The following is a 115343-nucleotide window of genomic DNA, read 5'->3' on the forward strand; positions in this document are numbered from 1 at the left end:
GGAGTCCGGCCCTGGACCGGCTGATCGCCCGCGCAACGCTGGTGGAACGGGTGGTCGGCGAAGATTTTCAGCGCACGCTGCCGCACGAGCGCTGGGTGGCGCGCCAGTTCGGTGCACTGCCCAATGTTCCGAACGGCGCGGCCGCATCCGACGAAGCGCCGCTGGCCCCGTACATGCTGCGCGCCGACGGCGGCGACCCCGGCAACGCCACGTGGGCCTGCGTGCAACCGGTACATGTGCGCATCGCGCACGACCATCTGGTGCTGATCGATCCGGCCTCGCTCGATCTCTCCGACGACGAAGCCAGCGTGCTGCTGGCAGTCGCCCGGCCGTTGATCGAGGAACTCGGCGTGCGTATCGAAGCGCCGAAACCCACGCGCTGGTACTTGTCGGGCGACGGCTTCGGCACGCTGGCAGGCGCGTCGCCATTGCGCGCGAGTGGCCGCAACATCGAAATCTGGCTGCCGCACGAAGCGCATTCCGGCGACCGTTCGCGCGCCTGGATGAAGCTGCAGAACGAAGTGCAGATGGCCTGGTTCGAACATCCGGTCAATGAAGCACGCGAGATGCGCGGCCTGCCCGCCGTCAACTCGATCTGGTTTCACGCACAGGGCGCAGCGCAGCCGGTGACGAGCCCGTTCGCGCGAGTCTTCTCCGACGCAGCGGCGACGCGCGGCCTCGCCATGAGCGCGGGCGTCGAAGTAGGCGTGCCGCCGGCGTCCTTCGCGGCGCTGACGGCCGCTCGCGCTGCGGGCGGTGTTTCAGGCAATGCTTCGGGTCACTTGCCTGGCGGCGCATCTGCAAACGTCAGCGCCAATGCCAACGCCAACGGCGCGACACTGGTCGAACTCGATCCCTTTTCCGCGCCCTACATCGAGCAGGACTGGGCGCGCTGGAACGACGCCTTCGCCGCATTGCAGACCGACTGGTTCGAGCCTGCGCTACAGGCGCTGCAATCCGGCCAGTTGAACGAACTCGCCCTGACGCTGTGCGGCGACACCGGCTCGGTGACGCTCACGGTCACGCGCGGCGATCTGCGCAAATTCTGGCGGCGGCGCGTGCTCGCCTCGCTCTTCATCGAATGATTTATCGAACGATCCACGGCCTTTCCGAATGACTCGAATCGTTACGCGCGCCGCTTCACCTGTCGACGCCGAAATCCTCACCCGCCACGGCCTGCATCCGGTGCTCGCGCGCCTGTACGCTGCGCGCGGCGTGTGCATGCCCGATGAAATCGAAACCGGTCTTGCGCGCCTCGTGCCGCCTGTCGCGCTCAAGGGTTGCGAAGACGCCGCCGTGCTGCTCGCCAATGCGATCCAGAACAAGCGCCGCATGCTGGTGGTCGCCGACTACGACTGCGACGGCGCCACCGCCTGCGCGGTCGCGGTGCGCGGCCTGCGCATGTTCGGCGGCCAGATCGAGTATCTGGTGCCGAACCGCTTCGAGTACGGCTATGGCCTGACACCGGAGATCGTCGCGCTGGCCGCCCGCAGTGCGTCGGGCAAGCCGGAACTGCTGATTACGGTCGACAACGGCATCGCCAGCGTCGATGGCGTGGAAGCAGCCAATGCACTCGGCATCGACGTGCTGGTCACGGATCACCACCTCCCCGGCGACGAACTGCCGGCGGCGCGCGCCATCGTCAATCCGAACCAGCCGGGCTGCACGTTCCCGAGCAAGTGCATCGCGGGTGTCGGCGTGATGTTTTATGTGCTGCTGGCGTTGCGCGCGGAATTGCGCCGCCGCGGCGCCTTCAACGACGATGTCCCCGAACCGCGTCTGGACGGCCTGCTCGATCTGGTCGCGCTCGGCACCGTCGCCGACGTGGTCAAGCTCGACGGCAATAACCGCGTGCTGGTCGCGCAAGGTCTGCAGCGGATCCGCAAAGGCAAGATGCAGCCGGGCATTGCCGCCCTCTTTCGCGCCGCCGCGCGCGACGCCCGCAGCGCGTCGGGCTTCGACCTCGGTTTCGCGCTCGGGCCGCGTCTGAACGCGGCCGGCCGCCTGTCGGACATGTCGCTCGGCATCGAATGCCTGACCACCGACGACATCGGCCGCGCATGGGATCTCGCGCAGCAACTCGACACCATGAATCGCGAGCGTCGCGAAATCGAAGCCGGCATGCAGCAGCAGGCGCTCGAAGACCTCTCGGCGATCGATCCTGAGGGCGCGACCACCATCACGCTGTTCAATCCGGGCTGGCACCAGGGCGTGATCGGCATCGTCGCCGGACGGTTGAAGGAGAAATTCCACCGGCCGTCGTTCACGTTCGCGCTCGCCGACGACAGCGGGCAGCTCGTCAAAGGCTCGGGCCGCTCGATCTCGGGCTTCCATCTGCGCGACGCACTCGATCTGATCTCGAAGCGCGAGCCGGGCCTGATCGTCAAATTCGGCGGCCACGCAATGGCCGCGGGCCTGACGATGGCTGCAGCCGACGTGCCGCGCTTTACCGCCGCATTCGAGGCCGTGGGCCGCGAATGGCTCTCCGAAGAGGCGCTGTCGCGCACGGTCGAAACCGACGGCGAACTCGAAGACGCCTACTTCACGCCGCAATTCGTCGAAATGCTCGACGCCGCCGTATGGGGCCAGGGCTTCCCGGCGCCGGTGTTTTCCGGCGAATTCGACATTGCGTCGCAGGCGCTGGTGAAGGACAAGCATCTGAAACTGCAGCTGGTGCGCGGCCGCCAGCGTTTCAACGCGATCTGGTTCAATCACACGGACACGTTGCCCGCGCGCACCACCGTTGCCTACCGCCTCGCCAGCGACACGTGGAATGGCGTGTCGCGCGTGCAACTGATCGTCGAGCACGCGGCGAGCTGAAGCGCGCCCGGGCCATCGCCTTGCGTACGCGCCGTCACCTGTACCGCAGCTTGCCCGGCATTGCTCGAAAGCGTCGAAAAACACCGCAAAATCAACCCCAAACCCGCGCCGGATCGCTCAAGAGCCTCCGGCGCGGGGCGCCGATCGGCTATAATTTCTCCTTTTTACGAAGCTATAAAAGATCGACATGGAAGCGGAACGTCTCAACGCGATCGAAGCCTCACTGGCGGACCTGCGCACGCGCGCGGACTCGCTACGGGGGTATCTTTGACTACGACGACAAGGCATTACGTCTGATCGAAGTCAACCGGGAACTCGAAGACCCGGACGTCTGGAACGACTCGAAGCACGCCCAGGCCCTCGGCCGGGAAAAGAAACTGCTCGACGATACCGTCGGCAAACTCACGTCGCTCGATAACGACCTGCGCGATGCGCAGGACCTGTTCGACATGGCCCGCGAAGAAGACGACGAGGAAACCCTCCTCGCCTGCGAATCCGACGCACAAGGCATCGAACAGCGCGTCGCCGACATGGAATTCCGCCGGATGTTCGCGAATCCGGCCGACCCGAACAACGCCTTCCTCGACATTCAAGCCGGCGCCGGCGGCACCGAAGCGTGCGACTGGGCGTCCATGCTGCTGCGCCAGTATCTGCGCTACTGCGAGCGCAAGGGCTTCAAGACCGAAGTGCTGGAACAGACCGACGGCGACGTCGCGGGCATCAAGAACGCCACGATCAAGATCGAAGGCGAATACGCGTACGGCTTTTTGCGCACCGAAACCGGCGTGCACCGCCTCGTGCGCAAGTCGCCGTTCGATTCGTCGGGCGGCCGCCATACGTCGTTCTCGTCGGTGTTCGTGTATCCGGAAATCGACGACTCGATCGAAGTCGACATCAACCCGGCCGATCTGCGCATCGACACGTACCGCGCGTCCGGCGCGGGCGGTCAGCACATCAACAAGACCGATTCGGCCGTGCGGATTACGCACATGCCGTCGGGCATCGTCGTGCAGTGCCAGAACGACCGTTCACAGCACCGCAACCGCGCCGAAGCCATGGCCATGCTGAAATCGCGCCTGTACGAAGCGGAAATCCGCAAGCGTCAGGAAGAGCAGGACAAGCTCGAAGCCGGCAAGACCGATGTGGGCTGGGGTCATCAGATCCGCTCGTACGTGCTGGACAACAGCCGTATCAAGGATCTGCGCACCAACGTCGAAATCAGCAATACGAAGAGCGTGCTCGACGGCGACCTCGATCCGTTCATCAGCGCCAGCCTGAAACAGGGCGTCTAGGCGCAACCGGCGCGGCATGCCTGACTTCGCCGCGCCGACTCCTGTCGTATCTCGCCGTATCTTTGCATCTTTGTGCATCTTTGTTATAGCGCCTGAGGTTTTTACTGACTGGCCACCCGCATGCGGACCATTCCGATGCGGGCCACCGAATACCAAACCATCATGACCGAACCGACCCAGCCTAATGCCGCGCCCGAGGGTGACGACAACAAGATCATGGCCGAACGCCGTGAAAAGCTGCGCGAACTGCGTGAGCAAGGCGTCGCCTATCCGAACGATTTCCGCCCCACGCATCACGCCGAAGATCTGCAATCGCAGTACGCCGAAACCGACAAGGAAGCGCTCGAAGCCAAGCCGCTCGAAGTCGCGATTGCCGGCCGCATGATGCTCAAGCGCGTAATGGGCAAGGCGAGCTTTGCGACCGTGCGCGACGGTTCGGGTCAGATCCAGTTCTTCATCACGCCCGCCGACGTCGGTCAGGAAACGTACGACGCCTTCAAGAAGTGGGACATGGGCGATATCGTCGCGGCGCGCGGCGTGCTGTTCCGCACCAACAAGGGCGAACTCTCGGTGCGTTGTACCGAACTACGTCTGCTGTCGAAGTCGCTGCGTCCGCTGCCGGACAAGTTCCATGGTCTCGCCGACCAGGAAATGAAGTACCGCCAGCGCTATGTCGACCTGATCGTCACGCCGGAAACGCGCAAGACGTTCGTCGCGCGCACCAAGGCGATGTCGTCGATCCGCAAGTTCATGGCGGATGCCGACTTCATGGAAGTCGAAACGCCGATGCTGCACCCGATTCCGGGCGGCGCGGCGGCCAAGCCGTTCACCACGCACCACAACGCGCTCGACATGCAAATGTTCCTGCGCATCGCGCCGGAGCTGTATCTGAAGCGCCTCGTGGTCGGCGGCTTCGAGCGTGTGTTCGAGATCAACCGTAACTTCCGCAATGAGGGCGTGTCGGTGCGCCACAATCCGGAATTCACGATGATCGAGTTCTACGCGGCGTACACCGATTACAAGTGGATCATGGACTTCACCGAGCAGTTGATCCGCCAGGCGGCGGTCGACGCGCTCGGCAGCGCGACGATCAGCTACCAGGGCCGTGAACTGGACCTGGCCAAGCCGTTCCATCGTCTGACGATCAGCCAGGCAATCCAGAAGTACGCGCCCCAATACACGGACGCACAACTCGGCGACGACGCCTTCCTGCGCACCGAACTGAAGAAGTTCGGCGTGGACGCCTCGCAGCCGCAGTTCCTGAACGCGGGCGTCGGCGCCTTGCAACTGGCGCTGTTCGAAGAGACCGCCGAATCGCAATTGTGGGAGCCGACTTTCATCATCGACTACCCGATCGAAGTGTCGCCGTTGGCGCGCGCGTCGGACAAGTTCGACGGCATCACCGAGCGTTTCGAACTGTTCATCACGGGCCGTGAAATCGCCAACGGTTTCTCGGAGCTGAACGATCCGGAAGACCAGGCTGCCCGCTTCAAGAAGCAGGTCGACCAGAAAGACGCCGGCGACGAAGAAGCCATGTTCTACGACGCCGACTACATCCGCGCGCTGGAGTACGGCATGCCGCCGGCCGGCGGTTGCGGCATCGGCATCGACCGTCTGGTGATGATGTTGACCGACAGCCCGAGCATCCGCGACGTGATTCTGTTCCCGCATCTGCGTCGCGAAGACTGATCGCCGCGTCGCTCGCGTCAGCGGCTTGCAAAAGAAAAACGCCCGGCTCGATGCCGGGCGTTTTTTCTGCGGCGCGTGAAAAGCGCCTCCCGGCCGCAACCTGACGGTTTGTAACTATCGGTAAAAGGTGCGCGTCGCCGGCCGGACCGCTGTTTTCTTAACCCGCTGTGGAGCCGCAAGAAATCAGGCACCCCGCCGCACTTCGCGCGCTTTGACGCGAAAGCGTCGCGATGATTGCCCGGGAATGGTTACAAATTGAAACGCTCCCGGGATCGAATTGCACGACACTCAGTCTCAATAACAGTCGACTCTGCTCCAGACGGAGGCCAATATGGACAATCCAGATACCAAACCCACGCAACAACGTCGTCTTCATCCGCTCGTCGCTACCGCGGCGGGCGCAGTGATCATCGCCAGCCTGGCCGCAACGGCGGCCATCACGGGCCTGTTCCCGAAGGCCTCGAGCAGCGGCGCGCAAACCGATCAGACCCAGGCCGCGCAAGTGACCACGCAACCGGCTGTGGTCGATTCGGCGGCACCTGCCAATCCGGCCGCCCAGCAGGCAGCCGAGCAGGCCGCGGCACAACAGGCCGCCCAACAGGCAGCGCAGCAGCAGCCGCCTCAACGCGTCCCGACGCCGGCGCAGCAGCAACAGTACGCCCAGCAGCAACAGGCCCAGCCGGCGCCGCAGTACGCTCAGCAACAGCCGTCGCAACCGGCCTACTGCTCGAGCTGCGGCACGGTGGCCGCGATCTCGGCAGTACGCCAGGAAGGCCATGGCACCGGGATCGGCGCGGTCGGCGGCGCAGTGGCCGGCGGCCTGGTCGGTAATCAGTTCGGCGCCGGCGGCGGACGCACCGCGATGACCGTCCTCGGCGCGCTCGGCGGCGGCTTCGCCGGTAACTCGGTTGAAAAGCACATCCGCAGCACGACGTCGTATTCGGTGCGGGTGCAGATGGAAAACGGCAAGACGCGCTACTTTACCTATCACGATGCGCCGCCGTTCCAGCAAGGTCAGCGCGTGCGGGTTGAAAATGGCACGCTTGTAGCAACCTGACCGCTGGTTGCCTGAAGATTCTCCAGGCGTTAAAAAAGGCGATTCCAATGGAATCGCCTTTTTCTTTGCCGCAGCCGGAGCGGCATCAATCGCGCCCCGCCGCCGGTGGAAAAACCGGCAAGGCGCTCAGTAATCCGCGTCTTCGATCCATGCAGCCTGAATCGCTTCAAGGATCTTTTCATTCGACCGGTTAGGGTCGTCGTCGAAACCTTCCAGCTCGGTGACCCAGCGGTGCAAATCAGTGAAGCGCACCTGTTGCGGATCGATGTCCTGGTGCTTGTCAGTCAGGGCCATCGCGATGTCTTGCGTATCGGTCCACTTCATGGCTGCATCCTCCAGTTAGTGATTTTCCTTCGCGTGATTGATCGAGTAGCGCGGGATCTCGACGACCAGATCCTGCTCGGCCGGCACCATCGCCTGGCACGACAGACGCGAGGCCGGCTCGAGCCCCCACGCCTTGTCCAGCAGATCGTCCTCGTCTTCCTCGGACGGCGTCAAGGCGGCGAAACCCTCACGCACGATCACGTGGCAAGTCGTGCACGCGCAGGATTTCTCGCACGCGTGCTCGATTTCGATGCCGTGTTCGAGCAGATTGTCGCAAATGCTCTTGCCGGGCACGGCGTCGATCACCGCGCCTTCCGGGCACAGTTCGACGTGAGGCAGCACAACGATTTGAGGCATACATTTTCCGTTTGGGTCTGCGGCACGGCGGCCGCAAACAGGCTCCGTACCATTTTACTGGCGCTGCACGGACTTTTTAAGTCCGCACGGCGCGATTCAATGCCGGCACGCGCGTACAGCGCGGCCACACCACAAGGCTCAGATCTCGTCGAGCTTGCGGCCGGCCAGCGCGCGGCGAATGCCCTTGTTCATGCGGCGGGCGGCGAATTCGTCGGTGCCTTCGGCGAGCGTTTTGGTCGCGGCTTCGATCGCGTCGGCGTCGTCGCTTTCGGCAATGTTGCGCAATGCCGTGAGCAGCGTGTCGAGTTCGGCGCGTTCGCTGTCGTCGAGCAATTCGGCGTCGGCGGCGAGCGCGGCGTCGGTGGCTTCCACCAGACGGCGCGCTTCCACTTGCGCTTCGCGCAGCGCGCGCGCGCGCATGTCGACTTCGGCGGTCGAGAAGCTGTCTTCGAGCATTCTGGCGATGTCGTCGTCGGCGAGACCGTAGGACGGCTTCACCACCACCGACGCTTCCACGCCCGAGCCCTGTTCGCGCGCGAACACAGACAGCAGGCCGTCCGCGTCGACCTGATACGTCACGCGAATCCGCGCCGCACCGGCGGCCATCGGCGGAATGCCGCGCAGCTCGAAACGCGCGAGCGAACGGCAATCGCTGACGAGCTCGCGCTCGCCTTGCACGACGTGGATCGCCATGGCCGTCTGGCCGTCCTTGAAGGTCGTGAAATCCTGCGCGCGCGCGACCGGAATCGTCGAATTGCGCGGGATGATCTTCTCGGTCAAACCGCCCATGGTTTCGACCCCGAGCGACAGCGGAATCACGTCGAGCAACAACCAGTCGTCGCCATCGGCGCCGCGATTGCCCGCGAGCAGATCGGCCTGGATCGCCGCGCCGAGCGCGACGACCTGATCCGGGTCGAGGTTGATCAAAGGCGGCTGGCCGAAGAACGATTCGACCGCGCGGCGGATCACCGGCATGCGCGTCGCGCCGCCGACCAGCACGACGCCCTTGATGTCTTTGGTGGCGACCTTGGCGTCGCGCAGCGCTTTCTTCGTGGGTCCGAGCGTGCGTTGAACCAGCGCCTGAGTGATGGCCTCGAAAATAGCCTCGTCGACCGTCAGATCGATCTGGGTGCCGTTCGAAAGCTTGGCGTGTACCTTTGCATTCGACGCGTCAGTCAAAGCCTCCTTGGTCGCGCGTACGCTGTCGAGCAGCAGGCGAACGTCTTCCGGTGCGAGCGTTTGCGGCGCGATGCCCGCCTGCTCCAGCACGTGGCGATACAGGGCATGGTCGAAATCGTCGCCGCCGAGCGCGGAATCACCGCCGGCCGCGAGCACTTCGAAGACACCCTTGGTGAGCTTCAGGATCGACAGGTCGAAGGTGCCGCCGCCGAGGTCATAGACCGCGTAGAGGCCTTCGGAACCGTTATCGAGGCCGTAGGCGATCGCCGCCGCGGTCGGCTCGTTCAGCAGACGCAGCACGTTCAGGCCGGCCAGACGCGCGGCGTCTTTGGTCGCCTGGCGCTGCGCTTCGTCGAAATAGGCGGGCACGGTAATGACCGCACCGACCAGTTCGTCGCCGAGCGTGTCTTCGGCGCGCTGGCGCAGCGTCGCGAGAATTTCCGCCGACACTTCGACCGGGCTCTTCACGCCGTCGACGGTACGGATCTGCACCATGCCGGGCGCGTCGACGAAATCGTAGGGTGCGTTTTCGGCGCCTTCCACTTCCGCCTTGCCGCGGCCCATGAAGCGCTTGACCGACACGATCGTGTTGCGCGGATCGGTTGCCGCTTCAGCCTTGGCCGTGCGGCCGATCCGGCGGCCGCCCTTTTCCAGGTAACGCACCACCGAAGGCAGCAGCGCATGACCCTCTTCGTCGGGCAGCACGTCGGGTACGCCGCTGCGCACGGCGGCGACGAGGGAATTGGTGGTGCCGAGATCGATACCGACCGCGAGGCGCCGCTGATGGGGCGCCGGCGCCATGCCGGGTTCGGAGATTTGCAGTAAGGCCATCTGGATCTTCTCGGAGCCGCTGGGCCCCGTCCTGAATTTTCGCGTTGCTGGATGCGTTGCTGGATCTATCGCTACGGCTGCTATCGCTGCCTCTTCATACACGGCGTCAGCGCTCGCTGGACGCCGGGACCGCTAGTTTTCGAGCCGCTCGATCTGCGTGCCGATTTCCGACGCCACCCGCTCGATGAACATCAACTGCCGCACCGCCTCGCCCGCCGCCTGATTCGCGCCGCTGTCGAGCAGCGCACCGAGCTTGTCGAAACGCACGCGCTCTTCGTCGCGCAGTTCGGTCAACAAGGCGTCGAGCGCGTCGACGTTTCTCGCCGCGGCCGCATCTTCGATATTTTCGCGCCACTCCATCTGCTGCATCAGGAACGCCGGCTCCATCGCCGTGTTGTTCTCCGAGCCGACGTCGATGTCGCGCAGATGCAGCAGGTACGTCGCGCGCTTCAACGGATCGCGCAGCGTCTGATACGCCTCGTTGGTGCGCGTCGCCCATTGCATCGCGATACGCTTTTGCGCGTCGCCGGCCGCCGCGAAGCGGTCCGGATGCACTTGCGCCTGCACCGTGCGATAAGCGTGATCGAGCGTCGCTGCGTCGAGCGCGAATTGTGCCGGTAGATCGAACAGGTCGAAGTGGCTGTCGTTCAGCGAGGCCATCGGATAGAAAGAGTCCGTTCAGGAAAGCGCACCGGAGTGCAGGCTAAAAACGCGGATCGAAAGCGCCGCCGGGATTGAGCGGCGAAGGTCTGCCGCAAGACACCAAGGCGAATGCGCGGATGAAACTAAAAAGGCGGCCCGCGCCGCCTTTGATCCGCTGTACGCGGAACGAGCCGATTTACACGCGGAACGATTCGCCGCAACCACACTCGTCCTTCACGTTCGGGTTGTTGAACTTGAAGCCTTCGTTCAACCCTTCGCGCGCGAAGTCGAGTTCGGTGCCGTCGATATAGGCGAGGCTCTTCGGGTCGACAATGATCTTCACGCCGTTGCAGTCGAACACTTCGTCTTCAGGCGCGAGTTCGTCCACGTACTCGAGCTTGTAAGCCAAACCCGAGCAACCCGTGGTGCGCACGCCTACGCGCAGCCCGACGCCCTTGCCGCGGCGAGTCAGATACTTCTGGACGTGCTGTGCTGCCTTTTCGGTCAACGTAATTGCCATAGCGTTTCTCATTGCGCCGCGCGGGTTCGGCATTCGTATGCCTACTGACACGCCGCTACCCTGCCTGCCTCAAATATCGCTCATGCCGGACGGTGTTTGTTGCTCGCACCGCCCGCTTCGACTCACCCAAATGAGCACTCAAACGAGCACCCAACCGCGCGCTCGACCGCACGCTTACGCGTGTTGCTTGTCGCCTTCGACGACCGCTTCACCGTGACGCTGCTTGTAATCGGCGACCGCTGCCTTGATCGCGTCTTCCGCGAGGATCGAGCAGTGGATCTTCACCGGCGGCAGCGCCAGTTCTTCGGCGATCTGCGTGTTCTTGATCGACATGGCCTGATCGAGCGTCTTGCCCTTCACCCATTCGGTGACGAGCGAGCTCGACGCAATCGCCGAACCGCAGCCATACGTCTTGAACTTCGCGTCTTCGATGATGCCGTCCGCGCCCACGCGGATCTGCAGCTTCATCACGTCGCCGCATGCCGGCGCGCCGACCATGCCGGTGCCGACCGCATCGTCGTCCTTCGCGAAGGAACCGACGTTGCGCGGGTTTTCGTAGTGGTCCAGAACCTTGTCGCTATAAGCCATGATGACACTCCTTAATTCGTTTCAACCTGCAATTCGATGAACTCGGCGCTGCCTGACTAACGCGCTGGCGCGTCAGTGCGCTGCCCACTGGATGGTCGAAATATCGATCCCGTCCTTGTGCATTTCCCACAGCGGCGACAAGTCGCGCAACTTCGAAATCTTGGTCTTCAGCAGGTTGATCACGTAGTCGACATCCTGCTCGGTCGTGAAGCGGCCCACCGTGAAGCGGATCGAGCTGTGCGCCAGTTCGTCGTTACGACCCAGTGCGCGCAGCACGTACGACGGTTCCAGCGAGGCCGACGTGCACGCCGAACCCGACGACACCGCCACATCTTTCACCGCCATGATCAGCGATTCGCCTTCGACGAAGTTAAAGCTGATGTTCAGGTTGTGCGGCACACGCTTTTCCATGTCGCCGTTCACATACGTTTCTTCCATTTCCGACAGGCCGCGCAACAGACGGTCGCGCAGCATGCGGATGCGTTCGTTTTCCGTCGCCATTTCTTCACGCGCGATACGGAACGCTTCGCCCATGCCGACGATCTGGTGCGTAGCCAGCGTGCCCGAACGCATGCCGCGCTCGTGACCGCCGCCGTGCATCTGCGCTTCGATACGGATACGCGGCTTGCGACGCACGTACAACGCGCCGATGCCCTTCGGACCATACGTCTTGTGGGCCGAGAATGACATCAGGTCGACCTTCAGCTTTTGCAGATCGATCGCGATCTTGCCGGTGGCTTGCGCCGCGTCGACGTGGAAAATGATGCCCTTTTCACGGGTGATCTCGCCGATCGCCTCGATGTCCTGGATCACGCCGATTTCGTTGTTCACCGACATCACCGAGACCAGAATCGTATCAGGGCGCAGCGCGGCCTTGAACTTCTCGAGGTCGATCAGACCGTCGTCCTTCACATCCAGATACGTGACTTCGAAGCCTTCGCGCTCGAGCTCGCGGCAGGTGTCGAGCACGGCCTTGTGCTCGGTCTTCACCGTGATGATGTGCTTGCCCTTGCTCTTGTAGAAGTGCGCGGCACCCTTGATCGCGAGGTTGTCCGACTCCGTGGCTCCCGAGGTCCAGATGATTTCGCGCGGATCCGCATTCACCAGCGCGGCGACGTTCTCGCGCGCTTCTTCGACCGCACGTTCCGCGTCCCAGCCATACGAGTGGCTGCGCGATGCGGGGTTGCCGAACTGCTCGCGCAGATACGGAATCATCTTGTCCACCACGCGCGGATCGACCGGCGTCGTCGCGCTGTAGTCCATGTAAATGGGCAGGTGGAGAGTGTCGTTATTCATCAATTGCTCCGGGGACGTCATTGCTCTGGCTTCTGGGTTCTTTATCGGGCTGCGGTGTATTCAGATTGCCGCGCCTAGGAACCGGCCATGTTGAAAACAGAATTAGGCCCTTTCGGCACGACGCGGGCGGGTTCGACCGCCGGCGCTTCATTGCGCCGGTCGCGCAACACCGCCGGCGCGCCTTCGCGCGAACGCTGCTGATCGACCAGGTCTTTCAGGGAGACCGAATCCAGGTACTCGACCATTTTCTGGTTCAGCGTGGACCACAATTCGTGCGTCATGCAGTGGCCGTCGTGCTGTTTGGTGCCTTCGCACGAGCCCTTGCCGCCGCATTGAGTGGCGTCGAGCGGCTCGTCGACAGCGATGATGATGTCGGCGACGGTCACGTCTTCAGCGCGGCGAGCCAGATTGTAGCCGCCGCCCGGTCCGCGCACGGACTCGACGATTTCGTGACGGCGCAGCTTGCCAAACAGCTGCTCGAGATAGGACAGGGAGATATGCTGGCGCTGGCTGATACCTGCAAGCGTCACCGGGCCCTGCTCCTGGCGCAGTGCCAGGTCAATCATCGCCGTGACGGCGAAACGGCCTTTCGTGGTGAGTCTCATATGGTGTGGGAACCGTAATTCTCGACAAGTTTGGTCAAGTATAAATACATGACTGAATTAGTCAAGTATCCCTACCGTAATTTGGGTCATTTGCTTAATTGCAAGATAAGGCGGCCGAGGTTCGCCAATGATCCACTGGGCTTACGTAACCAATTGGGGGCGCAACGCTGCGATCAGCCCGCGACAAGCCGCTTCGCACTGATCCAGCACCTGCTCGAAACCTTCGGCACCGCCGAAATAGGGATCGACAACTTCGCGGGCGCCGCCCCAGCGACCGTCCGTTTCAGGCACAAACTCCATCAGCAGGCGAATTTTGTCGCGCTGCTCCGCCGGACAAACCTGGCGAAGCGCGGCGACGTTTTTGTCGTCCATCGCGATCAGCAGATCGAAACGCTCGAAGTCCGCCGATGCGATCTGACGTCCGCGCAAGGCGGCCAGCTCATAACCCCGCCGGCCGGCCGCATGTTGCGCGCGGTCGTCAGGCGGCTCGCCGATATGCCAGTCACCCGTACCGGCGGAATCGACCAGAATGTGCTCCGTGAGCTTCGCCTCCTTAACCAGATGACGCATCACGCCTTCCGCGGTCGGTGAACGGCAGATGTTCCCCAGACAGACAAAGCAGATGGACACGGTTTTCATCGGAGGCTTTCGGGCGTCAAGCGCGCGTGGATCGGCAGTTAGGAAAAGCTGCCGCGATTATACAAAGCTGAACCAAATCTCGCCCGAGGCCGAACACCTCGCTCGGCGACCGGATTCGGCTGCGGAAACTGCGCCGGCAACGCCAGCAAGCGGCACGTTGGCCGCGGACACTGCCGCAGCGCCAAACCGCGCCGGAATGATGGAATTGCCGGAATCACGGCGCACGATCTGGCCTCCCGTGTTCAGGACGCTTCGGCCAGCGGCATCGCCGTCACAGCTCGCATGGGCTTGGCCGGCAACGTCGCCGCGCTGTCGACCATGCCGTACGAGACGGCGCGCGCCAGTTCCGCGGTCAGTTGATCGGCAGCGAGCGGGGCTTGCGAGGAACGCGAAGCGGCGCCGCCGCAAATGTGCAGGTAGCCTGCCACAGCAAGTGGCAGAACGATGGCAAGGGGCCAGTACACCGATATTATCTTTTTCATGATGTCGTTTCTTCCGATTAGGGGCTCGCGAGCTCGTGACTCACTATGCCCAGTCGAAATCCTATAGGAATTTGCAATCGGGAAAAACCCACTGATACGAGATACAGCGTTGCGCTGGATGGAACAGTCCATTGACTGCCTTGCGGCACCCGCCGTCGACATGCGGCCTGGCATGAAAGAGAAATCCTTACAAAGTCATACAAAGCTGGCGCGACGGTTAGCGATAATAGATGTCTTACAGACATGAAATATTCGCCCTGGTCCTCCAAATGAAACGTATTGCTCCACTTGTCAGCCTCACGGTCGCTGCTGCCTTGCTAGGCGGCTGCGCAGTTTATCCGGACGGCACGCCGATGGTCGGCAACGGCTATGACGGCGGCTACAGCGGCTACGACGGCTATGCCACCGGCGTGCCGGTGGTGCCACAAACCAGCGTGTACATGGGTTACGGCAATTATTCTGGCCCCGGTTACTACGACGGCCCCGGCCGCTATTACGGGCCAGGCCCGGGTTATCGGGGCTACCCGGGTTATCCGGATCGGGGACGGTCGAACAACGGCAACGATGGAAACAACGGTAACCGCGGAGATAACGGGGGCTGGCATGGTCAGCCGAACGGCGGCGGCCAGCATAGCGGACCGCCACCTCAAGGCGCGGTTGGCGGGCCGAGAGGACCGAGCGGATCCAATGCGCCACGGCCGGGCGCAGGCAGCCCGCCTCCGCCACAGCAAGCCGGTAACAACGGCGGGCGCGGCAACGGTGGGAATGCGCAGGCCAGAGGCAATTACAGCCGTCATTCAGAAGGCATGACGGACCACTGAGCCGATAGAGAACGTAAGCGCCGTCTTACGGCTCGTCAGGGTTGCAAACTACAACCGCTGTACCGCTCACTCAGCCAATATGGCTGCGCTGCGCGGCGTACAACTCCCTGAACGTGCGGCCGACCGGAGCCGGCAGGTCGCGCGTGTTGGTCCAGCCCGCGCCGCCCAACGGCAACCTCGCAATCGAGCGATTTCGCCCGCCCATCCGTTCCAGCACGCGCACCGCAAGCTTGGTGAAGAGCGCATAAGCATCCGGGTGCAGCGTGAGAAATCCCCACACCGCGAGCCCTGCCCGCTCACGCCACGGCCGCAGGCGCCGTTCGACCTGCTTCTCGCGCAGCTTGCGCAGCAGATCCGACAACGGAATCCCCACCGGACACACGCTGTTGCACTCGCCGCACAGCGTTGCCGCCTGAGGCAGATCCAACGCTTTGTCGATTCCGACGTAGCTCGGCGTCAGCACCGCGCCCATCGGCCCCGGATAAACCCAGCCGTAGGCATGGCCGCCCACCTTCTGATACACCGGGCAGTGGTTCATGCAGGCGCCGCAACGGATACAACGCAGCATCTCCTGGAAGTCGCCGCCGATCAGCCCCGTGCGCCCTCCGTCGACCAGCACCACATACATGTGCTCGGGACCGTCCTGATCGCCCGCCCCGCGCGGCCCGGTCAATACGGAAAAATAGTTCGACGTCGCCTGTCCGGTTGCCGAGCGCGGCAAAAGACGCATCGCGGTAGCGAGATCTTCCAGCGTGGGCAACACTTTCTCAATGCCGGTCACCGCCACGTGCACGCGCGGCATCACGGTGCACATGCCCTCGTTGCCTTCGTTCGTGATCAATGCAACCGAACCCGTCTCCGCCACCACGAAGTTGCCGCCGGTCACACCCATGTCCGCGGTCATGAAATGCGGCCGTAGCATTTCGCGCGCTTCGCGGGTCATGTCCGGAATCTCGGTCAGACGCGGCCGGTCATGCGTTTTCGCGAAAAGGTCGGCGATCTCGTCCTTATCTTTATGGACGACCGGCGCGATGATGTGGCTGGGCGGTTCGTTGCCATTGATCTGCAGAATGTATTCGCCCAGATCGGTTTCGATCGATTGCACGCCCATCTGCCCGAGTACTTCGTTCAGGCGCATTTCCTCGGTGACCATCGACTTGGTCTTGATCACCTTCTTCACCTCATGCCGGCGCGCAATATCGCCGACGAGGCGCGCGGCCTCCTGCGTGGTCTCGGCGAACAGCACTGTCACGCCGCGCCGGGTCGCTTCGCGTTCGAACGTCTCGAGCCAGACATCGAGATTTTCCAGCGCGCGATTGCGGCGCTCCTTCAGCGCGGCGCGGGTGGCGGGAAAATCGATCGCGGTCACGGCCTCGGCGCGGGCCGACACGAACTTGGTCGACAGCTTGGTGAGGTTCTGCTGCAGACGCTGGTCGGCGAGCTTCTGGCCCGCGCGGGCCTTGAAATGCATCGATTGGACTTGCATGGCGGCCTTGAGCGTATTCAGGTGAAGTGCGCGGGTGAAATGCGCAGTTGAAATGCACGAGTAAAACACACGGAATGGAATGCACCGAATCAGGTGCGCTGAATTGAGCGCCGCAACGATTTTTAAGCGTCGCCGGCCAGCACCTGAGCGATGTGCAACACGCGCGTGGTGGTGTCACCCGTGCGCCGCAAGCGGCCTTCGATATTGAGCATGCAGCCGAGGTCGCCTAGCACCACCGTGCCAGCGCCGCTCGCGCCAATATTCGCGCATTTCTCGTCGACGATCGCCGTCGAGATATCGCCATACTTGACCGCGAAGGTGCCCCCAAAGCCGCAGCAGTGCTCGCAATCCTTCATTTCGGTCACCGCCACGCCCACTTGCGTCAGCAGCGCACGGGGCTGCGCCTTGATGCCGAGTTCGCGTAGCCCCGAACAGGAATCGTGGTAAGTCACCTGACCCGCGAACTCGCCCGGCTGCAATTGCACCTTGGCCACATTGACGAGGAAATCGGTCAACTCGAACACTTTGGCCCGCAACCGGCCAAAGCGGTTCATCAGCTCCGGATCGTCCGCAAACAGGTCGCCATAATGCGCGCGGATCATGCCGCCGCACGAACCGGACGGCACCACGACATAATCGAACTGCTCGAACTCGCGCAAGGTTTTCTCGGCCAGGTCACGCGCGATGCGCCGCTCGCCCGAGTTGTACGCAGGCTGCCCGCAACAGGTTTGCGCGGGTGGCACCATCACCTCGAAGCCGGCGCCTTCGATCAGCTTGATGACCGAAAAACCGATCTCCGGACGCATCAGGTCGATCAGGCAGGTGACGAACAATCCGACTCGCATGAGCCCTCCTTCGGGAAAACGTCCCTGATTATCCGCTGTTTGCCGCACAATACCAACGGCCGGAAGGCATAGGACGAATGCCACGTTAAATTGGAATAGCCCTTCCAACCGCGTTCGCTTTTTTCACGATACGAGATACAATCAGTTTCCACTGTTTGACGTGTCAACCGATTCCTCCTATGAGCGATACGACCCCGGATCCCAAAACTTCGATCCAGGTGATCGAACGCATGATGCGCCTGCTCGATGCACTCGCTGCGCATAGCGACCCGGTCAGCCTGAAAGAACTCGCCATCCGCACGGAGCTGCACCCGTCCACCGCGCACCGCATCCTGAACGACATGGTGATGTGCCGGCTGGTCGACCGGTCGGATCCGGGCACTTACCGCCTCGGTATGCGCCTGCTCGAACTCGGCAATCTGGTGAAGGCGCGGCTGTCGGTACGCGACGCGGCGCTCACGCCGATGCGCGAACTGCACCGTCAAACCGGGCAGACCGTGAACCTCTCGGTGCGTCAGGGCGACGAGATCGTCTATATAGAACGCGCCTACTCCGAGCGCTCCGGCATGCAGGTGGTGCGAGCGATTGGCGGGCGCGCGCCGCTGCATCTGACCTCGGTGGGCAAGCTCTTCCTCGCCGCGGACGAATCGACCCGCGTGCGGGCTTACGCCACGCGCACCGGCCTCTCCGGTCACACACAGAACAGCATCACCGACCTGACCAAGCTCGAACGCGAGCTGTCGCACGTGCGTCAGCAGGCTTGCGCACGCGATAACGAAGAACTGGAACTGGGCGTGCGCTGCATCGCAGCCGGGATTTACGACGACACCGGCAAACTGGTTGCGGGCCTGTCGCTGTCCGCCCCGGCGGATCGCTTGCAGGACTCGTGGCTGGGACAGGTCAGCCAGACCGCATTACTGATTTCCGAGTCGCTCGGTTATCGCCCGCAGAAACCGCAGGACCATACGCACCACCAGCACGCATAGTCTGGCAGGGCCTTCTTCTTTCGGCTCAATAAAAAAAGCCTCGCATCTGCGAGGCTTTTTTCTGGCCGGTCCGAAAACCGACCACCAGAGCACACCAGCTCACATCAGGTACCCGCACCGCCGGCATCCGCGCTGGTGATGCGCGGCTGATCGCCGCCGTTGTCGAGCCACGTGCGCAGACGCGTCGCATCTGCAAAGCGCGAGTACTTACCCGACGAATCGAGCAGCACCATGATCATCGGACGGCCGTGAATGGTCGCCTGCATCACGAGGCACTCACCTGCTTCGTTGATGAAACCGGTCTTTTGCAGACCGATGTCCCACGTCGGGTTACGCACCAAGGCATTCGTGCTGTTGTAAGCCAGCGAACGCTTGCCGGTGTACACCTCGTAGCTGTGATCGGTCGAGAACTTGCGGATCACCGGGTATTGATACGCCGCGTTGACCATCTTCACGAGGTCACGCGCGCTCGACACGTTCTGGCTCGTCAAACCCGTAGGGTTTTCAAAGTGCGTGTCGGTCATGCCGAGTTGCTTGGCCTTTGCGTTCATGGCTGCGAGGAACGCCGGACGGCCGCCCGGGAAATAACGCGACAGCGCTGCGGCCGCACGGTTTTCCGAGGCCATCAGCGCGATGTGCAGCATGTCTTCACGCGAAAGCACCGAGCCCACCGACAAACGCGAGCCCGTGTTCTTCTCGTAATCGCGGTCTTCGTCGGTGACTTCGATCTGGTCGGTCATCGGCTCTTTCGAATCGAGCACGACCATTGCGGTCATCAGCTTGGTGATCGACGCAATCGGCACCACGGCGCGCGAATTCTTGTCGAACAGCGATTCGCCGGAGTTCTGATCGATCACGTAGGCCACGCTCGAGCGCAGCATCAGCGCATCCGGCGTTTCGTGCAGACCGAAAGCCTGGCCGACGGTAGGCGGACGCGGTTCATACGCAATGCGACGCACCACGGAGTGGTGGCGACCGTTCGACGTATACGTTACGCGCTTGCGCTTGACACTCGCGCGCGGCGCGTCGTCACCGGCGGCGGCAACGGTCTTCGCAGCGGCGCCTTTGGCGGCCTTCTTGCCCGACACTTTGTCGGCAGTGGCTGCGGCGGGCTTTTTGGCTGCTTTCGCGTGTTTGGAGGTTTTTGCGGTTGTAGCGGGCGTGGCGGCAAAAGTGCTGACAGGCGCGGCGAACGCCGCTGCGATGACCATGGAGGCGGCCACCGACAGAGCGGTGCTGCGGGCCGCGCCGTGGATCACTTTTAGCGACGAAAACATGTCGGTTTTCATGGGTGTTCGGTAGGGAGCGGCTAGAGGTTTCCGCAAGTGTAGTAAAACAATGAAAAATTAGCAATTTGAAGCACTTATACGCGCTCCTTAAACCGGCTTGTAAGCTCCGATCGCAAAAACACGAATAAGTGCCATCTTTCGATCGAAAAAAACGATCGGCAACGCGTTTCGCCTCGCCTTTGCCACCCCATGCCGGAATCGAGACGATTCTTTCAGCATAACGGCAATTTCGAGACAATCTTGATCAGGGGAAATACGGTCTGAGCGCAAGCGTCTAAAGCCTTGCCAGCGCACTGAAACGTCGCAGGGATCTCGCTGCAGCCTGTTAAACATCTGCTGGAGACCGCCAACGCGCATTCGACCGGCATAGAACATTAACGTTCCGTGACACTTTCTGGTTTACATCGGAATAGCCAATCGATGGTTTTTTTGTCAACCGCCGATACGACTTTTGCGCTGGCACCGCTCCCAGTCAAGCGGTCAAAATCCCTCCTGAAATCGGTAACAAATACAGGTTTTTTCCTGCACCAGTCCAGTGCGGCGGACAAATTAACCTGCATCATCTGAATGGCATACCTACTGCATAAGACATTGTTTTATCAGCAATTTCTTAACATTGTGCGACGCACAAAAAACGCTTGACATTCGTTGCAGCCATCCTAAAATGGGAACCATTGCTGCGACGCACCATACATCGCAGTCCGGGGAAACGATCTGAGAGCGTGTCCCCACCAACCCAAAGCGGTCCGCACAGACAGACCGCGATCCAGGAGCGTAAACCATGACTCTGCTGACCCCTGAGCAATTCGCCGCAGCCCAGAAAGCCAACTTTGAAACGTTGTTCGGCCTGACGACCAAAGCATTTGAAGGCGTCGAAAAGCTGGTTGAACTGAACCTGCAAGTCGTTAAGTCGACGCTCGCGGAAAGCCAGGAAAATGCCCAGCGCGCGCTGTCGGTGAAGGACGCGCAGGAACTGCTGGCACTGCAAGCAAGCCTTGCACAGCCGGTGGCTGAAAAGGCGCTGTCGTACGGCCGTCACGTGTATGAGATCGTTTCGGCAACGCAGGGTGAATTCACTCGCGTCGCAGAAGCTCAATTCGAAGAGCAAAACCGCAAGGTCCAGGCGCTCGTCGAAAACGTTGCAAAGAATGCGCCGGCCGGTTCGGAAACCGCTGTCGCCGTGATGAAGTCGGCTATCACCGCCGCCAACACCACGTACGAAACGGTCCACAAGGCAACCAAGCAAGCTGTCGAAATCGCCGAAAGCAACTTCAATGCAGCCGCAACGGCCGCATCGAAGGCAGCATCGCAAGCCGCTGCACAAGCATCGCGCTCGGCAAAGAAGGCCGTCTAAGTTTCAAGCCGCCGAAGTTTCAATCTGCACGCCGGCCCCGCCTCATTGGCTGGACCGGCGTTATCGCAAGCAACAGCGTCGTGCCGTGCCGCTCACACGGTTTTACTGGCCGAACGCTCCGATACGTTGAATGACGTATCGTTTGCCCGGCGAAAGGCCGGGATTTTTTTCCCCTCGCCTGAGATGCGCCGCACATGTTTCATGCGGTGCTTCACGACAAACGCTCTACGCTGCTTGCTGCAAATAGAAAACGGCGCGCCCTTTGCGGGGCGCGCCGTTTTTTTTGCCTCGCTTGCTTCGAGCCCACCTGCATGCAGATGGGCCCAGCAGCATTACTTCTTTTTCTGCGGCGGCAAGTCGGTGCAGACGCCTTCGTACAATTCGGCGGCCATACCGATCGATTCGCCGAGCGTCGGATGCGGGTGGATCGTCTTACCGATATCCGTTGCATCCGCACCCATTTCGACCGCGAGACAGACTTCGCTGATCAGATCGCCCGCGTTCAGACCGACGATCCCGCCGCCGATCACGCGATGCGTTTCTTCGTCGAACAGCAGCTTGGTGAAGCCTTCGTCACGACCGTTGGCAATCGCGCGACCCGAGGCTGCCCACGGGAACACCGCTTTGCCGTACTTGATGCCTGCGGCCTTCAGCTGGTCTTCCGTCTTGCCGGCCCACGCCACTTCCGGATCGGTGTAGGCCACCGACGGAATCTGCAGCGCATCGAAGTACGCCTTCTCGCCATGCGCCACTTCAGCGGCGACGTGGCCTTCGTGCACGGCTTTGTGCGCGAGCATCGGCTGGCCGACGATATCGCCGATCGCGAAGATGTGCGGCACGTTGGTACGCATCTGCTTGTCGACGTCGATGAAGCCGCGATCCGTTACGGCCACGCCGGCCTTATCCGCGCCGATCTTCTTGCCATTCGGCGTACGGCCGACGGCGACCAGCACGAGGTCATAGCGTTGCGCTTCGGCCGGGGCCTTTTCGCCTTCGAACGACACGTAGATGCCGTCGTCTTTCGCTTCCGCCGCGGTGGTTTTGGTCTTCAGCATGACGTTGGCAAAACGCTTGCTGTTGTACTTCTCCCAGACCTTGACCAGATCGCGATCCGCGCCGGCCATCAGACCGTCGAGCATTTCCACCACGTCGATCTGCGCACCGAGCGTCGCGTAGACCGTCGCCATTTCGAGGCCGATGATGCCGCCGCCGATCACCAGCATGCGCTGCGGAATCTGACGCAGTTCGAGCGCGCCGGTCGAATCGACCACGCGCGGGTCTTCCGGAATGAACGGCAGCTTCACCGCTTCCGAGCCTGCGGCGATGATCGCCTGCTTGAACCTGACGACCTTCTTGCCGCTTTCGGTCTGCACTTCCATGTGATGCGGATCGACGAACGAGCCGTTACCCGTCACGACTTCGACCTTGCGCATCTTGGCCATGCCGGCGAGACCGCCGGTGAGCTTCTTGACGACGCCCGACTTGAAGTCGCGCAGCTTGTCGAGATCGATTTGCGGCTTGCCGAACGTGATGCCATGCGCGCCGAGCGCTTCCGCTTCGTCGATGACGAGAGCCGTGTGCAACAAAGCCTTCGACGGAATACAACCGACGTTCAGACAGACACCACCGAGCGTTGCATAGCGTTCGACGAGCACCGTCTTCATGCCGAGATCGGCCGAGCGGAATGCAGCCGAGTATCCACCGGGACCCGAACCGAGCACGAGCATGTCGCACTCGATATCCGCGTTGCCGGAGAAGCTGCCGGCTTGCGGCGCGGGCGCTGCCGCTTTGGACGCAGGCGCAGGCGCCGGTGCAGGCGCCGCCGCCGGAGCGGGCGCCTTCTCTGGCGCCTTGGCCGGCGCCGCATCTGCCGACGTTTCGACTAGCGCGATGACCGTACCTTGCGAGACTTTGTCGCCGGCCTTCACGCGTACTTCCTTGACGGTGCCGGCGGCATCGCTCGGCACTTCGATGGAGGCCTTATCGGACTCGAGCGTCATCAGCGCCTGTTCGTTCTCGATGACATCGCCCGGTTTGATATTGACTTCGATGACATCGACGTCCTTGAAGTCACCGATATCCGGCACTTTTACTTCGACGAGACTCATAGTGTCCCCTTCTCTTATTGATCGGTTGTGAGGCACGCGCAAACACGCTTAACTACAGCCTAAAAACCGGCGACGCCCTGGACAGAATCAGCCTTTGCTGTCCGCCCAAGGACGCGCCTTTCTTTTGCCTACTTTTCTTTGGAAGACGACCCGAAGGTAGTCCCTGTGGGACAAAGAAAAGTAGGTGCCGCCCCGCACAGGGGCAACGCTAATAGACCGATAAGAAAGCAAGTTCAGCGAGAAACGCGGATAACTGATAAACACAGCGCTCCGCGCAACATCCGATCAAAGAATCACACGCCGAAAATCGGCAAGAATCGCACCCAGATACGCATTGAACCGCGCCGCCGCAGCACCGTCGATCACGCGATGGTCATACGACAACGACAGCGGCAGAATCAGACGCGGCACAAACTGCTTGCCATCCCAAACCGGCTTCATCGCACCACGCGACAGCCCGAGAATGGCGACTTCCGGCGCATTGATAATCGGCGTGAAGTGAGTCCCGCCAATCCCACCCAGCGAAGAAATCGAGAAGCAACCACCTTGCATCTGATCCGGCTTCAGCTTGCCGTCACGCGCGAGCTTCGAAAGCTCGGTCATTTCCTTCGCGATATCGATCAAACCCTTCTTGTCCGCATCGCGAATCACCGGAACGACCAGGCCGTTCGGCGTATCGGCAGCAAACCCGATATGGAAGTACTGCTTGAACACCAGGTTGTCGCCGTCGAGGCTCGCATTGAACGTCGGGAACTGCTTCAAGGCAGCAACCACCGCCTTGATCACGAACGCCAGCATCGTGACCTTCACGCCGGCTTTTTCGTTTTCCTTGTTCAACTGCACGCGCAGCGCTTCGAGATCGGTGATGTCCGCTTCGTCGTTGTTCGTGACGTGCGGAATCATGACCCAGTTGCGATGCAGATTCGCGCCCGAGATTTTCTTGATGCGCGACAACGGCTTCGGATCGACCGGGCCAAACTTGGTGAAGTCGACCTTCGGCCACGGCAACAGATTCAACTCGCCGCCACCCGCGGCAGCCGGTGCGGCAGCGCCTGCCGGTGCAGCGCGCTGGCCGGTCATCACACCCTTGATGAAGCCGGTCACGTCCGCTTGCGTAATACGGCCCTTCGGCCCCGTACCCTGCACTTGCGTCACGTCGACACCGAGTTCGCGCGCAAACTTGCGCACGGACGGCGACGCGTGGCTCGCATGACGGGCACCACCCTCGCCAGCCGGAATCGACGGCGCTTGTGCAAGTGCGGACGGCGAAGCCGGCGCGGGCGAAGGAACAGCCGGCGCGTCCGACGGCTTTTCGACCGCGGCCTGCTTCGCCGCAGGTGCGGCAGCCGGCGCAGCAGCGCCATCCGCTTCCAGCACGACGATGACCGAGCCTTCCGACACGTTATCGCCGACCTTGACCTTCACTTCCTTGACGACGCCGGCGGCCGAGCTCGGCACGTCCATGGTCGCCTTGTCGGATTCGAGCGTCACCAGCGACTGCTCTTTCTCGACGCGATCGCCGACCTTCACCGAGACTTCGATCACGGGAATGTCTTTGTAGTCGCCGATATCCGGCACTTTGACTTCTTGCAGACCACCACCCGCGGCAGCGGGTGCCGGGGCAGGCGCAGCAGCCGGGGCCGCTGCGGCAGCAGGCGCCGGAGCCGGCGCAGCAGCAGCCGCACCCGCAGCTTCCAGCACGACGATCAGCGCGCCTTCCGACACGTTGTCGCCCACCTTGACCTTCACTTCCTTGACGACGCCGGCGGCCGAGCTCGGCACGTCCATGGTCGCCTTGTCGGATTCCAGCGTAACGAGCGACTGCTCTTTCTCGACGGTATCACCCGCCTTCACCAGCACCTCGATCACAGGAATGTCCTTGTAATCGCCGATGTCCGGCACCTTGACTTCGATCGCTTGACTCATTGTTAGTGTCTCCTGGGCCGCGCACGCCACCCGCTCCTGTCGATCAGGAGCAGGCGCGCACGCCGTGGCACACGGGGAATGATGCCTTAGACGGTCATCGGGTTGGGTTTGGCGGGATCAAGGTTGTACTTCTTGAGCGCCTCGGCGACGACCTTGCGTTCGATCGTGCCTTCATCTGCCAGTGCATTCAACGCGGCAACCGTGACCCAGTAGCGGTCGACTTCGAAGAAGTGACGCAGCTTTTCGCGCGTGTCCGAACGGCCGTAGCCGTCCGTGCCCAGCACGACGAATTTCTGCGGCACGAACGCGCGGATCTGTTCGGTCAGCGCGCGCACGTAGTCGGTCGATGCGATGACCGGACCTTGTGCGTCCTTCAACAGCTTCTCGACGTGCGAGACCTTCTTCTCTTCGGTCGGGTGCAGCAGGTTCCAGCGCTGCACTTCGTGACCTTCGCGAGCCAGTTCGGTGAAGCTCGGCACGCTCCACAGGTCGGCAGCGACGCCCCAGTCGTTCTTCAGAAGATCGGCGGCGGCGATCACTTCATTGAAGATCGTGCCGGCACCCATCAGCTGAACGCGCGGCGCCTTGGCGTCGGCTTCGGCCTTCTTGAAGGAATACATACCCTTGATGATGTCGGCCGCTACGGCATCGCCCTGCGGAATCGCCGGGTGCTCGTAGTTCTCGTTCATCACCGTGATGTAGTAGTACACGTCTTCCTGGTCAGCCACCATGCGGCGCAGACCGTCCTGCATGATGACCGCGAGTTCGTAACCGAAGGTCGGGTCGTAGCTGATGCAGTTCGGCACCGATGCCGCCCACAGCAGAGAATGACCGTCTTCGTGTTGCAGACCTTCGCCGTTCAGCGTCGTGCGGCCGGCCGTGCCGCCCAGCAGGAAGCCGCGCGAACGCATGTCGCCCGCGGCCCATGCCAGGTCGCCGATACGCTGGAAGCCGAACATCGAGTAGAAGATGTAGAACGGGATCATGATCTCGCCGTGCGTCGAGTACGACGTCGCGGCTGCGATCCAGTCACACATGCCACCGGCTTCGTTGATCCCTTCCTGCAGGATCTGGCCGGTTTCCGATTCGCGGTAGAACATCAACTGATCGGAATCTTCCGGAATGTACTTCTGGCCTTCCTGATTCCAGATGCCGATCTGGCGGAACAGGCCTTCCATACCGAAGGTACGCGATTCGTCCGGCACGATCGGCACGATGCGTTTGCCGAGCGCCTTGTCTTTCAGCAGGATGTTGAGAATCCGCACGAACGCCATCGTCGTGGAGATCTCGCGGCCTTCGCCCGTGCCCTTCAATAGCGGCTCGAACGCGTCGAGTGCCGGCACCGGCAGCGACTCGGCCTTCTGGCGACGCGCCGGCAGATAGCCGCCGAGGTCCTGACGGCGAGCGCGCATGTACTCGAGTTCCTTCGAACCTTCTTCGAACTTGAGGTACGGCACGTTGACGAGGTCTTCGTCGGGAATCGGCAGACGGAACTGATCGCGGAATTTCTTCAGCTGATCGACGTGCAGCTTCTTCTGCTGATGGGTGATGTTCATCGCCTGGCCGGCTTCGCCCATGCCGTAGCCCTTGATCGTCTTCGCGAGGATGACGGTCGGCTGGCCCTGCGAGTTCGAGGCTTCCGAGAACGCTGCGTAGATCTTGTGCGGATCATGGCCGCCGCGGTTCAGGTTCCAGATTTCTTCGTCGGACCATTCGGCAACCAGCGCCTTCAGTTCAGGCGTATTGAAGAAGTGTTCGCGAACATACGCGCCCGACTCCGATTTGTACGTCTGATATTCGCCGTCGACGACTTCCATCATCCGGCGCATCAGCGCGCCCGACTTGTCGCGTTGGAACAGCGCATCCCAGCGGCTGCCCCAGACGACCTTGATGACGTTCCAGCCGGCGCCGCGGAATTCGCTTTCGAGTTCCTGGATGATCTTGCCGTTGCCGCGCACCGGACCGTCGAGACGCTGCAGATTGCAGTTGATCACGAACACCAGGTTGTCGAGGCGCTCGCGGCCGGCCATGCCGATCGCGCCGAGCGATTCCGGTTCATCGGTTTCGCCGTCGCCGAGGAAGGCCCAGACCTTGCGGCCGGCCGTCTTCGCGATGCCGCGCGCCTGCAGGTACTTCATGAAGCGCGCCTGATAGATCGCCATGATCGGGCCGAGGCCCATCGAGACGGTCGGGAATTGCCAGAAGTCCGGCATCAGCCACGGATGCGGATACGACGAGATGCCCTCGCCGCCCACTTCCTGACGGAAATTGTCGAGCTGGTTTTCGGTCAGACGGCCGAGCAGGAACGCGCGCGAGTACACACCCGGAGACGAATGGCCCTGCACGAACACGAGGTCGCCGCCATGCTCAGCCGACGGTGCGTGCCAGAAATGGTTGTAGCCGACGTCGTACAGCGTGGCAGCCGACGCGAACGAGGCGATGTGGCCGCCGACGTTCGTGTCCTTGCCCGCGCGCAGCACCATCGCAATGGCGTTCCAGCGCGTGTACGAACGGATGCGGTGTTCGATATCCTGGTCGCCGGGAATCGGCGCCTGACGCGACACGGGAATCGTATTGATGTACGGGGTGTTAGCGGAGAACGGCAGATGCTCGCCATGCACGCGGGCGAACTCGATCTGCTTCTCGATCAGATAGTGGGCGCGGTCGGGACCCACTGCAGAAATCACGCCATCCAGCGCTTCCAGCCATTCGCCGGTTTCCTGGGGATCGTCGTCTTTTTCGGCGGCGACATATTTCATGACTTCGTCGGGTACAGCGGACATGCTCGTCTCCTGGATTTAGAGGAACGCTCTTTGAACAGACGACGCGGACGAAGCACGGCCGCGGCAGCTTCGGCCGATTGTAAAAGGGGTCCTGACGTCCGCGCAACAAAATTTTCGAATTACGAGATCGGTTCTCATAATGCGGAAAATTGCTGCGGCGCAACCTGATTTGACTGCCGATCGACGGATACGTCGGCTAGTTTGCGCCGATTAACGGTACTTTCAGCGCTTTTTTGCGCCATTTGCTAGTGACTCGCTGCGCTACAATGCCACGCATGTTGACCGAACGGCTTTTCGCTCGCTCGGCGCGCACCGCCGGTTCGCCGGCGGATTCGACGCCGTCCTCCCGCTGGCACCACGGACCGTGGTGGTCGAACTCCTATTTGCTGACGCCGCTGCTGTCGATCCTGGTTTTCCTGGTCGTCATGAGCCTGATTCTGTGGAGCCTGAACCGGCGCGAACAGCAGCAGCAGGAAGACACGCTCTACCGCAATGTCGCGTGGGCGCAGCAGCAGATCCGCCTGTCCATGACCGGCGCGCAGGAACAGATTCAGGCCCTCGCCCGCGATCTCGTCGCCGGCCACGCCGATCCGCATTCATTCCAGGTGTCCACCACGGACATCATGCAGGGGCATCCCGAAATCCTCTACATGAACTGGTATACGAGCCAGCAGCAGCCACGCTGGCCCAATACCGCCCTGCCCGTGTTCGGCCAGCGCCTCGCCAAGCCGAATGACGCGCAGATGGACGACGCCGTCAAAGCCGCCTTCAACGAGGCGCGCAATACGCGCCGCCAGGTGTACTCGCCGCTGATCTACGACGACGTCGGCAACGGCTACATCACATTGCAAACGCCGGTGTATCGCGACCGCGACTTCCTCGGCACGATTGCCGCCGTGTTCTCGGTGGAAGGCATCCTGAAGCACGACATTCCGCCCGAGCTGTCGGCCAAATACAAAATCTCGATCATCGACGTGAACAACCGCGAGTTGACCACCACGTCGACCCGCCCGCGCCTGCCGCGCGACATGTTCTACGATCTGCCGCTCGACCCGCCGGGCCAGGGCGTCTCGGTACGCGTCTACGCGTTCCCGCAGATGACCAACTTCACCAACAACACGCTGGTCTGGCTGGTGGCCGGCCTGTCGTGCTTCGTGTTGTGGAGTCTGTGGAGCTTGTGGAAACACACCCGGCAACGCTTCGAAGCGCAACAGGCGTTGTACGCCGAAGCGTTCTTCCGGCGCGCAATGGAAAACTCGGTGCTGATCGGGATGCGCGTGCTCGACATGCACGGCCGCATCACCCACGTCAATCCGGCGTTTTGCCGCATGACCGGCTGGGACGAAAGCGATCTGGTCGGCAAGAACGCGCCGTTCGCCTACTGGCCGCGCGACGCTTACCCGGAGATGCAACGCCAGCTCGATATGACGCTGCGCGGCAAGGCGCCCTCGTCGGGCTTCGAATTGCGAGTGCGCCGCAAAGACGGTTCGCTGTTCCACGCGCGTCTCTACGTGTCGCCGCTGATCGACAGCTCGGGGCGCCAGACCGGCTGGATGTCGTCGATGACCGACATCACCGAACCGAAACGCGCGCGCGAAGAGCTCGCCGCCGCGCACGAGCGCTTCACGACCGTGCTCGAAAGTCTCGACGCCGCCGTCTCCGTGCTGGCCGCCGACGAAGCCGAACTGCTGTTCGCCAACCGCTACTACCGCCACCTCTTCGGCATTCGCCCGGACGGCCATCTGGAGCTGGCGGGCGGCGGCTTCGACAGCTCGCAGGCCTCGTCCGATTCGATCGACATGGTGGATACCTACGCGGGCCTGCCCGCCGCCGCCTTGACCGAAAGCACGGCCGACGCGCAGGAAATCTACGTGCAGAGCATCCAGAAATGGTTCGAAGTGCGCCGCCAGTACATTCAGTGGGTGGACGGCCACCTCGCGCAGATGCAGATCGCGACCGACATCACCACCCGCAAGCAGGCCCAGGAACTGTCGCGCCAGCAGGACGAGAAGCTGCAGTTCACCAGCCGCCTGATGACGATGGGCGAAATGGCCTCGTCGCTCGCGCATGAGCTGAATCAGCCGCTCGCCGCCATCAATAACTATTGCTCAGGAACCGTAGCACTGGTTAAATCCGGTCGAACGACGCCTGACAATCTTCTGCCCGTGCTCGAGAAAACCGCCCAGCAGGCCGTACGGGCAGGCATGATCATCAAGCGCATTCGCGAGTTCGTGAAACGCAGCGAGCCGAAACGCCAGGCCACGCGCGTGGCCGATATCGTGGCCGACGCCGTGGGCCTCGCCGAACTCGAAGCGCGCAAGCGCAAGATTCGCATCGTGACCGATCTGCGCTCGCGCCTGCCGGTGATCTACGTCGACCCGGTGCTGATCGAGCAGGTGCTGGTGAACCTGCTGAAGAACGGCGCCGAAGCGATGCACGATGCACGCCCGAATGCCGTCGACCCCGTGATTCGCGTGGTCGTCCGGCTGGAAGGCGGGTTTGTCTGCATCAGTGTCGTCGACCAGGGACCGGGCGTCGACGAAGCAACAGCCGAGCGGCTGTTCGAACCGTTTTACAGCACCAAGTCCGATGGTATGGGCATGGGGCTGAATATTTGCCGTTCGATTATCGAATCGCACCGCGGCCGTCTGTGGGTGGTCAACAACGTCGAATCTGACGGCCACATCACAGGCGCCACGTTCCATTGCAGTCTGCCTATTGGAGAGCCTGACGGCCCGAGCAACGGCGGGTCAGAGGCGCCGACACCACAAACCGTTACGGGAGAGCTATGAACAGCCCAGTCACCACACAGGAAACTGTCTTTGTCGTCGACGACGATGAGGCCGTACGAGATTCGCTGCGCTGGCTGCTGGAGGCGAACGGCTACCGCGTGCAATGCTTCTCCAGCGCCGAGCAGTTCATCGACGCATGGCAGCCGCATACGCATCCGGGCCAGATCGCCTGCCTGATTCTCGATGTGCGGATGTCCGGCATGAGCGGGCTCGAGTTGCAGGAACGCCTGATCGCCGACAACGCATCGCTGCCGATCATCTTCGTGACGGGTCACGGCGACGTGCCGATGGCCGTGTCGACGATGAAAAAAGGCGCGATGGACTTCATCGAAAAACCGTTCGACGAAGCCGAACTGCGCAAGCTGGTCGAGCGCATGCTCGACAAGGCACGTAGCGAAAGCACCAGCGTGCAACAGCAACGTGCTGCGGCAGAACGTCTCGGCAAGCTGACCGCGCGTGAGCATCAGGTGCTCGAACGCATCATCGCCGGCCGCCTGAACAAGCAGATCGCCGACGACCTCGGCATCAGCATCAAGACGGTCGAAGCGCACCGCGCGAACATCATGGAAAAGCTCAACGTCAACACGGTCGCCGATCTGCTGCGCCTCGCGTTGTCGAACAAGCCGCAACCGGCGCAATAAACCCGTCAACAGAACGACCGCGGCACACGCCGCGGGTCGCGGCTGTGCATCAACGACCGGACTGCCGGACAGTCCGGTCCGCTTCATCCCCCACGCCTTCCTTTCCCTCGCTTCACAACAACTCCACAGCAACTTCGCAACGACGGCGGTCGGCATGGTTCAACACGCCCGCATCCGCATCCACGTTCGCATCGCTTAATCACTACGCATTACTCAGCATCCGCTTACGCTGCATGGCAATAGTTTCTTTCCATCAGCAAGATTGACAAGCTCCGCTACGCCCCCTAATTTATACAGAACTCCTCAACAGGATCCGTTAATGCCCGATGAACGCAGAACACCTGTGCTGTCGTTGTCGTGTGCGCGTCGCCTGGCGACGCAAAGCAGTTACCGCGGTTCAACCGCGTTGCTGAGGGATCTGTCCTATCGAATGGCTCAAGCGAAACTGAGCCGGCCTTTACTCGTTTCCTTCTCCATTCCTTTGCGCTGAAGCAAAGCAGCATGCGCTGCTCATTGACTTCGCGCGTTTAACGCAGCCGGGAGGATTTCATCGTGAAACGATCCGGAGCACACCGTTCGCGTGTGTTGCTTGTTTGCGCCGCACTTGCGGGCGCGCCACTCTTCGTCGGTCTGACCATGCCGGGCCCGGTCTATGCGCAAAGCGCCGCGAAGATGTCGACCCAGCAACTCGATTCGCTGACCGCACCCATCGCGCTCTATCCCGACGCCCTGCTCGCGCAGGTGCTGATGGCCGCCACTTTCCCTCAGGATGTGCAGGCCGCGGCCGCCTGGTCGAAAACGAACTCGAAGCTGCAAGGCGACGACGCCGTAAAGGCAGTCGCTTCCCAGCCGTGGGATCCGAGCGTGCAATCGCTGGTCGCCTTCCCGCAGGTCCTCGCGACGATGGCGTCGAAACCCGACTGGGTCTCGCAACTCGGCACGGCCTTTCTCGACCAGCCGAACGACGTAATGGACTCCGTGCAGCGTTTGCGCAAACAGGCGCAAGCGGCAGGCAATCTGAAGACGAGTTCGCAACAGAAAGTCGTGGTCGAGCAAAGCACGATTCAGATCGTGCCGGCCAATCCGCAAGTCGTGTATGTGCCAACGTATAACCCGACTGTCGTCTACGGCACATGGCCCTATCCCGCTTACCCGCCCGTGTACGTGCCGCCCCCGCCCGGCTATGCGATCGCAACCGGTTTCGCGACCGGTCTTGCATTCGGCGCCGGCGTGGCCGTTGCCAATTCGTTGTGGGGCGGCTTCAACTGGAACACGCATGACGTCAACATCAACGTGAACCGGTACAACAACATCAATGTGAACAACCGGCTCAACGTGAACAGCAGCACGACGAACTGGAATCGCAACACCAACGTCAATCGCAACGTCAACAATGCGAATCTCAACCGCAACGTCAACAACAACCTCGGCGGTGCACAGCGCGATGCCTATCGCGGCCGCGACGATGCCGCTCGTGCCCAGGCGCAGCAGACCTTGCAGAACCGTACCGGCCAGAACCTGAGCGGCAACGCGAGCCAGCGCGTGCAGGGGATTCATCAGGGCGGCACCGCGAACAGCGACCTGCAGAACCGCGCACAGAACGCCAATCGCGATAACGCGTTACGCGGCGCCGGTGACGGCAATAGCGCGCGGCAGGACACGCAGCGTGGCGAGGCGAGCCGCAACGCGGCCGCGAACCGTTCCGGCAGCGGCGGCCTCGGCGCCAACGGCGGCGGCCAGCAACGCACGGGGGGCGGTTTCGGCGCCAATGGCGGCGGTGTCCAGCGCGGCGGTGGTGGTGGCCGACTGGGCGGTGGCGGCGGTGGTGAACGCCACCTCGGCCGCAACCGTTGATCGATCAAGAGGAGTCTCTGATGATTCGCTTATTTCCACGCGGCACCTTGCGCGCCCACGCTCTGACCTTCGCTGTTGCCCTCGGCACGACCGGCACCCTGCTGGTGGCGCCGGTACTGCTGATCGGCACGACCGCCGCCCACGCGCAGGCGGTCTATCCGAGTGCCGACGACGCCGCCAGTGCGTTCGTCGACGCGTTGGCCCGCAACGACGAAAACGCGCTCAAGCATGTGCTCGGCAACGATTTTCATCGCTTCATCCCTTCCGAAGGAATCGGCGAGGACGATATCTACCAGTTCCTCGGTGCATGGTCGAAAGGGCATCAGATCGTCGCGGACCCCGTGAAGAGCGCGGGGCACGCAACCGCGCATCTGGCGGTCGGCGACAGCGGCTGGACTTTGCCGATCCCGCTCGTGCAAGCCGCGCACGGCTGGCGCTTCGATCCGCCGGCCGCACAGGACGAGATGCTGACACGCCGCATCGGCCGCAACGAACACGCGGCGATCCTGACCTCGCTCGCCTATCTCGACGCGCAGAACGACTATCACAACCTGACCCAGCACTACGCACAGCGCTTCGTCAGCACGCAGGGCCGGCATGACGGCCTGTATTGGGCGACGGCGCCCGGCGAAACGGAAAGCCCGCTTGGACCGCTCGCCGCCACCATGCCCAACGGCACCCTGCCGAAAGAGGCTTACCACGGCTATCACTACCGGATCCTGACGGCGCAAGGTCCGCATGCAAAGGGCGGCGCGCAGAACTACGTCGAGAACGGCGAGATGACCAAAGGTTTCGGTCTGATCGCCTCGCCGGCCGAATACGGCAAAACCGGCGTGATGAGTTTTATCGTCAATCAGGACGGTCAGGTCTATCAGAAGAACCTCGGGCCGCAGAGCACACGCGCCGCGGCGGCCGTTAAGTCGTTCGACCCGGACGATAGCTGGCAGCCTGTGCAACAGTAAAGCAGCGGGAGTCGTTCGACGGCCGCGGCGGCGTGCAAACCCGTCCGCGGCCGATCTGTTTCCGGCGCTACGCCGGCGCGCCTCGAATCCGCGCATGGCGCATCATGCGGGGCCGGTATAATGTCGGACTTTGCAGCGCTGCTTATCCCCGATTCGCTTCGCGCGCTTTTCATGTGCCGACCCGTTTCCGACGAAAAGCGCCATCGCACGTGCCGCCTATGCCACACGCGCACGCCTGCGCCCTGCTCCGCTTTCCAAACTGCCCATCTCGACCGACCATGACTGCCAAACTGATCGACGGCCTAGCCCTTTCCAAGACCCTGCGCGCCGAAGTCGCCACGCGCGCCGCCGCCCTCACCGCCCGCGGGCATCAGCCGGGCCTCGCCGTGGTGCTGGTCGGCGACAATCCGGCCAGCGAAGTCTATGTGCGCAACAAGGTCAAGGCGTGCCATGACAACGGTCTCGGCTCGTCGTTCGACCGCTATCCCGCCGATCTGCCGGAAGACGAACTGCTGGCTCGCATCGACGAACTGAATCGCGATCCGCGCATCCACGGCATTCTGGTGCAGTTGCCGCTACCGCCGCATATCGATAGCCACAAGGTGATCGAGGCGATCGCGCCGGAAAAGGACGTCGACGGTTTTCACGTTGCCAATGCCGGCGCGCTGATGACCGGCCGGCCGCTGTTCCGCCCGTGCACGCCGTACGGCGTGATGAAGATGCTGGCGGCCTATGAGATTCCGCTGCAAGGCGCGAACGCCGTGGTAATCGGCCGCTCGAACATCGTCGGCAAGCCGATGGCGCTGCTGCTGCTCGAAGCCGGCGCAACCGTCACCATCTGCCATAGCAAGACGCGCGATCTGGCCGCCCATACGCGTAACGCCGACGTGGTGGTCGCCGCCACCGGCCTGCGCAACATTCTCACTGCGGACATGGTGAAGCCGGGCGCTGCCGTGATCGACGTGGGCATGAATCGCGACGAAGCCGGCAAGCTGTGCGGCGACGTCGATTTCGCGGGCGTCAAGGAAGTGGCGGGCTACATCACGCCGGTGCCGGGCGGTGTCGGTCCGATGACCATCACGATGCTGCTCGTCAATACGATCGAAGCCGCCGAGCGCGAAGCGGCGGCACACGCGTAAAGCATGAGGGCTCATGCCGGCGAAGTGATTTCGCCGGCATGCGGGTTTGCGCAGCGCGCAGAAACCTTCGAACTCCGGCATCAAACCAGGGCAGCAAGCGCCGGTTGCAGCGATCGGCGCCCAACCAGACACTCAGCGCGTCGCTATTCCCGCGCCAAGCGTCGTTGAGCGGCGCGCAAGGCGCCCGCGGCACCACCTCAGCACCGGCCGCTCCACGAAGTGCCACGACAGCGCCGCGCACAGCAGGATAAACGGCGCGGCGATCAGCACCGCTGTCACATGGCTCAACTGCGGCGCGATATTCGCGACGCATTGCTGCATCATGAAACCGTACAGATAAATCCCATACGAGTAATCGTGGCGCGGCACGAAGCGCCGCAAGAGCGGCGTCGCGCCGACCCACAGCACGCCGTAAACAAAAGCCAGATAGAACAGCGGTTGAGCGCCGGCCGTGTCGCGGAACACCAGAAACACCATCGCCAGCGCGAGGGCCGTCAGGCCGTTGATGTCGATCCGTTCGCGCCATCCGTACAACAGCATCCCCAGCATGAAAAACGGCTCCGGCCAGAACGAATAGCCGCCGGGCGTTTCGCTGAAGTCACGCAGCCCGATCTGCAGATGCGGCAGATGTACGCGCAGAACGAACGCGGCGCCCCCGAGCGCCACCGCCAGCAAGACGCCGCGCGGGCTGGACAATAGCCCCAGCATGCCCGTCACCATCACGATCAGATAGCAGCGCACCTCGAGCGGCAGCGTCCACAGCGGCGCGCAGACGTCGACCGGAAAACGGTTGTGCTCGAATACGCCGGGCAGCGCCCAGCCGGTTTTCAGCACGATGGTGGAGAAATTATCGAGGTTGGCCCACGTCATGCCGGACGCAAAATAGTCGCGCAGCGGCAGGGTCGTAAACAACGGCCCGACGATAAACACCGTCACCAGCGAGCCCCCCGCCACTGCCGGCCACAGGCGCGCGATGCGCAACGCGGCAAAACGGGGCACCGAACGTTGCCTGTCGAAACTGGCGGTCACCAGCATGCCGCTCAGCAGAAAAAACGCATAGACGCCAAGCGCACCGAAACCGTCGAAGCCGAGTGCGTTCTGGACCCAATCCGTCGCGCCGTCGGGGGCTTGCAGCAGATACGAGTGGCCATACACCACGGCAACGGCGGCAAGGAGCCGCACGAGGTCGAAATTATTGCCCTTGCGCGATAGAGCGTGCGAAAGCGGGTTCATCGATACCTCTGACAGAAAGCGCCGCTAACGGGTGGCGACACGTCAGAATGCGGCACGGCAGCAATTCGAACCGTTCGTTTTCGCACAGAGCGCGGCGGCAAACGGGCGCGCCGCGGCAGCGCGTTCCGCGCCGCCCGGACCGCGGGCGGCCAGCGCTCTCCGCACACGGGCGCGCGACATCTGATAATTTGTCTGTCGACGGATTGGAATCGGCGCGCCCTGCCCCAATAATGTCTCTATGGAGTGTTATCGGGGCGTCATCGCGCGCGCCCGTCGATGCACCGATTACCCGTTCACCCGCGTCAGACAGGAAGCCTTATGTCCACTACCCCCTCGAATCAAGACAATCCGCTCCTCGATTTCTCCGACCTGCCGCGCTTTGGCGAGATCCGCCCCGAACACGTCACACCCGCCCTCGATGTCCTGCTCGCCGATGCGGCTGCCGCCGTCGAGCGCGCCGCTCAACCCATTACGCCCGCTTCGTGGTCCGACGTGGTCGAGCCGGTGGAGCGCGCCACCGAACCGCTGTCGCGCGCCTGGAGCGTGGTGGGCCATCTGAACGCCGTGGCGGATACGCCGGAACTGCGCGCCGTCTATGGCGAAAATCTGCCGCGCGTCACCGAATTCTGGTCGAGCGTCGGCCAGAATCTCGCGCTGTACGAGAAATACAAGGCGCTTCACGCCAGCAGCGATTTTTCCTCGCTGACCGGCGAACGCAAGAAGATTCTCGGCAATGCGCTGCGCGATTTCCGCCTGTCGGGCGCGGAATTGCCGGAAGACCAGAAGCCGCATTTCGCCGAGTTGCAGGAAAAGCAGGCAGGGTTGTCGAAAGCGTTTTCGGACCATGTGCTCGATGCGACGAACGCGTACGCCTATGTCGTCGAAGCCGGCGATGAAGCGCAACTGGCCGGCCTGCCCGAAGACGTGATCGAAGCCGCGAAGGAAGCGGCCGAACGCGAAGGCAAGACCGGCTACAAATTCACGCTGCACTTTCCGTCGTATTTCCCCGTGATGCAGTACTCGGAAAATCGCGCGATGCGCGAGACGATTTACCGCGCGTACGTCACGCGCGCCTCCGAGCTCGGTCCGCAATACGGCGGCGGCAAGCCCGAATGGGACAACACCCAGGTGCTCGCCGATCAGTTGAAGCTGCGCGCGGAAGAAGCGCACATGCTCGGCTACAACAACTTCGCCGAAGTGTCGCTTGCACCGAAGATGGCCGAGTCGCCGGCACAAGTGATGAGCTTCCTCGAAGACCTCGCCACGCGCGCGCGTCCGCACGCCGAACAGGACTGGAAGGAGTTGCGCGAATTTGCCGCGCACGAGCTCGGCATGACCGACCTGCAGCCGTGGGACATGACGTTTGCCGCCGAACGTTTGCGCCAGAACCGTTATTCGTTCTCCGAGAACGAAGTCAAACAGTACTTCCCGGAAGACGTCGTATTCAAGGGTCTCTTCAAGGTCACCGAAACGCTGTTCGGCGTGCGCATCCGTCGCGACGAAGCGGCCGTGTGGCATCCGGACGTACGCTTTTTCCGCGTCGAGAATCAGGACGGCGGTCTGGTCGCCCAGTTCTATCTCGACCTGTATGCACGCGAAGGCAAACGCGGCGGCGCCTGGATGGACGACGCGCGCGGCCGTCACAAGCACACGCACGGCGGCGTGCAAACGCCGGTGGCGTATCTGACCTGCAACTTCTCGGCGCCGGTCGGCGGCAAGCCCGCCTGCTTCACGCACGATGAAGTGATCACGCTGTTCCACGAGTTCGGCCACGGCCTGCATCACATGCTCACGCGTGTCGACGAACTGGGCGTGTCGGGCATCAACGGTGTCGAGTGGGACGCGGTTGAATTGCCGTCGCAATTCATGGAGAACTTCTGCTGGGAGTGGGACGTGTTGAGCGACATGACCTCGCACGTCGACACCGCCAAGCCGCTGCCGCGCGATCTGTTCGACAAAATGCTCGCTGCGAAGAATTTCCAGAGCGGTCTTGGCACGTTGCGTCAGATCGTGTTCTCGATGTTCGACATGCAACTGCATACCGGTTTCGATGCGTCCGGCACGAAGAACGCCACCGAACTCGCGAGCGAGATCAACGAGCGCTTCCATGTGGTGCCGCAAGCGCCTTTCTCGCGTTGGCCGAATACGTTCAGCCATATTTTCGCGGGCGGTTATGCGGCGGGCTACTACAGCTACAAGTGGGCTGAAGTGCTGTCCGCCGACGCGTATGCCGCGTTCGAAGAAGCCGCACAAGCCGCGAGCGGCAGCGTGCTCGATCAGGCGACCGGTCTGCGTTATCGCAAGGAGATTCTGGAAGTGGGCGGCAGCCGTCCTGCGATGGAATCGTTCAAGGCGTTCCGCGGCCGCGAGCCGAATATCGACGCGCTGTTGCGCCACAATGGCATGACGCCTGCGGCGGCGCATTGATCTTGCGTTGAAGTGTCAGTCGGCGCTGTACGTTGCAGATAGACGCCGACATCGACAAGAAGAACCGGTGATTGAACCGCACCCCGTATCGCTGGATATCCGTCCAGCGATACGGGGTGTTTTTTCATACGCAAGCACTTGGTATTTTCCAATCACGTGTGTGCCGCGAGCGATGCGCGGCGGCTAACCGCGATGCAGTTTGAAATCCACCTCTGCGGGACGCCCTTCCAGCGACAACGCCGCGCGCGCAGCAGGCGCACGGCTGACCACCTTGCCGCGGCTCACCACCGCAAGCCGTGCGGCGCGCAAGCGAATTGCTTCGACCGGATCGCGTGCGTCGAGCAGCACGAGATTAGCCGCGCTTCCCGGCGCAATGCCATAGCCCTCCAGACCGAGGATGCGCGCGGCATTCACCGTGACCGCGTCGAAACACGCGTGCATGCCGTCCACGCCCGTCATCTGCGCAACATGCAGGCCCATGTGCGCGACTTCGAGCATGTCGCCCGAGCCGAGGCTGTACCACGGGTCCATCACGCAATCGTGGCCGAACGCGACGTTGATGCCCGCCGCCATCATCTCCGGCACGCGCGTCATGCCGCGCCGTTTCGGATAGGTGTCGCTGCGGCCTTGCAGCGTGATGTTGATCAGCGGATTGGCGATCGCCGCGACGCCCGACTCGCGCATCAGCGGCAAAAGCTTGCTGACGTAGTAGTTGTCCATCGAATGCATCGAGGTCAGATGCGAACCGGCGACGCGTCCCTGCAAGCCGAGCCGGTGCGTTTCGGCTGCGAGCGTTTCGATATGACGCGACATCGGATCGTCCGATTCGTCGCAATGCATGTCGACGCGCAAACCCTGCTCCGCCGCGAACTCGCACAGCATGCGCACGGACAGCGCGCCGTCGGCCATCGTGCGTTCGAAATGCGGAATCCCGCCGACCACGTCGACGCCCATCGCAATCGCGCGCTTGAGATTCTCGAATGCGCCGGCGCTGCGCAAGACGCCGTCCTGCGGAAACGCCACCAGTTGCAGATCCAGATACGGTGCGACGCGGCGCTTCACTTCGAGCAGCGCCTCGACCGCGAGCAAGCGCGGGTCACAGACATCCACGTGGCTGCGAATCGCCAGCAGGCCGCGCGCGACAGCCCAGTCGCAGTACTGCAGCGCACGCTCGATCAGCGCCTCCTGGGTGAGGTCCGGCTTCAGTTCGCCCCACAACGCGATGCCTTCCAGCAAGGTGCCCGACGCGTTCACGCGCGGCAGACCGTACGACAGCGTGGCGTCCATGTGGAAATGCGGATCGACGAATGGCGGCGTGACGAGCGAACCGGCAGCGTCGATTTCTTCGTGCGCGCTCGCGGCCAGATTCGGTTCGACGGCGACGATGCGGCCCGCCTCAATGCCGATGTCGACCGGCTGCCTGGGCTGCTTGTGCTGTGATGTGGCGCTCGGCGGCAGCATCGCGCGGCGGATGATCAGATCCATGGTTCGCTCCTGTTGACCGCTCTTTGACTGATTGCGATTCGATTCTATCGGCGTCAGAAAGCGCGTGTCGTTTTTTAACAGAAAGCCGTACCGGCTGGCAGAGGGAAATCCGTACCGGCTACGGACAAACACACGCGCCTATACTCGGCTTGTCGAACGTTCGGCGTTCGGCGTCCGGCGTCCGGCGTCCGGCGTCCGGCGTCCGGCGTCCGGCGTTGACGTTAGCATCCTCTTTCGGCGCACAACGGTGCCTGCATCGTCCCACCACCGGAGCAAGACCATGAAAACCATCGGCGTGATCGGCGGCATGAGCTGGGAATCGTCCACCGAGTACTACAAGCTCCTGAACCGCCATGCCAAGGTGCGCCTCGGCGGCCATCACAACGCTCGCAGCCTGATGCTGACGGTCGACTTCGCGCCGATCGAGGCCAGCCAGCGTGCCGGCGACTGGGCCGCGCTCGGCGAACAACTGGCCGATGCCGCCCGCCAACTCGAACGAGGGGGCGCCGACCTGGTGATACTGGCAACCAACACGATGCATCGCGTGTATGAATCGATCGAACAGGCGATCGGCGTGCCCTTCCTGCACATCGCCGATCCGACCGGCGCCGCGCTGCGCGCCGCGGGAATCGAGCGGGTGGGCTTGCTGGGCACACGCTATACGATGGAGCAGACGTTCTACACGGGACGCTTACGCGAGCGCTACGACCTCGAGACACTGATTCCCGATGAAACCGAACGCGCGGATGTGCATCGCATCATCTACGACGAGCTGTGCCACGGCAACGTGAACGATGCCTCGCGTGCGGTGTATCAGCGAGTGATCGAAGGACTTGCTGCGCGTGGTGCGCAGGCGGTGATTCTCGGCTGCACGGAAATCACCTTGCTGATCAAGCCGGAAGATTCCGTCTTACCCGTGTTCGACACGACCGCGTTGCATGCGCAAGCGGCGGTGGAATGGGCGATCGATTCGGACTGAATGCAAGCGCGCCTCATGTACGTATGAGGTATGCACGCACGAGATCTGCAGAGGGACGTCAGAAGTTAAAAAGCCCGCGTAGCTTGCGCTAGCGGGCTTTCAACAATACTTGGTTGCGGGGGTAGGATTTGAACCTACGACCTTCGGGTTATGAGCCCGACGAGCTGCCAGACTGCTCCACCCCGCGTCAGAGAAAAAGATTATAGCGGGCTGTCAGCAAGACGTCAAACAATCGGGTGAAATAGTTTCAGACGAGGCACGCCGCGCGTGTCCACGCGCATGCGACACGTGAACATGTCACTCAAAGATCTTCGACAGTCGCACCTTCCACTTTGCCGTCGATAATGTCCGCGCCGTACTGACTCGCGCTGCGTTTCGCGACGCCGAAATCGGAGAACGTGACCGGCAGCACGAGACGAAACACCCGGCTTGCCTTCGAGCCGCCGATCGCACCCGGCCGGCAGACGCGTACCGCAACGTCGTAGCCTTCGGCATGACGCTTGTGACCGTCGAACTTGTCGAACTCCCGCGAAAACACCAGCGGATGCACTTCGAAGTCCTTATAAAGGACTGGATAAAGTTGGGCCATGGTGCATCCCCGATGCGCGTAAATGTGATCCCACTATACGCTGCGGCATGATGGGATCGGGCTTTTATTTTTTCACGGCCGCCGGGGCAATTTTCACGGTCGCCCGTCGCGCGCGATAAGATGCGCAACTATCGGAATTCACCCGATCCTGACAATCCGATTTCGGGTCGCCAGACGGGCTAGATAAAGCCGGCCTTCCAATCCAACGGCCACAGGTTCGAATCCCGCAGCGGCTACCAGGAAAATCGAAGGGTTACAGGCCATACGCCTGTAACCCTTTGTCCGTTTACGGCTTCATATCGGCACTGTGCCGGCATTTCAGGCCCACATCGATTCATCTCAATCGAGCCGCGTCGTACCGGGGCAGCACGGAAACCTGCCGGCTCCCCAAAAACCGGTCGATGGCGCAGCCCCCGGAATGGCGCGCTCTTCGACTACCCCCTTGTAGATCACCAGCTCCCCACGACAAAGCGCATTTCCAGAAAGAGAGAGTTTCAGGATACGCCATATCTCAAAAGCGTCCGCCGCTGTCAAATGGAGGGAACACGATTTAAGGAGTACATCATGAAGATTCGACACGTCGCCGGTGCGCTGCTTGGCGTCGCCGCTTTCTGGGCGACCGGCAGCATGGCTGCGCAACCTGATTACGCCTATCAGACGACGGTGCAGCTTGCCGGCGGCAGGACACTGCAATGCGGCGTCAACGAACCACTGCCGAACGGTGACGCCCCCGCGGCTCTCACCCGCCGCGAGCAAACGCAAGCTGACGTCCTCGCGACTCAGCGCCTGCGCATCCTGAGCGGCCCGGCGTCCGACTATCCGTCGCCCTACACGGCGCCGACCGTCACCTGCGCGAGCGCAGGCTGAGGCTGACCGCTTCGCGCTATCCGGCGTTCGCTGCAATTACGAGGTGCGATGCGGGACATCGTCCGGAAACGGATACGGCGCGTGCGGACCGGGCCATTCGAGGGCGGGCGGCCCGCTTAGCGCGTCGCATCCCGCGACACTGGTCAGAATGCCGAGGCACAACGCCGTGCAAAGCCAGCAGAGGATTGCCAGCTTGTCCATTGCACACCTCCTTTTCGCAAAGCCAGGCTAATGATTTCGACAGCCGCAAGCAGGCATTGGTTGCGCGCGAATGACGCGCAGCCTCAGGTGCGCCGAGCCTGCCCCGGTTGCCCGGACGAAAAGTCTGGCCGTGATGCGTGATCCCCTTGATCAGGAACGATTCGACGCTGCCGTGCGTTTTCGTCAGGCGTATGCAGCCGATGGCTCGGGGAGCGCGCCGTGCTCATTCAGGTGCTCATCCAGATGCTCGTTCACGTGCCCGGCGGCCGCCCCGTGCAGCCGGAACACCGCCACGGCGGCGTCGAGCGCACGCGCCTGCTCGTCGAGCGACGCAGCCGCCGCCGCGGCTTCTTCGACCAGCGCGGCGTTCTGCTGAGTCGCGTTATCCATCTGCGAGACCGCGCGGTTGATCTGGTCGATGCCGCGCGACTGCTCCTCCGACGCCTCGCTGATTTCGCTGACAACGCCGGTGACACTGCGCGCGGCGTGGACGATTTCAGCCATCGTCGAGCCGGCACGCGCGGCGAGCTCGGTGCCGTTCCGCACCTTCGCAACGGAAGCGCCGATCAGCTCGCGGATTTCCTTCGCCGCCGCAGCCGAACGCTGCGCGAGTGCACGGACCTCGCCCGCGACCACTGCGAATCCGCGTCCTTCCTCGCCGGCCCGTGCGGCTTCGACGGCTGCATTCAAAGCAAGTATGTTGGTCTGGAACGCGATGCCCTCGATCGCACCAATGATATCCACGATCCTCTTTGAGCTCGATGACATGTCCGCGATCACGTCGACAACCTGGCCGACGACGTCGCCGCCGCGTACTGCGATCGCCGACGCGTTCTGCGCGAGCGCACTGGCCTGCCGCGCGTTATCGGCATTTTGCCGGACCGTTGCCGTCAGCTCCTCCATGCTCGATGCCGTTTCCTCCAAAGACGCCGCCTGCTGTTCGGTGCGGGCCGACAGGTCGGCATTGCCGCTCGCAATCTCGCGCACGCCGTGCGTGATCGCCGCCGCTCCCTGCCGCACCTGGTTCACGGCACTGGCGAGCGCTGCCTGCATCCTGGCAAGCGCAGTCATTAACCGGCCCATTTCGTTGGCGCGCAGTGTATCGATCGTGCTTGTCAGATCTCCAGCCGCAATGCGCTCAAAATGACAAATCGCCTGATTAATGGGCCGCACGATCGACGCCGTCAGCATGAAGCGTGCGACCAGGCCCAGCACGACCGCTGAGGACCCGATTGCGCCGAACAGCCAGAGCAGCATGTAGAAATGCTGTTGCGCCGACACGAAACGCGATCTTTGCTGCTCTGCCTGAAAATCCTCCAGCGCCTGCACGGCACGTCGGTAGTCGCTAAACAGTGTGTCGGGCGCCTGCCGCTGCGTGGTCCGGAACGACATGAAATCGTTCTGGTCGAGCGCCGCGATTTCCGGGGCAAGCGCCTGTTTCATCAATAGTTCGCGCTTCACGCGCAGGGTATCGGTCAGCTTCCTTTCAACCTCGCTCGAAGGCAGCTGCGCAGCATAGGCCGCCAGCTCGCGATCGCTGGCCGTCTGCTCGGCATGCACGCGCGCGAGCACCGCATCGGTCGGCTTTCCCTGCGCGACCAGCGTCTCGTACGCACCGAGATCGACCCGCACCTGCAGAAGCGCTTCGCTGCTGGCGGAAAGGTGCCGCAGCGCGGCCGTCTCGTCGCTGTACATCCTGTCGAGTGCCGTGTTGGTCGTTGCCAGACCCGCAATCGAGGTTGCGATCACAAGCATCAACGCGGCCGTATAGCCGGCGATCGTGATAGTCAGAGCGGTCCGGATAGTGATATTTCTGAACATGGCTGTCTTCCTCGACCTGCTGGGCAAGAAAAAAAAGCGGCGAGCGGACAAGTCCGCCGCCGCCAGTAGGAGCACATCGATGAATGGATCAGCGGGATCAGCGCGAATCCGATCCCCGGATCAGAAGCGAGTGCGCACGCCTGTGGTCAGTTCAAGCTGGTTGGTCGCACCAAACGTGGTGCCGACGGTGTAGCCGCCATGCAGCCTCATGTAGTCGCCCGCCAGATACACTTCGGTGCGCTTGGACAGGTGATAGAACGCCGACCAGTACAGCGTTTCCTTGAAGCCACTATGGAGACCTGTTGTCGGATCGAAAGCACCGATGTTCGCGTTCGGAATATCGCCGTCACTGTTGTAAGCGGCGTTCTTCGTACGCATCTGCTGATAACCGAGTTCGTAATCGAACGCACCCTTCGGCGACAGTTTGAGCGACACGGTCCACGCGTTGTCCTGACGCTGACCGAGGGAGCCCTGATCGCCCAGGTAACGGAAGTAACCCGCATTGGCGCGCAAGATACCGAACGTGTAGTTGCCACCCACTGAGAATGACTGGTTCGTAAAGCCAACGCGATTCGCGTGGTTATAGAAGGCCGATACGTTGAACGGACCGCCGTTGTACCCAAGCGCTGCCTGGTAGTTGGCGTTCGAGCCGAAACTCGTCGAGTTGCCGAATGCGTAGCCCGCGCTAGCGAAAATGCCGTTACTGAACAGTTTTTTCCATGCCACGCCATTGTTATAACGTGTGCCGGTCGCGCTGGCCGCGTAGAAAATCATCTGCTTGAAGTTGTTCGAATTGGTCCAGCCGCCCTCTTCCGTCGTCAGGCGCGCGGAGCCGTACGGGTCGCCGTAAATCGCCGATGCGTCACGCGCGATCGTGTTCTGGAAACCTGCCGTGATCTTGCCGAACGTGTCGTTTTCGATACCGACCCATGCATCACGGTCAAAAATCTGGCCCGGATCTTCCATCTGGCCATCGCTCACACGGTATTCGCTTTCGAGCCGGAAGATGATCTTCGAACCAGCACCGATATCTTCGGCGCCCTTCAGGCCCCAGCGGCTGCCGCTGAACCACGGTTCGCCGCCGATACCCATGCCGATCACATGATCACCGTTCGCATTCGCGTGCGACTGATAGGTCGGCACGCTCAGATCCATCAGGCCATAAAGCTGCACACTCGATTGGGCGTGTGCGCCGGTTGCTGCAAAAGCGCCTGCCGTAGCGGCCAAAGCCAGATACTTTTTCTTCAAGATCGTCTCCTCAGATTACTACGTTAAAATTTTCGTTCTCGCCGTCCGCTGTGACTGCGGTCCAAAAATCCGGACAACTGCCTCAATCGGCCAATGAGCGCAATCCTAGTTTTCTCAATCCTTCACCCAGCTTTCCCGTATCGCCTGCACAACTAAGTGAATTTACTGATATACATCGCGAAATCGGCGAGCGCTACGCAGTAGCGTTGCTGCGCAACATGTAGCCGACGCCGTGCAACGCGCACAGGCAGACTGCGATGGCGAGGCCAGTACGTCACCGCTCGATACCGGAGCACCCGTTCCGGCAAGGTGCCCGTTAGATCAGAAGGCCGCAGGTCTCCACTTCAGCAGACGCTTTTCCAGTGCGGTGAGCAGATAGTCCGCCGTAAGCGCCACCACTGCTAGCACGATCATCGCCGCGAACACGCCGCTCGCGTTGAATGCGCCTTGCGCCGTCGAGATCAGCAGGCCGATCCCCTGCTTCGAGCCGAGGAACTCACCAACGACTGCGCCAACCAGTGCGAAGCCGAAGCTCACGTGGAGGCTGGCGAGAATCCACGACAGTGCCGATGGAATCACCACCGACGTAGTCAACTGCCGCTTTGAGGCACCCAGGATCTGCGCATTCGCAATCATGTAGCGGTCGGCTTCACGCACGCCCTGGAACGCGTTGCCGAATACCACGAAGAACACCATCACAACCGCCAGCGCTACCTTCGATGCCATGCCGAGACCAAGCGCGATCACGAACACCGAGCCCAACACCACGCGCGGGATCGAATTCGCGATCTGGATGTAGAGGCTGAACACGTCGGACAACAGTTTGTTGCGGCCGAGCACCACGCCGCATACGATGCCGCCGACCGAGCCGATCAGGAAGCCAAGGAAGGTCTCCTCGAGCGTGACCCAGACCTGCTGCAGCAGCGGACCTTGCGAAGTGCCGTTGATAAACCAGTCGACGATCTGCGCGAAAATTGCGGATGGCATCGAGAAGAAGAACGGATCAATCCATTTAAACCGCCCACCCATTTCCCATCCGCCGAGCACGATCACCAGCACCAATATCCGCAGGCCGATGATCAGCGCATGCCGCTGGCGCAGTCGTCGCTGCGCGATCTTTTCAACATTGGCCAGCGACGCGCTATCGAAGCCCGCCTGCGATGCGTAGTCAGAAGTTGCCATCAGTGTTTTTCCAGTGTCACGTTATGTCAGGTGATCTGCACTTCTTCGCGCAGGTCATGCCAGATATCGCGCGAAATCTCGATGAAGCGCGGGTCGTAGCGAATCTCCGACGTGACACGCGGCCGCGGCAGCCCGATCTCATAGACCTTCTTCAGCGTCGCGGGGCGCGCGGTCAGCACGAACACGCGATCGGCCAGCGCAATCGCTTCTTCCAGGTCATGCGTAACGAACACCACCGACCCCGAATTCGCCGACCACAGCTGCAACAGTTCGTCCTGCATCAGCGTGCGGGTCTGCATGTCGAGCGCCGAGAAGGGCTCGTCCATCAGCAGGATTTCCGGCTTGTTGATGAAGGTCTGTGCAAGCGCCACGCGCTTTCTCATGCCGCCGGACAGTTGATGCGGGTAGTGCTTGCCGAACTTGTCGAGGCCCACGCGGCGCAGCCATTCGTTGGCCTCGTCGTATGCGGCGGACTTGGCGTGGCCGCGATAGAGCGGCCCCGCTGCGACGTTATCGAGCACCGAACGCCACGGAAACACTGCGTCGGCCTGAAACACGAAGCCGATGCGCGGGTCGATGCCGTTCACCGGCGCGCCCATCACGCGCACTTCGCCGGTAGTCGGCTTCAGCAGCCCGGTGATCATGCTGAGCGTCGTGGATTTGCCGCAGCCGGTCGGGCCGACCACCGCGACGAATTCGCCTTTGGCGACCGACATGCTGAAATCGCGCAACGCGATCGTCGCTTTGCCATCCGGAGAAATGAAACGGCATGAGACCGAGCAGAACTCGATCACCGGGGCGTCTTGGAGAACAGCCTGGTTCATCGGGAACATCCATGGAAATGGCCGGCACCGCGAAGGCGGCGCCAGCAGCACAACGAAATCACGCTGCAACAGACCGACGGCAGCGACCGGCAAGCGCCGGCTTATTTCGAACCAGTGAACTCGTTGGTGTAGGTTTTCGCCAGCTCGATGTGCTTGCCTTTGACCGACGGATTGAACGCCGACAGCACCTTCAGTACCGTCTCCGGACCGTCGGCAGGCATCTTGCCGTCCTTCGTGAACATCGGCAGTGACGCTTTCAACGCGCTCACGTAAAGCGCCTTGTCCTTCTGGTAGTCGTCGGGCATCTTCGCTGCAATTTCTTCCGCGCTATGCGTATGGATGAATTGCATCGTGCGAACGAACGCATGCGCGAGCTTTGCTGCGTCGGCCTTGTGAGAATCGGCCCAGGCTGCCTGGACATAGAGGCTCGATGCGGGGTAAGTGCCGCCCAGCGCTGCTTTCGTGCCTTCGACTGAACGCATGTCGACGAGCACCTTCGCGTCGCCGGATTTCTGCAACGCGGACGCCGTCGGCTCCGTCGTCATGCCGGCATCGATGCGGCCTTGCTTGATCGCCGCGATGAAGCTGGCGTCGGCGCCCACCGGCAGCATGGTGTATTCGGTCGACTGGATGCCGTGCTGTCCAGCGAGGTATTGCGTGAGGAAGCTGGTTGAAGAACCGAGGCCGGTCACGCCGAGCGTTTTGCCCTTCACGTCCGCCATCGATTTGACCGTTTCGGCCGCTTTGGTCGACACCATTTCGACCTCGCCCGGCACTTGCCCGAACACGACGATCGCCTTGACGTCCTTGCCTTTGGTTTGCAGATCGATCGTATGGTCGTAGAAACCGACGACAGCCTGAACGGCACCCGCCAGCAGCTCGTTTTCAGCATCAACGCCGGCCGGTTGCGACAGAAGTTCGACGTCGAGCCCTTCATCCTTGAAATAGCCAAGCTGTTCGGTCAAACGCGCCGGCAAATAGATCAGCTTCGTAATGCCGCCGACCATGATCGTGATCTTTCCGCTGTCGGCAGCTATCGCGTGCTGCGACGCAATACCGAACAGCAGGCTGGAAGCAAGGGCAATATGGCGCAGCGTGCGAAAGCCAGGGGTCATCGATAGTCTCCGTTATTGTCCGGCGTGGCGGAATGCCCGCCTGTCTGGGTCGATGGGCAATTCTAGGAGAGCGAATCCTTCCCTCGGCTTACACCGGGACGGGTTTTCTTTGCGGGATTTCCCTGGCAGGTATGGACTCAACACTCGCGCACGTGCCCGGTCTCGGCCGGGCTTTATGCGCTCGTCTTTTTACAAAGGAGTTATATAGTCGTTGCGCGCGACATGCGTGAGCGCATGCGGGAACGTCTCGCCAAACTCGATCAACAGTTCGAGGCTGTCACGCTGACGATTAATGATCCATGGCACGACGAGGCGCCGCGCCGGTTCGTCCAGTGTCCCGTCGTACTGCGCAATGCCTCTCCGACTCCGCGCCGCCGTGTTAGCTCCGGCCGTCGCATCCCGATGCGCATCGCAGAAATTGACGAAATCGATCCAGCCTCCCGGATCATCGGGTTATTTATGCAGGAAGTGAAACCATTGGATTAGCGATCATATGACAAGGAATACTAATCACACAGGTGGTGCGCTTTCCTTCGATACAATCCTCAGAACTTGGTTGTCAACCCAAATATAAGCGCAACCTGATTGGGTGTACCCGAGCTTGATTCCAGGTCTCCCACCGTCCCACCCGCCGCGACAATGTGATCGCCATCTTCACTAAAGGTGGTTCCGTGAGCGTGTGAGTAGCCACCGATTGCGTAAAGCGTAGTGCGCTTTGATAGGCTGTACTCCATTCCCGCGGCCACGTTATTGTAGGTTGCCGATGAACCGCCGCTTGACTTGGTGTAGGTGTATCCGATGTTTAACGCAACTGCAGGCGTCATCTGGTAATCGAGAGAGACCGCACCCGTATTGAAGGTTTCTTTCTGGTTAAAAGCAGCAAAGCTCGCGTAGGGTTTCCACTGCGCATTGCTATAGCGCACGTTAGCAGTCAGTTTCTTCCAGACATACTGGACGGCGACGTGCGTTATCAGGCGCGAACCCACAAACGGGTCGTCGCCATATAACGGCGTAACCGAACTGTTCTGAGTCTGGTCCGCCGTACCGACACCACCGGCACCGTCGTTCTTCGCAAATACATATCCTGCCGCCGCGCTGAAAGCACCGTTGGCGTACGCGATCGCAGCTGATGAAGATTCCTGTGATGATGCATTCCCGGCTACGCCGCCCAAGCCGTACATCAACTCAAACTGCAGGCCGGCATAAGTCGGACTTGTGTACTTGATGGCGTTTTGCAGGCGAAACGTATTATCGTTGTTGTCGGCGTCGCCTGGCGTGGTGAACGCGGGTCCGTACCCGTCGGCGGTCAGCGGTTGAACCAGATCGACAGTGGTATCCAACTGACGACCAATCGTGACCTTCCCGAAAACATCGCTATTGATTCCAACCCATGCATTTTTCCCGAACAGGCGGCCGCCCTGACTTAACTTACCCGTATTAATGTTAAATCCGTTTTCGAGGTTGAAAATTGCCTGAAAACGATTGCCCAGATCCTCCGTGCCCTTCAAGCCCCACTGGTTCGCCGTCAGATCGGCACCCTGCATCTCGACGAGAGAGGCATGCCCGGTATTGTTGTAGTAAGCAATCGCGTTATCGAGTTCGCCGTAAAGCGTGATGCTGCTTTGCGCTCGGGCAGAAGACGCAACGACCAGCGTCCCCACGGCAACGCCATAAATGACCGACTTCTTCATTTACAATCTCCATATTATATAGTTATACTAATTACGTAAAAGAAAGGTCCAAACAACGATTCATTGCTATCAACTCATAACATCCACGTTGTTGCCCTGCCTGATTGAACGGTCACTGCCGCTCAACGAATAATTCCAGTCAAACGGGTTCGAACACGCCAACCTTGTTACTGGTATCGAGGTAAACAAAAATGCGGTGAGTGGCCGGATCGACAGACAATGTGTGCGAGTTCTTTTCGGTTTTCAGATGATCGATCACCTGTTTCGTGTCGAGGTCGACCACCTCTGCGCTTCCCACCTTGTCGCCAACGAAGACCTTGCGGGCCGCCACGTCTACAGAGATTTCATCGATATCGCCGCCCTCGAAAGGAATGCTGGAGATTAGCGTACCGTCAGGGTCGACGATCAGTATCTTCTTATCGCGACTGCCGATAATCAGATGTCGAGCCTGGCTGTCATATACCATGGGCTTGGCCGCTTTCTTGAGATTGAAATCCCATACCGCTACGACCTGATTGGAGTTAGGATCAATCACGTCAACAACATTGTCCACCGGCTGGTAGATACGGTCTAAGCCCGGTACGTAGAGGTTGACGTCCGGACCATCCTTGGCGGGTTGAGGACGCAACGCAATGTTGCCTATACGCTTGAACGGCGCCTCGCCCTCGAATACCGTTTCGGTGTTGCTCTCGTCGTTTGCAACAAAAACATTGCCACTTTGCGTGTCTATCGTCACGCCATCGGATTTTTTCCCTCCGGTGTCGACGCTCGCAATCTGCTTCATGGAGTTCTTGTCGATGACCACCAGTTTATTGGCGGTAGCGTCGGCAACGAACGCATACTTTTCGCCGACGGCGATGCCGTTGCCATCCTCGATGCCTCCGATCACCGCCTTGATGGCAAGCTTGTCCGCATCGATGACCACGACGTTGTGGTCGGGCGACTGCACAATCCAGGCGGTATGGGTCTGGGGATCGAAAGTCACCCAATCGCCATGCCCCCCATTTCCTGGCAGATCTATCGTCTTGACGAGCTTGTAGTGCGATTGGGCGTTAGCCCAGGAAACATTTGTCAGCGCAACCACTCCCACGACTGCAAGAACCGCAAGCTTCGAAATACGATGCATGATGTCTCCTGATTGTTTTCCATCTTAAGTAGCGTTATCGACTACACCGGATCGTTAGAATCCAGAATCCTCTTATGATTAGGATGCCTATTTTTATTGGTTAGACCTTTCTACTTTCCCGATGAACCGGCGTTGCTGATCTATCGTCAGTGCCCCGCGTAGCTATCGGCTGTGCGTGCGCCTCTCTGCACGCGAGCCTGCAGGCAAAACTCTTTGATCATATTGCTTAACCGCGAGTTACCTGCCGAACGCATGAGGCCATCGCAGACCTCGAGGCTCGACGGATCGAAGTGCGAGGCGTTGTCTTTTTCTGCGTCTTCGTGCATTGCGTCGACATACGTCTCAGGTGGCGCTGGCCCTTTCGCTCGTCAGGAAAACAGGTGCCCGGCGTCCAGAGGCGAAAACGTGAACCGACTTTTAATCGAGGTCCATGAAATCAGTCTAGGTTGTCGAATGCGTAATGTCAACACTTTACTTTCCTACAACTTGGCCGTTTCGAGCTCATCTCTCCCGCCACCCCAAACTGCACGTCGTACCGCTTCAGAACCGCGTCAGTCCATTGTCATCGCCCCATGGCTGTGCGATATGCTGGACGATCGGTCACTCTTCCTAGCCAGTCCTTCAAGAACGGCAGTTCAGCGTAGACCTCGAAAACATCGGCAAACTGCTCCGCCAAATCGAACCAGCGCACCGCAGCCAGCGCGACACCTATATCCGCGACCGTAAAACGCCGCTGCGCAAGAAACTGCCGATTGCACAGCGCGTCATCTGCAATTCGAAGCAAACGAGCGGTTTCCCGATGCGATATCCTGATCGCGTCGTAATTGCGCTCCGCTTCCGGCACTCGCGTGAGACCCAGAAACGCGACCCGCAACGTCGCCCACAGCGTTCCCAGTTGCCAGTCCATCCAGCGCTCGACTTCAGCACGCGCCGCCGGATTGACCGGCAACAATGCACCCTCCCCTCGTAGTGACGCGAGATAGCGCACGATCGTGTTCGATTCCCACAACACAACATCACCATCAACGAGCGTAGGCACCAGGCCGTTCGGATTCAGCGCAAGGAACTCGGGCGTGTTCACCACACCGAACTGCAGACCGGCGTCAATGCGTTGAAAGTCGTGTCCTTCAATCAAACCGAGTTCGGCAAGGCACCAGAGCACTTTCTGGACGTTAATCGAACTACGTCTGCCGTAGAGTTCCATGGACATCCCCCGCTCAAAACATAGCGCCGAAACCGGCGTGCACGAACCCAGCCGCAAGGAGCACGACGAGCGGATTCAACCTGGGCCGCGCCACGAACACCACCAGCGCCATGGCTGCGAGGCCCCAAACCATCCACGTTGCGGACGACGAACGCAGCACCGAGAAAGCGCTCGCCAGAATCAGCCCGGTTGCGACAGGTGCAAGTCCGCGCTCGGCCGTCCGGTGCCACGGGTGCTGATTGTGCCGCGTCCACGCAAGCGTCGCGCCATACGCAAGTACCGACGACGGGACGAAGAGCGCCAGCGAAGCGACGACTGCGCCAAGCCAGCCAGATACCTTCCAGCCGATCAGCGTAGTCAGCAGCGCGCCAGGCCCGGGCGCGGCCCTCGATATGGCAAACAGATCGACGAACTCGGCCTGCGTTACCCAACCGTGAATCGTTACGGCCTGCTGATTGATGTCGGCGACGATACTCTGGCCGCCGCCAAGCGACAGCAGCGAAAGCGGCGCAAACACGGCAATCAGTTGCAGATACAGGTTGTCGCGCATGCTAACCATCCCTCGAAGCAATGACCAAACCGACTGCGCCAGCGACTATCGCAACTGGAACGAGCGGCCAGCGCAAGATACCGACCGCGAGGAACACGGCCAGGATCAGCAGCAGCGGCCAGCGCTGGTCCGCAAGCAGCACACGCGCCGTGCGAAAACCCACCGACGCGGTCATACCGACCGCAGCGGCCGCGACACCTTCAAGAAATCGGTGTAGCCATGCAAGCTGGGCAAACTCGTGGAATACCGTCGCGAGCAGCACGATTACAACCATCGGCGGCACGAGCAGCGAGGTGACCGCCACCACGCTGCCGATTGCGCCTTTCATCCGGTAGCCCACGTAGATCGACAAATTGACCACGTTGGAACCGGGCAGGATCTGCCCGAGTGTGAGCGCGCCGAGAAACTCTTCCTCTTTCAGCCAGCCGCGCCGTGTGACGACCTCGCGATAGATCCAGGCGGACAGACCGCCGCCGAAACTTGTCAGGCCGACACGCGCAAACAGCAGCAGGATCTGCAGCAACGAGACATCGGCTATATCACGCCTCACCACCGTTTGCATGTCGGTCTACCTTTGTTGTCCGAGATCGGGACGCTCGCCGGGTGCACAGCGCGCCTGGCTGCCCGTTCAATGCCGCTCGTTGGCGAGTTGATGCTCCGCGATCTGCTCCTCCGCTTCGTGCAGCAGCTTTGTCGACCGCTTACGGCGGCTCCAGATCGATGCGATCACGCTGATTGCCGCGCAGCCAAGCAGGCCGGCCGCGATGGGGCTGCGTACGAACGTGCTCGGATCGCCCCCCGAAATCGTCAGCGCCTGACGGAACGACTGTTCGAGCGTATGACCCAGGATCAGGCCGAACAGCAACGGTGCCTTCGGAATATCGAATTTGCGGAACGCATAACCGACGATGCCGAAAAAGAGCGCGAGGAACAGATCGAACACGTCAGTATTGAACGAGTAAACCCCCGCCGACGCGATCACGAGAATCACACATAGAAGCACGCCGGGAGGCACGTACAGAATGCGCGACAAAATTCCGACGAGCGGCAGATTGAGCACCAGCAGCATGATATTGCCGATATACATGCTCGCGATCAGCCCCCACACGAGATCCGGCTGTGTATGGAACAGCATCGGTCCGGGCTGGATGCCGTACATGATGAACGCACCCATGATCACGGCGGTCGCGCCGGAGCCGGGAACGCCAAGCGCCAGCAAGTGCACGAACGCCCCGCACGTATCCGCATTGGTCGCCGCTTCCGGCGCCGCGACGCCTTCGATTGCGCCGTGACCGAATTCCTCCGGATGCTTCGAGATTTTCTTCTCCAGCACGTACGAAAGCATCGCCGCAAGCGTGCCCCCGAGGCCGGGCGCCGCACCGCAGATGAAACCGACAATCGAGCCGCGGAAGATCGCCGGACGAGCGCGGCGCCACTCATGGCGGGTGAACCACAGTTTGCCCTCTACCCGCACGGTATGCATCGTGCCGCCAAGCGTACCTTCCACCATGCGGCTTACCTCCGAGATCGCAAAGAGACCCACCACCACGACCAGGAAGTTCACGCGGTCCTGCAACTGTGTCAAACCGAGCGTAAAGCGCGGTACGCCGCTTTGCAGATCGATGCCGACCGTCGCGAGGCCGAGGCCCATAAACACGGCCATCATGCCTTTGGCTAGTGAATCGCCGGTCAGCGCGCCGACCGTCGAGAGTGCAAAACAGATTAACGCGAAATATTCTGCAGGGCCGAAATGCAACGCGACAGCCGCGAGCGGCGCGGCAACGAACGAAAGCGCGGTCACCCCCATCATTCCCGCGATGAACGAGCTGACCGCCGCAATCGCCAGCGTCGCGGCCGCACGGCCCTTTCTCGCGAGCGGATAGCCGTCGAGCACGGTCATCACCGCCGCTGCGTCGCCGGGCGTGTTTAACAGAATGGCCGTGACCGCGCCGCCATACATGCAACCGTAGTAGATGCCTGTGAGCATCATCAGCGCGGAGGTCGGATCCATGCCGAAGGTAACTGGAATCAGCAGCGCGATGCCGGCCGAGGGGCCGATGCCCGGCAGATGGCTGATCATCGTGCCGATGAACACGCCGATGAGCGTGTAGAGAAGATGCATGGGCGTCGCGGCGACCGCGAGTCCGTGCAGAATGCCGTGCAGACTGTCCATGATGCGAGCGCCTCAGAAGGGGAGGAAGCCCGTCGGCATCGGAACACCGAGAAGCTGGGAGAACAGCAGATCGAAAAACACCGTGACACCCAGCGCGATCGCGAGATTCGTCTTGAGGCGGCTGCGGTTGAAATAGATGAGCAGGCCGAACAGGAAGATCGAAGTGGCAAGCAGATATCCCGCTCGCTCAAAAGCCAGGTAGTAGAGCGCCGTCCATGCGACCATCGCAATCAGGATGAGCGGATGACTCTTCGATTCGTGCACCCCATCTGCACGAGGCACTTCGGCGACCGGTCCTGTAGCCGGTTTTGCAGGCGTATCGACAGGCGCCTGCAAGCGGTTCCTGGTACGTCCTTCAAGCAGCAACACCAGTGCCGACGCGATCAGCCCCACGCCGACGAGCGCCGGAAACGCTTTCGGGCCGAGCGGGTCGCTCAGTCTGACTTCCGGTAATCGCATGTCCATGTATAGATAGACGGTGGCCAGCGCGATCACGCAGAATGCGAGCCACACGTCGCCCTTGATGCTTTTCATGTCTCCTCCAGTTCGATCCCGGGGCGGCCGCCGGAAAGGCGGCCGCGGCCGGGTCGTATAGCTAGCGAGGTCGCGCAGAAACCGGCGCGAATTACGTTTCCTCTGCTGCGTACCGCCAGTACCACGCGCGCCTTATATCCGGCGCATCATTTTTCGTTGTAGCGGCCTGGCTTCACGACTTCGGCAATCGTGCCGTCCGGCGCGCGGAACTTGAGGGCGCCCTCGCCCTTCACGGACAGGATCTCGCCGCCGTATTGCTTGATCCGCTCAGCAGCGGCTTCCTGGTCGTCGACCGTGACGCCCCAGTGATGCAGGCGCGGACCGGAACCGGCCAGCTGCGCCTCATGTGAATCTTCGCTGTCGTATTTCATCAATGTGAAGTCGATGTGGCCATCGGTCATGTGGCGCGAGATGTGCTCGCGATTGCGCCCGGTCTTCACTTCTGTAAAGCCGAACACTTCCGTGTAGAAACGAGTAGCCGCCTCGAGGTCATCGACTTTGACTGCGAGGTGAACGATGCGTGACATATGGTTCTCCATGTCGGTAGGTGCTACGGGTTAAAGAAAAGTGCGTTATTTGGCGAGACCGAGATCGGTAAGCAATGGGCTCAGGCGATCGCGTTCGCCTTGAAGGAAAGCACGGGTCTGCGTGCTGTTCTGATAATCTGCAGTCCATAGATTGCGCTTGACGGCTACCGCCCATAGCGGCGACGCAGCCGCTTTCTGCAGTACGTTGTCCCACCAGGCGATCTCCGCGGGCGACATGTTCTTCGGACCGACGAGCACCCGCCACGTCGTGAAGTCGACATTGGCGCCCTGCTCCTTCCAGGTCGGCACATTCGCAAGCTCACCCTCTTCGCGTTTGCCGCCGGAAATCGCGATCAGGCGCACGCGGCCCGCCTGGCTCGGTCCGAGCACGACGCCGGCCGGTGTCGCGGAGATGGTGACGTGCCCGCCCATCAGCGCAGTCATTGCCTCGCCTCCCGAGTCGAAGAACACTACTTTCATCTTCTTCGGATCCTGCCCCACGCTTTTGACGACAAGCGCCGCTGCATCGTGGCTCTGACCGCCCGGCGAACTCGACACACCCATCGTGACGGAAGAGGGATCTTTCTTTAGCATCTGGATCAGATCGGCGCCCGATCTGATCGGCGAATTGCCGGGCGCGGAGAACACTACCTGCTCCGTGACTAACACGGCCAGCGGCGTGACGTCGTCGATGCCCACAGTGCTGAGTCCGGTGATGCGGTTCGTGATCAAAGGCAGCGCCTGGACGGTGACGTAATGGCCGTCGCCTTCGTGTGAATTGATGTATGCGATGCTGACCGTGCCGCCGCCACCCGGCCGGTTCATTACCGTGACCGGTTTGCTCGACAGCTTTTCCTGCTGGATGACGCTCTGAAGCGTGCGGGCCACGAGATCGAGTCCGCCGCCTGGCGCACTCGGCACGACAATCTCAATCGGTCTATGCGGTTGCCACGCGTCGGCCGCGTGGGCGTGTACGGCATATGTGGAAATCAGCGCGGCGCAGACTCCCCACATGACGCTAACTTTTCCAAGCCTCCTTCTCATCACATCGTCTCCTGTATTTTTTTGGTGCTTTTTGGTGGTCTAGAAATTGAATCCGTCGAACGTACTGATGGCAAAAAGCCGCTCCATCGGCACCGCCTCCGGAATCAGGCCGTCGTTTCGTGCGTAACGCTGCAACGTGTCGAGATCGAGGCGGTTCTCCTTCACGCCGTAGCGCCAATAGTCGTTACCCATCACCGATTTCACGCGCTCGAATTCGGACGTGATCCACGGATGCATGACGCGCAACGTGTCGGTGACGGCGAGTTGAGCCAACGCCAGGTCCCGTGACTTCCTGAACGCCGCATATACGTTGACCGGCAGCCACGGGTGCTGCTCAACAAGCGCACGGCGGATGCCGAGCAGGTGCATGGGTGGAAAGAGACCTGTTTTGCTAAACCATGCTTCCTCGTCCTCCCTGAAATCGGGAAAGAGACGCTGTACGTGTTCGTTGCGACCGAAGCAGGAAGGCGGCTTCGGTGCGATTACGGCGTCAATGTCGCCGGCATCCAGCATTCCCGATAGCGTCTGGTCCGCGCCGATCGGCTCGATGCGAATATCGTCCGGCAGGCTGTAAGGCACCCGGGCCTCGCGCCCTACCTGCTCGAGTCCACCGACAACCCAGCGCACGTCGCGACTACCGACACCGTATTCATCGCCAAGCATGCCGCGCACCCAGATTCCCGCAGTCTGCTGGAAATCAGGCACACCGATGCGGCAGCCCTTCAGCGCTTGCGGAGAGTCGATACCACGATCAGTGCGCACGTAGATCGCGGAATGACGGAACGATCTGGATAGAAACACCGGCACGCCGATATAGCGGCTCTCATCGCGCGCCGTGGTCAGCAAATGCGTGCCGAGCGACAACTCCGAGATGTCGAATTCGGCGTGACGAAACGCGCGCTGAAAAAGCTCTTCGGCGGGACCGCTCACAAAATTGATCTTGCAACCTTCGATAACGACCCTTCCGTCGAGTAGAGCGCGGGTTCGATCGGTAATTTGGCAAGCCAGAGATAATTCAAGCATAGGAAAAATTGCCGTAGGTTGACGTTAAAACCTGAGCACAGCGGACAAAAACCTTTCTTCACATCTCTTATTCATAAGTAGTGCAAATCAATTAAACCATGCTCAACCGTTGGTTGAGCACTCGTTAATTTGCAGGCTACATAGAGAGAATCGCCAGCGCTTTGCGCCGCCCCACTTCGTCGTCAGGCGATCCTGTTGCTGGCTTCCTGATCATCCGCACCTGCCTTCGCCATCCCGTCCAGCGCCGTGAGCATGCGCTCCTTGCCCTTCGACACGTGACTGAAACTCGTATCGTAACTAAGGCTCGTATTTCCCGACTTCAGGGCATTGACGATCTCGCGATGTTCTTCGTTCGACCGCAGCAACGCGCCGCGCTGAACCAGCCCATGCACGCGGAACAGATGAAACTCCTTGACGAAGCCGCGATAGAGCTTGGTCAGCCGCGAATTGCCCGTTGAACGCACGATGTAGTCGTGGAATTCCAGATTCAGCGGGTCGAAACGCGAGAAGTCACCTTTCTCCGCGGCTTCCTGCATCTCGTCGACATACGCGTCGAGTTGATTCGCCATTTCCTTCGTCAGGATTGGCGCGAGAAGCGATGCGGCCAACGCGGTAAGCCCCGCACGTAAATCGTAAACTTCAATGGCGTCGTCGCGCGTTACCCGCTGGATGAATACGCCACGTTGCGGGATCAGGTAGACGAGCCCGAGTTCGGCCAGCGCCCGGCATGCTTCCCGAACTGGGCCGCGACTCACGGCAAGCTTGTCCGCGACAGCCTTCTCGTTCAGTCGCTGTCCCGGCTTGAGCTCACCGCTCAGGATCATTCGTTCAATCTCGTGCTGAACCACGCCGGTCAACGTGTTTGCCCGGAAGTCGGCAAGAGAAACGGTAGTTGGGTTGTGATCGGATTCCATGAAATGCAGTCTAGGTTGCCACATCCAAAATGTCAACACTTTACTTTTTTCAATCCGCTCTTGCCAGGAAAGTCCGCAAACGACATCGCACCACACCACACCACACCACACCACACCGCGGACTGCCACGCCGAAGTCGAGTTCGACATTACGGGCATCCCGCCAAAGCTAGCGAGGCGAGCATGAGGAGTGCTATTAGCAATCTGGCTGCTTTCTCCGCGATCTCCCGTCAGCGCGACAGAGGCGCGTTGCCCGACTACTGGCTTCGTCGTGGGTCATATACCTTCGAAGCGGTCACCGTGCGTGCCGCTGGTTTCTTAAAGCTTGAGCACGGGCAATTGGCTCGCCGTACCCGACCTCGTTTGCAATCCCAGTTACGCAGAGCAGACGATAAAAACCACGCTGCTCGCGAACACGATCCAACTCAATGTTTGCACGAAGAATGGAATATGCCACGGCGGAAAACCGTTTATACGACATATCCGAACCTGCGGCAGACTTCGACGAGCATTCGACAGTCGCACGTCATTCGATCCACCAGCGGAATGCTGCGCGCAGCGCACGAAAGATATGCCGTTGCGCACACGAGGGCTGAGGAAAAGCGCGGGACTTGAGGGGCTTGGCGATCTCGCCTTGTCACACGCGGTAGCGAATTCCCCCTGCAGTCCCTCCGAATATGCATGCCGCGCCACGGTCTAAATCTTTAGCGGAGCCGTTCCGTCGTATTAAATGAGGTCTTACCGTGCAGCACATGATTTTTCCCCCTTTGACAGGGGTGTTTGCAGCCGCGGTGCTGGGCGGCTGTGCCGCGGCGCCTTACGACACATCGATGAATTCCTGTGATCAGGAGTACATGATGACCAATCCTGCGGGCGCCGAATATTATTGCGGTCTTGACTATGGGTATCCCCTGTACGAAGGAGGTTTTCTCGGTTTTGTCGATATCGACCACTTTCACCATCACCACCATGACCATGACCGTGACCGTGACTTCGATTTTCATGGCGGCCACAACCACGATCGTGACTTTCATCACGGCGGTGTCATGGCAGGCGGCGGCCACGGCGAAGCGCGCACCGAAGGCCACGGCGGCGGGCACAACTCAAGTGGTTTCGGCAGTGACTTTCAGCCGTCGGGAGCTAGTGGATCGCACGGGGGTGGTCCGCACAAGTAACCGGGATCACACAACAGACCGTATCGCCACAGTCCTCCGCGTGAACGCCCACACTTCTTTGCCGGACAGACACGGATGCCGAATACGCCGGGAGCGAGACGCACGACTGAGCGTCGGCAGCGTAGGCCACATCCGGGTCAGTCAAGGGTCAGTCACGGATCAGTCAACGCAACAGGAGCCTGACCGCTGCATCGGCGGGCATCTGTTGGTGCCATATGAGCAGTGCACGCAACAATCTCCGGATTTCGGCTTTAACACCGCCTTGCAACCCTCACATTCATAAAACCACACACAGGCGTTGGTAGGCATCGTCTCGGCCTTCCTGTGCCCGCATACCGGACACGTGATGATGGAATCCAGCACAACGGAAATCATCACTACACCTCTCTTACGTTGGATGGATAGCCGGCATCGGGCGTGGCATTCCTCGACGCATCGATTGAACTCTTCTTCGGATCAAAGAGCACCTGCGCGCGTTTGCTTGCGCAGCCGTCTTTGCCCGCTGACGGCGAGCGCCTGCCCTACTGCCCGTGAACGGCTTGCCTAACGATTTGCGAGAGGCTGATTTGCGATAGACGCACCTAGGCAAGACTGGACTAGCGCCGATGCATCCCGCCGAACCCATGCATACCACCGAAACCCCTCGTGCCGCCGAAGTTACGCACGCCGCCGAAACTACGCATACCACCGCCGGGGAAAGGGCCGCGATGAAAGCCCGCCCCGATGGGTGCGAGGCGAACGTGATCCATCTGATGAAAGCGGTCGAAGTGATGGAAACGATGGAAATGGTCAACAAAGATAAAGCTCACGCCAGCGCCAATGAATATCGGCGGCCCCCACCACCAGGGGTCGGGATAGGGATAGGTCGCAACGGGGTACCACAGCACGCTGCCATCCGGGCTTTGCACAATCTGCCAGGTTCCATCACTTTGCAGACACGCACGCCCGACAACCTGCTGCATCGTTCCATCGATTTCCGCCTGCCCCACAACTGCGCGGCAATTCGTGCTGTCCGTACTGTCGACCGGCACCGGTTGCTCGTCATAGGTTTGCGCGAACGCGGGCGCAGCGAAGCCGAGACACACGAGCAGTGTCCCGAAACGAAGCCGTGTGTTCATGATCGATGGCCACATTAATCCCCGACGTTTTCGACGTCGTGTCGTCGGCGTCACCCAGCACATCGGTGTGCTTGCGCAAATTCACGTCGCGGGCCAGGCGGCGGTAGGAGCTTGCCGCTCCGGACGTGGTTGCCTGATGTCTAAACGATGGAGCACGCCGACTTATTCCAGCACCGTGCGTGTAATGTGGAATCAGGCGGCGTCAACTTCTGCCAGATAGACGCCCTGCGACAGCACACTCTTGACGTGGACCGAAGCGTCGTCGGCGGTCACTTCCTCGGCTCCCGCCTCGAGCCCGGCGTAGGTCTGGTTCACCACCTGCCCGGTCGTGACCTTCGGCGCATCGAGACCGGCCGTCAGATCGGTGTCGATAAATCCCACGTGCAGGCCGACCACCTGCGTGCCCTGCTTCTTCAACTCGTGACGCAGGCCGTTGGTCAGCGACCAGGCCGCGGCCTTGCTCACGCTGTAGGTGCCGAGCATCGGCACATTGAGCCAGCTCACCAGCGACAGCACGTTGATCAGCGCGCCGCCACCGTTCGCGCCAAGCGTGTCCGCAAACGAGCGGCTCACGTTCAGCATGCCGAACACGTTGGTCTCGAGATGCTCACGCAGTTGTGCTGCCGGATCTCCCTCGACCACACCGCCCAGGCGCGCGATACCCGCATTGTTGACCACCAGCGTGACGTCCTTGCACTGCTCGGCCACGGCCGCGACATTGGCCGCGTCGGTCACGTCGAGCTTGACCGGAATCACGCCCGGCAGCGTGACCTTCGACGGGTCGCGTGCGCCCGCATAGACCTTCGCCGCGCCGCGCGCGAGCGCCTGACGCGCGAACTCCAGACCAAGACCGCGGTTCGCGCCCGTCACCAGTACCACTGCACCTTCGAGTTTCATGTCGATTCCTTTTGCGCTTCGCGCGAGAAAATATGATAACCATCATATTTTTGATCAAACAAAACCGCGGACCCACCCCGCCGCGCGAGGCAACCGTCCGCGGTTCTGCGCTTACGATGCCGGCACGTCGTAACGCGCCAGCAGTTCGTTCCTGGTCTGAGTCAGCACTTCGCGCGCCTGCTCGCCCTCGCCGAGCGCGCGGGCGAGCTGCACCGCGCCGACCAGCGCGCTGGTCACGGCCCAGGCCGCCGTTTCCGGCGAGCCAGGCGGCAAGCGCCCGGCAATCACGCGCTGCAGCCCGCCGATCATCTCGCGCGAGGCCGCCACCACCGGCGGCGCCTGGCGTGACACCTCGGCGCACAGTGCCGAGGCCGGGCAGCCGTTCGCGCAATCGAGCGCATGGCCCTCGGACAGATAGATCTCGACATGGGCGCGAAACGCGCTCATGCCCTGCGCCTGCAATTGCTCGACCTGCTTGTCGATCAGTACACCGATCTCGCGGGCCGCCTGCTCGACGGCCGCGGCCAGCAGCTCGTCGCGCGACTCGAAATGCGCGTAGAAACCGCCGTGCGTGAGCCCGGCGCTTTTCATCACATCGGCCACGCCGACGCCATTGAAGCCGTCGCGGCGCACCGCGTGCGCGGCCGCCTGAACGATACGCTCATGGGAAAGGGCTTTGCGCCCGGTCGCTGTCGTCTTCATGGAAACCATGGTAACACGAAATATTATGGTCATCATATTTTGCGTTGACCGTGGTTGCCGTCCGTATACCTTGGACTGGGAAAGACTTCAGGATTGGGAGCTTCTTGATAGGCATGGCGACCGTATAGCGTCGGCACGCGTCCACTTTACTGAATCATTCACGGGGTGCCATTTGCCCACCCGTCCGGGGTTTCACCGGAGAAACGCGCCCGCTGGCGTGACAGGCCGTATCATGTAGGCTGCGAAGCGGGACGGGTTGGCGAGCGAATCCCGAGTGACGGAACACCACACGTGGAATCGCATATCGATACGTATATCGCGGACCACATGAAGTAAAATATTGATTGAAAATCAACAACTTGCACAACTGATGAAAATCGCCACCTGGAACGTCAACTCCCTCAAGGTTCGTCTGCAGCACGTCATCGACTGGCTCGAAACGAGCCGCACAGATGTACTGTGCCTGCAGGAACTGAAACTGACCGATGACAAATTCCCCCGCACCGAACTTGAAGAGAAAGGTTACCGAAGCTGGTTCGCAGGCCAGAAGACCTATAACGGCGTCGGCATCCTGGTGCGCGACGGTCTGAACGTCGACGAAAGCACTATCGTGCGCAATATCCCCGGCTTCGAAGACCCGCAGCAACGCGTGATTGCCGCAACTGTCGAAGGCGAGCGCATCATCTCCGCGTACTTCCCGAACGGCCAGGCGCCGGGCACCGACAAATTCGCCTACAAGCTGCGCTGGCTCGCCGCACTGCACGACTGGATCGCGAGCGAAATGGCGCTGTATCCCAAGCTCGCACTGCTCGGCGACTACAACATCGCGCCGGAAGATCGCGACGTGCACGACCCGAAAGCATGGGAAGGCCAGAATCTGGTCTCGCCCGAAGAGCGTGCCGAATTCGTGCGGCTGATCGAACTCGGTCTTGTCGATGCGTTCCGCAAGTTTGAACAGCCGGAGAAGATCTACTCGTGGTGGGACTACCGGATGATGGCGTTCCGCCGCAATGCAGGGCTGCGCATCGACCACATTCTGCTGTCGAACGAGCTTGCCGAAGCGTGCTCGTCCTGCGACGTGGACAAGGTGCCGCGCAAGTGGGAGCAACCGTCGGATCACGCGCCAGTGGTCGCGCAAATCGGCTGAACGCGCAGCACGCTGCGGCCTAAGCCACCCCGCTCAAGCAGCGCCACAAGAATTCGAACACCATCGCATCATGCTCGGCCTGCTCCAGTTCATCGGAGCCGCCGTGGCCCCCTTCCGTGTTCTCGCGATACCAGACCCGCTTTGCGCCCAGCGCCTGCATGCGCGCGGCCATCTTGCGTGCGTGTCCGGGATGCACGCGGTCGTCGGCAGTCGACGTGGTGAACAGCACGGGAGGATACGCCACGTCCGCACTCACGCGGTGATAAGGCGAGTAAGCGGCCAGCACACGCGCTTCGTCGGGCTCGTCCGGATCGCCATATTCATCGATCCATGAGGCGCCCGCGTGCAGCAGGTGATAGCGGCTCATGTCGAGCAGCGGCACCTCGCACACCACGGCGCCGAACAGCTCGGGCCGCTGCACCATGCACGCCGCCACGAGCAGGCCGCCATTGCTGCCGCCCTGAATGCCGAGTTGCGCGGCGCTGGTCACGCCTGTGCTGATGAGCGCCTCGGCCACCGCGATGAAATCGTCGAACGAGCGCTGCCGATGCTCGCCCTGCGCCGCCGTATGCCACTCTGTGCCGAACTCGCCGCCGCCGCGAATATGCGCCACCACGTACACGCCGCCTCGCTCCAGCCAGCCGATGCCCTGCCCGGTCAGATAACCCGGCAGCAACGGAATCGCGAAACCGCCGTAGCCGTTGAGAAGGCATGGGCGCGTTTGCTCGTGTGTTTGCTCGTGTGTTTGCTCGTGTGTTTGCTCGTGTGTTTGCTCGTGTGTTTGCTCTCGTGGCTGAGCGTGCGTCTGTTCGTGTGGCAGAGCGTGCGCCTCCTGCACAGACCGCTCCGTCTGCCCTTGCCCGCCGACGTGTTGCGCAGCCCGCGGCCCGATCACGGTATACGGCACGCGCGTGCCATCCGCGGACACTGCGTGCCCACGTGTCACGGCGAACGGCGTCGCGTCGAACTGGGTCGGCCAGCGGTCGAGCAACTCCCAATCGGTGAGGTCCTCCTGGGCAAGCTCGGTGAGCCAGTATGCAGGCGGTTGCAGATAATCGTCGGTATCGACGAACACTTCGTCGTTCAGCGTCGGCTCGACCGGTGAGACGTCGGCCTGCACGCCGTCATGCGACGGAAAGAGCTGCCGATGCCAGTGCCAGGTTTGATCGGCCGCTTGCGACGGGATCCACAGCACGGTCCTGCTCTGCACGTCCTCGAGGTACGACACGATCAGGTAATTGCGCGTATGCGTCCACTCGCAGACGGAGGTTTGCGATGTCGGCGTGAAAAGCGGCACCACGTCACGTTCGCCACGCAAGAATGCAGCTTCACGAATCGCCAGCAACGAACCGCCCGGATAGCACACACCATTGCAGTCCCAATCGAGACGCGGTTCTAGCAGAAGCCAACCCTGCCAGCCGCCCACTGCGACGTGCGAAGGCACGTCATATTGCTTCCAGACGCCGGCGCTACTGGCAACGCTGCCTGCATTAACTGCAGCAGCCTGATCGGGCTCACTGCCCGCATGGGTCACCCCCGCATGGGCACCGTCTATGCCGCCGTGGCCGCTATCGAGGTAGTACGTCTGCGAATCGAAGAAATCGACACTGCTCACCACGGCGTGCCGCTGCTCGATCGGGTCGTAGTGTGCCTCCACGCCGATATCGCCGAATGCCCCTTTGAAAACCACCGGCGCGTCGGCCAGCGCGCTGCCCCGCGTCCAGCGCCGCACTTCGCGCGGATAGCCGGAGCGCGTCAACGTCTTGCGGCCGTTGTCCCAGCCGACATAGAGCGTATCCCGATCGATCCACGTAGCCGTATGCTTGCCGGCCTTCGCAATCACGAAGCCATCGTCGACAAACCGTTGTGCGTCGATATCGAACTCGCGCACCACGAGCGCATCCGAGCCGCCCGGCGACAGCGTGATCAAGGCGCGATCGCCGTCCGGATAAAGGATGTCGAGTTCGGCGCAGACCCATGGCGTGCCTTCGGCTGCACCGAGCGCGTCGAAATCGAGCAGGTTCTGCCAGACCGGCGCGCCACTGCGCCAGGCCGCCCACGTCGTACGCCGCCAGATGCCTTTGGGATTGCGTTCGTCCTGCCACAGATCGTAGGCCCAGTCCTTCCAGCGATCGGGAATAACCGGACGTTCACGCGGCAGATAAGCGTCGGCAAGCCGCTGTTTGAGCGATTCGAATTCCGCGCTACGGCACCATGCGGCGCGCGTGCGGGCATTCTGCGCTTCGACCCACGCGAGCGCGTCAGGATCGTCGAGTGCTTCGAGCGACAGAAAGGGATCGGGGGAAAGCGGCCAGGAGAAAGTAGCGGGAGTGGCGGAAGAATCGGGCATCGTCAGCTGTCGAATGAAAACAGCGTTGATTATGCCTTGCGTGAGCCCGGCGGCCTTTGATGCCACGCGCGGGAACAGCTGAAGGGACAGCCGGAGAAGATACCCGTGGGGCGATACCTGCGGGGACTACCCAGGAGTCGGCCTAACGGGACAGCCTAAGTAATAACTGCTGGAGAACTGCCAGAGAGCTGCCGGGGAACTGCTGGAGAACTGCCGGGGCGGCTGACAAGCCGCCCCGGCTGACCGCGCAAATCCATCAGGGCTCGAGATTGAGCTCCTGAATCTTGCGCGTAATCGTGTTACGACCGATGCCAAGCCGCTCCGCTGCTTCCACCTTGCGTCCGCGCGTGAAATCCAGCGCCTCGCGGATCACCGCCGCTTCGAAACGGCGTGCGAGTTCGTCCATGACATCGGCCGCATTCTCACGCAACATCCGCGCGACTTCGGTGCGCAAGCCGCCTTCCCAGGCGCTGACGGCGGCCGCGACCGGCACGCCGGCGGTGGCAACCGGATGCGTGGCCGCACTGGAGCCGTTGATCGGCGCGCCGCCAGCGAGGCCGGCTTCACCCGTGCCGAGCGCACCGCCCATACCGCCGGAGAGATCCGTCACGCCCGCTTGCGCGGGACCGAGGTCAGGCGGCAAGTCCTTGATCTCGATGGTCTGCGCCGGCGCCATGACCGTCAGCCAGTTGGCGAGATTCTCCAGTTGACGCACGTTGCCCGGAAACGGCAACGATGCCAGATAAGCAAGCGCCTCTTCCGACACACGTTTCGGTTCCACGCCCAGATCGCGCGCGCTCTTTTGCAGGAAGTGGCGCGTGAGCAGCGGAATGTCTTCGCTGCGCTCGCGCAAGGCCGGCAAGCGCAAGCGGATCACATTGAGCCGGTGATACAAGTCCTCGCGGAACAGACCCTGACGCACGCGCGATTCGAGATTCTGGTGCGTCGCCGCGATCACGCGCACATTGGCGCGCAACGGATTGTGGCCGCCGACGCGATAGAACTGCCCGTCCGACAGCACACGCAACAGACGTGTCTGCAAATCGAACGGCATATCGCCGATTTCGTCGAGAAACAGCGTGCCGTTTTCCGCCTGTTCGAAGCGCCCCTGGCGCATGGCCTGCGCGCCGGTGAACGCGCCGCGCTCGTGACCGAACAGTTCGGATTCCAACAGATCCTTCGGAATCGCCGCCGTATTCAACGCGATGAAGGGACCGTTCGCGCGTGGGCTATGTCGGTGCAACGCACGCGCGACCAGTTCCTTCCCGGTGCCTGATTCGCCGGTAATGAGCACGGTGGCCGCGGAATGCGACAGCCGGCCGATCGCGCGAAACATGTCCTGCATCGCCGGCGCCTGGCCGAGCATTTCCGGTGCATCGGCGACACGGTCGTCCCACGTCTGTTCGCCGCGCATGCTTTCGTCGACCGCGCGACGGATCAGCTCGACCGCCTTGTCGACATCGAACGGTTTGGCGAGGTATTCGAACGCACCACCCTGAAATGCGGCGACCGCGCTATCCAGGTCCGAGAACGCCGTCATGATGATGACGGGCAAACCCGGCACCTTGTCACGAACCGTTTGCAGCAATTCGAGGCCGGAGCCGCCGGGCATCCTGATGTCGGACACCAGCACCTGAGGGCTGTCGTGATCGAGCGCCGCGGAAGCCTCGCGCACGTTCGCGAAGCTGCGGGTCGCGAAGTTTTCGCGGGCGAGCGCTTTTTCGAGCACCCAGCGAATCGATTGATCGTCGTCTACTATCCAGATCGGCTTCATATAGGTCGGTCAGAAGTCTTGAAGGAGCCCCCAAACCTGTCGCTTTGCGCCAGGCCCCCGAAGGGGTAAGAAAACTTGGGGCGGCCCCGTGTTTTTTCACTGGGCCTGTGTGTTAGCAGTCGAGCGGCAGCAGAATCTGAAACTCGGTGTGGCCAGGCCGGCTTTCCACTTCGATCAGTCCGTCGTGTTGTTGCACGAAAGTCTGCGCGAGCGTCAAACCGAGACCGCTACCGTCCTCACGCCCCGATACGAGCGGATAGAAAATGCGATCGCGGATTTCCTCGGGAATGCCAGGGCCGTTGTCAATGATATGCAAGTCCAGTGCCAGCTTACATAAACGTTTCGACACAGTGATCTTGCGCGCAATGCGAGTGCGCAACTCGATGCGCGCGTCGCCTTGCGAGATGCGTTCACGCAGCGCTTCGGCTGCATTGCGCACGATATTCAGGAGCGCCTGAATCAGTTGCTCCTTGTCGCCGCGCAGGTCCGGCACGCTCACGTCGTAATCGCGCTCGATCGTGAGACCGCGCGGAAACTCCGCAAGAATCACCTGGCGCACGCGCTCGCACACTTCGTGAATATTCACGTCGCCGACGATATGCGGATGACGGTGCGGTTCCAGCAAGCGATCGACCAGCGTTTGCAGCCGGTCCGACTCCTTGATGATGACCTGCGTGTACTCGCGCAACTCGTCCCGTTCGCGCTCGCCGAGTTCGAACTCGAGCAGTTGCGCCGCGCCGCGAATCCCGCCAAGCGGGTTCTTGATCTCGTGCGCGAGATTGCGGATCAGTTGTTTGTTGACGGCCGTGAGGTCATTGATGCGTTCCTCGCGGTCGGAGCGTAAATGCCGCTCGTTTTCGAACAGTTCGAGCAGCACATAGTCTTGCGCGCTCTCCAGAAAGCCGACGATCGCATGCACATGCAGCGGCTCGTGGCCGGGGCGTTCGAGTACGGCGTCCAGATGCGTCGCGTGAAACCGGTGAGCGGCGATCGCGGAAATCGTGGCGACCAGTTCGTCGGCATTCGAGAAGATGTCCTGCCACGCCATCTGCGTCAGTTGCTTTCGCGAAAGCTCCAGCATCGACTCCGCCGACGGGTTCGCAAACACAACGCGCAGTGTGCGCTTTTCAAGCACCAGCACGACCGTCGGGAGTGCCTCGAAGCCCGGCAGCAAACCGGAACCCACCAGCTGAGCGTCGTCCGACAGCGTCTGCTCGTGCCCTTTTCTTGCCTTCATCAGATTCTTCAGAACCATCTTGCAGTCTGGCCGATAGGAGATGGTGATCAATCAGGTGTACAGCTTATTGTCCTGCCTGGTGTTCTGCTTACTGTCCTACCTGCTGCTTTGCTTCATTGCCTCTACGCTTCAAGCGAATTCGGGTCTAACAAAAAAGGGACGGCGCCGCCGTCCCTTTGTGACCGATCGCGAGCGTCGGGCAAAGCGCTTCGCCGTTTGAAGGGCGAAGCGCCATTGCCGCTTACAGCGAGTAGTACATTTCGAATTCGATCGGGTGCACCGACTGACGATAGCGTTGCAGCTCGCCCGTCTTCAGTTCGATGTACGCGTCGAGCATCGAGTCCGTGAACACGCCACCGCGCGTCAGGAATTCGCGGTCAGCGTCGAGTGCGTCCAGCGCCTGGTCGAGGCCGGCACACACGGTCGGGATCTTTGCATCCTCTTCCGGCGGCAGGTCGTACAGGTTCTTGTCGGCCGCTTCGCCCGGGTGAATCTTGTTCTGCACGCCGTCCAGACCCGCCATCATCAGCGCGGAGAAGCACAGGTACGGATTCGCCATCGGATCCGGGAAGCGCGTTTCGATACGGCGGCCCTTCGGGTTCGACACGTGCGGAATGCGGATCGATGCCGAACGGTTGCGAGCCGAGTAAGCCAGCTTCACCGGTGCTTCGAAGTGCGGCACGAGGCGCTTGTACGAGTTCGTCGACGGGTTCGTGATCGCGTTCAGCGCGCGAGCATGCTTGATGATGCCGCCGATGTAGAACAGCGCGAATTCCGACAGACCTGCGTAACCGTTGCCTGCGAACAGGTTCGTGCCGTCTTTCCAGATCGACTGGTGAACGTGCATGCCCGAACCGTTATCGCCGACCACCGGCTTCGGCATGAACGTTGCCGTCTTGCCGTACGTGTGCGCGACGTTCTGGATGATGTACTTCATTTGCTGCAGCCAGTCGGCGCGTTGCACCAGCGTCGAGAACTTCGTGCCGATTTCGTTCTGGCCCTGGCCCGCGACTTCGTGGTGATGCACTTCGACCGGGATGCCGATCTGTTCGAGCAACAGGCACATTTCCGAACGGATGTCCTGGAACGTGTCGACCGGCGCGACCGGGAAGTAGCCGCCCTTCGTGCCCGGACGGTGGCCGGTGTTGCCGCCTTCGAAGTCCATTGCCGACGACCACGGTGCTTCTTCCGAACCGATCTTGACGAACGTGCCCGACTGGTCCGTGCCCCACTTGACCGAGTCGAAAATAAAGAATTCAGGTTCCGGACCGAAGAAGGCCGTGTCGCCGAGGCCCGTGCTCTTCAGGTACGCTTCAGCGCGCTTGGCGAGCGAACGCGGGTCGCGTTCATAGCCCTTGCCGTCAGCCGGTTCGACGACGTCGCAAGTCAGGACCAGGGTCGATTCTTCATAGAACGGGTCGATGAAGGCGGTGTTCGCGTCCGGGACCAGCAACATGTCCGATGCTTCGATGCCCTTCCAGCCGGCAATCGACGAACCGTCAAACGCATGGCCGCTTTCGAACTTGTCTTCATCGAATGCCGACACCGGCACCGAAACGTGTTGCTCTTTGCCGCGCGTGTCGGTGAAACGGAAGTCGACAAACTTGACGTCCTCGTCTTTGACGAGTTGAACGACGTCGGCCACGGATTTACTCATAACCTATCTCCTGATTAACGAATTCGGCGGATTCAGCCGCCGCCCAATCTAGCTGACCCGCTTCGGCGCGTCCACCCCTCTATCGTTGAGGACGAACATAAAAATTGGCTGAAGCAAATCGATCGGCACCAATAAAGCAGCTTCTGTGCCATGTATGCGCCAACCCGGCGCAAAACCTCACTGCGCGCGCATTTGCGGGGAATGGGCGCACCGAAGGACATGCAGCCCCGAAATCTTTACCCCATGCACCGCACCGAATTAGTGCATTCATAAGAGCGGCAACCACCGGCATCTCTATTTTGGTGCATTCACAGAAAAACGCACCATTATTGGGCGATCGACTCTCCGCTTCGCACAGACCAGACACCGCTGCTGAACGGCATGCGTCCTGTCCGCCGCGCGCTAGAATGATCATTTGGTCCGAAGGAGATTTGCGCTCATGAGCACGCTCGAACAGTTGTACGCCCAGGCGGACAAGCGCCGCACCGAGAACCAGTTGCCCTATGCGGGCGCGGTATCGCCCGCCGAAGCGTTCGAACTGCTGCAACTCGATCCGCGCACGCGTCTCGTCGACGTGCGCACCCGCGCCGAACTCGATTGGGTCGGCCGGCCGGTTATCGGCGACGGGCAATACGCACATGTGGAATGGACGCGCTACCCCGGCGCCGTGCCGAACCAGGAATTCCTTCAGCAACTCAGCCAGGTGGCCACGCCCGATACTCCCGTGCTGTTTTTGTGCCGCAGCGCCGCGCGTTCGAAGCTTGCCGCGATCGCCGCCACCCAGGCCGGCTTTGCCAAGGCGTATGACCTGCTGGAAGGCTTCGAGGGTGACAAGGACGGCCAGGGGCATCGGAAGACAGTGTCGGGCTGGTGCTTTCGCGGATTGCCGTGGATTGGCGCGTGATTGCTGGTCGGCGGCCTGATGGGTTGCCCGACGGGTTGCCTGATGGGTTGCCTGATGGGTTGTCCGAATAGCAGCCTTGATCGACTGCCCGTTCGCTGCTGCCCGCGTGAGCAGCGTCTGCGTCGACGCGCTTCTGGCCGGCACAGTGCAACGAATGGCGCTCGACGGCCGCGCACACACCGGCTCGTGCCGACACTTGACGGTGTCTTAGCAGGTGAGGCGGGACGATTAGATGCATCGTCGGCGCTGCATGTGACAGGCCGATGATGCGTCAAGTGTTGTTAATAAGTTAGGCACTGGCGCAAGCGCGTCCGAAAGAAGGATGGCATGCGCGGCGGCTAAACCGCGGCGTCACCTGGCTCAATGACAGATCAACCGCGGCTAAAGCACGACTCAGGCGCAACTCAGGCGCGACTAAGGTGTGGCTGAGGCGAGGCTCAAGCGCGCGATTTAGCCGCCGCCGCTTCCGGCTCGACAATATCGCCGCCCAGCAGATGCACACCTTCGCGCAGCTTCACAAACGCCGCTGCCACCGCTTCCGGTTCGCCCTTCACACCGAGATCGATGTGATGTCGCGCATATACACCGCCGCGCTCCGCATCGCCCACGCTCGGCAGGCTGAACACCCGCACGCCCGGAAAATCGTGTTCGATCTTTTCCATCAACGGCGTCAGACGCGACTCCGGCAACTCGAAGACCAGCAATGACTTTTCCGCATGCGGCATCGCGTGATGCAAATGGGCGTATTGCGTATCCAGCACCCACTCGATCATTGGCCACGCCATGACCGGAAAGCCCGGCACGAAGTAGTGCTGGTTGATCGAGAAACCCGGAATCTTGTTGTAGCCGTTGGGAATGATCGACGCGCCCTGCGGAAACGTGCCCATATTCAGGCGATGCCGGTTCTCGGGCGAATTCAGATCGAGCGGCGCAGCCGCGTTCGCCGGATACATGTCGCGGATACGCTCCTGAATCAGCTGCCCGGCCTCCGGATGCAACTCGAGCGGCACGCCCAGCGCGACCGCCGCGCACTGGCGGGTGTGGTCGTCCGGCGTGGCGCCGATGCCGCCCGTGGAAAACACGATGTCGCCCGATGCGAACGTGCGTCGCAGCGTTGCCGTGATGCGTTCCGGCTCGTCGCCGATATATTCCGCCCAGCCGAGCGACAGCCCGCGCGCGCCCAGCAATTCGATGACCTTCGGCAGATGCTTGTCGACGCGTCTGCCCGACAGGATTTCGTCGCCGATGATGATGACGCCAAATGCCATTGCCGCCTCTTTCGCTTAGTCAATAATTCATCAGTAAGGAACCGGCGCCGCGTGCCGCGGACCGTGATCTTCCGCGCGCATACGTTGCAGCGCGCGCAAACAGTAGTAGCCGAACCACAGCGCCGAAAACACGAGGATGAATGCGTAAATCCAGATCGTCACCGCGGTGATCACCGGGAACAGCACGATCAGCCATACCGACGACGCCCACAACAGCGTAGGCAGCGATCCCAGCAAGCCGCTCGCAATGCCGATCAGCAGCAACGGCAACCGGAAGCGCCGTACCAGCGCACGTCTTTCATCACGCGTGGCATGCAGTGCGAGCGCGTCGTAACTCATTATGCGATACGTCAGCCAGCCCCACAGGAGCGGCGGAATCAGCGCGAAGAACGGCGGCACCAACCACAGCGGCAACGTGACGATCAGCAGCACGAGACAGACCAGTGTGGTCCACAACGCCTGACCGAGGCTACCGTACCACGTTCCGCCGCGGCGCATTTCGAGCCCCGCAAATTGCCGCGCCGACAGAAAGCGGATCACGGCCGGCATCGACAGCGTGGCGATCAGCAGCAACACCGTGACGACGATCAGCGGAATCGCCATCGCAATCACGATGAACGGCGCGATCGCCGCGTGCAGCGCCGAAAAACCGAGCCAGTCGAACAGACGATAAAGCGTGACCGTGAACGACCAGCTTTCGAGCCACGTGCGGGTCGCGCCGATCAGCGTCTGCCAGGAAAACCACAGGATCACGCCCCACCCGACCGTCGCCGCCAGAAACGGCAGGAAGGTCAGCCAGAGCATGCGCGGGTGGAGCGCGCTTGCGAGCGCGCGTCCGAACGAGCGCAACAGATCATTCATGCGAGCCAGTGCCGGTGAACGAAACGATGGAAGAAGGAGAACAGCGCGACGAACAGGCGAAGGATCCGGCAAACAGACCGGCATGCGGATCGGAAAACCAACCAGGAACGTGCGCGCAAACGTGGACAGGATAAACCACGTGACGCGCCGCCGGGAAAACCGGCGGCGTAGAAGGAAGAATGCTCAAACTGGCGCGGCGTCGCTGCCTTCGGCACGGCGGCGCTTCGACGACAGGCGCCCGGCGATGCGTACGAAGGCAAGCCAGTGCTGCGCCCAGATGCCGTCGCCGTAGCGCCGGCCTTCGAGTTGATCGCGGATGCCGGTCGGCTCCATCTCCCGGCTCCAGGACACGCTGCGAAACAGCATGTCCCACCACGGAAACAGCACGCCGAAATTGCAGCCGTACTTCAGGCCTTCGTGGCCGTAGCCGATCGCATGGTGACGGCGATGGAAAGTCGGACTGACCAGCAGGCGCTCGCCGAGCCAGCCGAAGTACAGGCGAATGTTCGCGTGCTGCACGCTCTGCGCCAGGTTCGTGATTGCCACCAGCACGACGAATTGCGACGGCGGCACGCCGATCACCAGCGCAATCACCGCGAAGAACGACGCTTGCAGCAGATCGTCGAGCAGATGGTTACGGTCGTCGGACCACAGCGACATCTGCTGCTGGCTGTGATGCACCGCGTGCAATTCCCACCAGATGCCGATCCGATGCTCCCAGCGGTGGTACCAGTAACCGGCAAAATCGAGCACCAGCAGATACATCACGAACGTGACGAGCGGCTGCGTGGTGACGCCCGGCCACAGATTGTCGAACTCGATATTCGCGATGTTGTGCAGACGCAGCCAGGCCTGAACGGCGTCGAAGAATGGCTGCAGCGCAAAAAAGAAGAACAGATTGAGAATGCCGAGCTTGGCGATCCAGGTGTAGATCACGTCGACCCGCACGGCCTTGCGGTTTTCCCACCGCTCCACCGGGCGGAGCATCTCGAGCGGGCGCAGCACTGCGTACATTGCCAGCACCTCGAAGACACCCACGATCACCCAATACAGGCTGTCGTAAGTGTCTTCGTCGTAGTCCATCAGGTTGAAGCGGAACAGCAACGGCTGCACCACGTCAACGTACAGCAGCGTCTGCACGGCTGAGACGAAGCTGTCGAGAGAAGAAAAAATCAGATGGAACATGGTGCTGGCCTGTTACTTCATTCCTGACGGTTCGGTGAGTTCGCTGATTAACGCATCATGCGCCGTTCGGTGCCGTAACCGGTGCGCGATTGAAGAAATAGATACCGTGCGGCGAACGGCCGACGGCAATCGTCTGGATCAGCTTACGCGTGTTCAGGTCGATGATGCCGACGTGCTTCGCGAAACGGAAGGTCACCCACAGATAGCGTTTGTCGGCGGAAAGTTCCATGTCGTCCGGTCCCGGCATCAGACCGGTGATGTCGCCGACGTTGGTAAGCGTGTCTTCGTCGATGATGCTGATGGTGCTCGCGACGCGGTTCGACACCGCGACATGCTTGCCGTCAGCCAGCGAACGGAAGTTGTGCGCGCCCTTGCCGGTCGGGATCGTCTTGACGATTTTCTGGTTGCGCCAGTCCACCACCGCGACGTAATCCGCCCCGGTCATGCCGATCAGCAGATACTTTTCGCCCGGGGTCATCCACAGGCCGGCCGGCACCTTGCCGACCTTCATCTTCCACTTCACCGTTTGCGTGGCCAGATCGATAGCGGCCAGTTCGCCCGACACCTGCAGCGTGACGAAAACGGTCTTGCTGTCATTGGTGAACGCCATGTGGCTCGGCATCACCGCGAGCGGCAGACGCGAGGCCAGCGTCATCTGGTTCTTCTGGCCGTCGTAATGATAGATGTCGAGACGGTCCAGACGCAGCCCGGTGGTGACGAGCCACTTACGATCCGGCGAAAAGCCGATCTGATACGGGTCCTCGATGTTCTCGACCCAGCGTTGCACCTGGCCCGACTTCGGATCGACGAACATCAGGTTGTTCGATACTGAATTGGCGACGATCAGCGACGAATTGTCCGGCGTGGCCATCAGGTGATGCGGTTCCTTGCCTGTCGGCACCGTGCCGACGACCTGACGGGTGGTCTCGTCGATCAGGCTCAGCGTGGCTTCGCCGGAATTGAGCACGATCACGTTGTTGGCGTGGGCCGCCGGAGAAAAAAAGCCTGTGGCAGCGACCAGCGCCGCGCCTGCGGCGAACGTGGCAGTCAAGCCGGGAAGAAAAAATTTACGCATGAAAACTCACTTCGGAGAACAACTGACATTGTAGAACGTTTGCTGTGATCAGCGGTTGACGTGGATGCGGGTATGGTGCGCGAAAAGACAGGGGGACGCAGCGCATCCCGAGGCGAATCTGTCAGTGAATTCCGGGGCACCGACAACCCAACGCCGATTTTGCGTAGGGAAACCAGCATTGATCCGCATCGACCCATTTTAACCCGCAAAATAGCCGCCCATTAAATTCTTATTCAATTCCACTTCTCATAAGACAAAACAAGATTATTCTTTACTGGAGAATTTAAAATAATAAATTATCCAAAACGAATCACAATCAGCCATTTACCAGCAACAATTTAAGAATTGGCTTATATCGCCCTCGCCGCGCCAGAACTGACAATCTCGCCGTTCATCGCCCATGCACTTAATCCCGTGGATTTGAAAGCACGATGCAGGCGATTCGGACGCGCAAGAAATTCATCAGAACACAAAAAAACGGACGAAATAAATAACCACGGCCGACGTATTCTGTTTATGCGCAACACATCAAGGGCGATGACACCTTTTCCGAATCAGATTGCTTCCGTGTGCCGTCCACGCTCGTAATTCCGGCGGAGTTTTCTTAAAAATGAATAAAATCTACAAATCAGTTTGGTGTGAGACGACGGGCTCATGGGTCGCCGCGTCGGAGACGGCTCGCTCGAAAACGAAACGCGGGGCATCGCGGAAACTGGTAATGGCGCAGGCTGTGCTGGCTGGGGCAACGTTGCTGGCCGGTGTACCGCTGGCGCAGGCGGCCACGGTTTACTTCGCTGCCGGCACGGTCGTTCCAGGCGCGGATCCCGATGCGACAGCCTCGGGGCCGGGCTCAGTGGCGGCGGGCGTCGGATCGAGCGCAGCGGGTTCGGGGTCCATCGCGATCGGTAACTGGGCAACGGCGACGAACACCGCCGCAGTCGCGCTCGGGTTCAAGGCGGAAAGCATCGGTGAAGGTTCATTCGCCGCCGGGATGACGGCTCAGGCCCTGGCTGATTTCAGCACCGGCATAGGCAACTTCGCCATCGCGAAGGGCGTGGGCGCGACGGCCCTCGGCGCATTCGCGCAGGCCAATGGTCAGAACTCCGTGGCGTTCGGTTTCAGCTCGGCGGCACAAAGCGCGGATTCGGTCGCCATCGGCTCCTATTCCCGCGCGAACGGCGCGCAAGCGAACGCGTTCGGCACCAACGCCTATGCGCTTGACGTTGGCAGCACGGCGCTCGGCGCCAACGCGCTCGCGAATAAGAGCGGCGCGGTCGCCATTGGTCTCGACGCTAACGCCTCCGCCGACGGCAGTGTGGCATTAGGCCAGGGCTCCGTTGCCGATCGTGCGAACACCGTCTCTGTCGGCGCAAGCGGCGCAGAACGCCAGGTCACCAACGTTGCCGCCGGCACCGAAGCGACAGACGCCGTCAACCTGAGTCAATTGAACGCGGCTGCCGCCAACGCCTCGCGCTATTTCAAGGCAGGTGGCGCCAATGACGGCTCGGACGACGCCACTGCAAGCGGCGACCACGCTGTCGCGATCGGCGCTTATGCCAACGCTTCCGGCAACACTTCGTTTGCAGCCGGCACCTCCTCGTCGGCACAGGGCGATAACAGCACAGCCATCGGCACACTTGCCACCGCAGCAGGCGACGGCTCGACGGCGCTCGGCCATAACGCAAATGCCATCGCGGCCAACTCGGTCGCCGTGGGTCAAGGCTCGGTTGCCGATCGTGCGAACACTGTCTCTGTCGGGGCAAGCGGCGCAGAACGCCAGATCACCAATGTCGCAGCCGGCACTGAAGCTACAGACGCCGTCAACCTGAGCCAATTGAACGCGGCGGCCGCCAACGCCTCGCGCTATTTCAAGGCCGGCGGAGCCAATGACGGCTCGGACGACGCCATTGCAAACGGCGACCACTCGGTCGCAATCGGCGCCTACGCCAACGCTTCCGGTAACGCGTCATTTGCAGCCGGCACCTCCTCGTGGGCGCAGGGCGACAACAGCACAGCCGTCGGCACGCTCGCCACCGCAGCAGGCGATGGCTCCACGGCCCTCGGCCACAACGCAAATGCCATCGCGGCCAACTCGGTCGCCTTGGGCCAAAGCTCGGTTGCCGATCGTGCGAACACCGTCTCTGTCGGCGCAAGCGGCGCAGAACGCCAGATCACCAATGTCGCAGCCGGCACCGCCGACACCGACGCCGTCAACGTTGCCCAGTTGAAGGAAGTGACATCGCAGACCGACGCCAAGCTAGACGGCGCCGTGATGTACGACAAAAACGCCGACGGCAGCGTCAACAAGAGCAGCGTCACGCTCGGCGATGCAACGAACGGCGGCACGATCATCCACAACGTCGCCGACGGCGTGGATCCCACCGATGCCGTCAACTTCGGCCAACTGAACGCGGCGATCGGCAGCGCTGTGCAGAACATCACCGTGAACCCGAACGTACCGTTCTTCAGCGCCGACGGCGACACCAACACGGAAGCTGCGCAGGCCTCGGGCACACATTCGGTCGCCGTGGGCGCCAACGCCAATGCCACCGGCACGAACGCAATCGCCATGGGCGCGAACGCGGTGGCAAGCGGCAACAACGCCACCGCGCTAGGTGCCGCAGCAAACGCCAGCGCCGACAACTCGGTGGCGTTGGGTCAAGGCTCGATCGCGGATCGCGCGAACACGGTGTCGGTCGGCGCGGCGGGACAGGAGCGTCAGATCACCAATGTCGCTGCCGGCGTGCAAGGCACGGATGCGGTCAACGTCAATCAGTTGCAGCAATCCATGAGCGGCGCAGTCGGCCAGGCTAACAGCTACACCGACGACCAGATCCGCTCGGCCCGCCGCGATTCGTACGGCGGCACGGCATCGGCGCTGGCGGCAGCAGGTTTGCCGCAAGCGGTCTTGCCGGGTCACGGCATGGTGGCGATTGCGGGTGGCACCTATGCCGGCCAGTCGGCAATGGCTATCGGCGTGTCGCAGCTGTCGGAAACGGGCAAGTGGGTCTACAAGGTGCAGGGGACAACCGACTCGCGTGGTCAGTTCGGCGCGTCGGTCGGCGCGGGTATGCACTGGTAAAGCTTCGGCAGGAAGCGTGACTGGCTCCATCAGGGCCAGTCACGCCGAGGCCGATGGTGTTGCTGTATCAACGGCGAGCAGGCGCGGGCCCGCAAGAACCCGTGCCCTTTGCGCGCGACATCATTCTCAAAAGGAGTGGCGTCGCGCGCTTTTTTGCTCGACACCACGCGTAGAACCGCATCGGCTAACGCCGGACGAACGAAGCGGACACTTGCGACGCCCCACTCCGTGCGCGCGCTCAGTGCCGCATCCCCCCCTTCTCATCCACCACTCAACGCTGCATCGATTCCCACACTTTGTAGAGACGCTTCACCGACACCGGCATCGGCGTACGCAGCTCCTGCGCGAACAGCGAAATCCGCAATTCTTCGAGCAGCCAGCGGAATTCCGACAGGCGCGGATCCAGCACACCGCCGCGTTGCGCCAGCGCGCGCTGGTAGTTCTGCAACAGCGGATGGAACTCGGCGAACTGCCGTGCGTCGCGCGCGGAGTCTGCCTTCAGCTTGTCGATGCGCAGCGCAATGCCCTTCAGATAGCGCGGAAAGTGCGCCAACTGCGGGTACGGTGTGTCGACCACAAAGCGCTTGCCAATCAGTCCGTCGAGCTGGTTCTGCATATCCGCATGCGCCGCGGTGAACGACTTCGCCTGCACCAGCTTCTTCGTCACGGTCGCGTATTCGGTCAGTATCTGCCCCACCAACCGGGCGATTTCCTGGGCCAATAACGTCAGACGGCTGCGGCCTTCGTCGCGGCGCGTGTGGAAGCTGACGTCATCGGCCGGCAGCGGGTCTTGCAGACAGGCGCGGTCGAGCGCAGTGTCGATCAGTTGATCGCGTAGTTCTTCCTGAGTGCCGCGCGGCATGAACTGCATCGCCATTTCGCGCAGACCCGGCAGGTTCTTCTCCAGATACTTGATCGGCTCTTTCAATTGCAACGCGAACAGGCGCCGCAGCCCTGCGCGATGGATGCGCGCGGCTTCGTCCGGGGAATCGAACACTTCGACGTCGCAATGTGTACCGCGATCCACCAGCGCCGGATACCCGAACAAAGTCTGCCCGCCACGGCGAATTTCAAGCAACTCGGGGAGCTTGCCGAAATTCCACGTCGTCAGCTTTTCGTACAGCGCGGTACCCGCTGCGCCGTCTTGCGACGCAGTTTGCGGACCTGACGCCGCCGTGCCCTTGCCTCGCGAAGCCCCACCACTTGCCGCACCGGCTGCTCCGCTCGCTTGCGCGCCGGCGGGCACGCTACCACCGCCGCCCGCATCCGCCAGCGCCACCCCAGCAGCACCCGACGCAATCTTCTGGAAGTGCTGCTGCGCCTGACCACCCAGTTCAGCACGCAGTTGCGACATATTCCGGCCCATCGCGAGTTGCCGCCCGTGCTCGTCGATGACCTTGAAATTCATGAACAGATGCGGCGTCAGCGTTTCGAGCTTGAAGTCCGATTGCTTCATCGCGACCTGGGTCTGTTCACGAATGTCCGCAATCAGCGACTCGAGCAAACCGCCCGCGCCGAAACGCGGGCCACCATGCCGTTCGACAAAACCCGCGGCGAATTCAGGCAACGGCACGCAATGACGCCGCAGCTTCTGCGGCAGCGATTTCAGCAACAGTTGCGTCTTCTCTTTCAGCATGCCGGGCACGAGCCATTCGCAACGCCGCGCATCGACCTGATTCAGCGCGTACAACGGCACCGCGAGTGTCACGCCGTCGCGCGGCGAACCGGGTTCGAAGTGATACGTGAGCGCCATCTCGACGCCCGCCATTGTCATCCGTTTCGGGAACAGATCGGTCGTGACACCGGCGGCTTCGTGCCGCATCAGATCGTCGCGTGAGAGATACAGCAGACGCAGCTTGTCTTCCGGCTGACCGCTCTTTTTCACCTCGTCGCGATACCAGCGCTCGAACGACGCACCCGTATAGATGCCCTTCGGCAACGCCTGATCGTAGAAGCCGAAAATCAGCTCGTCGTCGACCAGCACGTCCTGACGGCGCGATTTATGTTCCAGTTGCTCGATATCGGCAAGCAGCTTGCGGTTATGCGCAAAGAACGCGAGCTTCGTATCGAACTCGCCTTCCACTAACGCCCCGCGAATGAACAGCTCGCGCGCACGCGCCGGGTCCTGTTTGCCGAAACTCACGCGCCGCCGGTGATAGATCGGCAGGCCGTAAAGCATCGCGCGCTCGAACGCCGACACCTGCGCCGCGCGCTTTTCCCAATGCGGCTCGGACAACGACTTCTTCAGCAGATGCTCGCCGATCTTCTCGATCCATTCCGGCTCGATCTTCGCGATGCAGCGTGCGTACAGCCGGCTCGTCTCGACGAGTTCGGCGGCCATCACCCATTTCCCCGCCTTCTTCACCAGCGCCGAGCCCGGCCAGAGGTAGAACTTGATGCTGCGCGCGCCGAGGAAATACGGTTCGTCATCGGCTTTCAGGCCGATATTACCGAGCAGGCCAGTCAGCAACGCGAGGTGAATCTGCTCGAAAGTCGCTTCAGCTTCGTTCAGCCGCCAGCCGTGCTCGCGCACCACGGTCAGCAGTTGCGAGTGCACGTCGCGCCATTCGCGCAGACGCAGTTGCGACAGGAAGTTCTTGCGGCACTCGTCCTGCAACTGCCGGTTCGACTTCTTGTGCGCGATCGCTTCTTCGAACCAGTTCCAGATTTTCAGCCATTGGAGAAACTCGGAACGCTCGTCGGCGAACCGGCGATGCGCCTGGTCGGCTTGCTCCTGCGCTTCGATCGGCCGGTCACGCGGGTCCTGCACCGACAAGGCGCTGGCGATGATCAGCACTTCCTTCAACGCCTGCTGATCGCGCGCGGCGAGAATCATCCGGCCGACGCGCGGATCGAGCGGCAAGCGCGCGAGTTCGCGGCCAAGCGGCGTGAGCTGGTTGTCGTCGTCGACGGCGCCCAGTTCGTTCAGTAGCTGGTAACCGTCAGCGATCGCGCGGCCCGGCGGCGGCTCGATGAACGGGAAGGTTTCGATCGCCGTCAGATGCAGCGACTTCATGCGCAAAATCACCGACGCCAGCGACGAACGCAAAATCTCTGGGTCGGTGAAGCGCACGCGGCCCTGATAGTCGCTTTCTTCGTACAGACGAATACAGATGCCATCCGCGACCCGCCCGCAACGCCCTGCCCGCTGATTCGCGGCGGCCTGCGAAATCGACTCGACCTGCAACTGCTCGACCTTGTTGCGATACGAGTAGCGCTTCACGCGCGCGAGTCCCGTATCGACCACGTAGCGAATACCCGGCACCGTCAGCGAAGTTTCGGCGACGTTGGTGGCCAACACGATGCGGCGCGCGTTCGAGGTGCGGAACACGCGCTCCTGTTCGGCTGCGGACAAGCGCGCGAATAGCGGCAAGATTTCCGTGTGCGGCGGATGATGCTTGCGCAGCGCCTCGGCGGCATCGCGGATTTCGCGCTCGCCGGGCAGGAAGACCAGCACGTCGCCGGGGCCTTCGCGGCACAGTTCGTCGACCGCATCGACGATCGCTTCCATCAGATCGCGATCCGTCTCGCGCTGGGTCTTCGGCCTGTCACGCGATTCACGCGAAGACGAGGCGGAAGAACCTTCGGCCGCCTTCACGGCAGGACTATCTTCCGCAACCGGCCGATAGCGCACTTCGACCGGATAGAGACGCCCGCTCACTTCGATCACCGGCGCGGGCTTTTCTTCACTGCCGAAATGGCGTGCGAAACGGTCCGCGTCGATCGTCGCCGAGGTCACGATCAGCTTCAGATCGGGCCGCTTGACGAGAATTTCCTTCAGATAGCCGAGCAGAAAATCGATGTTCAGGCTGCGCTCGTGCGCTTCGTCGATGATCAGCGTGTCGTAGGCTTTCAGCAGCGGATCGGTCTGCGTTTCGGCGAGCAGGATACCGTCGGTCATCAACTTGACCGACGCGCCCGGCGACAGATTGTCGGTAAAACGCACCTTGTAGCCGACCACTTCGCCGAACGGCGTGCCGAGTTCTTCGGCGATCCGGCGGCCCGTCGCCGACGCGGCGATCCGGCGCGGTTGCGTATGGCCGATCAGGCCGGAGCCGCCCGCACCGAGACCGCGCCCGAGTTCGAGACAGATTTTCGGCAACTGGGTCGTCTTGCCGGAGCCGGTCTCGCCGCAGACGATCACGACCTGATTCTGCGCAATGGCGCGCGCGATCTCCTCGCGACGGCCGGAAACCGGCAACGCTTCCGGGAACGTGATCGGCGGAATCGGATTCGGCTCGACGACGCGTTGAACGCGCGGCGGACGTGGTTCGCGGCGCGGCTCGTGCGGCTGGTTTTTTTTCTGCGCAGACGGGTCCGCGCCTTCCGCGGCGCGCCTCGGCACGCGCGCCTTTTCCGGCGTGTTGCGGTTGGCGTCCGGCGCTTTGCGGCGCTCCGCGTCGCCGGGCTTCACCTGATCGGCGTCCGGCGCCGATTTCTCGTTCGCCTCAGCGGGATTTCTGGGTACATTCGACATGGGGGCGCATTATAATCCCCGGCATGAATTCCCAAACCGACCTCGTCCCCGCGCCCGCGAGCGCTCCGGCCCCCGCCGGAGCAACGGAAGACCTCGCCCAGCACGCGCAATTCGTCGACTGGATGCGCTCAGTCGCCCCTTATATCCATGCGTTCCGTAACAAGACGTTCGTCGTCGGTTTCGGCGGCGAAGTGGTGCATCAGGGGCTCCTGAATGCGCTCGTGTCCGATATCGCGCTGCTGCAGGCCATGGGCATCCAGATCGTGCTGGTGCACGGCTCCCGGCCGCAGGTCGAAGAGCAGATGAGCCTGCACGGCGTGGAATCCGAGTTTTCGCACGGCATGCGCATTACAGACGCACGCGCGTTGGAGTCGGCGAAAGAAGCGGCCGGCGAAGTGCGTCTGGATATCGAGGCGGCGATCAGCCAGGGCTTGCCGAACACGCCGATGGCGCACGCGCACATCAGCGTGGTGTCGGGCAACTTCGTGACAGCGCGCCCGGTCGGCATTCTCGACGGCGTCGATTTCGCCCACACCGGCGTGGTGCGCAAGATCGACGCGGATTCGATCCGTCATTCGCTCGCGAGCCGCAAGCTCGTGCTGCTCTCGCCACTCGGTTTTTCGCCCACCGGCGAGGCCTTCAATCTGTCGATGGAAGACGTCGCCTCGGCGGCGGCCATCGCGCTGCGCGCCGACAAGATCGTGTTCCTGACCGAAACGCCGGGCCTGATGGAAACTGGCGAAGAAGGCCCTGAGCTGATCCGCGAACTGTCGCTCGACGATGCCTACAAGCTGCATGAAAGCGGCGAAGTCACCGGCGACGCGGGCTTCTATCTGAAACATTCGATCCGCGCCTGCCGCGGCGGCGTGGCGCGGGCGCACATCATCCCCTACGCGCTCGACGGCAGCCTGCTGCTCGAACTGTTCCTGCACGACGGCGTGGGCACGATGATCTCGTACGAGAACCTCGAAAGCCTGCGCGAAGCCACGCCGGACGACGTCGGCGGTATTCTCTCGCTGATCGAGCCGCTCGAATCCGACGGCACGCTGGTGCGGCGCGGCCGCCACCAGATCGAACGCGACATCGACCATTTCTCGGTGATCGAGCACGATGGCGTGCTGTTCGGCTGCGCGGCGCTGTATCCGTACCCGCAGGAGCGCATCGGCGAAATGGCGTGCCTCACGGTCGCGCCCGAAGCGCAAGGCACCGGCGACGGCGAGCGCCTGCTCAAACGCATCGAGCAACGCGCGCGGGCACGCGGCCTCACGCGGATTTTCGTGCTCACCACACGCACCGAACACTGGTTCCTGAAGCGCGGCTTCGTCAAGGTCACGGTCGACGACCTGCCGGAAGACCGCCGCCGACTCTATAACTGGCAGCGCAAGTCGCTCGTGCTGATGAAACAGCTCTGAGCGTCCCCATATAAAGCGACTGCCCGCACCCACACCGATATAGGAGAAGCACAGCATGACTCGTATGGTTCAATGCGCGAAGCTCGGCAAGGAAGCCGAAGGCCTCGATTTCCCGCCGCTGCCGGGCGAACTCGGCAAGCGGATCTACGAAGGCATTTCGAAGGAAGCCTGGCAGGCCTGGTTGAAGCAGCAGACCATGCTGATCAACGAAAACCGCCTGAACATGGCCGATCCGCGCGCACGCCAGTATCTGATGAAGCAGACCGAAAAGTTCTTCTTCGGCGAAGGCGCGGATACGGCGCAGGGCTATGTGCCGCCGGCAGCCGAATAAGCGCTTTCTTGCGCTGCAAGCCAGGATTGGCAACCCGCCTGACAAAAAATCCGCGCCGCGAGCGCGGATTTTTTTCGCCTGTCTGACCGCGCCTTTCGCCGCCTGATACAGCAGATTTTCGTCGCCCCGTTCGCCGCTCGATACGCCACATTTTTGCCGAGCTTCGAGTCGCCAGATCGCCGGCTTCCAGTTGCGCCTTTCGCCGCTTTCGAGCCTCGGCAGAATTCACTAACCGGACCATTTCCGGCCACTTTTAAGCCTCTTTTCCATACCGCCGCAATCCGCCGAATCCCCCGCCACGCAAGGGATTGAGCACCCTTCCCGGGCTGCCGGCCGGATCTCGGGTTTGCACGATCATCCGTCATCGTGCTAACATGTGCATCGTTCCAACAGTAATTCACCAGCATTTCACACCGCGTCGCGTTCTCTTCAAGCTGACCCGTCGTGCCTTTTCCGGCACGCTGCCACGCTGAATTGAACAGTTTTTATACAAGAAGGCTTGTCGGTCGTTTCCCCGTTTGGTGGTCAAGCATCAGCGGCGAATAAAGCACCGGCCTTTTTCGTTTCAAGCCTTCCAGCGGCGCCTGGGCCAGCTTCCGGCCACCCCAGCGTCCTCATGCATCTGCCCCCCTTCCACGGCCACGCAGATGCAACAGTCAGCACAATCTAGACAAGTGTTTTTTCGCGAATCGTTCGCGAGGCACGGGCGTTTTATTTTCTTTTTCGCGCCCACTTCTTTTTTGTCTTCGGGCAAAAGAGACGCCATCGCTCTGCTCGCGAAACTGCACTTCCCCAGCACCCGTGGCGGAACGTTCATGCGCGTTTTCATGAGTTTCGTCGCAGTCATTGGAGTTTTCACCTTGACCGCTTCCAGCAACGGCTTCTGGCGACACCACAAAGAAGAACAACGCCTCTCCCTCGACGACATCACCGTCGTCGACAAATCTCTCCTCAAGCGGGCCGTCGGCGCCATGGCGCTCGGCAACGCGATGGAATGGTTCGATTTCGGCGTGTACAGCTACATCGCTGTCACGCTCGGCAAAGTGTTCTTCCCGTCGTCGAACCCGTCCGCCCAGTTGCTCGCCACCTTCGGCACGTTTGCCGCGGCGTTCCTGGTGCGGCCGATCGGCGGCATGGTGTTCGGGCCGCTGGGCGACCGCATCGGCCGTCAGCGGGTGCTGGCCATGACCATGATCATGATGGCGGCCGGCACGCTCGCGATCGGCCTGATTCCGAGCTACGCGACAATCGGCATTTTCGCGCCTGTGTTGCTGCTGGTCGCGCGCCTGGTGCAAGGTTTCTCGACGGGTGGCGAGTACGGCGGCGCCGCGACCTTCATCGCCGAATTCTCGACGGACAAGCGCCGCGGCTTTATGGGCAGCTTCCTCGAGTTCGGCACGCTGATCGGCTATGTGCTCGGCGCAGGCACCGTCACGGTCCTGACGGCGACGCTGTCGAACGACGCCCTCCTCTCGTGGGGCTGGCGTGTGCCGTTCCTGATCGCGGGTCCGCTCGGTTTGATCGGCCTGTACATCCGGATGAAGCTCGAAGAAACGCCCGCGTTCAAGAAGCAGGCCGAGCAACGCGAAGCTGAAGACAAGGCGATTCCGAAGCAATCTTTCCGCGAATTGCTGATCCAGCAATGGAAGCCGCTTCTGCTGTGCGTCGGCCTCGTGCTGATCTTCAACGTCACCGATTACATGGCGCTCTCGTATCTGCCGAGCTATCTGTCGGCCACGCTGCACTTCAACGAAACGCACGGTCTGTTCCTCGTGCTGCTCGTGATGGTGCTGATGATGCCGATGACGCTGGCCGCCGGCCGTCTGTCCGACACGATCGGCCGCAAGCCGGTGATGCTGTTCGGTTGCGTGGGTCTGTTCGTACTATCGATCCCCGCGCTGCTGCTGATTCGCATGGGCACGATGCTGCCGGTGTTCGGCGGACTGATGATTCTCGGCGTGCTGCTGTCGTGCTTTACCGGCGTGATGCCGTCGGCGCTGCCGGCGCTGTTTCCGACCAAGATCCGCTACGGTGCGCTCGCGATCGGCTTCAACATTTCGGTGTCGCTGTTCGGCGGGACGACGCCGCTCGTGACGGCATGGCTGGTCGATAGCACCGGCAATCTGATGATGCCCGCGTATTACCTGATGGGTGCGTCGCTGATCGGGATCGTCTCAGTGCTTGCGTTGCGTGAAACGGCCCGCAAACCGTTGCTCGGCTCAGGTCCGTGTGTCGCTACGCGTGCTGAAGCGCATGCCGTGCTGCGCGGTGAGCGCGAGGCCGCGGAGATGGATGAAGGCTACGCTGCCACGGCTACGGCGCGTGCCTGATGCGGGTTGTGCGGTAGCTTTAGCCGCTGAGAGGTTGTACGTGTATCGCGCGCACACGCTATGACGGGCGGCGGCAGGCAACCACCGCTATAAACGTGAGCGTGTCCAAAAACGGGCCGGCAAATTTTTGCCGGCCCGTTTTTTTACGCCACCAGAGAATCAAACGTCGCGTTTGCCCGCGCGCCTTCAATGATCAGCATGCCGGCTGAAATCGGCAACTTGAAACGCCTTGGCCCGGCACTGCCTGGATTGACGAACAACACGCCGTCGCGCTCGCTGATCGCGGGCTTGTGCGAGTGCCCCGTCACCACCACGTCGATGCCTTCACGACGCGGATCGCCGCCCACGTCGGCGATGTCATGCACGATGAGGATCGTCACCTGTTGCACGGTCAGCTTGACGTGTGTCGGCAGCGAGGCGACCGGCTCGTTAATGTCGTTATTGCCGCGCACGGCGGTGACCGGCGCGATCTGTGCAAGTGCATCGAGCACCGCCTGATTGCAGATATCGCCCGCGTGGATGATCGCATCGCAACCGGCAAGATACTGCAGGACTTCGGGGCGCACGAGGTTGTGCGTATCGGAGATCAAACCGATTCGAGTGACTGCGAAGCTTTGGGTGCGTGAAGTCATGATGCCAGTATCGGTCAAATGGCCTCAATCCGCCGACTGCCGTTCGGCAAGCTCACGCGTCAAAACCTGCGCCGGCCGCTTCGCACGAAGCAACCGCCGGGTTGCACCCTGCACCACCATCGACACCACCGCCGCGCACGCAAAGCTCAGCCACACGCCGTAATGCGGCAGCATCGTCGCGGTCACGGCGAAGAATGCCGCAAACGAGCCACGGCCGATCACCATGCCGCGCATCAACAAGGCGACGAAGTCCGCGCCATGCACGCGCTGGGCCGACACCGCGAGCACGATGCCGAGCAAAGGAAACACCGACAACAGTCCGCTCCACGTCGCACCCATCGACGCGGACAGCGTGGTCACCGCAACCGTCAGCAGCGCGCCGGCGAGCATGCGCAGCGCAAGATCGCCGAGGCCCAGACGCACCGCCAGCACGTGCCCCGTGACGCGCGGCAAACCGTTCTGAGAAATGGTGACAGCGACACAACCCGCGGCCACCGCCCACACCAGTCCACCCGGCAAATGCGTGAGCAGCAGCGCCACGCCAACCCATCCGAGCATCCCGGCCGTGAGCGCAAGCGGCCATGCGGAACGCCGGCAAGTCCACGCATACGCGAAATTGAACGCCTCGGAGGCGGCAATCGCGGCGATCGATGCCGCCGACGCCTGCGCCGCGAAAGCGGGACCACGCTCCAGCGCAAGCAGCAACACGATCGGGCCGGCCACGACCGGCAGCCCCGCCAGCCATCCCGCCACCGACGGCCCCCACACACGCCCGGCTACGGTCAGCGCGGCGAGAAACGCCGGCACCAGCGCAAGCTTGAGCGCAAGCAGCATGCTTACGCTTCCATCAGGTGTTCGATACGCCGGTCGGGCACCAGCCACCAGGCTGCGGCCAGCGTGTAGAGCGCAGCCGAGAGCCACGGCTGAACAAATGCCAGCGCCATGCCTGCCAGATAGATAACGACCGAGACCTTGCCTTTGAAGTCGTTGCCGACCGCTTTCGCGATCGTCGACTCTGTGCCGTGCTCGCGGATCAGCACGCGGGTCAGAATGAAATACGCAATCGCCGACATGAACAGCACGGCGCCGTACATCGCGGTCGGCCAGGCGGCGAGATGATTTTCCCCGACCCAATGCGTGACGGCCGGCAGCAGCGACAACCAGAACAGCAGATGGAGATTGGCCCAGAGCACCGCGCCGTTGACCTTCTGCACGGTATGGAACAGGTGGTGATGATTGTTCCAGTAGATGCCGACGTAGATAAAACTCAGCACGTAGGCGCAGAACACGGGGATCACGGGACGCAGCGCGGCGAGATCGTAACCGTCCGGCACCTTCAACTCGAGCACCATGATCGTGATGATGATGGCGATCACGCCATCGCTGAAGGCTTCGACGCGTCCCTTACCCATCGGTCGGTTTCCTGATTGTGTCACTGCGATTGTGAAGACATGCGTGAAGACATGCGCTTGCGGGCGTGGCGCACCGCGATTGCGAGCCGAGCCCGACCCGGCGTACATCGGCCGGGCACGCGCACAACCCTGCACACAGCCCTGTACGCTGCCGATTATCGGCGATGACAACGGGACTTGTCGAATGCCGGCCGGCGGCGCATGCGCGCCTCACCTGATCAGCGCACCCCGCTCGTCCAGCAACTGACGAAGAATGCTGCGATGGCACCGGCTTTCGTCCTCGCAGTAACAACCGACGGAAAAGTTGGTCGTTTTCGATAAGGCGGCAAGCAGGTCCAACACCTTGCTGGCATCGCCGCCATTCATCTCCGTCCGGAATTTCTTTGCAAACGCGGCCCAATCGCGATCGCTCGTCACCGCCTGGGCTTCCTTGACCAATTCCGCGTCAGGCGACAGATTGGGCAGCCACACGTCGTAATAGTCGCGGGTGGCGAATTCGGCCCGGGGTACGCCGCGCGGCGGTCGCCGAACGGTACCGATACGCAGCCCTTCGTCGGCCGCTCTCGGAGACCCAAGCTGAACGATGCTGATGCTCATGTGTTTTTTCCTGATCCGTGGTGGAAGCGCGACCTTTTCGCGCCGGGTCGATCAACGCTGCTCGTCAGTGGTTCTGCAATGCAGGCTCAGCGCCTCAAGCCCTTCATGGCTTCGATTTCCATGGCGGCGTTCCGCTCTTCGCTCGCCTCGATCGGATCCATCGCCTCGTCGATCGAGGCCGCCGCACGTTCCGCGGCGGCTTTCGTTTCGTCGAAGATGGGATCGAATTCTCCGTCGTCATCGCCCGGCGGTTCCAGCATGTCGCGAAGCATGGACGCCAGTTCCGGCGTGTTCCACTCCGCGCCCTGCTGCTTCTGCTTTTTTATGTAGTGTCTGACTTCCGCGTCCTGTTCCGGGGTCAACGGAAGACCGCGAAAAGTGCTTTTGGGGTCAGCATCATTCATGATCTCGCTCCAGGATACGTGCCAGTTCGAGTTTAATCCCCGAGTTCAATCCCGTCACGGCAACGTGATCTCAGCATACAAGGCACGCCGCCTGGTTTGCCGCCGGGTACACCGCTTACTTCATCGGCTTGAGTCCATCGAGCAAGGTCGGCACCAGTTCGCTGATGGTTGGATGAATATGCATGGCGTACTGCAAGGTCGGATAGGGTGCCCCGGCCGTCATGATGTCGATGAACGTGTGCAGCGCTTCGTCGCCTTCGATGCCATGGATCGCCGCGCCAAGAATCTGTCTCGTCCCAGCGTCGACCAGCACCTTCATGAAGCCGTCGGTCTCGCCGCGTTCGCGCGCGCGGCCCACCCGCGTCATCGGCATGGTGGCGATCAACGCGTCACGGCCCGCCTTGCGCACGTCAGCCTCCGAGAGCCCGACGCGCGCGAGCGGCGGGTCGACGAACACGGCATACGCCATGATTCGCGTATCGACACTGCGCGCGCCGCCGTCGAGCAGATTGGCCGCGACGATGTGGAAATCATCGTAGGAGGTGTGGGTAAAGGCACCGCGTCCGTTGACGTCGCCGATCGCCCAGATGCCCGGCACCTTGGTGCGCAACTGGCCGTCGACGGGAATCGTGCCGTGCTTATCCGTCACGATGCCGGCCGCGTCGAGGCCGAGGTCGTCGGTATTCGGTTCGCGGCCGGTGGCGAATAGCAGGTGCGATGCTTCGAGCGCGGGAATGTTCTGCTCAAAGCCGATACACAGCTCGTTCTCATGATGCGGATGCGGCTCGACCCGCGAGGGCTGCACGCCGAAGACAAACTCGACTCCTTCGCGCGCCAGCACCTTCTGCACGGAGTCGGCGAAATCTGCATCCTCGCGCGTGAGCACGCGATCGCCGCGCACCAGCACGGTCACCCGGCTGCCGAAGCGGCGAAAAATCTGTGCGAATTCGAGCGCGATATAGCTGCCGCCGACAATCGCCAGATGGCCCGGCAATTCCGTCAGCTCAAGCAGATTGGAGTTGGTGTAGTAGCGAATCCGCTCGAGCCCTGCGAGCGGCGGCACGATGGCGCGCGTGCCGGTATTGATGAAGATTTCGTCGGCGCTGAGTTCGTCGAGCACCGTGCCGTCCGGGCCGCTGATGGCGAGCGTATGAGCGCCGGTGAAGCGCGCATGGCCGTTGAAGACAGTCACGTTATCCGCACCGCGCAGCCATTTTTCGACGCCATCGCGCGATTGACCGATGATCCTGTCCTTGCGCGCCTTGACCGCTGCCAGATCGACGCTGACCGCGCCGCTCACCTGCACACCCAGCTCCGCGGCATGGCGCGCCACATGGGCTGCGCGGGCACTGGCCACATACGACTTGGTCGGCGTGCAGCCCACATTCACGCAGGTCCCGCCGAAGGCCGCGCGTTCGATGACCGCGGTTTTACGGCCGCTTTCGCCGAGACGGACAGCAAGCGGTGCACCGCCTTGTCCCGTGCCGATCACGACGGCGTCGAAGTGCTGTGGCATGGCAGATCTCCCGAGGCTGGGGTGCTGGTCGTAGCATCTTACCCTCAGCGCCTCGTGTTGCCTTTATCGCCCTCCTCTCGTGATTCTGCCGCGCTCCGCGAAGTCTGCGCGCCGGCTTGCGGTCGGTTTTCGTCTCGCAGAGCGGCCGGCGCCAGTGGATTGAATGGAAATTGCGCCCGCTTGTGTTCAGGCGTGGCAGTGTACGGCGCAGATCAATTCGCGCGAGCGTTGCAGTGCGGCCTGCGCACCACGCGACGCAAAGACCCACCCGACCTGGCCGAGGTTGAAATCCTGCGACACCATCACCTGCATGAGGGCCACCATCGGCAAGACCACCGATGGCCGATAAAGCTGGTTCCTGATTAACGCTGGCATAACGGCTCCCATCGCGCGGAGCCGCTTCGGCACGGCGCTGGATTGACATTTCGATGGGAGAATTTTAGGGAAACGGGGGGTGCGGATAAATACCGGGAACGCGAAGGCACTTGTTTGCCAAACTGAACAATCGATTCTGGATGCCGGCGGCGGAGCGTCCTGTTTGCTGGATTAACCCGCCCGCCGATGTGGGTTAGCTGCGTCAACGCCAACACCCGCAACCATGGCCCCAGGCATCAGAACAGTTATGAAGCCCCCGCCAGCCCCATCTGAGCTTCACACAAACTACGCGCATAAGCACTGGCGCCAACCGGCCGGCTGTAAAAATACCCCTGCTGTTTGTCGCAGGCGATTCCGCGCAAAAACGCCGCCTGCTCGGCGGTCTCCACGCCTTCAGCCGTGACGTTCATGCCTAGCGAATGCGCCATCGCCACCACCGCCTGGGTGATCGCGATCGAGTCGCGATGATCCGGCAAGCCCGCGACGAAGGAACGATCGATCTTCAGGTTATGCAGCGGAAACCGCTTCAAATACGACAGCGACGAATAGCCGGTGCCGAAATCATCGACGGAAATCCGTACGCCCATTGCACTCAATGCGCTCAGCATCGGCAATACGGCGTCGCTGTCGCTCATCAGCAGCCGCTCGGTAATCTCCAGCTCCAGCGCCTCCGGCTCGAGCCCGGATTGCTCCAGACAACGCTCGATCCGCTCCACGAGGCCGTTCTTGAACTGACGCGGCGACAGGTTCACCGCGACGATCAACTCCGGCGCCAGCGTGCGCCGCCATTGCGCGACCTGCTCGCAGGCGCGCGCCAGCACCCAGGAACCGATCTCGACGATCAGCCCGGCGTCTTCGGCCACGGGGATGAATTCCACCGGCGAGACATTGCCCAACTCGGCGTTGTACCAGCGCAGCAGCGCTTCGGCGCCGATGGTGCGGCCGCATTGACTATCGACGATCGGCTGATACACGAGGCTCAGTTCGTCGGTGGCGAGCGCGCGCCGCAGCGCCTGCTCGATCATGAAGCGGCGTTGCAGATGCTGATTCAGTTCGACCGTGAAGAACTGAAAATTGTTGCGGCCGCATTGTTTCGCGTGATACATCGCCGAGTCGGCGTTACGCATCAGCGTGGGCACGTCCTGGCCGTCTTCCGGAAACAGACTGATGCCGATCGACGCCCCCATGTAGTACTCGTTGTCCGCCACCGCGAACGGCACGGCGATCGTGTCGAGAATGCGCTGGGCGAGCGCGATCAGATGACCCGTATTTTCATAAGCGCTGACCACGATCACGAACTCGTCGCCGCCCACGCGCGCAAGCGTGTCGCCTCGCGCGACACACGCGGTCAGCCGCTCCGCCACGCTGCACAGAAGCGCATCGCCGGCCTCGTGACCGGCGGTGTCGTTGACCTTCTTGAAACCGTCGAGATCGACGAACAGCACGGCGACACGCGCCAGCTCGCCCATTCCGGCCGCCCCACCCGGCGCGAACAGATCGCGCATGCGCTCGCCGAGGTAGGCGCGGTTGTAGAGGCCGGTGAGCGGATCGTGAGTGGCCAGAAACTTGAGCTGCCGTTGCGCCTCGCGCACCGGCCCGAGGTCGGTAAACGAAATCAGCACCGAACCGGGTTCGCTGTCGCCCGGTTTGATGATCGGCACGACATTCTCAGTAATCCAGATGATATCGCCGTCCGTGAGTTGCAGACCGATCGTGACGTCAAGCACGGGTTTGCCGGTTGCCAGCACCTGAGTGGTCGGACGGTTTGCGTCGGTGACGATGGAGCCGTCTTCGTGATACGCCCGCACCATGACCGTCAGGATGTCCTGGCCGATCAGTTCGGCGCTCGCCCGCAGAATGCGTTGCGCACTCGGATTGCAGGCCAGCACCACGCCGTCGCGCGACTGCACGACAATGCCTTCGTTGAGATTGTCGACGACCAGCCGGTGATGTTCCTCGCTGCGCGCGAGGCGTTGCGCGATAGCATCCTGGTGAACAGCGAGACCGACGCTGTGGCTAATGTCGTGGAGCATCGCCGCTTCTTCGGCGCTCGGCCGGCGCGACGTGCGGTGATAGACCGCGAACGCGCCCAGCACCGTACCGGCATCGTTTTCAAATGGCACCGACCAGCACGCGCGCAAGCCGATCGGCAACGCAAGGTGCCGGAAATTGGCCCACAGCGGATCGGTTTCGATATCTTCGACGGCGACCATGCGCCGCTCGTACATCGCGGTGCCGCAGGACCCCACCCCCGGGCCGATCACGGTGCCGTCGATCGCGGCGCTGAACTGCGGCGGGAGCGAGGGCGCGCCGCCTACTCTCGCGTGCACGCCGTCAGCGTCCAGTAACAGGATCGAACAGGACGCACCGTCGCCGAGCAGCGCTTCCGCGCGGCGGCATACTTCATTGAGCAATTCCGGCAGCGGCGTGTTGCGGGTAATCAGCCGCAACACCGTACGCTCCGACGCCAGCACACCCTCGGCCAGATTTGGCCTATAGCGGGTGCCCTCAGGCGTTGCTCCCATCGTCGTATCGGATGTCGCTTCGCGTGTCATTTGTGCGCCCCCTAACCCCACATCGGCAAGTTAGTGTACGCGGCGTACCGGGGTTTACGCGAGACCGGCGCACTTTAATCGCGACGCATAGCGCGAAATGCACGACCGGGCCGCTACCGGGCCAGCCAATGAAGCGACAGCACCATTAATACGGTGAATCCAACGATTACGCCGGCCGTCGACGCGAGCCCTGCCAGGTGGGCGGCCAGCGCCACACGGGCATCGAGCGGCGCCGGCTGCCAGGCGCCCTCCAGCGCCGCTGTCGAGCCGGCTTCGCCCGCCCTGCTGTCTGACATGCCGCCCTCGCTCACTTCAGGCTCGCGATACCCGGCCGCGCGAGATGCAGCACCTCGTAGACCGTGCGGCCCGCCGTGGCGACCGGCGCCGCCGACGACAGCGTGAGACGGACCAGCTTCCAGTTGGCGACGTCGAGCGCGGAGACCACGGCCACGGTATCGTCCTGTTCCGCGATGCGACGGTTCTGCCCGGTATGCGCGGCGCGCAACTCGGCGCGGTTGTCCTGCTCGCCGATCGGCTGCTCCTCGCGATACAAGGCGAGCGCGTGTTGCGCCGGCCCCTTGCGGGCATCGAGCGGCAGCCAGGTTTCGACGTCCGGACGGCCAAAGTCGTCGATCACATTCTGAAAGCGCGAGCCCATGAAAAAGTCGGCGGTCTGCTCTGCGTCGAGCCACAGATACACCGCCGAGTAAACATTCGCGGTGGCGCCATAGCGGCCGCGCTCACGGACGACGAAAGCCTTGAATCCCAGCCCCTCGGTCCCGTCCCACAGGGGGCCGCGCCGCGTCGCGCGCTCGCGGATGATCCCCATGTCGTAGCTGGAAGGCAAACGGTGCGAATACTGTTTGGCAAGCATGACGAACTCCTCCTGGTTTCGACTGATGATGAGCTTGCGCCGGCGCAACCATTACAGCAAGATATGGTGCTTTATATTTGCAATAAAGTTTCAATATGGTCGCCCTCTCCCGCCCTCTCGATCTGGATGCGATCCAGGCCTTCGTGCTGGTCGCGGACCTCGGCAGCTTCACGCGTGCCGCCGAAGTCATGGACACGTCGCAAGCCGCGATGAGTCTCAAGCTGAAACGGCTCGAAGAGCGTTTGGGCTACCGCTTGCTGGAGCGCACGCCGCGGGTGGTGCGGCTCTCGGCGCGCGGCGATGTGTTCATCGGCGCCGCCCGGCAATTGCTGCTGGCTCATGAGCGCGCGCTGGCGGGCAGTGCCGACGCGCCGGAACGCCGGCTCAAGCTGGGCATCAGCGACCACGTGGCGGGGCCCAATCTGCCGGCGTTGCTGGGGCGGCTCGCGGCTTACGATCCGCTGCTCGTCATCGAGGTGCGCATTGCCGCATCACGCGATGTCATTGCATGGTTCGAGCGGGGAGAAGTCGACGCGGCGATCGGCCGTCGCGAAGGCGATCGCCATGATGGGCAACTGCTGGCGGAGGAGCGGCTCGGCTGGTTCGCGGCGCCGGGCTGGCAACATCGCGAGGGGCAGCCGCTGAAGCTGGCGACGCTCGCCGCGCCATGCGGGATCCGGGCGATTGCCACAGACGCGCTCGATGCAGCCGGGATTGCGTGGACCGAGGTATTCGTCGGCGGCGGCGTGATGGCCGTCGGCGCGGCAGTGAGCGCCGGGCTCGCCGTGGCCGCGCTGGCGCAGCGCGTGGCGCCGGCGGGAGCGGTGGAGGTCGGCGAGCAACTCGGTCTGCCGTCGCTGCCGAACTCGAAAGTGGTACTGCATACGCGGCTTAGCGATCCGCGCTCCCAGGAGACCTTGCGAGCGGTTAGTTCGGCGTTTCTGAACGCGGCATACTGTGAAGAGAAGCGGCGGCTGAGTGTGTCGCCAATGTGACGCCGGCAACGAGGCTGGAGCGAGCGCTGTCTGGCGGTTCCGCACGCGCAGCGCGGCGCGGCGGAACCCCTGATCAGGCTCAGGCGAGTCGAGGCGCTTTATCCTGGCCACTGGCCCCTGGCCCCTGGCCGCCTGTGCCGTTACTTCGACTAGCCGCGCTGATCCGGTGGCCGGTTACCTCCGCCCCCGCCGTCTTTCCCTCCACCCGATGGTCTGCCGCCGCCACCTTGCGGACGGCCACCGCCATTGCCACCCGGCGGACGTCCACCTGCATTGCCATTACCGCCCGGCGGCCTGCCTCCGGCATTACCCGGCGGCTGACCGCCTGGTGGCCGTCCACCCGCATTCCCGGGCTTGCCTCCCGGCGGTCGTCCGCCCGCATCCCCTGGCCGACCTCCCGGCGGTCGGCCACCCGCGTTACCCGGCGGCGGCCGTCCGCCCACATTGCCGGGAGGACGCCCTCCTGGCGGCCGTCCGGCACCCGGTCTCGGCGGTGGAGGGGGCGGATGACGCGCCCAGCGCGATTGCTGGCCGTACCACGGCCGGCCCCGATAATAATTGCCCCAGTAAGTGCCGATCGAGAACGTCACGATCGGCAACCCGATCACCGTGCCGTAACTCATCACCGGCACATTGCTGCCCTGATAGGGATAGCTGAGCAGTCCCGCATAGACCCAACCGCGCAGGTTCGGAGCCGCGACGTCGCACCATTGGTAATTGCTGATGCAACCCATCACGCTAACCGGGACGCCGCCAGGCAGCTGCGTCACCACCGGGTAATCCGAAGCGGGCCCGGCGCGCACGTTGGCCGTGCCGTTCGTGTAGGCCTGCGATTGCGCGGATGCCACTGCGGGTAAAACCAGCAAGCCGGCTGCAGCGTAAATACATCGAGCGACGTGTCGTTTCATTTTTTCTCCTGTTTCTACGTCCCGCGTTTGCGTGCATGCCGCTATGGCCCGCCTATGTGCCTGCCTGCATGCACGTGTGAATGCGTCGGGCCTCGCCGTCGCCACAAGCGAAGTGGCGGCCGCGGGGCCCGGGGTCTGCTCATCCGCACCCGCAATGCACATGCCTGAAATCACCCGGCAAATGCTGACGGGCTTGCCCTACCCGTTCCAGTGCGCCTCGCGCAAAGCAAGATTTGGTAATCACCCACCCGAACTCACGCTGTTTTCGGGCGTCTGCGTTCCGGCGACTCGGCCGATCATCCATTGCATGAAAAACCCTTGCACTGCCGGGACCACCATGAAAATTTTTCGCCCCATCCTTGTCGCCGCATTGATGCTCACGCACCTGCCCGCCCACGCCACCAGCTTCGACTGCCACCGGGGGCGCTCACTCACCGAACGGATGATCTGCAACGACCCCGCGCTCTCGAAGCTCGACGACACACTGGGACAACTGTACTGGAAAGCACGGCGGCGAGTCATCAACCGCCGTGCCTTCCTTACCGATAGCGACAGCAAGTGGGCGTGGCGGGAAGCGAATTGCCGCGATGAGACGTGTCTGGAGACGTGGTATACGACGCGGATCGAGGAGCTGCAACGGCTGATCGAAAGCATGCAGACAGGCACGCCGGATGCGCCGGCCACACCGGACACGCCGCGTAAAGCCGTGATGCCCGCGCTACAACAAATCGAAACCGCGATGCTTCAATGCACCGCCGCGAATCCCGGGATCGTTGTAAACGACCAGTGCTCCACTGTGATCAAGCAGACCAACAGCCAATGGAAATATCAGCCGCACGGCGGCGACTGGTTCTGCGGCCTCGCCACGCTCGCGCCGGCAGAGGCCGTCTCGGCACGGTGAGATAGGCATCTTTGTGTTTGCCTGCGATGCCGGACTGTATTTTTCATTCTTTGCCCACCGCAGGCGCACCGACTTCTGTGACGCGGAGATAACGCCCTATCTGCCGCGCCAGAATCTCCGCTGCACTTCCATCACCTCACCCTCCACGTCGGCTACCGGACCGATCACCTCGACGGGTTTCTGGCAATGATCGAACACATAACGGCAATCCACACTCATGGTCGGATTCTCGGAATGATCGCCGGTTGCTTCCAGCAATCGCTTCTCGGTCATGCCAAACACGACGCGGCCGATGTTCGCCCAATACATCGTGCCGGCACACATGCAGCAAGGCTCGACCGACGTGTACAAGGTACAACTCCACAAGTACTCCGGCGTGAAATTCAACGCCGCCACGCGAGCCAGCACCGACTCGGCATGATTCACCGTGTCGACATTGCCCTGCTCCATCAACACGGTCTCCTGGTCCGGACCGACCAGCACCGCGCCGAACGGGTGGTGCCCCAGCAAGGTCGCCCGTTCGGCCACCCGGCTCGAATGCCGCAGATGCCGCACGACCTGCTCGTGCGTCGGCGTCAAACCCTGCGGCGGATAGGCCGGCGCCACTCCGGCGGCGCCGGCCTCGGTCGGGACGGTCAGACTCACGGGCGATCTCCTTTAAGCTTTAATAGTAGTCAGGCAAACCAGGCCATTCGTTACTTCGGCAGCGACCCGTCCACGCCTTGCACGAACCAGTTCAAACGCAGCAGTTCCGCATCGCTCAACGACTTGCCCGCGGCGACCTTCACCACGCCGGACTGATCCGCGATCGGACCGGCAAACGGATTGAACTTGCCCGAGATGATGTCGTCGCGCTTCTGGCTCAACGCCTTTTGCGCCACCGGCGACACCGCGTCCGTGTTGATGCTGGCCAGATCGATCGCCTTCTCTTTCAGCCCCCACCATACCGGCGAATTGTTCCAGGTGCCCGACATCACCTGCTGCACCAGATGCGTGTAATACACGCCCCAGTTGCTCACGCATGCGCCCAACTGCGCGTTCGGCCCGAACTTCTTCATGTCGGAATCCCAGCCGAATGCATGCACTTTTTTCTGTTCGGCTGTCTGCATCGTCGCGGTCGAATCGGTGTTCTGGATCAGCACGTCAGCGCCCTGGCCAATCAGCGTCTCGGCGGCCTGCTTTTCGCGACCCGGGTCGAACCAGCTATTGATCCACACGACCTTCACGCGCGCATTCGGATTGACCGAGCGCGCGCCCATCGTGAACGCGTTGATGTTGCGCACCACCTCCGGCACCGGCACCGAACCGACAAAGCCGAGCGTGTTGGACTTCGTCGTATAACCAGCGACCAGCCCGGCCAGGTAGGCGCTCTGGTAGGTCCGCACGTCATAGGTCGCGAAGTTGGCGGCCTTCTTGTAGCCGGTCGCATGTTCGAACACGGCGTCCGGGAAGTCCTTGGCAACCTTCAACTCGAAATCCTGAAAGCCGAAGCTCGAACCGACCACGATCTTGTTGCCCTTCGCCGCCAGGTCGCGAAACACGCGCTCCGAATCCGCCGACTCCGGCACGTTCTCGACGCGTGTCACCTTGATCTTGTCGCCGAATTTCGCCTCGACTTCTTTCACACCTTGTTCGTGCGCGTAGGTCCAGCCGGCATCGCCCGGATTGCCGAGGTAGACGAAGGCAATGCCGAGCGGCTCTGCGGTCGCCGCGGTTGCAACCGCGGCGCTGCACGCGAGGGTCACGCCGAGTGCTGCGGCGAGAACGGTTCGGACGGTTTTGATGCGCAACGAATGATGCAGCGCACGCGCCAGCTTTGTTTTCATGAATTCTCCGAAGATGGTTTCCAGGTGAGTGGCCTGCCACAGCGCTCGCTCGGGATGCGCCCCGGCACGGCTCCAGCATAGGGGGCCATATTCGAAGGTCAATTTCCGCGGAAAAATTATTTCCCGTTATCTCGCCCATAACGGAATCTGTATTTTGGTGGACAAAAAACAGATTCGAGCCGTCGAACGCGTGCATCGGCAACGTGGCACGGCCAGCGTTCAGAACAGGCGCGATGTCCTTATCAAGCAGGCGCACAAGCGCTCATAACAGCTGGACGCCGAGGGCGCAGCCGTCCTCCTCACGCCGGCTTCAGTCGCGATTCAATGAATCCGGGGCGGCGGGTCCGCCGGCTCATCGTCAGGCGCACCGCCCTCGCCGAACAATTCCGCGCACAGGCCCTGGCCGGCCTCGCTCAAGCGCGCTGTGCCCGTGCCTTCCTCGTTGAACGTGGTGTCCGCCAGACCGCTGTCGACGAGCGCCGTCAACTGTCGCCGCAAGCCGCTCATCGGCACATCCGCCTGCTTGGACAGCTTGGCGAGCGACCACGCGCCGCCAGGCGTTTCCTGATACGCGCGCCACAACTGCGCCAGGATGGCGACCAGTACCGGATCGAGTTCGTCGTCTTCCATTGTGATTGTCTCCTTGCTTTTTCTATGCCCTGCCAGGCTGCCAAGCTATCACGCGCTATCAGGCCATATGCGCCACCAGTTCGCCCAGCGTCTTCAAAGCCGCTTCGGTCTGCGCGGTCCACGGATAACTGTAATTGAGCCGGATGAAGTGGCGAAAGTCGTCGCGCATCGAAAACATCATGCCCGGCCCGATCGTGATGCTGCGCGCGAGCGCCGCCTCATAGAGCCGCATCGAATCGACATGTTCAGGCAACTCCACCCACAGCACGTAACCGCCTTGCGGCGTCGACATGCGCGTGCCCGCCGGAAAAAACCGCTGCACCATCGCCATCATGATGCTCGCCTGCTGCCGGTAGACCTTGCGCACGTGCCGCAGATGCCGGTCGTAGCCGTCCTGCCTCAGGTAATCGGCGACGGCGACTTGCGGCACTGAGGGCGTGGTCAGCGTGTTGAGAAACTTCAGCTTCTCGACCTGTGCGCGGTAGCGTCCCGGCATCGCCCAGCCGATCCGGTACGACGCGGTCAGACTCTTCGAAAACGACGCGCAATGCAGCACCAGCCCCTTAGTGTCGAAGTTCTTCAAGGTCGACGGCCGCGCCTCGCCGAAGTACAGCTCCTGATAGACATCGTTCTCGATGACGGGAATCTCGTGCGCGGCGAGCAACGCGACCAGTTGCTGCTTGCGCGCGTCCGGCATCTGGAAGCCGAGCGGATTCTGGAAGTTCGGCATCACCATGCACGCGGCGATCTTCTGCCTTGCGATGACCTGGGCCAACGCCTCGATATCGATACCGTGGACCGGATGCGTCGCCACTTCGATGGCGCGCATGCCGAGACGCTCGATGGCGTGCAGCATCGCGTAGTAAGTCGGCGATTCGACGGCGACGGTATCGCCCGGTCGGGCGACCGCCTGCAAGCTGAGGTTGATCGCCTCGGTCGCGCCGAGCGTGATGACGATTTCCTCGGGATCCACAGGCACACCGTTCTCGGCATAGCGCCGCGCGATCTGGCGGATCAGCTCGGGATTGCCGGGCGGCAAGTCGTCGATCAGGTTCCAGCTCGCGTGGCGCCGGGCAATCGCGTTCGCGTACTGGTTGATGCGCCGCCACGGGAACAGCGACGGATCGGGATACGGCGAGCCGAGCGGCACGGCGTCGCGCGCCCGGATGCTTCGCAGGGTGGACAGCACGAGGCGGCTCACGTCGACCGTGGCGGCCACCGGCGGTACCTGGGGCGCCGGCTGGCGGCTCAGACGCGGCTCCTCGAGTGCCGCCGCCGTCGCCAGCGCGTCGCGCACGAAATACCCCGACTGCGGACGGGTCTCGACGATCCCGCGGCTTTCCAGCAGCGCGTACGCGTGCAACACGGTTTTGATACTGACGCCGTGCTGCTGGCTTGCCTGCCGCACCGACGGAATCCGCTCGCCCGCCGCGAACACGCCGCGGCGCACGGCTTCGGTCATTTCATCGGCGAGTTTTTCGTACAGTTTCAAGGACCTGGCTCAAACGAATGCGTGGGCGGACCGTCAGTCTATGACAGATATCCCGCAACTGTACTCCTCCGCTTTCCGATTTTCTGTATGCTGCACTGCACTTGGAACACAGTAGGCTTCCATGCATCGGCCTAAAAGCCTCGTCCAAGCCACGCCCAGCAGCAAGATCATGAAGAAACCCGACGCTCGCATCGAACCGTATACGCACCCCGCCGCCGGCTGGGGTGCGCTGAAATACGTCGCCATCAACCTGCTCAAGGAAAAGGTGACGGGCGGCGACTACCGCATGCTGCTCAAACAGAACCAGCCGGACGGCTTCGACTGCCCGGGTTGCGCGTGGCCGGATCGCGAGCATGCGTCCACTTTCGAGTTCTGCGAAAACGGCGTCAAGGCCGTCGCCGCCGAAGCGACCAGCAAGCGCGTCACGCCGGCCTTCTTCGAGCAACACACGGTTGAAGAACTGATGGCGCAGTCGGATTTCGAGCTGGAACAACACGGCCGCCTGACCGACCCGCTCGTCTACGACGCCGTGCGCGACCGCTACGTGCCGATCGGCTGGGACGAAGCCTTCGACCTGATCGCCGATCACCTGAAGCGACTCGACAATCCCGACAGCGCCGCCTTCTACACCTCGGGCCGCGCCAGCAACGAAGCCGCGTTCCTGTATCAGTTGTTCGTGCGCATGGTCGGCACCAACAATTTCCCCGATTGCTCGAACATGTGCCACGAAGCGACCAGCCGCGGCTTGCCGCATACGGTCGGCATCGGCAAGGGCACAGTCACGCTCGACGATTTCGAACACGCCGACACGCTCCTGATCTTCGGCCAGAATCCGGCGACCAACCATCCGCGCATGCTCGGCGAACTGCGTGAATGCGCGAAGCGCGGCGCGACCATTGTGTCGATCAACCCGCTGAAGGAACGCGGCCTCGAACGCTTCGCCAGCCCGCAGCATCCGGTGGAAATGATCACGATGGGCAGCACGAAGATCAGCTCCGTGTTCATCCGGCCGAAAGTCGGCGGCGATTTTGCGCTGATCAAGGGCGTCGCCAAACGCGTGATCGAACTCGACGACGAAGCGTTGGCCTCCGGTCTGGAACGCGTGCTCGACGTCGCGTTCATCGCCGGACACACGGTCGGTTTCGACGCATTCGCCGACGATTTGCGTGCCGAAAGCTGGGACACGATCGTCGCCGAATCGGGTGTGCCGTTCGAAGACGTGTTGAAGCTCGCCGACATCTACGTGAAGGGCCGCGCGGTGATTTCGACGTGGGGCATGGGCCTCACGCAGCACAAGAATTCGGTGCCGACGGTACAGATCCTGTCGAACTTGATGATGATGCGCGGCAATATCGGCCGCCGCGGTGCGGGCCTGTGCCCGGTGCGCGGGCACTCGAATGTGCAGGGCGACCGTACCGTCGGTATCGAAGAAAGGCCGACTCAGGCGTTTCTCGACCGGCTCGGCGAAGTCTATGATTTCGAGCCGCCGCGCGAGCACGGCCTCGACGTCGTCAACACGATTCAGGCGATGCTCGACGGCAAGGTGAAGGTGTTCATCGGCCTCGGCGGCAACTTCTCGATCGCGACGCCGGACACGCCGCGCACGTGGGAAGCGATGCGCTCGTGCGAGCTGACCGTACACATCACGACCAAACTGAACCGCAGCCATCTCATACACGGACGCGACGCGCTGATTCTGCCGACGCTCGGACGCACCGAGATCGATTTGCAGAATGGTGTGGCGCAAGGCGTCAGCGTCGAGGATTCGATGAGCATGGTGCACATCTCGTACGGCATGAACAAGCCGGCCTCGGAGAATCTGCTGTCGGAGATTGCGATCGTCGCGCGCATGGCGCACGCCACGCTCGGCAGCAGCAAGGTCGATTGGCTCGCTCAGGCCGCCGACTACGCGTTGATTCGCGACGGCATCGCGAAAGTGATCGACGGCTTCCACGATTACAACGAGCGCCTGAAGCACCCGGGCGGTTTTCATCTCGGCGTGGCGTCGCGCGAGCGGATCTGGAAAACGCCGAGCGGTAAGGCGCAATTCCTGGTGCATGCCATCGACGTCGACACGCCGATTCATCAGGCACGCGCGGAGCATGGCGAGCGGCTGATGACCTTGATGACGACGCGTTCACACGACCAGTACAACACGACGATCTACGGCCTCGACGACCGCTATCGCGGTGTGTACGGGCAGCGGCGCGTGCTGTTCGCCAACAAGGACGATCTCGCGATGCTCGGCTTCGCAGCGGGCCAGCGCGTGGATATCACGAGCGTGTGGGCCGATGGGATCGAGCGTCACGCGGCCGGGTTCCTGCTGGTGGAGTACGACATTCCGCGCGGATGCCTCGGCGCGTACTATCCGGAGACGAATCCGCTGGTGCCGCTCTCTTCGGTCGCCGATGGCGCGGGGACGCCGACTTCGAAATCGATTCCGGTGCTGTTGAAGGCATCGGCGGTGGAGACGGTTGAGGCGGTTGCCGCCTGAGAGGTGCAGGCTGCTTGCTCAGGTGCCGGGTTCGGGATCACACCTGAATCCCGGCGCCCCGCATTCAGGTCTGGTTCTTCTTCAGATCGCGGTACGTCAGATGCAAACGCAGATCGAATTCGATCTGATGGTAGCCCGGTTGCATGAATTCGCAGAGGCGGTAGAACGCCTTGTTATGGTCGCTTTCTTTCAGATGGGCGAGTTCATGTACAACGATCATTTTCAGAAATTCCGGCGCGGCGTCCTTGAATAGCGAGGCGATGCGGATTTCTTTCTTTGCCTTCAGCTTGCCGCCTTGCACGCGCGAGATGCTCGTGTGAAGACCAAGTGCATGACGCACGACGTCGAGCTTGCTGTCGTAGGTGACCTTGTCGATCGCGGCGCCCGTGCGAAGGTGTTCACGTTTCAACTCCGCGCAGTACTCATACAGTGCCCGGTCCGTTTGCACGGCGTGCGTACCAGGGTACCGCTTCGCCAGGTAAGGGCCTAATTGCTCGTCGACGATCAGCTTCCTGACCTTTTCCTGTAGCGCCGAAGGATAGCCGGTCAGGTATTTCAGGTGTTGCATGGTGATGTTCTTTGCTATTGGCGACGGCATGGCTTGCATGCCTCGCGGCCGGAAAAGCAGATGCGCGATGGACCGGATTCAACTGAGGTTGGCTTCGCAATCCGTCCACAGCCGCAGTGGATCACGGTGGCCAGGATACTGCCTGTCGAGCCACGCCGACAGTCTGGCCCAATCAGGGTGGTTTGTTCCGGTCTGAGCAGACCAGATCGACGACCGCTCAAGAATGTGCCCGTTCTCGCGATCGCGGACCACCAGACTGCCGAGACCGCTCGAGCTGTTCTCCTGCGATTCGACCCGATACCGCGGCAACAGTCTCACTTCGGCATCCCCGGCCCAGCCGTACACGGCCCGGACCACGCCGCTCGCGTCCTTCAACTCGACGGCCCCGCTTGCCGGCCGAACGGCCGCCCAGCCTTCGGGAAATTCCGCGACGACCTCGCTGCCGCTTTCCCTGACCCATTTCACGTGCCAGGCCTGCTCCATCGCTTCGCGTAAGCGTGACAGCGACTCATATCCCGGCGGCAACTCGATTGCGATGGGCAACGTGACGAGATTGTCTTTCCAGAGCGAGGCCTCGTCGCGATCGCGCCGAACGATTGCCTCAGGTACCTCTCCCCCAAACGGGTTATCGGGGCGGCTCGCAAGATGGGCGCCGCTTTGCTGCAGGCCGGGGAAAAGATTGTCCGCATCCCGACGCGTCAGTTTTGGTTTTCCGTTTTTCATGGGTCTCTCCGCTGAAAGGCACTCTCAAGAACGACCAATTTACATTAATCGTGAGCTTGGGGTAGCTCTTTCACCGGCAGAAGTTCTTTCGGCCGACGCTCAACGTCTACGCGATCGATCCGATACCATCGTCTTTCGGGCACATTGCAACAAGCACGCTGCAACTCACCTTGTCCAGCAGCCGCCCGTCGTTTTTGCCGGCCCACCAGCGCGCCAACCGGCTGGCGTGGCGATGGCCCACCACGATGAGATCAACGTTCAGATCTTTTGCAAAGAGCGGAATCTGATCCAACGGCTCCCCCACAACGAAGTGTCCGGTTGCCTGGATTCCACGCGCTGCGAGCTTCTTCAACCCTTCCTGAAGCAGATCTTTGGCTGCGTTGCTCACCACGTCGAAGGGCACAGCAGATGTGATATCCGCACCCTGTATCCACGAAGCGTTGTTCAGAATGGAAAGAACGTGGGTTTCCGCTCTGAGCACTTCGACTAGCGCGGCCGCCTCTCCAAGCGCCCGCTGGCCTTCACGGGTTGCGTCATAACAAAGAAGCACACGGCTGAAGCTCGACATGTCATCACCTCCTCTTCCGGCTGTGGTGATCCTGGAACTAATCCGGCTACGCCCGCTCCGTCTCACCCAGGCTGGCGATCATCCATTCATGGGCGACTCGCCTATTGCTTCATTATATGTCACCTCATGATACAAATAGATCGACTGCCGAAGGGTCTGTCACACCGGCAACGTCAGCAAAGCGGGAGCGCTCAATCTCGGGCGCAGCATGCGCTACCGGGACCGTAACGGAGCCGAGGTTCAACGTGGTGGCGCGCGGTCCTCGACCGGCGCCGCCCGCTTACCGCGCGTCAGCGATACGCTCCGGAACTGCTCGCGTTCGCGTTCCTCGTTGAAGATCGACAGCGACGGTTTGACCAGATCATGTCGAGACACAACGCCGATCAATCGATACGTCTTTTCATCCGCGACGACCGGCACGCGATCGAGCGAACGGACCGCGAGACGTGCCGCGACATGCCGACATGTCTCATCCGGCAGTGCGATTTCAGGGCGCTCGTCACCGAACAGGTCGGCAACGCGCATTGCCCCGCCCTCACCGTCCATCGCGATGCCTAGCATCCGCCGATCAACCATGCCGACCAGCGCGCCATCTCGCACGACCGGATAGGCGCGATGCACCTGTTGCGGGCCAAAATGTTGTTCGAGGGCGTCGGCGACGCTTGTGTCCGCATCGATGGTCTTCACGTCCGTCGTCATTACTTCGTCGACGTGATGCCGTTCAAGCGGGTCAATGCCGTATTCGCGGTAGATGTGATAACCGCGCCTCGCGATTTTCTCCGTCAAAATCGAACGGCGCATGAATAGCACCGTAAATCCGTACGAAACCGCCGCGGAGGTCAGAAGTGGCAGCAACGCGTTTGCGTCGTGCGTCAGTTCGAACGCGAATACCACCGCCATGATCGGCGCGCGCATCATGCCGCCGAGTGCCGCCGCCATGAATACAAGCGGCCACACGGCCGGGTCGCCACCTGGCATGAACGGACCGAGCACCGCGCCCACGCCCGCGCCCATCATCAGCAATGGAGCGAGAACACCGCCGGACGTGCCCGAACCCAGCGCGATCACCCAGATCACCGCCTTGACCAGCACGATCGCGAGTACGACGCTAAGCGTGAGGTGATTCAGCAACAGATCGCCGATCACGTCATAGCCGACACCGAGGGCGCGCGGCTGAAAGTAGCCACCGATGCCGACCGCCACGCCGCCGAGCGCCGGCCACCACATCCAGTGGAACGGCAACCGCGCGAAGGTGTCTTCAACCTTGTAGAGCCAACTCGACAGCGCCCACGAAAGCGCACCGGTAATAAGCCCGGCAATCGCGCAGGAAGCGAGTCCAAGCGGTCCGAGCGGCAGCGTTTGCAGCGGAAACAACGGACCGCTGCCCATCAGCAGCGGGCGACCGAATCCTGCAACGGCACACGAGACAGCGACCGGCAGCAGGCTGCGTGGCCGCAGTTCGAACAGCAGCAATTCCACCGCCAGCAACACCGCGGCCACAGGTGTGCCGAACACTGCGGTCATGCCGGCGACCGCGCCCGCGACCAGCAGCGTCTTACGTTCCCCGCTGGACAGATGAAAAAACTGTGCAATCAGCGAGCCGATAGCGCCGCCGGTCATGATGATCGGCCCCTCGGCGCCGAACGGTCCCCCGCTGCCGATCGCGATAGCGGAAGCCAGTGGCTTGAGCACGGCCACGGTAGGCGACATCTTGCTCTTGCCAAACAGGATGGCCTCGATGGCTTCGGGAATACCGTGTCCGCGAATCTGCTCCGAACCGAAGCGCGCGATCAACCCGACGATCAGACCGCCGATCACCGGCACGACGATAACCCACAAACCCAGCGTGTTGACCGCCGGCGAGTGGTTCTCGATCGAGACCGTCTGGAAGAAAAACAGGTTCGTGAAAAAACGGATCAGGTGCAGCAGAAAGTCTGCCGCCAGCGTACTCAGGATGCCGACCACGGCTGCGATGGCGGTGATCCGCAATAACCGGGTATCGGTGGCGAAATCGCCTTTGGAAGCATTCACGTGCACGTTGGATCCCGACAGTCGAATGGAGAAAAGCAGAAATGCCGCCCGCTGCACAGCGGCCTGAAGATCTAATATTGCATCATTTTGTGATGTAATGTGCGAGCGACTGTCTTCTTGTCGCGTGAACCAGCCAGGACCTCGCGACGGCACTTGCTCATCCGTGCAAAATCCCGTATATAGATCATGTTGTGATATATAATCGAAACGAAGCGATGGCTTGGAGATGAGCCAACCGGATACGCTGCACCTCGCACGGTGGCATGCGCGGCTGCTCGATCGGGTGCCGTGCGACGTGTTGTTCGAAGTCGCGCGTTGACGCGCAGGGGCGGCACGAGCGGCGCGCGACCCTACGAGCACTCAACTCATGCACGTAGCGGCTACAGTCCCCAGATGATGTCCGCGTCTGTTTTGCGCGCCGCTCGCATCATGTCCAGAAATGGCCACGCGCGCTGTGAAAGTCCGTTGCCCGTGTCGCGCCGGTTGCCGGGGGAGCACTGCAACGTCTCAAGGGCAATTTCAGCCTTCGCTTCGTCCGCGATCGCCGCTTCCAGGCGGCTGATTGCGCCGGGTAGTTCGTCGTGCATGATCACCCCGCGGGTGTCGAGCCGCTTGCCGATCAATCCCAGAAGATATTGCGCAAGATCCCGCAGCATCAAAACATCCGGCGATGCAGTCGATTGAAAAGTGATCATCATGATGGCCCCTCCCTTATAGAGTGAATCGCAGTCGAACTGGCTCCACTCACACAATGGTTGTGCAATCATTTTACATCACAACGTGAGTAATTTTGATAACTGCCGGCTTTTTTGAAGGCTCGGTGCATACCAACCGTACGGGCACGCTACAGGCGTGCACTCAATGGTTTCACATGGACAGCAAGCGGCGAAATCGCGAGGTTATATCACAATGCAATATAATCACGACGATTGTTTATTTCGTTGCGCGAGGGTTCACCCTTAAGGTCATGGCCTCGCGATTGACTTCATGCAACCTTTCCCCGGTCAGATCTTGTCCCGTTCCAACACGCTCAACTGGATTTCCAGCTTTATCCCCGCCCCAATAGCCGTTAAATGGCAGGAGCGCTGGCGATCCTGCCTCGGTGCACTGCTCGGCATCGCGTTCACGGGCGGCTCAATGCATCTTCTGCTCGGGTCCACGGCGAACATTCCGCTTCTCGTCGCGCCAATGGGCGCATCCGCGGTATTGCTGTTTGCCGTGCCGGCCAGTCCGCTTGCGCAGCCGTGGTCCATCATCGGCGGTAATCTCGTTTCTGCAACGATTGGCGTGACCTGCGCAAGCCTGATTGCAGACCCGATCCTGGCGGCGGCGCTGGCCGTCGCCCTCTCGATCTGCGGCATGTTCGCTCTTCGATGCGTTCACCCGCCTTCGGGTGCCGTCGCGCTGACAGCCGTGCTGGGCGGCCCCGCGGTACACGCGTTGGGCTACGCTTTCGTACTTGAGCCCATTGCCGTGCAATCGGTTGCGTTGCTCTTTGCCGCGATCGTCTATCACGCCGCCACCGGCCACCGCTATCCGCACGCCGCCGGGCGTCAAAACCAGGGAAACGCGGGCACAGCGGCCGACCAGGCGTCGCGCTCGGGCTTCACCCGGGCAGATCTCGAAGCGGTTCTGAAAAGACGCAGCGAAATGCTGGATATCGATCCGGACGACCTCGAATCGCTGCTGCGCGAGACACAGCTTCAGGCTTTCTCGCGAACCTTTAACGAACTGATCTGCGCGGACATCATGTCGCGTCACGTCGTGACGGTGGCACCAGACACCCGAGCCGCGGCCGCGTGGGACCTGCTCAAAAGCAACCACGTGAAAGCCCTGCCGGTCACCGATCCGTCGCACAAGCTCGTGGGTATCGTGACCCGCGCGGATCTGATCGATAAGCGAACGTTCGGAAAGCTTTCCACCGTTGCCAGTTACGTCGATGGCTGGCTTCGCCGGGATTCGCTCTCCACGCCAACTGTCGGCTCCGTCATGAGCACCGAAGTCTGCACGGTCGGCGCGGCATCGCCGATTACCGAACTCGTGCCCATGTTCGCGAACTACGGGCATCACCATATTCCGGTGCTCGATGCTGCCGGCCAGGTGGTCGGCATGATTACGCAGGTAGATCTGATCTCCGGCCTGTATCGTCAGACTTTCACGAAGAACAGGCAGGTGGCTTAACAAACGGCGCCCGGCAACACGCAGCAGATACGGCCAATTCACGATAATTTATATCACCATATGATATAATTACCGTTTTTACGTTGGCAGGTATTCCCAATGAAAGAACGGATTCGCGGGCTGCGCAAGGCCGACTTCGAGCAGTTGTCAGAGTTTCGTTACCAGATGCGGCGCTTTGAACGGTTCTCGGAACAGGCCGCCCAAAGCGAGGGCATCACGCCGCTCCAGTATTTGCTGCTGCTGCATATCAAGGGATATCCGGAGCGCGACTGGGCAACCGTCGGCGAACTGGCGGAGCGGCTTCAGGCCCAGCATCACGGTGTCGTCGCCCTGGTATCGCGTTGTGAAGCACTCAGTCTGGTCCGCCGCCAGGTCAGTGAAGCCGACCGCCGTCAGGTTGAGGTTCACCTGGAAAAAGCGGGTGAAAAGGTACTTGCAAAACTGGCGGAACTGCACCGTGCCGAGCTGAAATCGCTCGAAGGTGCTTTCCAGATTCCACAGATCGACTTCGAATAATCATGAGCACAGGTTCTCACAAGCGCGATTTTTCATCCAATGCGCGCCTGCCCGGCATCTTTGTACTCGCTGCATGCATCGGCGCAATCAGCACCCTTGCCGCCTTTGTATTGTTGAATCTGATCCACCTCTTCACCAATCTGTTTTTCTTCGGGAATCTCTCGTTCGAGGATCGCTCGCCCGCCCACAACGCACTCGGCGCCTGGGTCATTCTCGTGCCGGTGGCGGGTGGTTTGATCGTCGGCCTGATGGCGCGGTATGGCTCCGAAAAAATCCGCGGCCATGGCATTCCGGAAGCGATTGAAGCGATCCTGTTTGGAAAGAGCAAGATGTCGCCGAAAATCGCCGTACTCAAACCGCTGTCGTCAGGCATCGTGATCGGCAGCGGCGGCCCATTCGGCGCCGAGGGACCGATCATCATGACGGGCGGCGCACTCGGCTCACTGATCGCACAATGCGTGAAAGTGACCTCGGCGGAGCGCAAAACGCTGCTGGTCGCCGGCGCCGCTGCGGGTATGACCGCGGTGTTCGGCACACCGGTGGCCGCTGTGTTGCTCGCCGTCGAACTGCTGCTGTTCGAATGGCGGCCGCGCAGCTTCCTGCCTGTCGCGCTCGCCTGTGCGGTCGCCGGCTTCGCCCGCGCCGCGTTTTTCGGCACCGGACCGTTGTTCCCGCTGGAGACAGGCGCGCCTGACGGCTGGTCGCTCGTCTCCTGTGTCATTGCCGGACTATTGTCTGGCGCGCTGGCGTCGGGCCTTTCGGCTGCCCTGTACAAGACAGAAGATCTGTTTGGCAAGTTGCCGATTCACTGGATGTGGTGGCCCGCGCTTGGCGGTGTCATCGTCGGCATTGGCGGATTCATCGAGCCACGCGCACTCGGCGTCGGCTACGACGTGATCGGCGATCTGCTTCACCAGAATATCGCCTTGCAGATCGCGCTCGCGTTGCTGGCCGTCAAGGCCGTGATGTGGGTCGTTGCACTCGGTTCGGGAACCTCCGGGGGCGTGCTCGCCCCGTTGCTGATGCTGGGTGCCGGACTCGGAACCGTTCTCGCTCACTTTCTGCCCGGCAATCAACCGGCACTGTGGCCGCTCGTCTGCATGGCCGCTACGCTCGGCGCAACCCTCGGTGCGCCTTTGACAGCGATCGTCTTCGCCTTCGGTCTCACGCACGACAGCAATGCGCTGCTGCCGCTTCTGAGCGCGACGCTCGTTGCACACGGATTCTCGACGGTGGTGATGCGTCGCTCGATCATGACGGAAAAAATCGCGCGCCGCGGCTATCACATCTATCGCGAGTATGGCGTTGACCCGCTGGAGCGCCACTATGTCGACGAGGTCATGACACCCTCGGTCGAATCTATCGACGCCGTCACGACGGTTGCCGATGCACTGGCCACCTACTTCGGCGGCACACAAACGCGCCGCGCTTACCCGGTAGTGCAGGACGGCACGGTGCTCGGCATGATCGACCGGATGTTGCTTCAGCAGCTGTGCCGGGATGACTCGGGACTCAAGGCGAGCTTGAGTCTGGCCGACGTACTGCGGCAACGTCCGCCCGCTTTTGCTTTGCCCGACGAAACCTGCCGGCTCGTTGCGACGCGGCTCGCCGTACATGGTCTGGAACGTTTGCCTGTCGTCGCCGACCGGGAGACGATGCGTCTGGTTGGGATCGTGTCGCGCAGCGATCTGATCAAGCCGTCGCTCAGCCATTTTGAAGAAGAGCATAAGAAGGAGCGCTTCCGGCGCATCACGCCAGCCCTTCGAAAGCGCCGCTTTGCCCCTCGCAAGACAGCCTGAGATAAACGGACCGGCAGAGCCAAAGACCTGCCGCTCCGTCAGAAATCCAATAGGGGTGGTCAGTCCCGGGATATCAATCCGCGTCGGTTACGGGTTCGTAGATGTTGACGAACAGCTGATTTTTCATGGGGAACGGGTTTTCGCCGTGGCTTGTCACAATCCAGTCACCCGGCTCAACTGTCCGCCACCCCTCCAGCGTCAACACACCCCACAGCCCGTCGTGCATTTCAACCGCAGCATGGTCACCCGGCTTGAACCACTGGATTGCATCGACGGTGCAATTTCGTTTTCGAAATTTCAT

General features: G+C 61.8%; 99 protein-coding genes, 1 tRNA gene and 1 pseudogene (1 of these 101 running past the window's edge). 29 read left to right on the forward strand and 72 right to left on the reverse strand.

All coding sequences use genetic code 11. The features are described 5' to 3' along the window. The 5 genes from ACOSV0_RS13075 to ACOSV0_RS13095 all read left to right on the forward strand — a co-directional run. Nucleotides 1-1085, forward strand: partial view of a regulator gene (locus ACOSV0_RS13075; protein WP_434106579.1) — the 3' portion only. The gene continues 94 nt to the left of window position 1, outside the view; 1085 of the gene's 1179 nt are visible here — the last part of the coding sequence; the start codon falls outside the window, past its left edge; it ends in the stop codon at nucleotides 1083-1085. Nucleotides 1086-1113: 28 nt separating this feature from the next. After that, nucleotides 1114-2820, forward strand: coding sequence for a single-stranded-DNA-specific exonuclease RecJ (gene recJ / locus ACOSV0_RS13080; protein WP_434106580.1), 1707 nt, complete (start codon nucleotides 1114-1116; stop codon nucleotides 2818-2820). 187 nt (nucleotides 2821-3007) lie between these two features. Continuing rightward, a protein-coding gene (gene prfB / locus ACOSV0_RS13085; RefSeq protein WP_106313460.1) for a peptide chain release factor 2 occupies nucleotides 3008-4112 on the forward strand; the annotation gives its coding sequence in 2 pieces (ribosomal slippage) (nucleotides 3008-3088 and nucleotides 3090-4112; 1104 coding nt in all). A 162-nt stretch (nucleotides 4113-4274) separates the two neighbouring features. Further along, nucleotides 4275-5801: a lysine--tRNA ligase gene (gene lysS / locus ACOSV0_RS13090; protein ID WP_434106581.1), complete on the forward strand. Its 1527-nt coding sequence runs from the start codon at nucleotides 4275-4277 to the stop codon at nucleotides 5799-5801. 331 nt (nucleotides 5802-6132) lie between these two features. Then, the gene (locus ACOSV0_RS13095; protein ID WP_434106582.1) at nucleotides 6133-6858 is read left to right on the forward strand and encodes a glycine zipper 2TM domain-containing protein; all 726 of its coding nucleotides are present in this window, start codon (nucleotides 6133-6135) and stop codon (nucleotides 6856-6858) included. A 126-nt stretch (nucleotides 6859-6984) separates the two neighbouring features. Here the strand turns inward: ACOSV0_RS13095 and iscX are convergent, their stop codons facing one another. The 10 genes from iscX to ACOSV0_RS13145 all read right to left on the reverse strand — a co-directional run bounded on the left by iscX (nucleotide 6985) and on the right by ACOSV0_RS13145 (nucleotide 14321). After that, nucleotides 6985-7182: a Fe-S cluster assembly protein IscX gene (gene iscX, locus ACOSV0_RS13100; protein ID WP_007181290.1), complete on the reverse strand. Its 198-nt coding sequence runs from the start codon at nucleotides 7180-7182 to the stop codon at nucleotides 6985-6987. Nucleotides 7183-7197: 15 nt separating this feature from the next. After that, a complete protein-coding gene (gene fdx / locus ACOSV0_RS13105) occupies nucleotides 7198-7539 on the reverse strand; it encodes an ISC system 2Fe-2S type ferredoxin (RefSeq protein WP_012433562.1) in 342 nt (113 codons plus the stop codon). A gap of 138 nt (nucleotides 7540-7677) precedes the next feature. Further along, nucleotides 7678-9549, reverse strand: coding sequence for a Fe-S protein assembly chaperone HscA (gene hscA, locus ACOSV0_RS13110; RefSeq protein WP_434106583.1), 1872 nt, complete (start codon nucleotides 9547-9549; stop codon nucleotides 7678-7680). Between the two features lie 132 nt (nucleotides 9550-9681). After that, nucleotides 9682-10209: a Fe-S protein assembly co-chaperone HscB gene (hscB, locus tag ACOSV0_RS13115; RefSeq protein ID WP_434106584.1), complete on the reverse strand. Its 528-nt coding sequence runs from the start codon at nucleotides 10207-10209 to the stop codon at nucleotides 9682-9684. A 178-nt stretch (nucleotides 10210-10387) separates the two neighbouring features. Further along, complete coding sequence (gene iscA, locus ACOSV0_RS13120) at nucleotides 10388-10711, reverse strand: iron-sulfur cluster assembly protein IscA (RefSeq protein WP_028199494.1); 324 nt, start codon at nucleotides 10709-10711, stop codon at nucleotides 10388-10390. A 174-nt stretch (nucleotides 10712-10885) separates the two neighbouring features. Next, nucleotides 10886-11299 (reverse strand): Fe-S cluster assembly scaffold IscU, encoded by a 414-nt coding sequence (gene iscU, locus ACOSV0_RS13125; protein WP_028199493.1) that lies wholly within the window; start codon nucleotides 11297-11299, stop codon nucleotides 10886-10888. A 72-nt stretch (nucleotides 11300-11371) separates the two neighbouring features. Continuing rightward, nucleotides 11372-12595, reverse strand: a complete 1224-nt coding sequence (locus ACOSV0_RS13130; protein WP_434106585.1) for an IscS subfamily cysteine desulfurase — start codon at nucleotides 12593-12595, stop codon at nucleotides 11372-11374. 74 nt (nucleotides 12596-12669) lie between these two features. Beyond that, the gene (gene iscR / locus ACOSV0_RS13135) at nucleotides 12670-13200 is read right to left on the reverse strand and encodes a Fe-S cluster assembly transcriptional regulator IscR (RefSeq protein ID WP_028199491.1); all 531 of its coding nucleotides are present in this window, start codon (nucleotides 13198-13200) and stop codon (nucleotides 12670-12672) included. A gap of 141 nt (nucleotides 13201-13341) precedes the next feature. After that, complete coding sequence (locus ACOSV0_RS13140) at nucleotides 13342-13839, reverse strand: low molecular weight protein-tyrosine-phosphatase (protein ID WP_434106586.1); 498 nt, start codon at nucleotides 13837-13839, stop codon at nucleotides 13342-13344. 242 nt (nucleotides 13840-14081) lie between these two features. Further along, on the reverse strand, nucleotides 14082-14321 hold the full coding sequence (locus tag ACOSV0_RS13145; protein WP_434106587.1) for a hypothetical protein: 240 nt from the start codon (nucleotides 14319-14321) through the stop codon (nucleotides 14082-14084). A gap of 269 nt (nucleotides 14322-14590) precedes the next feature. On the opposite strand from ACOSV0_RS13145, the gene ACOSV0_RS13150 reads away from it, so the two are divergent. Further along, nucleotides 14591-15142: a hypothetical protein gene (locus tag ACOSV0_RS13150; RefSeq protein WP_434106588.1), complete on the forward strand. Its 552-nt coding sequence runs from the start codon at nucleotides 14591-14593 to the stop codon at nucleotides 15140-15142. A gap of 70 nt (nucleotides 15143-15212) precedes the next feature. Here ACOSV0_RS13150 and ACOSV0_RS13155 read toward each other — a convergent pair whose 3' ends face one another. Together ACOSV0_RS13155 and ACOSV0_RS13160 are read right to left on the reverse strand one after the other, a co-directional pair. After that, on the reverse strand, nucleotides 15213-16628 hold the full coding sequence (locus tag ACOSV0_RS13155; protein WP_434106589.1) for a lactate utilization protein B: 1416 nt from the start codon (nucleotides 16626-16628) through the stop codon (nucleotides 15213-15215). A 122-nt stretch (nucleotides 16629-16750) separates the two neighbouring features. Next, nucleotides 16751-17473, reverse strand: coding sequence for a (Fe-S)-binding protein (locus ACOSV0_RS13160; RefSeq protein WP_434106590.1), 723 nt, complete (start codon nucleotides 17471-17473; stop codon nucleotides 16751-16753). 179 nt (nucleotides 17474-17652) lie between these two features. Between ACOSV0_RS13160 and ACOSV0_RS13165 the strand changes: the two genes are divergently transcribed. Continuing rightward, nucleotides 17653-18459, forward strand: a complete 807-nt coding sequence (locus tag ACOSV0_RS13165; protein ID WP_434106592.1) for an IclR family transcriptional regulator — start codon at nucleotides 17653-17655, stop codon at nucleotides 18457-18459. A 104-nt stretch (nucleotides 18460-18563) separates the two neighbouring features. Here ACOSV0_RS13165 and pbpG read toward each other — a convergent pair whose 3' ends face one another. Continuing rightward, a complete protein-coding gene (gene pbpG, locus ACOSV0_RS13170) occupies nucleotides 18564-19748 on the reverse strand; it encodes a D-alanyl-D-alanine endopeptidase (protein ID WP_434106593.1) in 1185 nt (394 codons plus the stop codon). A 781-nt stretch (nucleotides 19749-20529) separates the two neighbouring features. Here pbpG and ACOSV0_RS13175 point away from each other — a divergent pair. Further along, nucleotides 20530-21102 carry a phasin family protein gene (locus ACOSV0_RS13175; RefSeq protein ID WP_120290936.1) on the forward strand — a complete coding sequence of 191 codons (573 nt, stop codon included), beginning with the start codon at nucleotides 20530-20532 and terminating at the stop codon, nucleotides 21100-21102. A 332-nt stretch (nucleotides 21103-21434) separates the two neighbouring features. Here the strand turns inward: ACOSV0_RS13175 and lpdA are convergent, their stop codons facing one another. The 3 genes from lpdA to aceE all read right to left on the reverse strand — a co-directional run bounded on the left by lpdA (nucleotide 21435) and on the right by aceE (nucleotide 27919). Beyond that, complete coding sequence (lpdA, locus tag ACOSV0_RS13180; RefSeq protein ID WP_434106594.1) at nucleotides 21435-23210, reverse strand: dihydrolipoyl dehydrogenase; 1776 nt, start codon at nucleotides 23208-23210, stop codon at nucleotides 21435-21437. A gap of 285 nt (nucleotides 23211-23495) precedes the next feature. Next, nucleotides 23496-25136 (reverse strand): dihydrolipoyllysine-residue acetyltransferase, encoded by a 1641-nt coding sequence (aceF, locus tag ACOSV0_RS13185; RefSeq protein WP_434106595.1) that lies wholly within the window; start codon nucleotides 25134-25136, stop codon nucleotides 23496-23498. A gap of 86 nt (nucleotides 25137-25222) precedes the next feature. After that, nucleotides 25223-27919 carry a pyruvate dehydrogenase (acetyl-transferring), homodimeric type gene (aceE, locus tag ACOSV0_RS13190; RefSeq protein ID WP_434106596.1) on the reverse strand — a complete coding sequence of 899 codons (2697 nt, stop codon included), beginning with the start codon at nucleotides 27917-27919 and terminating at the stop codon, nucleotides 25223-25225. A 275-nt stretch (nucleotides 27920-28194) separates the two neighbouring features. On the opposite strand from aceE, the gene fixL reads away from it, so the two are divergent. The 5 genes from fixL (at nucleotide 28195) to folD (ending at nucleotide 35307) form a co-directional block, all read left to right on the forward strand. After that, the gene (gene fixL / locus ACOSV0_RS13195; protein ID WP_434106597.1) at nucleotides 28195-30711 is read left to right on the forward strand and encodes an oxygen sensor histidine kinase FixL; all 2517 of its coding nucleotides are present in this window, start codon (nucleotides 28195-28197) and stop codon (nucleotides 30709-30711) included. Next, nucleotides 30708-31352: an oxygen response regulator transcription factor FixJ gene (fixJ, locus tag ACOSV0_RS13200; RefSeq protein WP_011488992.1), complete on the forward strand. Its 645-nt coding sequence runs from the start codon at nucleotides 30708-30710 to the stop codon at nucleotides 31350-31352. The genes fixL and fixJ overlap by 4 nt, the downstream gene beginning before the upstream one ends. Nucleotides 31353-31904: 552 nt before the next feature. After that, nucleotides 31905-33206: a DUF3300 domain-containing protein gene (locus ACOSV0_RS13205; RefSeq protein WP_434106598.1), complete on the forward strand. Its 1302-nt coding sequence runs from the start codon at nucleotides 31905-31907 to the stop codon at nucleotides 33204-33206. Between the two features lie 20 nt (nucleotides 33207-33226). Next, nucleotides 33227-34168, forward strand: a complete 942-nt coding sequence (locus ACOSV0_RS13210) for a DUF2950 domain-containing protein (RefSeq protein WP_434106599.1) — start codon at nucleotides 33227-33229, stop codon at nucleotides 34166-34168. Between the two features lie 278 nt (nucleotides 34169-34446). Beyond that, nucleotides 34447-35307 carry a bifunctional methylenetetrahydrofolate dehydrogenase/methenyltetrahydrofolate cyclohydrolase FolD gene (folD, locus tag ACOSV0_RS13215; RefSeq protein ID WP_434106600.1) on the forward strand — a complete coding sequence of 287 codons (861 nt, stop codon included), beginning with the start codon at nucleotides 34447-34449 and terminating at the stop codon, nucleotides 35305-35307. A gap of 132 nt (nucleotides 35308-35439) precedes the next feature. On the opposite strand, the gene ACOSV0_RS13220 is transcribed toward folD, so the two are convergent. Beyond that, nucleotides 35440-36540, reverse strand: a complete 1101-nt coding sequence (locus ACOSV0_RS13220) for an acyltransferase family protein (protein ID WP_434106601.1) — start codon at nucleotides 36538-36540, stop codon at nucleotides 35440-35442. 318 nt (nucleotides 36541-36858) lie between these two features. Here ACOSV0_RS13220 and ACOSV0_RS13225 point away from each other — a divergent pair, with 318 nt between their 5' ends. Beyond that, entirely contained in the window at nucleotides 36859-38967 is a 2109-nt protein-coding gene (locus ACOSV0_RS13225; RefSeq protein ID WP_434106602.1) for a M3 family metallopeptidase, read from the forward strand. 183 nt (nucleotides 38968-39150) lie between these two features. Here ACOSV0_RS13225 and ACOSV0_RS13230 read toward each other — a convergent pair whose 3' ends face one another. Next, complete coding sequence (locus ACOSV0_RS13230; RefSeq protein ID WP_434106603.1) at nucleotides 39151-40452, reverse strand: amidohydrolase family protein; 1302 nt, start codon at nucleotides 40450-40452, stop codon at nucleotides 39151-39153. Nucleotides 40453-40732: 280 nt separating this feature from the next. Between ACOSV0_RS13230 and ACOSV0_RS13235 the strand changes: the two genes are divergently transcribed. Further along, nucleotides 40733-41431: an aspartate/glutamate racemase family protein gene (locus ACOSV0_RS13235; RefSeq protein WP_434106604.1), complete on the forward strand. Its 699-nt coding sequence runs from the start codon at nucleotides 40733-40735 to the stop codon at nucleotides 41429-41431. 110 nt (nucleotides 41432-41541) lie between these two features. Here ACOSV0_RS13235 and ACOSV0_RS13240 read toward each other — a convergent pair. Next, nucleotides 41542-41618, reverse strand: a tRNA-Met gene (locus tag ACOSV0_RS13240). Nucleotides 41619-41732: 114 nt separating this feature from the next. Further along, the gene (locus ACOSV0_RS13245; RefSeq protein ID WP_434106605.1) at nucleotides 41733-42020 is read right to left on the reverse strand and encodes a hypothetical protein; all 288 of its coding nucleotides are present in this window, start codon (nucleotides 42018-42020) and stop codon (nucleotides 41733-41735) included. A gap of 564 nt (nucleotides 42021-42584) precedes the next feature. On the opposite strand from ACOSV0_RS13245, the gene ACOSV0_RS13250 reads away from it, so the two are divergent. After that, on the forward strand, nucleotides 42585-42887 hold the full coding sequence (locus ACOSV0_RS13250) for a hypothetical protein (RefSeq protein WP_434106606.1): 303 nt from the start codon (nucleotides 42585-42587) through the stop codon (nucleotides 42885-42887). 36 nt (nucleotides 42888-42923) lie between these two features. Here the strand turns inward: ACOSV0_RS13250 and ACOSV0_RS13255 are convergent, their stop codons facing one another. The 18 genes and pseudogenes from ACOSV0_RS13255 to ACOSV0_RS13340 form a co-directional block, all read right to left on the reverse strand. Beyond that, nucleotides 42924-43088: a hypothetical protein gene (locus ACOSV0_RS13255; RefSeq protein WP_434106607.1), complete on the reverse strand. Its 165-nt coding sequence runs from the start codon at nucleotides 43086-43088 to the stop codon at nucleotides 42924-42926. A gap of 183 nt (nucleotides 43089-43271) precedes the next feature. After that, the gene (locus ACOSV0_RS13260) at nucleotides 43272-44909 is read right to left on the reverse strand and encodes a methyl-accepting chemotaxis protein (protein WP_434106608.1); all 1638 of its coding nucleotides are present in this window, start codon (nucleotides 44907-44909) and stop codon (nucleotides 43272-43274) included. A gap of 120 nt (nucleotides 44910-45029) precedes the next feature. After that, complete coding sequence (locus tag ACOSV0_RS13265) at nucleotides 45030-46157, reverse strand: porin (RefSeq protein WP_434106609.1); 1128 nt, start codon at nucleotides 46155-46157, stop codon at nucleotides 45030-45032. Nucleotides 46158-46478: 321 nt separating this feature from the next. Continuing rightward, nucleotides 46479-47339 (reverse strand): ABC transporter permease, encoded by an 861-nt coding sequence (locus ACOSV0_RS13270; RefSeq protein WP_434106610.1) that lies wholly within the window; start codon nucleotides 47337-47339, stop codon nucleotides 46479-46481. A 26-nt stretch (nucleotides 47340-47365) separates the two neighbouring features. Next, entirely contained in the window at nucleotides 47366-48163 is a 798-nt protein-coding gene (locus ACOSV0_RS13275; protein ID WP_434106611.1) for an ABC transporter ATP-binding protein, read from the reverse strand. Nucleotides 48164-48264: 101 nt separating this feature from the next. Next, nucleotides 48265-49278 carry an ABC transporter substrate-binding protein gene (locus tag ACOSV0_RS13280; RefSeq protein ID WP_434106612.1) on the reverse strand — a complete coding sequence of 338 codons (1014 nt, stop codon included), beginning with the start codon at nucleotides 49276-49278 and terminating at the stop codon, nucleotides 48265-48267. Between the two features lie 204 nt (nucleotides 49279-49482). After that, nucleotides 49483-49728 (reverse strand): annotated as a pseudogene (locus tag ACOSV0_RS13285) (protein mobD); the annotation flags it as partial. A gap of 95 nt (nucleotides 49729-49823) precedes the next feature. After that, nucleotides 49824-50969 carry a porin gene (locus tag ACOSV0_RS13290; RefSeq protein WP_434106613.1) on the reverse strand — a complete coding sequence of 382 codons (1146 nt, stop codon included), beginning with the start codon at nucleotides 50967-50969 and terminating at the stop codon, nucleotides 49824-49826. A gap of 139 nt (nucleotides 50970-51108) precedes the next feature. After that, on the reverse strand, nucleotides 51109-52095 hold the full coding sequence (locus ACOSV0_RS13295; RefSeq protein ID WP_434106614.1) for a YncE family protein: 987 nt from the start codon (nucleotides 52093-52095) through the stop codon (nucleotides 51109-51111). 562 nt (nucleotides 52096-52657) lie between these two features. After that, nucleotides 52658-53305 (reverse strand): glutathione S-transferase family protein, encoded by a 648-nt coding sequence (locus tag ACOSV0_RS13300; protein WP_434106615.1) that lies wholly within the window; start codon nucleotides 53303-53305, stop codon nucleotides 52658-52660. Between the two features lie 7 nt (nucleotides 53306-53312). Next, a complete protein-coding gene (locus ACOSV0_RS13305; RefSeq protein WP_434106616.1) occupies nucleotides 53313-53849 on the reverse strand; it encodes a chromate transporter in 537 nt (178 codons plus the stop codon). Between the two features lies 1 nt (nucleotide 53850). Then, entirely contained in the window at nucleotides 53851-54411 is a 561-nt protein-coding gene (locus tag ACOSV0_RS13310) for a chromate transporter (protein WP_434106617.1), read from the reverse strand. Nucleotides 54412-54477: 66 nt separating this feature from the next. Then, nucleotides 54478-56022: a tripartite tricarboxylate transporter permease gene (locus ACOSV0_RS13315; protein ID WP_434106618.1), complete on the reverse strand. Its 1545-nt coding sequence runs from the start codon at nucleotides 56020-56022 to the stop codon at nucleotides 54478-54480. Between the two features lie 12 nt (nucleotides 56023-56034). Continuing rightward, nucleotides 56035-56556 (reverse strand): tripartite tricarboxylate transporter TctB family protein, encoded by a 522-nt coding sequence (locus ACOSV0_RS13320; RefSeq protein ID WP_434106619.1) that lies wholly within the window; start codon nucleotides 56554-56556, stop codon nucleotides 56035-56037. Nucleotides 56557-56702: 146 nt separating this feature from the next. Next, nucleotides 56703-57083, reverse strand: coding sequence for a VOC family protein (locus ACOSV0_RS13325; RefSeq protein WP_434106621.1), 381 nt, complete (start codon nucleotides 57081-57083; stop codon nucleotides 56703-56705). Nucleotides 57084-57128: 45 nt separating this feature from the next. Further along, nucleotides 57129-58097, reverse strand: coding sequence for a tripartite tricarboxylate transporter substrate binding protein (locus ACOSV0_RS13330; protein WP_434106623.1), 969 nt, complete (start codon nucleotides 58095-58097; stop codon nucleotides 57129-57131). 69 nt (nucleotides 58098-58166) lie between these two features. Next, on the reverse strand, nucleotides 58167-59057 hold the full coding sequence (locus ACOSV0_RS13335) for an ABC transporter substrate-binding protein (RefSeq protein WP_434106624.1): 891 nt from the start codon (nucleotides 59055-59057) through the stop codon (nucleotides 58167-58169). A 275-nt stretch (nucleotides 59058-59332) separates the two neighbouring features. After that, on the reverse strand, nucleotides 59333-60064 hold the full coding sequence (locus ACOSV0_RS13340) for a GntR family transcriptional regulator (RefSeq protein WP_434106625.1): 732 nt from the start codon (nucleotides 60062-60064) through the stop codon (nucleotides 59333-59335). A gap of 742 nt (nucleotides 60065-60806) precedes the next feature. Here ACOSV0_RS13340 and ACOSV0_RS13345 point away from each other — a divergent pair. Further along, nucleotides 60807-61238, forward strand: coding sequence for a hypothetical protein (locus ACOSV0_RS13345; RefSeq protein ID WP_434106626.1), 432 nt, complete (start codon nucleotides 60807-60809; stop codon nucleotides 61236-61238). Nucleotides 61239-61397: 159 nt separating this feature from the next. Here ACOSV0_RS13345 and ACOSV0_RS13350 read toward each other — a convergent pair whose 3' ends face one another. From ACOSV0_RS13350 to ACOSV0_RS13365, 4 genes are all read right to left on the reverse strand, one after another. Then, nucleotides 61398-61613: a GDCCVxC domain-containing (seleno)protein gene (locus ACOSV0_RS13350; protein WP_434110271.1), complete on the reverse strand. Its 216-nt coding sequence runs from the start codon at nucleotides 61611-61613 to the stop codon at nucleotides 61398-61400. A 221-nt stretch (nucleotides 61614-61834) separates the two neighbouring features. Next, the gene (locus ACOSV0_RS13355) at nucleotides 61835-62356 is read right to left on the reverse strand and encodes a hypothetical protein (RefSeq protein ID WP_434106627.1); all 522 of its coding nucleotides are present in this window, start codon (nucleotides 62354-62356) and stop codon (nucleotides 61835-61837) included. 192 nt (nucleotides 62357-62548) lie between these two features. Then, nucleotides 62549-63253 carry an SDR family oxidoreductase gene (locus ACOSV0_RS13360; RefSeq protein ID WP_434106628.1) on the reverse strand — a complete coding sequence of 235 codons (705 nt, stop codon included), beginning with the start codon at nucleotides 63251-63253 and terminating at the stop codon, nucleotides 62549-62551. Between the two features lie 111 nt (nucleotides 63254-63364). Next, nucleotides 63365-63955: a TetR/AcrR family transcriptional regulator gene (locus tag ACOSV0_RS13365; RefSeq protein WP_434106630.1), complete on the reverse strand. Its 591-nt coding sequence runs from the start codon at nucleotides 63953-63955 to the stop codon at nucleotides 63365-63367. A gap of 370 nt (nucleotides 63956-64325) precedes the next feature. On the opposite strand from ACOSV0_RS13365, the gene xth reads away from it, so the two are divergent. Then, the gene (xth, locus tag ACOSV0_RS13370) at nucleotides 64326-65102 is read left to right on the forward strand and encodes an exodeoxyribonuclease III (protein ID WP_434106631.1); all 777 of its coding nucleotides are present in this window, start codon (nucleotides 64326-64328) and stop codon (nucleotides 65100-65102) included. A 19-nt stretch (nucleotides 65103-65121) separates the two neighbouring features. Here xth and ACOSV0_RS13375 read toward each other — a convergent pair whose 3' ends face one another. The 4 genes from ACOSV0_RS13375 to glnA form a co-directional block, all read right to left on the reverse strand. Continuing rightward, the gene (locus ACOSV0_RS13375; protein WP_434106632.1) at nucleotides 65122-67452 is read right to left on the reverse strand and encodes a prolyl oligopeptidase family serine peptidase; all 2331 of its coding nucleotides are present in this window, start codon (nucleotides 67450-67452) and stop codon (nucleotides 65122-65124) included. Nucleotides 67453-67708: 256 nt separating this feature from the next. After that, on the reverse strand, nucleotides 67709-69226 hold the full coding sequence (gene ntrC, locus ACOSV0_RS13380) for a nitrogen regulation protein NR(I) (RefSeq protein WP_434106634.1): 1518 nt from the start codon (nucleotides 69224-69226) through the stop codon (nucleotides 67709-67711). A gap of 112 nt (nucleotides 69227-69338) precedes the next feature. Further along, the gene (gene glnL, locus ACOSV0_RS13385) at nucleotides 69339-70481 is read right to left on the reverse strand and encodes a nitrogen regulation protein NR(II) (protein ID WP_434106635.1); all 1143 of its coding nucleotides are present in this window, start codon (nucleotides 70479-70481) and stop codon (nucleotides 69339-69341) included. A 223-nt stretch (nucleotides 70482-70704) separates the two neighbouring features. After that, nucleotides 70705-72120, reverse strand: coding sequence for a type I glutamate--ammonia ligase (gene glnA / locus ACOSV0_RS13390; protein ID WP_063496656.1), 1416 nt, complete (start codon nucleotides 72118-72120; stop codon nucleotides 70705-70707). A gap of 439 nt (nucleotides 72121-72559) precedes the next feature. Between glnA and ACOSV0_RS13395 the strand changes: the two genes are divergently transcribed. Then, nucleotides 72560-73024: a rhodanese-like domain-containing protein gene (locus tag ACOSV0_RS13395; RefSeq protein ID WP_434106636.1), complete on the forward strand. Its 465-nt coding sequence runs from the start codon at nucleotides 72560-72562 to the stop codon at nucleotides 73022-73024. Between the two features lie 437 nt (nucleotides 73025-73461). Here the strand turns inward: ACOSV0_RS13395 and ACOSV0_RS13400 are convergent, their stop codons facing one another. The 4 genes from ACOSV0_RS13400 to ACOSV0_RS13415 all read right to left on the reverse strand — a co-directional run bounded on the left by ACOSV0_RS13400 (nucleotide 73462) and on the right by ACOSV0_RS13415 (nucleotide 77413). Next, complete coding sequence (locus ACOSV0_RS13400) at nucleotides 73462-74292, reverse strand: competence/damage-inducible protein A (RefSeq protein WP_434106637.1); 831 nt, start codon at nucleotides 74290-74292, stop codon at nucleotides 73462-73464. 30 nt (nucleotides 74293-74322) lie between these two features. After that, a complete protein-coding gene (locus tag ACOSV0_RS13405; RefSeq protein WP_434106638.1) occupies nucleotides 74323-75153 on the reverse strand; it encodes an EI24 domain-containing protein in 831 nt (276 codons plus the stop codon). Nucleotides 75154-75336: 183 nt separating this feature from the next. After that, nucleotides 75337-76338 (reverse strand): sterol desaturase family protein, encoded by a 1002-nt coding sequence (locus ACOSV0_RS13410; protein WP_434106639.1) that lies wholly within the window; start codon nucleotides 76336-76338, stop codon nucleotides 75337-75339. Nucleotides 76339-76393: 55 nt separating this feature from the next. Next, on the reverse strand, nucleotides 76394-77413 hold the full coding sequence (locus tag ACOSV0_RS13415; protein WP_434106640.1) for a beta-propeller fold lactonase family protein: 1020 nt from the start codon (nucleotides 77411-77413) through the stop codon (nucleotides 76394-76396). A gap of 610 nt (nucleotides 77414-78023) precedes the next feature. On the opposite strand from ACOSV0_RS13415, the gene ACOSV0_RS13420 reads away from it, so the two are divergent. Continuing rightward, on the forward strand, nucleotides 78024-80495 hold the full coding sequence (locus ACOSV0_RS13420) for a YadA-like family protein (protein ID WP_434106641.1): 2472 nt from the start codon (nucleotides 78024-78026) through the stop codon (nucleotides 80493-80495). 271 nt (nucleotides 80496-80766) lie between these two features. On the opposite strand, the gene hrpA is transcribed toward ACOSV0_RS13420, so the two are convergent. Then, nucleotides 80767-84972: an ATP-dependent RNA helicase HrpA gene (hrpA, locus tag ACOSV0_RS13425; protein WP_434106642.1), complete on the reverse strand. Its 4206-nt coding sequence runs from the start codon at nucleotides 84970-84972 to the stop codon at nucleotides 80767-80769. A gap of 23 nt (nucleotides 84973-84995) precedes the next feature. On the opposite strand from hrpA, the gene argA reads away from it, so the two are divergent. The 3 genes from argA (at nucleotide 84996) to proP (ending at nucleotide 89045) form a co-directional block, all read left to right on the forward strand. After that, on the forward strand, nucleotides 84996-86384 hold the full coding sequence (argA, locus tag ACOSV0_RS13430; protein ID WP_434106643.1) for an amino-acid N-acetyltransferase: 1389 nt from the start codon (nucleotides 84996-84998) through the stop codon (nucleotides 86382-86384). Nucleotides 86385-86439: 55 nt separating this feature from the next. Next, a complete protein-coding gene (locus ACOSV0_RS13435) occupies nucleotides 86440-86715 on the forward strand; it encodes an oxidative damage protection protein (protein ID WP_074282891.1) in 276 nt (91 codons plus the stop codon). Between the two features lie 827 nt (nucleotides 86716-87542). After that, nucleotides 87543-89045: a glycine betaine/L-proline transporter ProP gene (proP, locus tag ACOSV0_RS13440; protein WP_434106644.1), complete on the forward strand. Its 1503-nt coding sequence runs from the start codon at nucleotides 87543-87545 to the stop codon at nucleotides 89043-89045. Between the two features lie 143 nt (nucleotides 89046-89188). Here proP and ACOSV0_RS13445 read toward each other — a convergent pair whose 3' ends face one another. The 10 genes from ACOSV0_RS13445 to ACOSV0_RS13490 form a co-directional block, all read right to left on the reverse strand. Then, on the reverse strand, nucleotides 89189-89677 hold the full coding sequence (locus ACOSV0_RS13445) for a metallophosphoesterase family protein (RefSeq protein ID WP_434106645.1): 489 nt from the start codon (nucleotides 89675-89677) through the stop codon (nucleotides 89189-89191). A 24-nt stretch (nucleotides 89678-89701) separates the two neighbouring features. Next, nucleotides 89702-90511, reverse strand: coding sequence for a hypothetical protein (locus ACOSV0_RS13450; RefSeq protein ID WP_434106646.1), 810 nt, complete (start codon nucleotides 90509-90511; stop codon nucleotides 89702-89704). 2 nt (nucleotides 90512-90513) lie between these two features. Then, nucleotides 90514-91089, reverse strand: coding sequence for a TMEM175 family protein (locus tag ACOSV0_RS13455; protein WP_434106647.1), 576 nt, complete (start codon nucleotides 91087-91089; stop codon nucleotides 90514-90516). A 210-nt stretch (nucleotides 91090-91299) separates the two neighbouring features. Beyond that, complete coding sequence (locus ACOSV0_RS13460; RefSeq protein WP_434106648.1) at nucleotides 91300-91686, reverse strand: DUF488 domain-containing protein; 387 nt, start codon at nucleotides 91684-91686, stop codon at nucleotides 91300-91302. Between the two features lie 86 nt (nucleotides 91687-91772). After that, entirely contained in the window at nucleotides 91773-92090 is a 318-nt protein-coding gene (locus tag ACOSV0_RS13465; RefSeq protein WP_434106649.1) for a hypothetical protein, read from the reverse strand. A 115-nt stretch (nucleotides 92091-92205) separates the two neighbouring features. Next, nucleotides 92206-93606, reverse strand: a complete 1401-nt coding sequence (locus tag ACOSV0_RS13470) for an FAD-containing oxidoreductase (RefSeq protein ID WP_434106650.1) — start codon at nucleotides 93604-93606, stop codon at nucleotides 92206-92208. 186 nt (nucleotides 93607-93792) lie between these two features. Beyond that, the gene (locus tag ACOSV0_RS13475; protein ID WP_434106651.1) at nucleotides 93793-93981 is read right to left on the reverse strand and encodes a hypothetical protein; all 189 of its coding nucleotides are present in this window, start codon (nucleotides 93979-93981) and stop codon (nucleotides 93793-93795) included. A 245-nt stretch (nucleotides 93982-94226) separates the two neighbouring features. Then, nucleotides 94227-96536, reverse strand: a complete 2310-nt coding sequence (locus ACOSV0_RS13480) for a putative bifunctional diguanylate cyclase/phosphodiesterase (RefSeq protein WP_434106652.1) — start codon at nucleotides 96534-96536, stop codon at nucleotides 94227-94229. Between the two features lie 113 nt (nucleotides 96537-96649). Continuing rightward, a complete protein-coding gene (locus ACOSV0_RS13485; protein ID WP_434106653.1) occupies nucleotides 96650-96832 on the reverse strand; it encodes a hypothetical protein in 183 nt (60 codons plus the stop codon). A gap of 11 nt (nucleotides 96833-96843) precedes the next feature. Beyond that, complete coding sequence (locus ACOSV0_RS13490; RefSeq protein WP_434106654.1) at nucleotides 96844-97410, reverse strand: DUF4865 family protein; 567 nt, start codon at nucleotides 97408-97410, stop codon at nucleotides 96844-96846. Between the two features lie 95 nt (nucleotides 97411-97505). On the opposite strand from ACOSV0_RS13490, the gene ACOSV0_RS13495 reads away from it, so the two are divergent. Further along, on the forward strand, nucleotides 97506-98405 hold the full coding sequence (locus ACOSV0_RS13495) for a LysR substrate-binding domain-containing protein (protein ID WP_434106655.1): 900 nt from the start codon (nucleotides 97506-97508) through the stop codon (nucleotides 98403-98405). Between the two features lie 149 nt (nucleotides 98406-98554). On the opposite strand, the gene ACOSV0_RS13500 is transcribed toward ACOSV0_RS13495, so the two are convergent. After that, nucleotides 98555-99313 carry an SH3 domain-containing protein gene (locus ACOSV0_RS13500; RefSeq protein ID WP_434106656.1) on the reverse strand — a complete coding sequence of 253 codons (759 nt, stop codon included), beginning with the start codon at nucleotides 99311-99313 and terminating at the stop codon, nucleotides 98555-98557. A 337-nt stretch (nucleotides 99314-99650) separates the two neighbouring features. On the opposite strand from ACOSV0_RS13500, the gene ACOSV0_RS13505 reads away from it, so the two are divergent. Further along, nucleotides 99651-100214, forward strand: a complete 564-nt coding sequence (locus ACOSV0_RS13505; protein WP_434110273.1) for a lysozyme inhibitor LprI family protein — start codon at nucleotides 99651-99653, stop codon at nucleotides 100212-100214. A gap of 96 nt (nucleotides 100215-100310) precedes the next feature. Here the strand turns inward: ACOSV0_RS13505 and ACOSV0_RS13510 are convergent, their stop codons facing one another. From ACOSV0_RS13510 to ACOSV0_RS13525, 4 genes are all read right to left on the reverse strand, one after another. Further along, complete coding sequence (locus tag ACOSV0_RS13510) at nucleotides 100311-100859, reverse strand: nucleoside deaminase (RefSeq protein ID WP_434106657.1); 549 nt, start codon at nucleotides 100857-100859, stop codon at nucleotides 100311-100313. A gap of 50 nt (nucleotides 100860-100909) precedes the next feature. Next, complete coding sequence (locus tag ACOSV0_RS13515; RefSeq protein ID WP_434106658.1) at nucleotides 100910-102040, reverse strand: BMP family ABC transporter substrate-binding protein; 1131 nt, start codon at nucleotides 102038-102040, stop codon at nucleotides 100910-100912. A 321-nt stretch (nucleotides 102041-102361) separates the two neighbouring features. After that, entirely contained in the window at nucleotides 102362-102670 is a 309-nt protein-coding gene (locus ACOSV0_RS13520; protein WP_434106659.1) for a helix-turn-helix domain-containing protein, read from the reverse strand. A gap of 58 nt (nucleotides 102671-102728) precedes the next feature. Then, nucleotides 102729-104162: a PLP-dependent aminotransferase family protein gene (locus tag ACOSV0_RS13525; RefSeq protein WP_434106660.1), complete on the reverse strand. Its 1434-nt coding sequence runs from the start codon at nucleotides 104160-104162 to the stop codon at nucleotides 102729-102731. Nucleotides 104163-104331: 169 nt separating this feature from the next. Between ACOSV0_RS13525 and ACOSV0_RS13530 the strand changes: the two genes are divergently transcribed. Further along, on the forward strand, nucleotides 104332-106656 hold the full coding sequence (locus ACOSV0_RS13530) for an FdhF/YdeP family oxidoreductase (RefSeq protein WP_434106661.1): 2325 nt from the start codon (nucleotides 104332-104334) through the stop codon (nucleotides 106654-106656). Nucleotides 106657-106720: 64 nt separating this feature from the next. Here ACOSV0_RS13530 and ACOSV0_RS13535 read toward each other — a convergent pair whose 3' ends face one another. The 5 genes from ACOSV0_RS13535 to ACOSV0_RS13555 form a co-directional block, all read right to left on the reverse strand. Further along, nucleotides 106721-107224, reverse strand: coding sequence for a YgjP-like metallopeptidase domain-containing protein (locus ACOSV0_RS13535; protein WP_434106662.1), 504 nt, complete (start codon nucleotides 107222-107224; stop codon nucleotides 106721-106723). Nucleotides 107225-107302: 78 nt separating this feature from the next. Then, nucleotides 107303-107947, reverse strand: coding sequence for a hypothetical protein (locus ACOSV0_RS13540; protein ID WP_434106663.1), 645 nt, complete (start codon nucleotides 107945-107947; stop codon nucleotides 107303-107305). Nucleotides 107948-108053: 106 nt separating this feature from the next. Beyond that, nucleotides 108054-108515, reverse strand: coding sequence for a universal stress protein (locus ACOSV0_RS13545; protein ID WP_434106664.1), 462 nt, complete (start codon nucleotides 108513-108515; stop codon nucleotides 108054-108056). A 240-nt stretch (nucleotides 108516-108755) separates the two neighbouring features. Next, the gene (locus tag ACOSV0_RS13550) at nucleotides 108756-110546 is read right to left on the reverse strand and encodes a chloride channel protein (RefSeq protein ID WP_434106665.1); all 1791 of its coding nucleotides are present in this window, start codon (nucleotides 110544-110546) and stop codon (nucleotides 108756-108758) included. Between the two features lie 380 nt (nucleotides 110547-110926). Continuing rightward, a complete protein-coding gene (locus ACOSV0_RS13555) occupies nucleotides 110927-111244 on the reverse strand; it encodes a DUF1840 domain-containing protein (RefSeq protein WP_434110274.1) in 318 nt (105 codons plus the stop codon). A gap of 313 nt (nucleotides 111245-111557) precedes the next feature. Here ACOSV0_RS13555 and ACOSV0_RS13560 point away from each other — a divergent pair, with 313 nt between their 5' ends. From ACOSV0_RS13560 to ACOSV0_RS13570, 3 genes are all read left to right on the forward strand, one after another. Further along, nucleotides 111558-112727 (forward strand): HPP family protein, encoded by a 1170-nt coding sequence (locus ACOSV0_RS13560; protein ID WP_434106666.1) that lies wholly within the window; start codon nucleotides 111558-111560, stop codon nucleotides 112725-112727. A 99-nt stretch (nucleotides 112728-112826) separates the two neighbouring features. Continuing rightward, on the forward strand, nucleotides 112827-113243 hold the full coding sequence (locus ACOSV0_RS13565; RefSeq protein WP_434106667.1) for a MarR family winged helix-turn-helix transcriptional regulator: 417 nt from the start codon (nucleotides 112827-112829) through the stop codon (nucleotides 113241-113243). A gap of 2 nt (nucleotides 113244-113245) precedes the next feature. After that, nucleotides 113246-115042, forward strand: coding sequence for a chloride channel protein (locus tag ACOSV0_RS13570; RefSeq protein WP_434106668.1), 1797 nt, complete (start codon nucleotides 113246-113248; stop codon nucleotides 115040-115042). A 73-nt stretch (nucleotides 115043-115115) separates the two neighbouring features. Here ACOSV0_RS13570 and ACOSV0_RS13575 read toward each other — a convergent pair whose 3' ends face one another. Then, a complete protein-coding gene (locus tag ACOSV0_RS13575) occupies nucleotides 115116-115343 on the reverse strand; it encodes a hypothetical protein (protein WP_434106669.1) in 228 nt (75 codons plus the stop codon).

Origin of the sequence: Paraburkholderia caffeinilytica (assembly GCF_051027425.1) — a bacterium.
Classification (GTDB): domain Bacteria; phylum Pseudomonadota; class Gammaproteobacteria; order Burkholderiales; family Burkholderiaceae; genus Paraburkholderia; species Paraburkholderia caffeinilytica_A.

What these genes read in the sequence shown, in the direction of transcription:
- ACOSV0_RS13575 (WP_434106669.1), bottom strand. Translation starts at nt 115,343, where the DNA reads ATGAAATTTCGAAAACGAAATTGCACCGTCGATGCAATCCAGTGGTTC.
- xth (WP_434106631.1), top strand. Translation starts at nt 64,326, where the DNA reads ATGAAAATCGCCACCTGGAACGTCAACTCCCTCAAGGTTCGTCTGCAG.
- ACOSV0_RS13410 (WP_434106639.1), bottom strand. Translation starts at nt 76,338, where the DNA reads ATGTTCCATCTGATTTTTTCTTCTCTCGACAGCTTCGTCTCAGCCGTG.
- ACOSV0_RS13350 (WP_434110271.1), bottom strand. Translation starts at nt 61,613, where the DNA reads ATGATTTCCGTTGTGCTGGATTCCATCATCACGTGTCCGGTATGCGGG.
- fixJ (WP_011488992.1), top strand. Translation starts at nt 30,708, where the DNA reads ATGAACAGCCCAGTCACCACACAGGAAACTGTCTTTGTCGTCGACGAC.
- ACOSV0_RS13130 (WP_434106585.1), bottom strand. Translation starts at nt 12,595, where the DNA reads ATGAATAACGACACTCTCCACCTGCCCATTTACATGGACTACAGCGCG.
- ACOSV0_RS13225 (WP_434106602.1), top strand. Translation starts at nt 36,859, where the DNA reads ATGTCCACTACCCCCTCGAATCAAGACAATCCGCTCCTCGATTTCTCC.
- ACOSV0_RS13305 (WP_434106616.1), bottom strand. Translation starts at nt 53,849, where the DNA reads ATGCGCGACAACCTGTATCTGCAACTGATTGCCGTGTTTGCGCCGCTT.
- ACOSV0_RS13140 (WP_434106586.1), bottom strand. Translation starts at nt 13,839, where the DNA reads ATGAAAACCGTGTCCATCTGCTTTGTCTGTCTGGGGAACATCTGCCGT.
- ACOSV0_RS13340 (WP_434106625.1), bottom strand. Translation starts at nt 60,064, where the DNA reads ATGGAATCCGATCACAACCCAACTACCGTTTCTCTTGCCGACTTCCGG.
- ACOSV0_RS13530 (WP_434106661.1), top strand. Translation starts at nt 104,332, where the DNA reads ATGAAGAAACCCGACGCTCGCATCGAACCGTATACGCACCCCGCCGCC.
- glnA (WP_063496656.1), bottom strand. Translation starts at nt 72,120, where the DNA reads ATGAGTAAATCCGTGGCCGACGTCGTTCAACTCGTCAAAGACGAGGAC.
- iscX (WP_007181290.1), bottom strand. Translation starts at nt 7,182, where the DNA reads ATGAAGTGGACCGATACGCAAGACATCGCGATGGCCCTGACTGACAAG.
- ACOSV0_RS13295 (WP_434106614.1), bottom strand. Translation starts at nt 52,095, where the DNA reads ATGCATCGTATTTCGAAGCTTGCGGTTCTTGCAGTCGTGGGAGTGGTT.
- iscR (WP_028199491.1), bottom strand. Translation starts at nt 13,200, where the DNA reads ATGAGACTCACCACGAAAGGCCGTTTCGCCGTCACGGCGATGATTGAC.
- ACOSV0_RS13455 (WP_434106647.1), bottom strand. Translation starts at nt 91,089, where the DNA reads ATGGGTAAGGGACGCGTCGAAGCCTTCAGCGATGGCGTGATCGCCATC.
- ACOSV0_RS13435 (WP_074282891.1), top strand. Translation starts at nt 86,440, where the DNA reads ATGACTCGTATGGTTCAATGCGCGAAGCTCGGCAAGGAAGCCGAAGGC.
- ACOSV0_RS13565 (WP_434106667.1), top strand. Translation starts at nt 112,827, where the DNA reads ATGAAAGAACGGATTCGCGGGCTGCGCAAGGCCGACTTCGAGCAGTTG.
- ACOSV0_RS13400 (WP_434106637.1), bottom strand. Translation starts at nt 74,292, where the DNA reads ATGGCATTTGGCGTCATCATCATCGGCGACGAAATCCTGTCGGGCAGA.
- ACOSV0_RS13515 (WP_434106658.1), bottom strand. Translation starts at nt 102,040, where the DNA reads ATGAAAACAAAGCTGGCGCGTGCGCTGCATCATTCGTTGCGCATCAAA.
- ACOSV0_RS13160 (WP_434106590.1), bottom strand. Translation starts at nt 17,473, where the DNA reads ATGCGAGTCGGATTGTTCGTCACCTGCCTGATCGACCTGATGCGTCCG.
- ACOSV0_RS13330 (WP_434106623.1), bottom strand. Translation starts at nt 58,097, where the DNA reads ATGTGGGGAGTCTGCGCCGCGCTGATTTCCACATATGCCGTACACGCC.
- ACOSV0_RS13490 (WP_434106654.1), bottom strand. Translation starts at nt 97,410, where the DNA reads ATGCTTGCCAAACAGTATTCGCACCGTTTGCCTTCCAGCTACGACATG.
- folD (WP_434106600.1), top strand. Translation starts at nt 34,447, where the DNA reads ATGACTGCCAAACTGATCGACGGCCTAGCCCTTTCCAAGACCCTGCGC.
- ACOSV0_RS13245 (WP_434106605.1), bottom strand. Translation starts at nt 42,020, where the DNA reads ATGGCCCAACTTTATCCAGTCCTTTATAAGGACTTCGAAGTGCATCCG.
- ACOSV0_RS13375 (WP_434106632.1), bottom strand. Translation starts at nt 67,452, where the DNA reads ATGCCCGATTCTTCCGCCACTCCCGCTACTTTCTCCTGGCCGCTTTCC.
- ACOSV0_RS13420 (WP_434106641.1), top strand. Translation starts at nt 78,024, where the DNA reads ATGAATAAAATCTACAAATCAGTTTGGTGTGAGACGACGGGCTCATGG.
- ACOSV0_RS13230 (WP_434106603.1), bottom strand. Translation starts at nt 40,452, where the DNA reads ATGGATCTGATCATCCGCCGCGCGATGCTGCCGCCGAGCGCCACATCA.
- ACOSV0_RS13270 (WP_434106610.1), bottom strand. Translation starts at nt 47,339, where the DNA reads ATGGCAACTTCTGACTACGCATCGCAGGCGGGCTTCGATAGCGCGTCG.
- ACOSV0_RS13445 (WP_434106645.1), bottom strand. Translation starts at nt 89,677, where the DNA reads ATGACTTCACGCACCCAAAGCTTCGCAGTCACTCGAATCGGTTTGATC.
- iscU (WP_028199493.1), bottom strand. Translation starts at nt 11,299, where the DNA reads ATGGCTTATAGCGACAAGGTTCTGGACCACTACGAAAACCCGCGCAAC.
- ACOSV0_RS13535 (WP_434106662.1), bottom strand. Translation starts at nt 107,224, where the DNA reads ATGCAACACCTGAAATACCTGACCGGCTATCCTTCGGCGCTACAGGAA.
- ACOSV0_RS13260 (WP_434106608.1), bottom strand. Translation starts at nt 44,909, where the DNA reads ATGTTCAGAAATATCACTATCCGGACCGCTCTGACTATCACGATCGCC.
- ACOSV0_RS13555 (WP_434110274.1), bottom strand. Translation starts at nt 111,244, where the DNA reads ATGATGATCACTTTTCAATCGACTGCATCGCCGGATGTTTTGATGCTG.
- ACOSV0_RS13315 (WP_434106618.1), bottom strand. Translation starts at nt 56,022, where the DNA reads ATGGACAGTCTGCACGGCATTCTGCACGGACTCGCGGTCGCCGCGACG.
- lpdA (WP_434106594.1), bottom strand. Translation starts at nt 23,210, where the DNA reads ATGAGTCTCGTCGAAGTAAAAGTGCCGGATATCGGTGACTTCAAGGAC.
- ACOSV0_RS13480 (WP_434106652.1), bottom strand. Translation starts at nt 96,536, where the DNA reads ATGACACGCGAAGCGACATCCGATACGACGATGGGAGCAACGCCTGAG.
- hrpA (WP_434106642.1), bottom strand. Translation starts at nt 84,972, where the DNA reads ATGTCGAATGTACCCAGAAATCCCGCTGAGGCGAACGAGAAATCGGCG.
- ACOSV0_RS13495 (WP_434106655.1), top strand. Translation starts at nt 97,506, where the DNA reads ATGGTCGCCCTCTCCCGCCCTCTCGATCTGGATGCGATCCAGGCCTTC.
- ACOSV0_RS13275 (WP_434106611.1), bottom strand. Translation starts at nt 48,163, where the DNA reads ATGAACCAGGCTGTTCTCCAAGACGCCCCGGTGATCGAGTTCTGCTCG.
- ACOSV0_RS13405 (WP_434106638.1), bottom strand. Translation starts at nt 75,153, where the DNA reads ATGAATGATCTGTTGCGCTCGTTCGGACGCGCGCTCGCAAGCGCGCTC.
- ACOSV0_RS13280 (WP_434106612.1), bottom strand. Translation starts at nt 49,278, where the DNA reads ATGACCCCTGGCTTTCGCACGCTGCGCCATATTGCCCTTGCTTCCAGC.
- ACOSV0_RS13145 (WP_434106587.1), bottom strand. Translation starts at nt 14,321, where the DNA reads ATGAAAAAGATAATATCGGTGTACTGGCCCCTTGCCATCGTTCTGCCA.
- ACOSV0_RS13300 (WP_434106615.1), bottom strand. Translation starts at nt 53,305, where the DNA reads ATGTCCATGGAACTCTACGGCAGACGTAGTTCGATTAACGTCCAGAAA.
- ACOSV0_RS13165 (WP_434106592.1), top strand. Translation starts at nt 17,653, where the DNA reads ATGAGCGATACGACCCCGGATCCCAAAACTTCGATCCAGGTGATCGAA.
- pbpG (WP_434106593.1), bottom strand. Translation starts at nt 19,748, where the DNA reads ATGAAAACCGACATGTTTTCGTCGCTAAAAGTGATCCACGGCGCGGCC.
- ACOSV0_RS13155 (WP_434106589.1), bottom strand. Translation starts at nt 16,628, where the DNA reads ATGCAAGTCCAATCGATGCATTTCAAGGCCCGCGCGGGCCAGAAGCTC.
- ntrC (WP_434106634.1), bottom strand. Translation starts at nt 69,226, where the DNA reads ATGAAGCCGATCTGGATAGTAGACGACGATCAATCGATTCGCTGGGTG.
- ACOSV0_RS13255 (WP_434106607.1), bottom strand. Translation starts at nt 43,088, where the DNA reads ATGGACAAGCTGGCAATCCTCTGCTGGCTTTGCACGGCGTTGTGCCTC.
- argA (WP_434106643.1), top strand. Translation starts at nt 84,996, where the DNA reads ATGAATTCCCAAACCGACCTCGTCCCCGCGCCCGCGAGCGCTCCGGCC.
- ACOSV0_RS13355 (WP_434106627.1), bottom strand. Translation starts at nt 62,356, where the DNA reads ATGAACACACGGCTTCGTTTCGGGACACTGCTCGTGTGTCTCGGCTTC.
- ACOSV0_RS13460 (WP_434106648.1), bottom strand. Translation starts at nt 91,686, where the DNA reads ATGAGCATCAGCATCGTTCAGCTTGGGTCTCCGAGAGCGGCCGACGAA.
- ACOSV0_RS13290 (WP_434106613.1), bottom strand. Translation starts at nt 50,969, where the DNA reads ATGAAGAAGTCGGTCATTTATGGCGTTGCCGTGGGGACGCTGGTCGTT.
- hscA (WP_434106583.1), bottom strand. Translation starts at nt 9,549, where the DNA reads ATGGCCTTACTGCAAATCTCCGAACCCGGCATGGCGCCGGCGCCCCAT.
- glnL (WP_434106635.1), bottom strand. Translation starts at nt 70,481, where the DNA reads ATGGTTCTGAAGAATCTGATGAAGGCAAGAAAAGGGCACGAGCAGACG.
- ACOSV0_RS13310 (WP_434106617.1), bottom strand. Translation starts at nt 54,411, where the DNA reads ATGCAAACGGTGGTGAGGCGTGATATAGCCGATGTCTCGTTGCTGCAG.
- iscA (WP_028199494.1), bottom strand. Translation starts at nt 10,711, where the DNA reads ATGGCAATTACGTTGACCGAAAAGGCAGCACAGCACGTCCAGAAGTAT.
- lysS (WP_434106581.1), top strand. Translation starts at nt 4,275, where the DNA reads ATGACCGAACCGACCCAGCCTAATGCCGCGCCCGAGGGTGACGACAAC.
- ACOSV0_RS13465 (WP_434106649.1), bottom strand. Translation starts at nt 92,090, where the DNA reads ATGAATGATGCTGACCCCAAAAGCACTTTTCGCGGTCTTCCGTTGACC.
- ACOSV0_RS13175 (WP_120290936.1), top strand. Translation starts at nt 20,530, where the DNA reads ATGACTCTGCTGACCCCTGAGCAATTCGCCGCAGCCCAGAAAGCCAAC.
- aceE (WP_434106596.1), bottom strand. Translation starts at nt 27,919, where the DNA reads ATGTCCGCTGTACCCGACGAAGTCATGAAATATGTCGCCGCCGAAAAA.
- hscB (WP_434106584.1), bottom strand. Translation starts at nt 10,209, where the DNA reads ATGGCCTCGCTGAACGACAGCCACTTCGACCTGTTCGATCTACCGGCA.
- ACOSV0_RS13250 (WP_434106606.1), top strand. Translation starts at nt 42,585, where the DNA reads ATGAAGATTCGACACGTCGCCGGTGCGCTGCTTGGCGTCGCCGCTTTC.
- fdx (WP_012433562.1), bottom strand. Translation starts at nt 7,539, where the DNA reads ATGCCTCAAATCGTTGTGCTGCCTCACGTCGAACTGTGCCCGGAAGGC.
- ACOSV0_RS13395 (WP_434106636.1), top strand. Translation starts at nt 72,560, where the DNA reads ATGAGCACGCTCGAACAGTTGTACGCCCAGGCGGACAAGCGCCGCACC.
- recJ (WP_434106580.1), top strand. Translation starts at nt 1,114, where the DNA reads ATGACTCGAATCGTTACGCGCGCCGCTTCACCTGTCGACGCCGAAATC.
- proP (WP_434106644.1), top strand. Translation starts at nt 87,543, where the DNA reads ATGAGTTTCGTCGCAGTCATTGGAGTTTTCACCTTGACCGCTTCCAGC.
- ACOSV0_RS13210 (WP_434106599.1), top strand. Translation starts at nt 33,227, where the DNA reads ATGATTCGCTTATTTCCACGCGGCACCTTGCGCGCCCACGCTCTGACC.
- ACOSV0_RS13540 (WP_434106663.1), bottom strand. Translation starts at nt 107,947, where the DNA reads ATGAAAAACGGAAAACCAAAACTGACGCGTCGGGATGCGGACAATCTT.
- ACOSV0_RS13500 (WP_434106656.1), bottom strand. Translation starts at nt 99,313, where the DNA reads ATGAAACGACACGTCGCTCGATGTATTTACGCTGCAGCCGGCTTGCTG.
- ACOSV0_RS13450 (WP_434106646.1), bottom strand. Translation starts at nt 90,511, where the DNA reads ATGCTGCTTGCGCTCAAGCTTGCGCTGGTGCCGGCGTTTCTCGCCGCG.
- ACOSV0_RS13150 (WP_434106588.1), top strand. Translation starts at nt 14,591, where the DNA reads ATGAAACGTATTGCTCCACTTGTCAGCCTCACGGTCGCTGCTGCCTTG.
- ACOSV0_RS13325 (WP_434106621.1), bottom strand. Translation starts at nt 57,083, where the DNA reads ATGTCACGCATCGTTCACCTCGCAGTCAAAGTCGATGACCTCGAGGCG.
- ACOSV0_RS13365 (WP_434106630.1), bottom strand. Translation starts at nt 63,955, where the DNA reads ATGAAGACGACAGCGACCGGGCGCAAAGCCCTTTCCCATGAGCGTATC.
- ACOSV0_RS13220 (WP_434106601.1), bottom strand. Translation starts at nt 36,540, where the DNA reads ATGAACCCGCTTTCGCACGCTCTATCGCGCAAGGGCAATAATTTCGAC.
- ACOSV0_RS13475 (WP_434106651.1), bottom strand. Translation starts at nt 93,981, where the DNA reads ATGCCAGCGTTAATCAGGAACCAGCTTTATCGGCCATCGGTGGTCTTG.
- ACOSV0_RS13470 (WP_434106650.1), bottom strand. Translation starts at nt 93,606, where the DNA reads ATGCCACAGCACTTCGACGCCGTCGTGATCGGCACGGGACAAGGCGGT.
- ACOSV0_RS13415 (WP_434106640.1), bottom strand. Translation starts at nt 77,413, where the DNA reads ATGCGTAAATTTTTTCTTCCCGGCTTGACTGCCACGTTCGCCGCAGGC.
- ACOSV0_RS13570 (WP_434106668.1), top strand. Translation starts at nt 113,246, where the DNA reads ATGAGCACAGGTTCTCACAAGCGCGATTTTTCATCCAATGCGCGCCTG.
- aceF (WP_434106595.1), bottom strand. Translation starts at nt 25,136, where the DNA reads ATGAGTCAAGCGATCGAAGTCAAGGTGCCGGACATCGGCGATTACAAG.
- ACOSV0_RS13095 (WP_434106582.1), top strand. Translation starts at nt 6,133, where the DNA reads ATGGACAATCCAGATACCAAACCCACGCAACAACGTCGTCTTCATCCG.
- ACOSV0_RS13505 (WP_434110273.1), top strand. Translation starts at nt 99,651, where the DNA reads ATGAAAATTTTTCGCCCCATCCTTGTCGCCGCATTGATGCTCACGCAC.
- fixL (WP_434106597.1), top strand. Translation starts at nt 28,195, where the DNA reads ATGTTGACCGAACGGCTTTTCGCTCGCTCGGCGCGCACCGCCGGTTCG.
- ACOSV0_RS13520 (WP_434106659.1), bottom strand. Translation starts at nt 102,670, where the DNA reads ATGGAAGACGACGAACTCGATCCGGTACTGGTCGCCATCCTGGCGCAG.
- ACOSV0_RS13485 (WP_434106653.1), bottom strand. Translation starts at nt 96,832, where the DNA reads ATGTCAGACAGCAGGGCGGGCGAAGCCGGCTCGACAGCGGCGCTGGAG.
- ACOSV0_RS13360 (WP_434106628.1), bottom strand. Translation starts at nt 63,253, where the DNA reads ATGAAACTCGAAGGTGCAGTGGTACTGGTGACGGGCGCGAACCGCGGT.
- ACOSV0_RS13545 (WP_434106664.1), bottom strand. Translation starts at nt 108,515, where the DNA reads ATGTCGAGCTTCAGCCGTGTGCTTCTTTGTTATGACGCAACCCGTGAA.
- ACOSV0_RS13235 (WP_434106604.1), top strand. Translation starts at nt 40,733, where the DNA reads ATGAAAACCATCGGCGTGATCGGCGGCATGAGCTGGGAATCGTCCACC.
- ACOSV0_RS13320 (WP_434106619.1), bottom strand. Translation starts at nt 56,556, where the DNA reads ATGAAAAGCATCAAGGGCGACGTGTGGCTCGCATTCTGCGTGATCGCG.